The 114,116-nt window shown below is 63.2% G+C and carries 99 protein-coding genes, 1 tRNA gene, 2 rRNA genes and 1 pseudogene (2 of these 103 running past the window's edge); 43 read left to right on the top strand and 60 right to left on the bottom strand.

Annotated elements, in window-relative coordinates; translation table 11 throughout:
- From SINAR_RS0127955 to SINAR_RS0127945, 3 genes are all read left to right on the top strand, one after another.
- Positions 1-622: the 3' portion of an inorganic phosphate transporter gene (locus SINAR_RS0127955; protein ID WP_028002150.1), read on the top strand. 383 nt of this gene lie to the left of the window's left edge; 622 of the gene's 1,005 nt are visible here — the last part of the coding sequence; the start codon falls outside the window, past its left edge; its stop codon occupies positions 620-622.
- Between the two features lie 113 nt (positions 623-735).
- Positions 736-1,371 (top strand): DUF1326 domain-containing protein, encoded by a 636-nt coding sequence (locus SINAR_RS0127950; protein ID WP_028002149.1) that lies wholly within the window; start codon positions 736-738, stop codon positions 1,369-1,371.
- A 4-nt stretch (positions 1,372-1,375) separates the two neighbouring features.
- On the top strand, positions 1,376-2,269 hold the full coding sequence (locus SINAR_RS0127945; protein WP_028002148.1) for a DUF2182 domain-containing protein: 894 nt from the start codon (positions 1,376-1,378) through the stop codon (positions 2,267-2,269).
- Positions 2,270-2,420: 151 nt separating this feature from the next.
- On the opposite strand, the gene dnaJ is transcribed toward SINAR_RS0127945, so the two are convergent.
- From dnaJ to SINAR_RS0127930, 3 genes are all read right to left on the bottom strand, one after another.
- Positions 2,421-3,560 carry a molecular chaperone DnaJ gene (gene dnaJ / locus SINAR_RS0127940; RefSeq protein ID WP_028002147.1) on the bottom strand — a complete coding sequence of 380 codons (1,140 nt, stop codon included), beginning with the start codon at positions 3,558-3,560 and terminating at the stop codon, positions 2,421-2,423.
- A gap of 274 nt (positions 3,561-3,834) precedes the next feature.
- Positions 3,835-5,760 (bottom strand): molecular chaperone DnaK, encoded by a 1,926-nt coding sequence (gene dnaK / locus SINAR_RS0127935; RefSeq protein WP_028002146.1) that lies wholly within the window; start codon positions 5,758-5,760, stop codon positions 3,835-3,837.
- Positions 5,761-5,989: 229 nt separating this feature from the next.
- Complete coding sequence (locus SINAR_RS0127930; RefSeq protein ID WP_028002145.1) at positions 5,990-8,248, bottom strand: transglycosylase domain-containing protein; 2,259 nt, start codon at positions 8,246-8,248, stop codon at positions 5,990-5,992.
- 559 nt (positions 8,249-8,807) lie between these two features.
- On the opposite strand from SINAR_RS0127930, the gene SINAR_RS0127925 reads away from it, so the two are divergent.
- Together SINAR_RS0127925 and SINAR_RS0127920 are read left to right on the top strand one after the other, a co-directional pair.
- Positions 8,808-9,695 (top strand): DMT family transporter, encoded by an 888-nt coding sequence (locus SINAR_RS0127925; RefSeq protein ID WP_028002144.1) that lies wholly within the window; start codon positions 8,808-8,810, stop codon positions 9,693-9,695.
- Positions 9,696-9,794: 99 nt separating this feature from the next.
- On the top strand, positions 9,795-10,286 hold the full coding sequence (locus SINAR_RS0127920) for a hypothetical protein (RefSeq protein ID WP_028002143.1): 492 nt from the start codon (positions 9,795-9,797) through the stop codon (positions 10,284-10,286).
- A 26-nt stretch (positions 10,287-10,312) separates the two neighbouring features.
- On the opposite strand, the gene SINAR_RS0127915 is transcribed toward SINAR_RS0127920, so the two are convergent.
- From SINAR_RS0127915 to SINAR_RS0127905, 3 genes are all read right to left on the bottom strand, one after another.
- Positions 10,313-11,260: a lysylphosphatidylglycerol synthase transmembrane domain-containing protein gene (locus tag SINAR_RS0127915; protein WP_028002142.1), complete on the bottom strand. Its 948-nt coding sequence runs from the start codon at positions 11,258-11,260 to the stop codon at positions 10,313-10,315.
- A 439-nt stretch (positions 11,261-11,699) separates the two neighbouring features.
- A complete protein-coding gene (locus SINAR_RS0127910; protein WP_028002141.1) occupies positions 11,700-13,091 on the bottom strand; it encodes a M20/M25/M40 family metallo-hydrolase in 1,392 nt (463 codons plus the stop codon).
- Between the two features lie 98 nt (positions 13,092-13,189).
- Entirely contained in the window at positions 13,190-13,633 is a 444-nt protein-coding gene (locus tag SINAR_RS0127905; RefSeq protein WP_028002140.1) for a MarR family winged helix-turn-helix transcriptional regulator, read from the bottom strand.
- A gap of 475 nt (positions 13,634-14,108) precedes the next feature.
- Between SINAR_RS0127905 and polA the strand changes: the two genes are divergently transcribed.
- Positions 14,109-17,123, top strand: coding sequence for a DNA polymerase I (polA, locus tag SINAR_RS0127900; RefSeq protein WP_028002139.1), 3,015 nt, complete (start codon positions 14,109-14,111; stop codon positions 17,121-17,123).
- Between the two features lie 155 nt (positions 17,124-17,278).
- Here polA and SINAR_RS0127895 read toward each other — a convergent pair whose 3' ends face one another.
- The gene (locus tag SINAR_RS0127895; RefSeq protein WP_028002138.1) at positions 17,279-18,283 is read right to left on the bottom strand and encodes a 2-hydroxyacid dehydrogenase; all 1,005 of its coding nucleotides are present in this window, start codon (positions 18,281-18,283) and stop codon (positions 17,279-17,281) included.
- A gap of 252 nt (positions 18,284-18,535) precedes the next feature.
- On the opposite strand from SINAR_RS0127895, the gene SINAR_RS0127890 reads away from it, so the two are divergent.
- Positions 18,536-19,039, top strand: coding sequence for an SH3 domain-containing protein (locus SINAR_RS0127890; RefSeq protein WP_234710666.1), 504 nt, complete (start codon positions 18,536-18,538; stop codon positions 19,037-19,039).
- A gap of 20 nt (positions 19,040-19,059) precedes the next feature.
- Here SINAR_RS0127890 and SINAR_RS0127885 read toward each other — a convergent pair whose 3' ends face one another.
- The 3 genes from SINAR_RS0127885 to SINAR_RS0127875 form a co-directional block, all read right to left on the bottom strand.
- Positions 19,060-19,575 (bottom strand): P-loop nucleotide/nucleoside kinase family protein, encoded by a 516-nt coding sequence (locus tag SINAR_RS0127885; protein ID WP_028002136.1) that lies wholly within the window; start codon positions 19,573-19,575, stop codon positions 19,060-19,062.
- 37 nt (positions 19,576-19,612) lie between these two features.
- The gene (locus tag SINAR_RS0127880; protein WP_028002135.1) at positions 19,613-20,605 is read right to left on the bottom strand and encodes an adenosine kinase; all 993 of its coding nucleotides are present in this window, start codon (positions 20,603-20,605) and stop codon (positions 19,613-19,615) included.
- Between the two features lie 139 nt (positions 20,606-20,744).
- Positions 20,745-21,170 (bottom strand): VOC family protein, encoded by a 426-nt coding sequence (locus tag SINAR_RS0127875; protein WP_028002134.1) that lies wholly within the window; start codon positions 21,168-21,170, stop codon positions 20,745-20,747.
- Positions 21,171-21,236: 66 nt separating this feature from the next.
- On the opposite strand from SINAR_RS0127875, the gene SINAR_RS0127870 reads away from it, so the two are divergent.
- Entirely contained in the window at positions 21,237-21,830 is a 594-nt protein-coding gene (locus SINAR_RS0127870) for a TetR/AcrR family transcriptional regulator (RefSeq protein ID WP_028002133.1), read from the top strand.
- Positions 21,831-21,852: 22 nt separating this feature from the next.
- Here SINAR_RS0127870 and nth read toward each other — a convergent pair whose 3' ends face one another.
- Entirely contained in the window at positions 21,853-22,635 is a 783-nt protein-coding gene (gene nth, locus SINAR_RS0127865) for an endonuclease III (RefSeq protein WP_028002132.1), read from the bottom strand.
- A gap of 22 nt (positions 22,636-22,657) precedes the next feature.
- Between nth and SINAR_RS0127860 the strand changes: the two genes are divergently transcribed.
- Both SINAR_RS0127860 and SINAR_RS0127855 read left to right on the top strand, forming a co-directional pair.
- The gene (locus tag SINAR_RS0127860) at positions 22,658-23,155 is read left to right on the top strand and encodes a DUF2244 domain-containing protein (RefSeq protein ID WP_028002131.1); all 498 of its coding nucleotides are present in this window, start codon (positions 22,658-22,660) and stop codon (positions 23,153-23,155) included.
- A 72-nt stretch (positions 23,156-23,227) separates the two neighbouring features.
- Entirely contained in the window at positions 23,228-24,100 is an 873-nt protein-coding gene (locus SINAR_RS0127855) for a methylated-DNA--[protein]-cysteine S-methyltransferase (RefSeq protein ID WP_028002130.1), read from the top strand.
- 139 nt (positions 24,101-24,239) lie between these two features.
- Here the strand turns inward: SINAR_RS0127855 and SINAR_RS0127850 are convergent, their stop codons facing one another.
- The 6 genes from SINAR_RS0127850 to mepA all read right to left on the bottom strand — a co-directional run bounded on the left by SINAR_RS0127850 (position 24,240) and on the right by mepA (position 30,298).
- On the bottom strand, positions 24,240-24,875 hold the full coding sequence (locus tag SINAR_RS0127850; RefSeq protein WP_028002129.1) for a 2,3-bisphosphoglycerate-dependent phosphoglycerate mutase: 636 nt from the start codon (positions 24,873-24,875) through the stop codon (positions 24,240-24,242).
- A 30-nt stretch (positions 24,876-24,905) separates the two neighbouring features.
- Positions 24,906-25,724 carry a 4-hydroxy-tetrahydrodipicolinate reductase gene (gene dapB, locus SINAR_RS0127845; protein WP_028002128.1) on the bottom strand — a complete coding sequence of 273 codons (819 nt, stop codon included), beginning with the start codon at positions 25,722-25,724 and terminating at the stop codon, positions 24,906-24,908.
- Positions 25,725-25,742: 18 nt separating this feature from the next.
- Positions 25,743-27,548, bottom strand: a complete 1,806-nt coding sequence (locus SINAR_RS0127840; protein ID WP_028002127.1) for an ABC transporter ATP-binding protein — start codon at positions 27,546-27,548, stop codon at positions 25,743-25,745.
- A gap of 108 nt (positions 27,549-27,656) precedes the next feature.
- Positions 27,657-28,676, bottom strand: a complete 1,020-nt coding sequence (locus tag SINAR_RS0127835) for a glucokinase (RefSeq protein ID WP_028002126.1) — start codon at positions 28,674-28,676, stop codon at positions 27,657-27,659.
- Between the two features lie 47 nt (positions 28,677-28,723).
- Positions 28,724-29,104 carry a methylglyoxal synthase gene (locus SINAR_RS0127830; protein ID WP_028002125.1) on the bottom strand — a complete coding sequence of 127 codons (381 nt, stop codon included), beginning with the start codon at positions 29,102-29,104 and terminating at the stop codon, positions 28,724-28,726.
- Positions 29,105-29,230: 126 nt separating this feature from the next.
- On the bottom strand, positions 29,231-30,298 hold the full coding sequence (mepA, locus tag SINAR_RS0127825; RefSeq protein WP_028002124.1) for a penicillin-insensitive murein endopeptidase: 1,068 nt from the start codon (positions 30,296-30,298) through the stop codon (positions 29,231-29,233).
- A 292-nt stretch (positions 30,299-30,590) separates the two neighbouring features.
- On the opposite strand from mepA, the gene SINAR_RS0127820 reads away from it, so the two are divergent.
- The 5 genes from SINAR_RS0127820 (at position 30,591) to SINAR_RS0127800 (ending at position 37,452) form a co-directional block, all read left to right on the top strand.
- A complete protein-coding gene (locus tag SINAR_RS0127820) occupies positions 30,591-32,450 on the top strand; it encodes an extracellular solute-binding protein (RefSeq protein WP_028002123.1) in 1,860 nt (619 codons plus the stop codon).
- Positions 32,451-32,629: 179 nt separating this feature from the next.
- Positions 32,630-33,712 carry a microcin C ABC transporter permease YejB gene (locus SINAR_RS0127815; protein ID WP_028002122.1) on the top strand — a complete coding sequence of 361 codons (1,083 nt, stop codon included), beginning with the start codon at positions 32,630-32,632 and terminating at the stop codon, positions 33,710-33,712.
- On the top strand, positions 33,712-34,845 hold the full coding sequence (locus tag SINAR_RS0127810; protein ID WP_028002121.1) for an ABC transporter permease: 1,134 nt from the start codon (positions 33,712-33,714) through the stop codon (positions 34,843-34,845). Before SINAR_RS0127815 ends, SINAR_RS0127810 begins: the two co-directional genes overlap by 1 nt.
- An 8-nt stretch (positions 34,846-34,853) precedes the next feature.
- Entirely contained in the window at positions 34,854-36,482 is a 1,629-nt protein-coding gene (locus tag SINAR_RS0127805) for an ABC transporter ATP-binding protein (RefSeq protein ID WP_028002120.1), read from the top strand.
- A 10-nt stretch (positions 36,483-36,492) separates the two neighbouring features.
- Complete coding sequence (locus SINAR_RS0127800; RefSeq protein ID WP_028002119.1) at positions 36,493-37,452, top strand: 2-hydroxyacid dehydrogenase; 960 nt, start codon at positions 36,493-36,495, stop codon at positions 37,450-37,452.
- A gap of 56 nt (positions 37,453-37,508) precedes the next feature.
- Here the strand turns inward: SINAR_RS0127800 and SINAR_RS0127795 are convergent, their stop codons facing one another.
- The 3 genes from SINAR_RS0127795 to SINAR_RS0127785 all read right to left on the bottom strand — a co-directional run bounded on the left by SINAR_RS0127795 (position 37,509) and on the right by SINAR_RS0127785 (position 40,225).
- A complete protein-coding gene (locus SINAR_RS0127795) occupies positions 37,509-38,363 on the bottom strand; it encodes a C40 family peptidase (RefSeq protein WP_028002118.1) in 855 nt (284 codons plus the stop codon).
- 8 nt (positions 38,364-38,371) lie between these two features.
- Positions 38,372-38,716: a MarR family transcriptional regulator gene (locus SINAR_RS0127790; protein ID WP_028002117.1), complete on the bottom strand. Its 345-nt coding sequence runs from the start codon at positions 38,714-38,716 to the stop codon at positions 38,372-38,374.
- 117 nt (positions 38,717-38,833) lie between these two features.
- Positions 38,834-40,225, bottom strand: a complete 1,392-nt coding sequence (locus SINAR_RS0127785; protein WP_028002116.1) for a leucyl aminopeptidase family protein — start codon at positions 40,223-40,225, stop codon at positions 38,834-38,836.
- Between the two features lie 130 nt (positions 40,226-40,355).
- Between SINAR_RS0127785 and SINAR_RS0127780 the strand changes: the two genes are divergently transcribed.
- Positions 40,356-41,165: a tetratricopeptide repeat protein gene (locus SINAR_RS0127780; RefSeq protein ID WP_028002115.1), complete on the top strand. Its 810-nt coding sequence runs from the start codon at positions 40,356-40,358 to the stop codon at positions 41,163-41,165.
- Between the two features lie 210 nt (positions 41,166-41,375).
- Here the strand turns inward: SINAR_RS0127780 and SINAR_RS0127775 are convergent, their stop codons facing one another.
- The 9 genes from SINAR_RS0127775 to SINAR_RS0127735 form a co-directional block, all read right to left on the bottom strand.
- Entirely contained in the window at positions 41,376-42,359 is a 984-nt protein-coding gene (locus tag SINAR_RS0127775; RefSeq protein ID WP_028002114.1) for a type II secretion system F family protein, read from the bottom strand.
- 7 nt (positions 42,360-42,366) lie between these two features.
- Entirely contained in the window at positions 42,367-43,377 is a 1,011-nt protein-coding gene (locus SINAR_RS0127770) for a type II secretion system F family protein (RefSeq protein WP_028002113.1), read from the bottom strand.
- A gap of 59 nt (positions 43,378-43,436) precedes the next feature.
- Complete coding sequence (locus SINAR_RS0127765; RefSeq protein ID WP_028002112.1) at positions 43,437-44,903, bottom strand: TadA family conjugal transfer-associated ATPase; 1,467 nt, start codon at positions 44,901-44,903, stop codon at positions 43,437-43,439.
- Between the two features lie 61 nt (positions 44,904-44,964).
- On the bottom strand, positions 44,965-46,251 hold the full coding sequence (locus tag SINAR_RS0127760; RefSeq protein ID WP_028002111.1) for a CpaE/TadZ family protein: 1,287 nt from the start codon (positions 46,249-46,251) through the stop codon (positions 44,965-44,967).
- Positions 46,252-46,273: 22 nt separating this feature from the next.
- Positions 46,274-46,954 carry a CpaD family pilus assembly protein gene (locus SINAR_RS0127755; RefSeq protein WP_028002110.1) on the bottom strand — a complete coding sequence of 227 codons (681 nt, stop codon included), beginning with the start codon at positions 46,952-46,954 and terminating at the stop codon, positions 46,274-46,276.
- 56 nt (positions 46,955-47,010) lie between these two features.
- Positions 47,011-48,546: a type II and III secretion system protein family protein gene (locus SINAR_RS0127750; protein WP_028002109.1), complete on the bottom strand. Its 1,536-nt coding sequence runs from the start codon at positions 48,544-48,546 to the stop codon at positions 47,011-47,013.
- 13 nt (positions 48,547-48,559) lie between these two features.
- A complete protein-coding gene (cpaB, locus tag SINAR_RS0127745; RefSeq protein WP_028002108.1) occupies positions 48,560-49,369 on the bottom strand; it encodes a Flp pilus assembly protein CpaB in 810 nt (269 codons plus the stop codon).
- A gap of 125 nt (positions 49,370-49,494) precedes the next feature.
- Positions 49,495-50,007, bottom strand: coding sequence for an A24 family peptidase (locus SINAR_RS0127740; protein WP_028002107.1), 513 nt, complete (start codon positions 50,005-50,007; stop codon positions 49,495-49,497).
- A gap of 102 nt (positions 50,008-50,109) precedes the next feature.
- Positions 50,110-50,292, bottom strand: coding sequence for a Flp family type IVb pilin (locus SINAR_RS0127735; protein WP_028002106.1), 183 nt, complete (start codon positions 50,290-50,292; stop codon positions 50,110-50,112).
- A 251-nt stretch (positions 50,293-50,543) separates the two neighbouring features.
- Here SINAR_RS0127735 and SINAR_RS0127730 point away from each other — a divergent pair, with 251 nt between their 5' ends.
- The 6 genes from SINAR_RS0127730 to upp all read left to right on the top strand — a co-directional run bounded on the left by SINAR_RS0127730 (position 50,544) and on the right by upp (position 55,735).
- Positions 50,544-50,960, top strand: coding sequence for a pilus assembly protein N-terminal domain-containing protein (locus SINAR_RS0127730; protein ID WP_028002105.1), 417 nt, complete (start codon positions 50,544-50,546; stop codon positions 50,958-50,960).
- 319 nt (positions 50,961-51,279) lie between these two features.
- Positions 51,280-51,954, top strand: coding sequence for a TadE/TadG family type IV pilus assembly protein (locus tag SINAR_RS0127720; protein WP_028002104.1), 675 nt, complete (start codon positions 51,280-51,282; stop codon positions 51,952-51,954).
- A gap of 7 nt (positions 51,955-51,961) precedes the next feature.
- A complete protein-coding gene (locus SINAR_RS0127715) occupies positions 51,962-52,543 on the top strand; it encodes a TadE/TadG family type IV pilus assembly protein (protein ID WP_028002103.1) in 582 nt (193 codons plus the stop codon).
- Positions 52,544-52,802: 259 nt separating this feature from the next.
- Positions 52,803-54,023 carry a phosphopentomutase gene (locus SINAR_RS0127710; protein ID WP_028002102.1) on the top strand — a complete coding sequence of 407 codons (1,221 nt, stop codon included), beginning with the start codon at positions 52,803-52,805 and terminating at the stop codon, positions 54,021-54,023.
- The gene (locus tag SINAR_RS0127705; RefSeq protein WP_028002101.1) at positions 54,020-54,994 is read left to right on the top strand and encodes an adenosine deaminase; all 975 of its coding nucleotides are present in this window, start codon (positions 54,020-54,022) and stop codon (positions 54,992-54,994) included. Before SINAR_RS0127710 ends, SINAR_RS0127705 begins: the two co-directional genes overlap by 4 nt.
- Before the next feature lie 111 nt (positions 54,995-55,105).
- The gene (gene upp / locus SINAR_RS0127700) at positions 55,106-55,735 is read left to right on the top strand and encodes a uracil phosphoribosyltransferase (protein ID WP_018093764.1); all 630 of its coding nucleotides are present in this window, start codon (positions 55,106-55,108) and stop codon (positions 55,733-55,735) included.
- A gap of 48 nt (positions 55,736-55,783) precedes the next feature.
- Here upp and deoA read toward each other — a convergent pair whose 3' ends face one another.
- From deoA to SINAR_RS0127635, 13 genes are all read right to left on the bottom strand, one after another.
- Positions 55,784-57,100 (bottom strand): thymidine phosphorylase, encoded by a 1,317-nt coding sequence (deoA, locus tag SINAR_RS0127695; protein ID WP_028002100.1) that lies wholly within the window; start codon positions 57,098-57,100, stop codon positions 55,784-55,786.
- Positions 57,101-57,898, bottom strand: a complete 798-nt coding sequence (locus SINAR_RS0127690; protein ID WP_028002099.1) for a purine-nucleoside phosphorylase — start codon at positions 57,896-57,898, stop codon at positions 57,101-57,103.
- Complete coding sequence (locus SINAR_RS0127685) at positions 57,895-58,290, bottom strand: cytidine deaminase (protein WP_003536146.1); 396 nt, start codon at positions 58,288-58,290, stop codon at positions 57,895-57,897. Before SINAR_RS0127685 ends, SINAR_RS0127690 begins: the two co-directional genes overlap by 4 nt.
- A 2-nt stretch (positions 58,291-58,292) precedes the next feature.
- Complete coding sequence (locus SINAR_RS0127680; RefSeq protein WP_028002098.1) at positions 58,293-59,264, bottom strand: ABC transporter permease; 972 nt, start codon at positions 59,262-59,264, stop codon at positions 58,293-58,295.
- A 4-nt stretch (positions 59,265-59,268) separates the two neighbouring features.
- The gene (locus SINAR_RS0127675; protein WP_028002097.1) at positions 59,269-60,402 is read right to left on the bottom strand and encodes an ABC transporter permease; all 1,134 of its coding nucleotides are present in this window, start codon (positions 60,400-60,402) and stop codon (positions 59,269-59,271) included.
- Positions 60,399-61,934: an ABC transporter ATP-binding protein gene (locus SINAR_RS0127670; protein ID WP_028002096.1), complete on the bottom strand. Its 1,536-nt coding sequence runs from the start codon at positions 61,932-61,934 to the stop codon at positions 60,399-60,401. The genes SINAR_RS0127675 and SINAR_RS0127670 overlap by 4 nt, the downstream gene beginning before the upstream one ends.
- Positions 61,935-62,231: 297 nt before the next feature.
- Positions 62,232-64,454 carry a heavy metal translocating P-type ATPase gene (locus tag SINAR_RS0127665; RefSeq protein WP_028002095.1) on the bottom strand — a complete coding sequence of 741 codons (2,223 nt, stop codon included), beginning with the start codon at positions 64,452-64,454 and terminating at the stop codon, positions 62,232-62,234.
- Between the two features lie 170 nt (positions 64,455-64,624).
- The gene (locus tag SINAR_RS0127660; RefSeq protein WP_028002094.1) at positions 64,625-65,911 is read right to left on the bottom strand and encodes a Gfo/Idh/MocA family protein; all 1,287 of its coding nucleotides are present in this window, start codon (positions 65,909-65,911) and stop codon (positions 64,625-64,627) included.
- A 158-nt stretch (positions 65,912-66,069) separates the two neighbouring features.
- A complete protein-coding gene (locus SINAR_RS0127655; protein ID WP_028002093.1) occupies positions 66,070-66,894 on the bottom strand; it encodes a sugar phosphate isomerase/epimerase family protein in 825 nt (274 codons plus the stop codon).
- A 17-nt stretch (positions 66,895-66,911) separates the two neighbouring features.
- Positions 66,912-68,327 carry an enolase C-terminal domain-like protein gene (locus tag SINAR_RS0127650; RefSeq protein ID WP_028002092.1) on the bottom strand — a complete coding sequence of 472 codons (1,416 nt, stop codon included), beginning with the start codon at positions 68,325-68,327 and terminating at the stop codon, positions 66,912-66,914.
- Between the two features lie 10 nt (positions 68,328-68,337).
- Complete coding sequence (locus tag SINAR_RS0127645; protein ID WP_028002091.1) at positions 68,338-69,501, bottom strand: dihydrodipicolinate synthase family protein; 1,164 nt, start codon at positions 69,499-69,501, stop codon at positions 68,338-68,340.
- Positions 69,502-69,504: 3 nt separating this feature from the next.
- The gene (locus SINAR_RS0127640) at positions 69,505-70,653 is read right to left on the bottom strand and encodes a Gfo/Idh/MocA family protein (RefSeq protein ID WP_028002090.1); all 1,149 of its coding nucleotides are present in this window, start codon (positions 70,651-70,653) and stop codon (positions 69,505-69,507) included.
- A 122-nt stretch (positions 70,654-70,775) separates the two neighbouring features.
- A complete protein-coding gene (locus SINAR_RS0127635) occupies positions 70,776-71,453 on the bottom strand; it encodes a TetR/AcrR family transcriptional regulator (RefSeq protein WP_028002089.1) in 678 nt (225 codons plus the stop codon).
- Between the two features lie 193 nt (positions 71,454-71,646).
- Between SINAR_RS0127635 and SINAR_RS0127630 the strand changes: the two genes are divergently transcribed.
- The 7 genes from SINAR_RS0127630 to SINAR_RS0127600 are packed head-to-tail and all read left to right on the top strand — an operon-like array spanning position 71,647 to position 78,656.
- Positions 71,647-72,930, top strand: a complete 1,284-nt coding sequence (locus SINAR_RS0127630) for an ABC transporter substrate-binding protein (protein WP_028002088.1) — start codon at positions 71,647-71,649, stop codon at positions 72,928-72,930.
- A 5-nt stretch (positions 72,931-72,935) separates the two neighbouring features.
- Positions 72,936-73,892 carry a carbohydrate ABC transporter permease gene (locus tag SINAR_RS0127625; RefSeq protein ID WP_028002087.1) on the top strand — a complete coding sequence of 319 codons (957 nt, stop codon included), beginning with the start codon at positions 72,936-72,938 and terminating at the stop codon, positions 73,890-73,892.
- Positions 73,885-74,772, top strand: coding sequence for a carbohydrate ABC transporter permease (locus SINAR_RS0127620; protein ID WP_028002086.1), 888 nt, complete (start codon positions 73,885-73,887; stop codon positions 74,770-74,772). Before SINAR_RS0127625 ends, SINAR_RS0127620 begins: the two co-directional genes overlap by 8 nt.
- 22 nt (positions 74,773-74,794) lie before the next feature.
- Positions 74,795-75,811: a Gfo/Idh/MocA family protein gene (locus SINAR_RS0127615; protein WP_028002085.1), complete on the top strand. Its 1,017-nt coding sequence runs from the start codon at positions 74,795-74,797 to the stop codon at positions 75,809-75,811.
- A gap of 1 nt (position 75,812) precedes the next feature.
- Positions 75,813-76,886 (top strand): Gfo/Idh/MocA family protein, encoded by a 1,074-nt coding sequence (locus SINAR_RS0127610; protein WP_028002084.1) that lies wholly within the window; start codon positions 75,813-75,815, stop codon positions 76,884-76,886.
- A gap of 22 nt (positions 76,887-76,908) precedes the next feature.
- On the top strand, positions 76,909-77,988 hold the full coding sequence (locus SINAR_RS0127605) for an ABC transporter ATP-binding protein (protein ID WP_028002083.1): 1,080 nt from the start codon (positions 76,909-76,911) through the stop codon (positions 77,986-77,988).
- A 26-nt stretch (positions 77,989-78,014) separates the two neighbouring features.
- Entirely contained in the window at positions 78,015-78,656 is a 642-nt protein-coding gene (locus tag SINAR_RS0127600) for a glutathione S-transferase family protein (RefSeq protein WP_028002082.1), read from the top strand.
- A 25-nt stretch (positions 78,657-78,681) separates the two neighbouring features.
- Here the strand turns inward: SINAR_RS0127600 and SINAR_RS0127595 are convergent, their stop codons facing one another.
- Together SINAR_RS0127595 and SINAR_RS0127590 are read right to left on the bottom strand one after the other, a co-directional pair.
- Positions 78,682-79,566, bottom strand: coding sequence for an SMP-30/gluconolactonase/LRE family protein (locus SINAR_RS0127595; protein ID WP_028002081.1), 885 nt, complete (start codon positions 79,564-79,566; stop codon positions 78,682-78,684).
- A gap of 306 nt (positions 79,567-79,872) precedes the next feature.
- Complete coding sequence (locus SINAR_RS0127590; protein ID WP_028002080.1) at positions 79,873-80,595, bottom strand: FadR/GntR family transcriptional regulator; 723 nt, start codon at positions 80,593-80,595, stop codon at positions 79,873-79,875.
- Between the two features lie 77 nt (positions 80,596-80,672).
- Here SINAR_RS0127590 and araD point away from each other — a divergent pair, with 77 nt between their 5' ends.
- The 3 genes from araD (at position 80,673) to SINAR_RS01000000133950 (ending at position 85,850) form a co-directional block, all read left to right on the top strand.
- Entirely contained in the window at positions 80,673-82,397 is a 1,725-nt protein-coding gene (gene araD / locus SINAR_RS0127585; RefSeq protein ID WP_028002079.1) for an L-arabinonate dehydratase, read from the top strand.
- 64 nt (positions 82,398-82,461) lie between these two features.
- The gene (locus SINAR_RS0127580) at positions 82,462-83,247 is read left to right on the top strand and encodes an NAD-dependent epimerase/dehydratase family protein (protein WP_028002078.1); all 786 of its coding nucleotides are present in this window, start codon (positions 82,462-82,464) and stop codon (positions 83,245-83,247) included.
- 149 nt (positions 83,248-83,396) lie between these two features.
- The gene (locus SINAR_RS01000000133950; protein WP_050577559.1) at positions 83,397-85,850 is read left to right on the top strand and encodes a phosphoketolase family protein; all 2,454 of its coding nucleotides are present in this window, start codon (positions 83,397-83,399) and stop codon (positions 85,848-85,850) included.
- A 108-nt stretch (positions 85,851-85,958) separates the two neighbouring features.
- On the opposite strand, the gene SINAR_RS0127565 is transcribed toward SINAR_RS01000000133950, so the two are convergent.
- Positions 85,959-87,743, bottom strand: a complete 1,785-nt coding sequence (locus SINAR_RS0127565) for a trimethylamine N-oxide permease (RefSeq protein ID WP_028002077.1) — start codon at positions 87,741-87,743, stop codon at positions 85,959-85,961.
- Positions 87,744-87,976: 233 nt separating this feature from the next.
- Between SINAR_RS0127565 and SINAR_RS0127560 the strand changes: the two genes are divergently transcribed.
- Positions 87,977-90,346, top strand: coding sequence for a trimethylamine N-oxide demethylase (locus SINAR_RS0127560; RefSeq protein WP_028002076.1), 2,370 nt, complete (start codon positions 87,977-87,979; stop codon positions 90,344-90,346).
- A 96-nt stretch (positions 90,347-90,442) separates the two neighbouring features.
- On the opposite strand, the gene SINAR_RS0127555 is transcribed toward SINAR_RS0127560, so the two are convergent.
- The 7 genes from SINAR_RS0127555 to SINAR_RS0127525 all read right to left on the bottom strand — a co-directional run bounded on the left by SINAR_RS0127555 (position 90,443) and on the right by SINAR_RS0127525 (position 97,743).
- Positions 90,443-91,780: a trimethylamine monooxygenase gene (locus SINAR_RS0127555; protein ID WP_028002075.1), complete on the bottom strand. Its 1,338-nt coding sequence runs from the start codon at positions 91,778-91,780 to the stop codon at positions 90,443-90,445.
- A gap of 68 nt (positions 91,781-91,848) precedes the next feature.
- Entirely contained in the window at positions 91,849-92,889 is a 1,041-nt protein-coding gene (locus tag SINAR_RS0127550; RefSeq protein ID WP_028002074.1) for a heme-dependent oxidative N-demethylase family protein, read from the bottom strand.
- Between the two features lie 110 nt (positions 92,890-92,999).
- Complete coding sequence (locus SINAR_RS0127545) at positions 93,000-93,965, bottom strand: PDR/VanB family oxidoreductase (RefSeq protein ID WP_028002073.1); 966 nt, start codon at positions 93,963-93,965, stop codon at positions 93,000-93,002.
- Positions 93,962-94,567 carry a dimethylamine monooxygenase subunit DmmA family protein gene (locus SINAR_RS0127540; protein ID WP_028002072.1) on the bottom strand — a complete coding sequence of 202 codons (606 nt, stop codon included), beginning with the start codon at positions 94,565-94,567 and terminating at the stop codon, positions 93,962-93,964. Before SINAR_RS0127540 ends, SINAR_RS0127545 begins: the two co-directional genes overlap by 4 nt.
- An 11-nt stretch (positions 94,568-94,578) precedes the next feature.
- On the bottom strand, positions 94,579-95,712 hold the full coding sequence (locus tag SINAR_RS0127535; RefSeq protein ID WP_028002071.1) for an aminomethyl transferase family protein: 1,134 nt from the start codon (positions 95,710-95,712) through the stop codon (positions 94,579-94,581).
- Between the two features lie 204 nt (positions 95,713-95,916).
- The gene (gene purU, locus SINAR_RS0127530) at positions 95,917-96,801 is read right to left on the bottom strand and encodes a formyltetrahydrofolate deformylase (protein WP_028002070.1); all 885 of its coding nucleotides are present in this window, start codon (positions 96,799-96,801) and stop codon (positions 95,917-95,919) included.
- Positions 96,802-97,011: 210 nt separating this feature from the next.
- A complete protein-coding gene (locus SINAR_RS0127525) occupies positions 97,012-97,743 on the bottom strand; it encodes a helix-turn-helix domain-containing protein (RefSeq protein WP_028002069.1) in 732 nt (243 codons plus the stop codon).
- Between the two features lie 323 nt (positions 97,744-98,066).
- On the opposite strand from SINAR_RS0127525, the gene SINAR_RS0127520 reads away from it, so the two are divergent.
- From SINAR_RS0127520 to SINAR_RS0127490, 6 genes and pseudogenes are all read left to right on the top strand, one after another.
- Positions 98,067-98,384, top strand: coding sequence for a membrane protein (locus SINAR_RS0127520; RefSeq protein ID WP_028002068.1), 318 nt, complete (start codon positions 98,067-98,069; stop codon positions 98,382-98,384).
- 8 nt (positions 98,385-98,392) lie between these two features.
- Positions 98,393-98,776, top strand: coding sequence for a hypothetical protein (locus tag SINAR_RS0127515; protein ID WP_028002067.1), 384 nt, complete (start codon positions 98,393-98,395; stop codon positions 98,774-98,776).
- Positions 98,777-98,789: 13 nt separating this feature from the next.
- On the top strand, positions 98,790-98,951 hold the full coding sequence (locus tag SINAR_RS1000000135855; RefSeq protein WP_028002066.1) for a hypothetical protein: 162 nt from the start codon (positions 98,790-98,792) through the stop codon (positions 98,949-98,951).
- A 14-nt stretch (positions 98,952-98,965) separates the two neighbouring features.
- Complete coding sequence (locus SINAR_RS0127505; protein WP_028002065.1) at positions 98,966-100,363, top strand: APC family permease; 1,398 nt, start codon at positions 98,966-98,968, stop codon at positions 100,361-100,363.
- A gap of 103 nt (positions 100,364-100,466) precedes the next feature.
- Positions 100,467-101,208 (top strand): annotated as a pseudogene (locus tag SINAR_RS01000000133945) (hypothetical protein); the annotation flags it as partial.
- A gap of 27 nt (positions 101,209-101,235) precedes the next feature.
- On the top strand, positions 101,236-101,499 hold the full coding sequence (locus tag SINAR_RS0127490; protein ID WP_028002332.1) for a hypothetical protein: 264 nt from the start codon (positions 101,236-101,238) through the stop codon (positions 101,497-101,499).
- A 52-nt stretch (positions 101,500-101,551) separates the two neighbouring features.
- Here the strand turns inward: SINAR_RS0127490 and glnT are convergent, their stop codons facing one another.
- The 5 genes from glnT to SINAR_RS0127465 form a co-directional block, all read right to left on the bottom strand.
- Entirely contained in the window at positions 101,552-102,859 is a 1,308-nt protein-coding gene (glnT, locus tag SINAR_RS0127485) for a type III glutamate--ammonia ligase (RefSeq protein WP_028002064.1), read from the bottom strand.
- An 82-nt stretch (positions 102,860-102,941) separates the two neighbouring features.
- A complete protein-coding gene (locus SINAR_RS0127480; RefSeq protein ID WP_028002063.1) occupies positions 102,942-104,270 on the bottom strand; it encodes an FMN-binding glutamate synthase family protein in 1,329 nt (442 codons plus the stop codon).
- A gap of 13 nt (positions 104,271-104,283) precedes the next feature.
- The gene (locus SINAR_RS0127475; RefSeq protein ID WP_028002062.1) at positions 104,284-104,970 is read right to left on the bottom strand and encodes a GltB/FmdC/FwdC-like GXGXG domain-containing protein; all 687 of its coding nucleotides are present in this window, start codon (positions 104,968-104,970) and stop codon (positions 104,284-104,286) included.
- A 36-nt stretch (positions 104,971-105,006) separates the two neighbouring features.
- Positions 105,007-105,912, bottom strand: a complete 906-nt coding sequence (locus tag SINAR_RS0127470; RefSeq protein WP_028002061.1) for a class II glutamine amidotransferase — start codon at positions 105,910-105,912, stop codon at positions 105,007-105,009.
- Between the two features lie 107 nt (positions 105,913-106,019).
- Complete coding sequence (locus SINAR_RS0127465; protein ID WP_028002060.1) at positions 106,020-106,994, bottom strand: GlxA family transcriptional regulator; 975 nt, start codon at positions 106,992-106,994, stop codon at positions 106,020-106,022.
- Between the two features lie 93 nt (positions 106,995-107,087).
- Between SINAR_RS0127465 and SINAR_RS0127460 the strand changes: the two genes are divergently transcribed.
- The 4 genes from SINAR_RS0127460 to soxG are packed head-to-tail and all read left to right on the top strand — an operon-like array spanning position 107,088 to position 112,127.
- A complete protein-coding gene (locus SINAR_RS0127460) occupies positions 107,088-108,338 on the top strand; it encodes a sarcosine oxidase subunit beta family protein (RefSeq protein ID WP_028002059.1) in 1,251 nt (416 codons plus the stop codon).
- Positions 108,339-108,362: 24 nt separating this feature from the next.
- Positions 108,363-108,641 (top strand): sarcosine oxidase subunit delta family protein, encoded by a 279-nt coding sequence (locus tag SINAR_RS1000000135850; protein WP_084617701.1) that lies wholly within the window; start codon positions 108,363-108,365, stop codon positions 108,639-108,641.
- Positions 108,638-111,601 (top strand): sarcosine oxidase subunit alpha family protein, encoded by a 2,964-nt coding sequence (locus SINAR_RS0127455; RefSeq protein ID WP_028002058.1) that lies wholly within the window; start codon positions 108,638-108,640, stop codon positions 111,599-111,601. The genes SINAR_RS1000000135850 and SINAR_RS0127455 overlap by 4 nt, the downstream gene beginning before the upstream one ends.
- Positions 111,594-112,127, top strand: coding sequence for a sarcosine oxidase subunit gamma family protein (soxG, locus tag SINAR_RS0127450; protein WP_028002057.1), 534 nt, complete (start codon positions 111,594-111,596; stop codon positions 112,125-112,127). The genes SINAR_RS0127455 and soxG overlap by 8 nt, the downstream gene beginning before the upstream one ends.
- Before the next feature lie 264 nt (positions 112,128-112,391).
- On the opposite strand, the gene SINAR_RS0127445 is transcribed toward soxG, so the two are convergent.
- From SINAR_RS0127445 to SINAR_RS0127435, 3 genes are all read right to left on the bottom strand, one after another.
- Positions 112,392-112,468 (bottom strand) — tRNA-Met (locus SINAR_RS0127445).
- 160 nt (positions 112,469-112,628) lie between these two features.
- A 5S ribosomal RNA gene (gene rrf / locus SINAR_RS0127440) occupies positions 112,629-112,743 on the bottom strand.
- Positions 112,744-112,969: 226 nt separating this feature from the next.
- Positions 112,970-114,116 (bottom strand): 23S ribosomal RNA (locus tag SINAR_RS0127435) (it continues 1,747 nt past the right edge of the window).

The following is a 114,116-nucleotide window of genomic DNA, read 5'->3' as shown; positions in this document are numbered from 1 at the left end:
CATCGTCTGGCAGGGCCTCCTGAAGACGGCCGGTGCCATCGTCATGTCTCCGGGCATAGGCTTCGTTCTGGCCCTGCTTTTGGTGCTGATCGTCTCCTGGCTGTTCGTTCGCCAGACGCCCTTTGCCGTCGACAGCACCTTCCGGGTGCTGCAGTTCGTTTCCGCTTCTCTCTATTCGCTCGGCCACGGCGGCAACGATGCGCAGAAGACCATGGGCATCATTGCCGTGCTTCTCTTCTCGCAGGGCTATCTCGGCTCGGAATTCTACGTGCCCTTCTGGGTGGTCATCACCTGCCAGGCGGCGATCGCACTCGGCACGCTCTTCGGCGGCTGGAGGATCGTCCACACGATGGGCTCGAAGATCACCAAGCTCAACCCGATGCAGGGCTTCTGCGCCGAGACGGGCGGCGCCATCACGCTGTTCGCCGCGACCTGGCTCGGCATTCCGGTTTCGACCACCCACACGATCACCGGCGCGATTATCGGCGTCGGGGCGGCGCGGCGCGTGTCCGCGGTGCGCTGGGGCCTCGCCGGCAATATCGTCGTTGCCTGGGTGATCACCATGCCGGCGGCAGCGTTGATCTCGGCGCTTTGCTATTTCGCCGTTGACCTTATCGCCTGAAGCTTTTGCCGGGCACGCCGTTGGCTTTGCCGGCGGCCGGGAGTATATTTCCGCAAGCTAATGGAATTGCATCCGGGGAAGAGTGAACTTCCATCGTATCTGGGGAGGAAACGATGACGGACGTCGAGTGGACGATCAAGGGTCGCGAATTCATCCATTGCAACTGCGCCTATGGCTGCCCGTGCCAGTTCAACGCACTACCCACTGAGGGGTACTGCCGCGCGATAGCCGTCGTCGACATCGACGAGGGAAATCATGGCGAAACGCGGCTCGACGGCCTGAGATGCGGCATGATCGTATCCTGGCCCGGTGCGATTCACGAGGGCAGGGGCGCGGTGGTTCCGATCATCGACGAGCGCGCCTCCGACGAACAGCGGGAGGCGCTGCTGCGGATCATGAGCGGTCAGGACACCGAGCCGGGCGCCACCTTCTTCCAGGTCTTCGCGACGACTTTCGAGACCTTCCACGATCCGGTTTTCGCGCCGATCGATTTCGAGATCGACATCGAGAAGCGCTCGGCGCGTGTCAATATTCCGGGCTGGATCGAGGCCCGCGGCGAGCCTATCGTCAATCCGGTGACCGGTGAGGAGCACCGCGCCCGCATCAACCTTCCGCACGGTTTCGAATACGACCGCTGCGAGGTGGGGCGCGGCTGGGCCGAGACGAGCGGGCCGTTAGCACTTTCGCTGGCGGATTCGCACGCCCACTTCGCCAGACTGCACATGACCGGAAGCGGCGTGGTTCACTGACGCCATGCCGGCCGACACCGCGCTCGAAAGCTTGCTGCGACGGGATCGCGCAATCGTGGCAGCGTCCCTCGCAGCATTGGCGGCGATCGCGTGGATCTACACTCTATGGCTCGCCGCCACCATGGACATGGATGGCATGAGCATGTCCGGGTCCGGCATGGGGGCGGGCATGGAGATGGATCCTGCCATGGAAATGGACGGGATGGGGATGGGAATGGGGCACGGCGGCGGAGCCGATCCGCTCGACGCCTTCCTCGGCATCTCGCCGCGCCCCTGGAGTGCCGTCGAGGCCGGCGTCACCCTAACCATGTGGACCGTAATGATGGTCGGCATGATGCTGCCTTCGGCAGCGCCTATGATCCTGCTCTATGCCCGGATCGGCCGGCAGAGCCGGAAGGAGGGCAAGCCCTTCGCCGCGACCGGTTTCTTTGCCGGCGGTTATCTTCTTGCCTGGGCGGGCTTTGCGCTTGTCGCGACGCTTGGACAATGGCTCATGGAGGGGACTCTGCTGACGCCGTCGCTGGCAAGCGCCAGCCGCGTCTTCAGCGGTGTCGCGCTGACGATCGCCGGCCTTTACCAATGGACGCCGCTCAAGGATGCCTGCCTCAGCCAATGCCAGACGCCGGTCGTCTTCCTGCAGCGACATGGTGGCTTCCGCCGTGATCCCGCGGGAGCCGCCGGGCTGGGCTTCCGCCACGGCCTCTATTGCATAGGCTGCTGCTGGGCCCTGATGACGCTGCTTTTCGTCGGCGGCATCATGAACGTGCTTTGGATCGCGGCGATCGCGATCTTCGTGCTCGCGGAGAAAGTGTTCTTTCCGGGCCAGACCCTCTCCCGGCTCGCGGGTGCGCTGCTCGTGGGGTTGGGACTGTGGCAGTTGGCTGCGGCTGCCATATAGGCGGGCGGCGTGTTGCACGGGGGCGATTGCTGAACACGCCCCCGTCCGGCCTGCGCGGCCGCCTTCTCCCCGCAAGCGGGGCGCAGGAAACCCGCGGGACTGCCTCAGGCCCCTCCTCCCGTCTCTATCGGGCGAAACCTGAGGCCTTGCCTCAATCGCTCAACGTATCGAAGAAATCCTTCATCCGGGAGAAGAAGCCCGTCGATTCGGGATTGTTCTCCTTGGACGAGATCTGCTCGAATTCCTGCAGCAACTCGCGTTGGCGCTTGGTGAGCTTCTGCGGCGTCTCGATTTGAATCTGGATATAGAGATCGCCCGTCTGGTTGGAGCGCAGCACCGGCATGCCCTTGCCCTTGAGGCGGAACTGCTTGCCGGCCTGCGTGCCTTCCGGCACAGTGACGCGCGATTTGGTGCCGTCGAGCGTGGTGACGTCGAACTTGCCGCCGAGCGCCGCCGTCGTCATCGAGATCGGTACGGCACAGTAGAGATCCGCGCCGTCACGCTGGTAGAATTCGTGCGGCTTGACCGAGAGGAAGATGTAAAGGTCGCCCGCCGGGCCGCCGCGAAGGCCAGCCTCACCCTCGCCGGAAAGCCGGATGCGGGTGCCGTCCTCGATACCGGCCGGAATGTTGACCGAAAGCGTCCGCTCCTCCATGACGCGGCCCTGGCCGTGGCACTTCGTGCACGGGTCGGCGATCGTCTGGCCGCGGCCGCCGCAGGTCGGGCAGGTCCGCTCGATCGAGAAGAAGCCCTGGGCGGCGCGAACGCGGCCGGTGCCCTGACAGGTACCGCAGGTCTTCGGGCTGGTGCCGGGCTTGGCGCCCGTACCGGTGCAGACGTCGCAGGTGATCGACGTCGGCACGCGAATTTGTGCCGTCTTGCCGGAATAGGCCTCCTCGAGCGAAATTTCCATATTGTAGCGCAGGTCCGCGCCGCGCTCGCGTCCCCCGGACGAGCGGCGCTGACGGCCACCCATCATCTCTCCGAAGATGTCTTCGAAAATATCGGAGAAACCGTGCGCTCCACCGCCGGCGAAACCGTTGCCGAAACCCGCGCCCATGCCGCCCTGCTCGAAAGCCGCATGGCCATAGCGATCATAGGCCGCGCGCTTCTGCGGATCCTTCAGCGTCTCATAGGCTTCGTTGATTTCCTTGAAGGATTTTTCCGCTTCCTGGTCGCCGGGATTCCTGTCCGGGTGATATTTCATCGCGAGTTTGCGAAAAGCGCTCTTCAGCTCCTTTTCGTCCGCGTTTTTTTGAACGCCAAGCGTTTCGTAAAGATCACGTTTCATGCTTCAAAGATCGTCCTGTTATCAGCGACAGGGCTTGCCAGCGCGAAGGATCCGACGGCTGCCTGATTATCTTGCCACAGGATTTAGTAAACCTTTAAGCGCGATACCATAGCCAAGTCGGGGCGGAAGTGGTTTTTTGTCGGAAAACGGCTGTTTCGCGGCCACTTTCCTCCGCATGGTTGGCCCGCTTCCACACCTTTGGGCTGCAGCCCGTGAACCGCCTATGAAAAAGCCCGGGATCGCTCCCGGGCCTGTTCAACGAAAGGCGAAGTCCTCAGGCCGACCGCTTGCGGTCGTCTTCGTCCTTGACTTCCTCGTAGTCGGCATCGACCACGTCATCCCCGGAGCGCTTGGCGTCGGCGGCGGCATCCGCATGGGCGGCTTCCGTCTGCTGAGCCTCATAGATCGCCTGGCCGAGCTTCATGGAAGCTTCCATGAGGGTATTGGTCTTGGCCTTGATGTCCTCTGCGTCCGGCTCGGAAGCCTCGACGGCGCTCTTGAGCGCTGCGATTGCATCCTCGATCGCCTTGCGGTCCGTCTCGGACACCTTGTCGCCATGCTCCTGGAGCGACTTCTCCGAGGAATGGACCAGGCTTTCGGCCTGGTTCTTGGCCTCGACGCCTTCGCGGCGCTTCTTGTCGGCCTCCGCGTTGGCTTCGGCATCCTTGACCATCTTCTCGATCTCCGCGTCGGAAAGACCGCCGGAGGCCTGGATGCGAATCTGGTGCTCCTTGCCGGTGCCCTTGTCCTTCGCCGACACCTGAACGATGCCGTTCGCATCGATGTCGAAGGTGACCTCGATCTGCGGAACGCCGCGCGGCGCCGGCGGAATGCCGACGAGATCGAACTGGCCGAGCAGCTTGTTGTCGGCCGCCATTTCACGCTCACCCTGCGAGACGCGGATCGTCACGGCAGACTGGTTGTCGTCGGCCGTCGAAAAGACCTGGCTCTTCTTCGTCGGGATCGTCGTATTGCGCTCGATAAGGCGGGTGAAGACGCCACCGAGCGTTTCGATGCCGAGCGAGAGCGGAGTGACGTCCAGCAGCAGCACGTCCTTGACGTCACCCTGCAGAACGCCGGCCTGGATGGCGGCGCCCATCGCGACCACTTCATCCGGGTTGACGCCCTTGTGCGGCTCCTTGCCGAAGAGCTGCTTCACCGTTTCCTGGACCTTTGGCATGCGGGTCATACCGCCGACGAGGACGACTTCGTCGATCTCGGCGGCCGAAACGCCGGCATCCTTGAGCGCGGCCTTGCAGGGCGCGATGGTCTTCTGGATCAGGTCTTCGACCAGGCTCTCGAACTTGGCGCGGGACAGCTTCATGGTCAGGTGCTTCGGACCGGAAGCGTCCGCCGTGATGAACGGCAGGTTGATTTCGGTCTGCTGCGAGGACGAGAGCTCGATCTTGGCCTTTTCGGCAGCTTCCTTCAGGCGCTGCAGCGCGAGCTTGTCGTTCTTGAGGTCGATGCCCTGCTCCTTCTTGAACTCGGAGGCAAGATATTCGACGAGGCGCATGTCGAAGTCCTCACCGCCAAGGAAGGTGTCGCCGTTGGTCGACTTCACCTCGAAGACGCCGTCGCCGATTTCGAGAACCGAGATGTCGAACGTGCCGCCGCCAAGATCGTAAACGGCGATTGTCTTGCCGTCCTTCTTGTCGAGGCCGTAGGCAAGTGCAGCCGCGGTCGGCTCGTTGATGATGCGCAGCACGTCGAGGCCGGCGATCTTGCCGGCATCCTTGGTGGCCTGGCGCTGGGCGTCGTTGAAGTAGGCCGGAACGGTGATGACGGCCTTCTCGACCTTTTCACCGAGGTAGGACTCGGCCGTCTCCTTCATCTTCTGAAGGATCATCGCGGAAATCTGCGACGGAGAGTAGGTCTTGCCATGGGCTTCGACCCAGGCGTCGCCATTGTCGGCCTTGACGATCTTGTAGGGGACCATCCCCTTGTCCTTCTGGGTCGTGGGATCCTCGAAGGTGCGGCCGATAAGGCGCTTGATCGCAAAAAGGGTGTTCTCGGGATTGGTCACCGCCTGGCGCTTGGCCGGCTGACCGACGAGACGTTCGCCGTCTTCGGTGAATGCCACCATGGAGGGGGTCGTGCGCGCGCCCTCGGCGTTCTCGATCACCTTCGCGTCCTTGCCGTCCATGACGGCGACGCAGGAGTTGGTCGTTCCCAGGTCAATACCAATAACTTTAGCCATGTTGTTCTCTCCTTGCAGCGGACTGTCGGAACCCGGTCAGGCATTCGTGGGACAGCCCCTAACGGGATGGTCTTTGCATCTTGTCTCTTCGCAGCTGCGGCTGCGGCGATGCGGCGTATATAAGGACCGGCGTTTCGGACTGCAAGGCATTCTGCGGGGGTATCAGCGGCAAATGCAAGCCGCATTTTGCAAAGGTCCGACGGCCGCTGCCGCAACGGTCGCGCGGTCCTCAGCCGCCGGTCAGAAGATCGAAAAGGGTGGTTCGGCGGGTCCCGCCGGTGGTCTCCCCGACGCCTGCCGGTGGAATCGGTCCTCCGGCCCGTTCTGCCGGCGGCATGTGATCGACGGAGGCCATGCCTTCCATGCTCTCAACGCCGTCCATGCTTGCCGGCCGCTCGGGGAAAACATCCGGACTGCCCGCTTCCGGTCCGCCGGTCGGAATTTCTCCCGCAGCCGCGATGCCGCCCTCGTCGAAGACAGGCTGCACGCCCGTCGTACCGAAGAGGGGCGAGGGTGAAAGACCCTCATGCGCCGCAGCCATGAAATCGTGCCAGGCCCTGGCCGGAAGGCCGCCGCCGGTGACCTTCTTCATGAACTTGCCGTCATCGTTGCCGAACCAGATGCCGGTCGCGAGGTTCGATGTGTAACCGACGAAGAGCGCGTCGCGGAAGGACTGCGTCGTTCCGGTTTTCCCCGCCGCCTCCCAGCCCGGCAGGCGCGCGTTCTTGCCGGTGCCGTTGGTCAGCACCCGCACCATCATCCGATTCATCTCGCTGACGATCGCCGGGTCGAGCACCCGTGGCGGATTGTCGTATGTGTTTTCGTAAAGCACAGTGCCGTCGGCCGCGGAGATGCGCCGGATGACATGCGGCGTCGCCTTGAAGCCTCCATTCATGAAGGGCGCATAGGAGGACGTCAGCTCCACAAGCGTCACTTCCGACGTGCCGAGCGCGATCGATGCATTGGCCTGCATTTCCGAGTCGATGCCGAGGCGATGCGCGAGCTTGACGACGTTCTGCGGCCCGACCTCCATGACGAGCTGGGCGGCAATGGTGTTCAGCGAATTGGCGAGCGCGTCGGCAAGCGTCACCTCGCCGCGGTACTTCTGGTCGTAGTTTTCAGGCGTCCAGTTGCCGATCCTGACCGGCGCGTCGTTGCGGACCGACATCGGCGTACGGCCGATCTCGAGCGCCGCCGCATAGACGAAGGGCTTGAAAGCCGAGCCCGGCTGGCGCTTCGCCTTGGAGGCGCGGTCGAACTGGCTTTCGGCATAGTCCCTGCCGCCGACGAGCGCCCGAATGGCACCTGTGCCGTCGATCGAAACGAGTGCTGCCTGGGACGCATCGAGTTTGCCGCCCTCGGCCTCGAGCCTCTCGGCGAGCACCTCTTCCGCCTTCTTCTCGAGCGCAAGGTCGATGGTCGTGTCGATGACGAGGTCCTGCCTTACCTCGCCGATCATGCCCGGGAGCTGGTCCATCACCATGTCGGCAACATAGTGCTCGGCGCCGGACCAGAAGCTCTTTGCCCGTGTCGGCGTCTGCGACATCGCAGTCTTGATCTCGGCATCGCTGATGAAGTCTTCCTCGCGCATGGCGCCGAGCACGAGCTGCGCGCGCTCCTCGGCCGCTTCCGGATCGCGCGCCGGCGACAGCCGCGAGGGAGCTTTCAGCAAACCTGCGAGCAGCGCCGCCTCGCCGAGATTGACGTCGCGCGCCGACTTGTTGAAGTAGCGCCGCGACGCCGCCTCGACGCCATAGGCGTTCGACCCGAAGAAGACGCGGTTGAGATACATCGCCAGGATCTGGTCCTTGGTGTATTTCTGCTCCAGCCAGAAGGCGAGCAGCACCTCCTGCACCTTGCGCTCCAGCGTCCGCTCCGGAGAGAGGAACAGGTTCTTGGCAAGCTGCTGGGTGAGCGTGGAGCCGCCCTGGACCATGCGGCCGCTCGTCAGGTTGGTCAGCATGGCGCGCGCCAGTCCCAACGGATCGACGCCGAAATGCGAATAGAAGCGCCGGTCCTCGATGGCGATCACTGCCTGCGGGATGTAGGGCGACATGTCTTCGAGCGCGATCGCCTCGCCGCCGGTCGCGCCCCTGTTGGCGATGATGTCGCCGTTCGCCGCGAGAATCTTGACATTGGGCGGCCGTTCGGGGATCGACCAGCTGGTCGCGCTCGGCATGCGCGCGCCGTAATAGAGCACGAGCCCGCCGACGCCGATCGCACCCCATATGCCGAGCACGATGCACCAATAGGCGAGCCGCCGGACGAGGCCGAAGAAGCCGCCGCCGGAGCCGTTTCTCCCGGAGCCGCGCCCGCCGGCGCGCCTGCCGCGCTTTTCTCGCCTGGCGCCGCGGTCGGTCGGCCTGGCGCGCTTCGGCTTGCTTCCGCCGCCCGCGACGCGGTCGCTCGCGTCGACGCGCAGGTCGCCGCCGTCGTCGTTACCGCCGAAGGAAGGCTCGATCCGCTGTCCTGATTTGCCGCTCGCCATGCCGGAAGGAAATATCCCTTTGGAGGCCGGACCAGATGCCCATCGCCCGCAGGCGATTTCCGGCCGTGCCGTTGTCGTGCGGGAGGCTCCACCCCGCCCGCTGGTGCCGATCCGATTACTCTAAAATGCGGCAATTTAAGGGGGAGTTAAGAGCTCTCCTCAGAAAAAGCCAGATTGTTCAAAACCTTGCGGGCACGGGCAGACCGGCGGGCGGTGTTCCCGCCCTCCAGGCGGAACCGTCTTGCACCCGGCGCAATGCTGCAATGCAACATTGGCGCTATTCCCGCAGTGAGAATGGTTTATTCTCCTCCTTGTCGAAGCGCTGTACCTCCTCCCACGGCGCCCGGCATTCGGTCGGTTCACTCCTCCTCCCAGAACCGATCAAGTTCAAGACCCCGAGCCTCCTCCTCCCGGCTCGGGGTCTTTCTGTATCAAGCGGCGCGCGTCGGGCTCTGTCCGTGCATGTCGTCCTGCCAGAACCTCTGAGCACATTCGGGCGACGTGCGTTGAGCGAAGAAACTCGTGGCTGCGGCCGTAAAGCACGTGTATCAGCACCCCTATGAGATCCAAGGCAAATGGTTACGTCTTCGCGCTTCTGGCGATCGTCATCTTCTCGATCCAGGACGGCATCTCGAAGCATCTGGGCGCCATCTACCCGCCCGTCTTCGTAGCGATGATCCGCTACTGGGCCTTTGCCGGCTTCGCTGCGGCGCTCGCGGCACGGGCGCCTGGCGGATTTGCTGCGACGGTCGTCACGAAAAAACCCGTCATTCAGCTCCTGCGCAGCGTGCTTTTGCCCGTGCAGATCGTCGTGGTGATCACCTCCTTCACCATCGTCGGGCTGGCTCATTCGCAGGCGATCCTCGCGGCCACGCCGCTCTTCGTGGCGCTCCTGTCGATGCCGCTGCTCGGCGAGCGGGTCGGGTGGCGGCGCTGGTCGGCGATCGCCATCGGCCTCCTCGGGGTTCTTCTGATCCTGCGGCCGGAAGAGGGATCGTTTGACCTGAACTTCCTGCTGCCGCTGGCGGCTGCAGTGATGTTCGCCTTCTACGTCATCACGACCAGACTTGCGAGCCGAGCCGATTCGGCGATGACGAGCTTCTTCTATACCGGCGTCGTCGGCGCCCTCGCGATCAGCCTCGTCGGCCCCTTCTTCTGGGCGACGCTTTCGGGAGCGGACTGGGGTTGGATGGTATTGCTCTGCATCACCGGCACGTCGAGCCATTATTTTCTGATTCGCGCCTATGACATGCTCGACGCCGCCGCGGTTCAGCCGCTTACCTATCTGCAACTCGTCTTCGCCTCGATCATGGGCGTGACCATCTTCGGCGAGACGCTGACGACGAACATGATCATCGGCTCGGTGCTGGTGGTTGCCGCCGGCATCTTCACACTCTGGCGCGAGCATGTCGTCAGCCGGCGAAAGTCGGGCCTGCCCCCGCGGTAAGGCCTTCTCCTTCGACTCAAAATCGTCGGGATCGTACCGGACACTCGCGGTCGCGCCGGCTTTCGGGCCGGCGGGCTCGTCCGTTCGAAAGGAAGAAGAATGAGGGTTCGCTGCACCGCGCTGATCGCCCTTGCCGCCCTTGCCGCGCAGGGTGTCGAGGCCAAGGCACAGGAGGAATTCCCCTATGTCGACGACCGCTCAGACGGCGAGGCGCTCGTCCGCTCGCTCTACAACGCGGTCAACCGCAAGGAATATGCGAGGGCCTACGGCTACTTCGGCGCCGCGAAACCCGTCGGCGAATTCAAGGCCTTTGCCGAAGGCTATGCGAAGACGGCGTCCGTGGAGGTGAAGTTCGGCAAGGTCGTAACGGAGGGCGCCGCCGGCAGCATCTATTCGGCCGTTCCCGTCGCGATCAAATCCATTGAAGAAGGGGGGAAGACCCGCTTCTTCTCCGGCTGCTACGTGACGAGAATCATCAACCCGTCGCTGCAGGTCCCGCCCTTCACGCCGTATCAGATCGAGACGGCGCGCCTCGACGATGCCGAGGGTCCGATCGAGAAGGCGATCCCCGCCACCTGCAACGTCCCCTGACCCAAGCGTTTTCCCCCGGAAATGCGCTATGGTTCCTTCGCTTTCCGTTCTTTCAGGAAGCGGGAATGCTCGAAGACGAGGATGACGACGAGGGCCATCACGAAGGGTATGAGGAGGTAGAGCAGCCGGAAGATCGCGAGTGCGGCCAGGACGTCGGCCGGATCCATTTCCGGCAGCGCGGCAATGAAGACGAACTCGAGCACACCAAGGCCGCCGGGCGCATGGGAGAGCAGCGCAGCGGAGAAGGACGCGAGGAAGATGCCCAGGATGACCACATAACCGGGATTGCCGGCTTCCGGCAGCGCGAAATAGATGATGCCGGCAGCACCCAGAAGCTCGATGGGCGCGATAATCAATTGCCTCACCACGATCGAGGGTCGAGGGTATTGCAGTTGGAACCAGCGCGTGCGCAGCGGCCGCATGCCGACCGCGCTGCCGAGGACGTAGAGCGCAGTGAGCGCGAGAATCAGGCCGCCTGTCGTCAACGACATTTCAATCGGCAGGAATTCCGAAAACCTCTCGATGATATTCGGCTTCAGGAGCAGCACGATGGCCGAAAGCATCAGCGTGCCGAGCGTGAAGGTAAAGGAGCAGAAGGCGACGAGCACGCCCACTTCCCCGGGCGTCAGGCCTTTCGACCGATAGGCTCGATAGCGCACGACCGCGCCCGAAAACACCGAGGCGCCGAGATTATGCGAGAGGGCGTAGGTGGTGAACGAGCAGAGGGTGATGAACCACAGCGAAATGCGATGGCCGAGATGGTCGAGGGCCAGCCGGTCGTAGGCGGCAAGCGCCGCATAGGCGAGAAGCGTCGAGCCGATCGCGAGCAGCCAGCTTTCGAGCGATATGGCCTGGAAGCTCGCCAGGAACTCGTTGAGCGACAGGCCGCGCAATTCGTCGACGAGAGCACGCACCGAAATCAAAATCGCCGCGAGCCCGACAAAGGGCCAGAAATATGTCTTGAGCCGTTTCATGCGGGCGCTTCTGCGTGATTCCCCGCCGGAAATCGATTCATGATGGAAACAGTCATGCGGCACGCTGAAGTGTCGCGGCGATGCGGTCGCCTGTCAGCAGCGGCCGCTTCAAGGCACGCCGAGCGTATCGCGGTCCCGCTTAGCTCACGATATCCATCCTGTGCATTGAAAGATTCACGCTCGGAACGCGGTGTCCCGATCCTTGCAGTTGCCAACAGCCCGTTTCCCAATTTGATCTGTTTTCAAAAAGGGAAGCATCCCACGGCTGGCAGGTCAAGCAAAGTCGACCGGATATAGGCACGGCGGGCGCGATTTGTCTGAAGAGCTGATGGTGCGGAACATGGCGGCGCAAGGCTTCCCTTCGAACCTCACTCCCGTGCGTCACGGGAATGAGGACGAAAAGGCAACCGCCGGGACGCGCGGCGCCGGAGGCGTCGCGTCAGTCGCCCAGTGCGTCGAGAATGCGTATCCACGAGCGGATGCCCTTGTGGAAGGACGTGAGCTCGTACTTCTCGTTGGGCGAGTGGATGCGGTCGTCGGAAAGCCCGAAACCGACGAGCAGCGATTCCATGCCGAGCATCCGCTGGAAGTCGCCGACGATGGGTATGGAGCCGCCCATGCCGATCACCACGGCGGGCTTCGGCCATTCATTCGAAAGCGCGGCCTTCGCCGTCGTCAGCAGCGCCGAATCGTAGGGCAGATGGATAGCCGGCGAAGCGCCGTGCGGATGAAATTCGACGGAGCAGTCCGCCGGGATCTTCGAGCGCACATAGGCGCGGAAGGTCTCGCGGATCTTCGCCGGATCCTGCTTGCCGACGAGACGGAACGAAACCTTGGCGGAGGCGCCTGCAGCAATCACCGTCTTGAAGCCTTCGCCCGTATAGCCGCCGATAATGCCGTTGACCTCCGCCGTCGGCCGTGCCCAGGTGAGTTCGAGCACGGAACGGCCCTTTTCGCCCGAGGGAATCGAGAGGCCTATCTCACCCAGAAATTTCTCGGCGGTCTGGCCGAGCGTTTCCCAAGCAGCCTTGATTTCGGCCGGCGTCTCCTCGACGCCTTCGTAGAAACCATCGAGCGTCACGCGGCCGGTCTCGTCGTGAAGGCCTGCGAGAATCTCGGCCAGAATGTGGATTGGGTTGGCTGCGGCACCGCCGAAATAGCCGGAGTGCAGATCGCGGTCCGCCGCCTTGACGACCACCTCCTCGCCGACAAGACCGCGCAAGCCGGCGGAAATCGCCGGCGTCTCACGGTCCCACATGCTGGTGTCGCAGACAAGCGCATAGTCGGCCTTGAGTTCCCCTGCATTGGCCTCCAGGAAGGGCTTGAGCGACGGAGAGCCGGATTCCTCCTCGCCCTCGAAAAGGATGGTGATGCGGCAGGGCAGCGCGCCGCGCGTCTCCTTATAGGCGCGAACCGCCTCGACGAAGGTCAGCAATTGGCCTTTGTCGTCGGCCGTGCCCCGGCCGGTGATGATCTTGCGCCCGGGCTCGACCTCCTTGATGGAAGGTTCGAAAGGCGGCGCCTCCCAGAGGTTCAGGGGATCGACCGGCTGCACATCGTAATGGCCATAGAAAAGCAGATGCGGTGCGCTGGCCTTCTCGGCGCCGTGATGGGCGACGACCATCGGATGGCCGGGCGTGTCGCGGACCGACGCGTCGAAGCCGAGGGATGCGAGTTCCGCCACCAGCCACTCGGCAGCCTTGCGGCACTCCGCCTTGAAGGCGGGATCGGTGGATATGGACTTGATGCGGACGAGGTCGAAGAGCCGCTCGAGACTCTCCGGAAGATTTGCGTCGGCGCGCTCGAGGACCGGGGTAATATCTGCCATCATGCGAATCCTTTGTGGGTCTCGCGGCGAAACTAGAATCGAAAGCCGGCGGCTTTAAGCGAAAACTTTTGATGCAACGATAAATTGTCGGATGAAGAGGATCAGGAAGCGTCGCCGTGGCGCGCCGTGTTCGCGAGCGCCATGCGCATATATTCGAGCATCAGTTCCTTTTCGAAGCGATGAAAGCCGGAAAACAGCGACTGTTCCGCTGCAACAGCCGCATCTTTTGCAGCCGCCTCCATCTTGCGGGCCCGCTCCGTCAGGAATATCTGCTGAGAGCGTTTGTCGCTCGGGTGCTTGCGGCGCAGGATGAGGCCGTCGCGCTCCATGCGGGCGAGCGTATTGGCCATGGTCGCCTGTTCGATATCGAGCCGGTCGAGAAGCTGCCTCTGCGTCAGTCCTTCCTCAGCCCATAATTCGAGCAGGATAGGAAACTGTCCGGGAGCAAAGCCGAGCTTCTGGCCCCGCTCCTGCAGAGCTCGCGAAAAGCCTCTTGCCAAAAGGCTGGCCAGATAGGTCGCAGATTCCATACGATTGAAGGCCATGCCTATGCCTAACGCGGGACGCGGGGCTGGCACAAGTTGCAAAGCCTGCAATGAAGCGCAAACTGCGCCGACTTCACGGGGATTTGAGATCGCGCCGGCGATCCTCCTTGGTTCGCCCGGATCAGAGACAACAAAAAACCGTCAAGGCGCGGAGGCGGCGCCATGACGGCTCTTTGAAAGCGGGACAAAGGCCCGGAGAGGGGGATGAGGCCTTTGTCCTCATCTGGTGCGGGCGGGGGACAGGCCAATCACCAGACGCACGGCATTGATGAGTGCCGCTCGACATGATTTGAGGAGTCAAATGTGGCATTTCAAGGATTGCCCGACTGAATCGCACATTACAAATACGTAACGTTTGCGTGAGTGTTCCGCGCTCGGTCGTCGGGCTCCCGGGGGCGCCTGGCGCTCGACTTTATGGGGCAGCGCAGGAAAACCGCAATGGACCTTTCCTTTGCCCCGCGCTATCCATGGCCGCATGAAAAACGGTGATCATCTCTTCCTCGTCGACGGCTCGGGCTTCATCTTCCGGGCGTTCCACGCAATCCCGCCGCTCAATCGAAAGTCGGACGGACTTCCCGTCAATGCGGTGGCGGGATTCTGCAACATGCTCTGGAAGCTATTGACCGACGCGCGCGACACCTCCGTCGGCGTGACGCCGACGCATTTCGCCGTGATCTTCGACTATTCCTCGAAAACCTTCCGCAACGGGCTCTACGACCAGTACAAGGCGAACCGGACAGCGCCGCCGGAGGACCTGATCCCGCAGTTCGGGCTCATCCGACACGCGACCCGCGCCTTCAACCTGCCCTGCATCGAGAAGGAGGGCTACGAGGCCGACGACCTCATCGCGACCTACGCGCGGATGGCCGAAGAGGCGGGCGCCGACGTGACCATCGTTTCGTCGGACAAGGACCTCATGCAGCTCGTCACGCCGAAGGTGTCGATGTATGACAGCATGAAGGACAAGCAGATCACCGTTCCGGACGTGATCGAGAAATGGGGCGTGCCGCCGGAAAAGATGATCGATCTCCAGGCGATGACCGGCGATTCGACCGATAACGTTCCGGGCATCCCCGGGATAGGGCCGAAGACGGCAGCCCAGCTCCTCGAGGAATATGGCGATCTCGACACGCTGCTTGCGCGGGCTGGCGAAATCAAACAGCAGAAGCGGCGCGAGTCCATCATCGCCAATGCCGATCTGGCGCGCCTTTCGCGTGAGCTCGTGACGCTGAAGAACGACACTCCGCTCGACGTGCCGCTCGAAGACTTCAGGCTCGATTCGCAGGACGGCCCGAAGCTCATCGCTTTCCTGAAGGCAATGGAATTCACCACGCTGACGCGCCGCGTCGCGGCGGCGACCGATACGGATGCCGAAGTGATCGAGCCGGCTCATGTACCGGTCGAATGGGGCGCGCAGGCGCATGGGCCGGATCTCGACATCGGCGAAGCGGGCGGCCCACCGCCGTCGCCGCAATCTTCGAGTGCGGCGCCGCCGCGCGGAAATGCGGCCAGGGCGGCGGTTTCGTTTCTTTCGCCCGGTCAGGATGCCGATACGACCGGTGCCACACCCTCCGGCCTCGCCGAGGCGCGTGCAGCCTATTTCGGCAGCGCCCCCTTCGACCATTCCGGATATCTCACCATCCGCGATATCGAGACGCTTGAACGCTGGATTGCCGACGCCCGCGAGGCGGGCCTCGTCGGCTTCGGCACCCAGGCGACGTCGCCCGACGCCATGCGCGCAGACCTCGTCGGCTTCTCGCTGGCGATCGCCGATTACGCGAATGACCCTTCGGGCTCCAGGATCAGGGCCGCCTATGTGCCGCTCGCGCACAAGAGCGGCGTCAGCGATCTCTTGGGAGGTGGCCTCGTCGAAAGCCAGGTGCCGGTCCGCGACGCCCTGAGCCGGCTAAAGGGGTTGCTGGAGGATCAGTCCGTCCTGAAGGTCGGGCAGAACCTGAAATACGGCTACCTCGTGATGAAGCGGCACGGTATCGCCATGCGAAGCTTCGACGACACGATGCTGATGTCCTATGTGCTGGACGCCGGCAACGGAGCCCATGGCATGGATTCTCTCGCCGAACGCTGGCTCGGCCACACGCCGGTCGCCTACAAGGACGTCACCGGTACCGGCCGGTCGTCGCTCACCTTCGACTTCGTCGGCATCGACAAGGCGACGACCTATGCAGCGGAGGATGCGGATATCACGCTGAGGCTTTGGCATGTGCTGAAGCCCCGACTCGCCGCCAAGGGCTTGACGCGCGTCTACGAGCGGCTGGAGCGGCCGCTGATTTCGGTACTTGCCGGCATGGAGGAACGCGGGATCACCGTCGACAGGCAGATTCTGTCGCGCCTCTCCGGCGAGCTGGCGCAGGGAGCAGCGGCGCTTGAGGACGAGATCTATCGCCTTGCCGGCGAGACCTTCACCATCGGCTCGCCGAAGCAGCTCGGCGACATTCTCTTTGGAAAGATGGGCCTTCCGGGCGGCTCCAAAACCAAGACCGGGCAATGGTCGACATCAGCGCAGGTGCTCGAGGATCTCGCTGCCGCCGGGCACGACCTGCCACGCAAGATCGTCGACTGGCGGCAGCTGACCAAGCTCAAATCGACCTATACCGACGCTCTGCCCGGCTTCGTGCATCCGGAAACGAAACGCGTCCACACCTGTTTTGCGTTGGCTGCGACGACGACCGGGCGGCTCTCCTCGTCCGACCCGAACCTGCAGAACATTCCGATCAGGACCGCCGAGGGACGCAAGATCCGCACGGCGTTCGTGACGACGCCGGGACACAAACTGGTCTCGGCGGACTACAGCCAGATCGAGCTCAGGGTGCTCGCCCACGTCGCGGACATCCCGCAGCTGCGCCAGGCCTTCGCCGATGGCGTCGACATCCATGCGATGACCGCTTCGGAAATGTTCGGCGTGCCGGTGGATGGTATGCCGAGCGAGATCCGCCGCCGCGCCAAGGCGATCAATTTCGGCATCATCTACGGCATCTCCGCCTTCGGGCTTGCCAATCAGCTTTCGATAGAGCGCTCGGAGGCGAGCGACTATATCAAACGATATTTCGAGCGCTTCCCCGGCATCCGCGACTATATGGAAAACACCAAGGCCTTCGCCCGCGAGAACGGTTATGTCGAAACGATCTTCGGTCGCCGTGCGCACTACCCGGACATCCGCTCGTCCAATCCTTCGATGCGCGCCTTCAACGAACGCGCTTCGATCAATGCCCCGATCCAGGGCTCGGCTGCCGATATCATCCGCCGCGCAATGGTCAAGATGGAGCCGGCACTCGAGGCGGCCAGGCTTTCCGCGCGAATGCTCCTTCAGGTTCATGACGAACTCATCTTCGAGGTGGAGGATGGCGAGATCGAGCGAGCCATTCCGGTCATCGTGTCGGTGATGGAGAACGCCGCGATGCCCGCGCTCGACATGAGGGTACCGCTCAAGGTCGATGCGCGCGCGGCAAACAACTGGGACGAGGCGCATTAAGGCCGGCCAGACCAAGTCCCTGGGCTGAAAGAACCCTTCCCTCGCCGCAGACGCGGCGTTGCTCTCATCTCTGTGACAGGCACAGAGAAGGGGAGATTGCAGTCCTCCGATACGTTTCCAACGGCGCCGCGCGTCTCATTCAGGGGAGCAAAGGTTCAATCCCGCCCGGGCAGCACCCTGTCGGGCGGGCGGTGGCCGTCGAAGAAGGTACGGATGTTGATCACCACCTTCTCGCCCATGTCGATGCGGCCTTCCAGCGTCGCCGAACTCATATGCGGCAGGAGCACAACCTTTCCCTCGCCGGCAAGCCTGATGAGCTTCGGATTGACGGCCGGTTCGTTTTCGAACACGTCGAGGCCTGCGCCGGCGATCTTGCCTTCACGGAGACTCTTGATCAGAGCGGCCTCGTCGATGATGCCGCCGCGGGCGGTGTTGACGATATAGCTGTCGGGCCGCATCAGCGCCAGCCGCCGGGCGGAGAGCAGATGATAAGTCGCCGGGGTTGACGGGCAGTTGACGGAGACGATGTCGACGCGGGCGAGCATCTGATCGAGGCTGTCCCAGTAGGTCGCTTCCAGCATCTCCTCGGTTTCGCGCTTGACGCGGTGACGATTGTGGTAGTGGATCGAAAGCCCGAAAGCCTTGGCGCGGCGGGCGACGGCGGTTCCGATCCGCCCCATGCCGACGATACCGATGCGTTTGCCGGCAATGCGCCGGCCCAGCATCCAAGTGGGGGACCAGCCTGCCCATTCCCCCTTCCGATCGGTCAGCATCTGGGCACCTTCGGCGAGGCGGCGCGGCACCGCGAGGATCAGCGCCATCGTCATGTCGGCGGTATCCTCGGTCAGGACGTTCGGCGTGTTGGTCACGGTGATGCCCTTGCGCGCGGCCGCATCCACATCGATGTTGTCGACACCATTCGAGAAGGCGGCGATGAGCTTGAGCTGCGGCCCGGCCTGCTCGATCAGCGCGGCGTCTATCCGGTCCGTCACCGTCGGCACGAGCACGTCGGCCCGCTTGACCGCGGCAACCAGCTCCGGCTGGCTGCGCGGCGTGTCATCGATGTTCAGCTCCGCGTCGAAGAGCTCGCGCATCCTGGTTTCGACGAGGTCCGGCAGTTTGCGGGTGATGTACACCGTTGGCTTTTTCTTGCTTGTCATTGCTGTGAGCAGCGCCCTCGTTGACGGGTCCTTAACCAAGTCGGGTGATAGTTCTCCCTACAGCCGCAATTTCTACCAGACCCGGTGGGGAACACAATTGAAAGTCGCCGCCCCGTGCGGGGATTCGAAAGGTGCGGGGATTTGCGGGCGACTGGCCGGTCAGCATCGCAAGGGCCTGCGCAAAGCCCTGCTTACGTTCGGAAGATGAGCTTCGTCATGCGTCACGTCATTTCCAGAGTTTCCATTCTCACGATGGCAGCCTTGCTCGGAGCGGTCTTGACGGCCGCCACCGCCCACGCGCAGGCCGCGAAAGGGCCGAGCGGGCTTCCCCTCCCCCGTTTCGTCAGCCTGAAGGCGAAAAGCGTAAACCTGAGAATCGGCCCGAGCATCGATTATGCAGTTGCCTTCCGCTACCTCAAATCCGGTGTGCCGGTCGAGATCATCCAGGAATACGACAATTGGCGCCGGATCCGGGACGCCGACGGTACCGAGGGCTGGGTCAACCAGGCGCTTCTCTCCGGCGATCGTACGGCCCTGGCCGCCCCATGGATGCGCAGCAAGGGTGAGGGCGTTTTCGTCAACATGCGTCGCGACCCGCAGGGCACTGCGCCGATCGTCGCCCGCATCGAACCCGGCGTCATGCTGCACATCGGCGAATGCAACGGCGACTGGTGCCATGCCGAAACGCAAGGGGTCGAAGGCTGGATCGCCCAGAGCGAGATCTGGGGCGCATATCCGGGCGAGGCCTTCAAATAGGCGGTGGCGAAGGGGCGGCGTCAGCTCCCCATACGGCTGCGCTCGAGCTTCGAAATAAGGTCGGCGACGAGCTCGTCGACGCTCGTCGCCGCGGTGTCGATGACGAGGGGACGCGACCCCCAATCTTCGTAAACGCGATCGGCGATCTCTTGCCAGGTTGGTTTCGTCAGCCCCGGTACGTCGGAAAGCCGGGTTTCCGCGCGCCGGCGATGTTCCGCCTTGTCCGAGCAGACGACCTCCACCTCGACGGCCGGTGCCGCCGATCGGTCTGCGACCGCGCGCCAGGCGTCTCGCGTCACGCCCAGGCCATTGACGGAATCGGCAATGACGGTGTGGCCGAGCGTGAGGTTGTCCTCGGCCACCCCATAGGCCGCCAGATATCCTGCGGCCCCGACTTCGGAGTCCGGGACGCCCGAAGCTCGAATGCATTGCTCGATCGTATCGACGCGCACATGCACCGCGCCTAACCGCTTCGCCAAAGCGCGAGCAATCGTCGTCTTCCCGGAGCCGGGCAAGCCTCCCAAGATGATGAGCATGAACGCGTGCTTTCGTTTCGCCGCTCGGACGGGAGCCTCAGACGAGAGCAGCCTGCCGGGCAGCGCCGGCAAGCGAAACCAGCGGGCGCGGGCCGATCTGGCCGATGACGATGCCCGCGGCCATATTGCCGAGCTTGCTGCAATCCTCGAGCGAGCGGCCCGCGGTGTAGCCGAAGAGGAAGCCGGCCGCGTAGAGATCGCCGGCACCGGTGGTGTCGACCACTTGCTCCAGAACGCTCGCGCCGACGCGTACGCGCTCAGACCCGCGCACGACGACGGAGCCTTCCTCGCTCAGCGTGACCGCCGCAAGCTTGCAGTCCTTGGCCAGCAGCGCGAGCGCGCGGTCGAAGTCTTCGGTTTCGTAAAGCGCGAGCGCCTCCTGCCGGTTGGCGAAGACGATGTCGACCGTGCCCGAGCGCATCAGCTCGAGGAACTCGCTCCGGTAGCGATGCACGCAGAAACTGTCGGAGAGCGTCATCGCCGTTTCCCGCCCATGGGCATGGGCGATGCGCGCCGCTTCGCGGATCGCGTCCTTGGCGCGCGGCGGGTCCCATAGGTAGCCTTCGAAATAGGTTACCTTCGACTGGGCAACGACGTCGTCCTCGACATCGTCAGGACCGAGCTCGACGCAGGCGCCGAGATAGGTGTTCATCGAGCGCTCGCCATCCTCGGTCACGAAGATCATCGAGCGGGCCGTCGGGGGATGGCCGTCGAGCGGCTTCGTCTGGAAATGGACGCCCTGTGCGCGGATGTCGTGGGTGAAGATCTCGCCGAGCTGGTCGTCGGCGACCTTGCCGAAATAGGCAGCGCGCCCGCCAAGGCTCGCAACGCCTGCCGCCGTATTGCCGGCGCTGCCGCCGGAGGCTTCGACCGCCGGTCCCATTCGCGAATAGAGCAACTCGGCGCGTTCGGCGTTGATGAGGTTCATCGCGCCCTTGATGATGCCGTTTTCCTCGAGAAAGCTGTCATCGCAGCGCGCAATGATATCGACGATCGCGTTGCCGATCGTCAGAACGTCGTATTTTGCCATGAACTCCGTCCGGGTTTCTTGGTGACCGGTGTTCGTTAATAGCGGTTTTCCGGCCATTTGGAAGACGCAACAGCGTTATGCGCTTCTTCAAATGCCGGAAGGCTCCCGCATGCAGCGGAAAATCGGGGGATGCCGACGATCACGTCGGCAGCGCCTTTGCATCATAGGCGCCGGCGAAATCGGCGCTTGGCGGGATCGGCTTAATGATGTCGATCATCACGCCGTTCGGGTCGGCCATGATGAAATGGCGTTGACCGAAGTCTTCGTCGCAGATCGGCTTAAGGATGGGCAGGCCCGCATCGCGTATCTCGGCATAGAGCCCATCGGGGTCTTCCACCTCGAAATTCAGAAGCAGGCCCTGCACCGGCGCCCGGTGCCGTTCGGGCACCGTCTCATGACGGTAGTCGAGCACGGCTAGCGTGACATGTTCGTCCTCGGTCGATTGAAGATGCATATACCAATCGCTGACGAAAAGTGCCTCGAAGCGCAGATGCTTGACGTAGAAATCCGCCGTCCGCCGCACGTCGTGCGTCATGATCACCGGATAATAGCTCGTCGATTTCATCCTTTCCCTCCGTCGCCTGATCACATACAATCTGCATGTATCCTCGATAACATACAGGCTGCATGTATGCAACAAAAAGAACCACGGCGCTCCAACCGGGAGCGCTCCGATGCCACCCGAACGGCGATCCTCGATGCCGCACGCACACTCTTCGTCTCCAGAGGCTACGCCGAAACCGCGACGCCGGACATCGTCGCCGCAGCCGGGCTCACGCGCGGCGCGCTCTATCACCACTTCGACGACAAAAAGGCGCTGTTTCGGGCGATCGTGGAACGGGAAGCCTGTGAAGTCGCGGCGACGATCGAGCGATTGGCCGGCGCTCCCCTGGCACCTCGCGAGGCACTGCTCGCCGGAGCAGCGGCCTATTTCGATGCCATGGCCGTTCCAGGCAGGGTGCGCCTGCTGCTGCTTGACGGGCCGGCCGTGCTGGGCGTCACCGAAATGGCGGCTCTCGACGCCGCCCATGGCGGCAGAACGCTGGAGGAAGGCCTGGCCGCCGCCATGGCTCCGCACCGCCTGGAAGAAAAGACCGTCAAGGCGATGGCGTTCCTGCTGTCGGCCGCTTTCGATCGCGCGGCGCTCGAAATCGACGCGGGTGCCGCTCGCGCCGACTATGCCTACGCCATCGACCGGCTGATCGATCGCCTGATCGCTCCATGACCCGTCGCCCTCAGGCGGGCAATTAGCCGGCGGCGGGAACCATCTGCGGCGGCAATTCGACGAGCGGCGCCGGGACGTCGCAGGTCTTTTCCGGCGATCTGCAGAGGTCGGCAATGACGCAGCGCTCGCATTCCGGCCGCCGCGCCTTGCACACGTAGCGCCCATGCAGGATCAGCCAGTGATGGGCATGGAACAGATAGTGCTTGGGGATAACGCGCAGGAGGTGAGCCTCCACCTCGTCCGGCGTTTTGCCGGGCGCGAGCCGAATGCGGTTGGCGATGCGGAAGATGTGGGTGTCGACGGCAATCGTCGGCTGACCGAAAGCCATCGAGAGCACGACGTTCGCGGTCTTTCGCCCGACGCCGGGCAGCGTCACGAGCTCCTCGCGCGTGCGCGGCACCTCGCCGCCGAAGTCGGCGATCAGCTTTTCGGAGAGCGCGATGACGTTTTTGGCCTTGTTGCGATAGAGGCCGATCGTCTTGATATAGTCGCGAACCCGTTCCTCACCGAGCGCCAGCATCTTTTCGGGCGTATCGGCGACGGCGAAGAGCTGCCTGGTCGCCTTGTTGACGCCGGAATCCGTCGCCTGCGCCGAGAGTGCCACCGCCACGACGAGCGTGAACGGATTGACGTGCTCGAGCTCGCCCTTCGGCTCCGGACGCTGAACCGCAAAGCGGCGGAAGATTTCCTCCACTTCCGCGGGGCGGTATGCGCTGCGCGGTCCCGCACGGCCTCCCGTGCGGCGCGTTGTCGCTTTTGCCGGCTTCGGCTCGTGTGGTGGCGATTTGAGTTTCACGTTTTTCATGCTGCATCTATAGTCAAGGGTCATGATCAAAGGCAACGCTGCGCCAACCATCAATGACGAGCCGATCTTTGCGGCCGAACTCACCCCCTACCGCTCGCTGGGACACAGGGGCTTCAAGATTTTCCTGATGATCGCCGGCATCATGAGCCTGATGCACATCATCGTGTTTCTGGTCATCGGCGCCTGGCCGATCGTGTTTTTCTTCGGCCTCGATTTCATCCTGCTGTTCGGTGCCTTCTGGCTCAACTACCACGCGGGGCGGGCCCGCGAGGAAGTCAGCGTCTCGCGCACCGACGTGTCGGTCAGGAAGTTCGCGCCGTCGGGAAAGGTGATCGAACACCGCTTCAACACCTTCTGGGCACGTTTCAGCATCAAGCGTCGTCAGGAGATCGGCATCGTCTCGATGAAGATCAGTGGCGGCGGCCGGCAGACCGAGATCGGCTCCTTCCTCAACCGCGACGACCGCGAGACCTTCGCCGTCGCCTTTGCCCGGGCGCTGGCGACCGCCAGGTCGCGTTGAGCCGGCTGGGCGACAAGAATCGGGTGGTTACGGGATTGCCGGCATGATTATCTGTGGCACAAGGAGATGATCATGAACGTCGTTACATCCATTCCCACCGACATCACCCCGGAAGGCACCGACTACGACACGGTCAGGCGCGTGATCGCGATGCTGACCGAAGATTATCGCGAGCAGCCGTCGCTCGAGTCGCTTGCCCGGCGCCTCGGCCAATCGCCGACGCAGCTTCAGAAGGTCTTCACCCGTTGGGCGGGGCTTTCGCCCAAGGCCTTCCTGCAGGCGATCACTCTCGACCACGCCAAGCGGCTGCTGCGCCAGGAGGACATGCCGTTGCTCGAGACCAGCATCGAGGTCGGCCTGTCGGGGCCGGGCCGGCTGCACGATCTCTTTGTCACGCATGAAGCGATGTCGCCCGGCGAATGGAAGGCGCGCGGCGCGGGTCTCACCATCCGCTACGGCTTTCACCCCTCGCCCTTCGGCACGGCCCTTGTGATGGTGACCGACCGCGGCCTGGCCGGCCTCGCCTTCGCCGATTCGGGCGAGGAGCGGGCGAGCTTCGAAGACATGGCCACCAGATGGCCGAACGCCGCCTATGTCGAGGACAGCGCGGCGACGGCGCGCTATGCGGCGCGCATTTTCGATCCCGACCGCTGGTGCGCGGAAGAGCCGCTGAGGATTTTCCTGATCGGCTCGGACTTTCAGGTCCGCGTATGGCAGACGCTTCTGAAAATCCCGTTCGGCAAGGCCACGACCTACTCGAAGATCGCCAAAGACCTCGGCCAGCCGACGGCCTCGCGTGCCGTCGGCGCGGCGGTCGGGCGCAATCCGATCTCCTTCGTCGTGCCCTGCCACCGCGCACTCGGCAAGACCGGCGATCTCACCGGTTATCACTGGGGCCTGACGCGCAAGCGCGCGATTCTCGGCTGGGAGGCGGGGAAAGCTTGAAGGGCCGCCATGATGCCCCCATCCGCCCACCGGCACTTTCTCCCCGCGGGGCGAAGGGACAAGCGGCGAACCGCGCCCATACACATCTGGCCGCTGGCACGTTCCCTCTCCCCGCAGGCGGGGAGAGGGGCAACCGCCCTCAATGCGCCCCGGACATATCCCCGAGCACTTCCTTCGAAGCGACGGTCGAATCCGCGTTCAGCTTGTAGACCATCGGCACTCCGGTCGCGAGATTGAGCTTGAGGATCTCTTCCTTGGTCAGCTTGTCCAACACCATCACGAGGGAGCGCAGCGAGTTGCCGTGGGCGGCGACGAGCACCTTCTCGCCCGAAAGCACGCGCGGCAGGATGTCGGTCAGATAATAGGGCCAGACGCGCGCGCCGGTGTCGCGCAGGCTCTCGCCTCCGGGCGGCGGCACGTCGTAGGAGCGCCGCCAGATATGGACCTGCTCCTCGCCCCATTTCGCCCGCGCATCGTCCTTGTTGAGACCGGAGAGATCGCCGTAGTCGCGCTCGTTCAGGGCCTGGTCGCGGATCGTTTCGAGCGACGACTGGCCGACGGCATCAAGCACGAGCTGGCAGGTACGCTGGGCCCGGACGAGGACGGAGGTGAAGGCGACGTCGAACTTGATGCCGTAATCGGCGAGCGCCTTGCCGCCGGCCTTTGCCTCCTCGATGCCGAGCTCCGTAAGGTCGGGATCGCGCCAGCCGGTGAAGAGGTTCTTCAGGTTCCAGTCGCTCTGGCCGTGCCGGACAAGGACGAGAGTGCCGCTCATTTCGATTTCCTCTTTGTAAATTATCGGATTTCAGTCGAGCCCGAGAACGTCGAGCATGGAATAAAAGCCTGGCTTCTGACTCCGACCCCAGAGCGCTGCCGCGACAGCCCCGCGAGCGAAGATCGAACGATCCGTGGCGCTGTGCGAAAGGGTGACCATTTCGCCCTCTCCCGCAATCATCACCGAATGCTCGCCGATGACCGAGCCGCCGCGGAGCGTCGCAAAGCCGATCGCCGCTTCGGGCCGTGCGCCGGTATGGCCGTCGCGTACCCGCACGGAGTGGTCCGCAAGCTCGATGCCGCGCCCCTTCGCCGCCGCTTCACCAAGGAGCAGCGCCGTGCCGGAGGGCGCGTCGACCTTGTGCTTGTGGTGCATTTCGAGGATCTCGATGTCCCATCCCTGAGCCGGTAGCGCGCGCGCGGCCTTTTCGGTGAGCACGCCGAGCAGGTTGACGCCGAGGCTCATATTGCCTGATTTGACGACGCGAGCGTGTCGGGCGGCGGCACGGATCTTCGCCTCGTCGTCCGCCGAGCATCCGGTCGTGCCGATGACGTGGACGATGCGCGCCTGCGCCGCAAGACCTGCGAACTCCACAGTGGCGGCGGGCGCCGTGAAATCCAGCACGCCCTCGGCTTCGACAAAAGCTTCGAGCGGCTTGTCGGTGATGGCGACCCCCATCGAGCCGACACCGGCGAGCTCGCCGGCATCGCGGCCGATGAAGGGCGATCCGGGCCGCTCGATCGCGGCATGAAGGCACACACCGGCCGTCTCGTGCACGATCCGGATCAGCGTCTGGCCCATACGGCCGGCCGCGCCGACCACCACGAGCTTCATGTCCGTTTCGCTCATCGTGAACTTCCTCTTGTGCTACAGGATTTGGGCCTCGGCGAGCGTATCCGCTCCGCCGCCCTGAAGATTGTGGAGGCGAGCGTAAAGACCGTCCGGACGGCGCGCAAGCTCCTCGTGGGTGCCCTCTTCGACGACCATGCCATCCTTCATGACGACGATTTTGTCCGCATTGACGACGGTGGAGAGCCGGTGGGCGATGACGATGACGGTGCGGCCGCTCATCGCCTGGTCCAGCGCCTTCTGGACGGCCGCTTCCGACTCCGTGTCGAGCGCCGATGTCGCCTCGTCCAGAAGCAGGACGGGCGCGTTGCGGACGAGTGCGCGCGCAATCGACAGGCGCTGACGCTGGCCGCCGGACAGCGTCACGCCATGCTCGCCGACGGGCGTGTCATAGCCCTGCGGCTGCGCCAGGATGAAATCATGGGCGTAGGCAAGCCGCGCCGCCTCCTCGATCTCGGCATCGGTCGCATCGGGACGGCCGTAACGGATGTTGTCGCGGATCGAACCTTCGAAGAGATAGGGCTGCTGCGAGACATAGGCGAGGCCGGCACGAAGCGACTGCTTGGTGACGCCGGCGATATTCTGGCCGTCGATCAGGATCTCGCCGGACCGCGGATCGTAGAATCGCGGAATGAGGCTGATGATGGTCGACTTGCCGGCGCCGGACGGGCCGACGAGCGCCGTGGTCTTGCCGCCCTCCGCCCGGAAGCTGACCCCTTTGAGGATTTCCTCACCATTGCCGTAGGCGAAGCGAACGTCGCGCAACTCGACGGTCGCTTCGCTGAAGGTCAGCTCCGTTGCGCCCGGCCGGTCGCGCTGATGCGGCACCGTATCGAGTATTTCGTAAATCATCCGTGCGTTGACGGCGGCGCGTTCCAGCGAGACCTGCAGGCGCGCGAGACGCCGGGCCGGATCATAGGCCATGAGCAGGGCGGTGACGAAGGCGAAGAACGCTCCGGGCGGCACGTTGTGATAGATCGTGCGGAAGGCGGCATAGGCGAGGACGCTTGAGATCGCCAGTCCGGCGAAGGTCTCGGTCATCGGCGCGGTTCGCTCGCTCAGCCGCGCGATGCGGTTGGCGCGGTTCTCGGCGCGATCGATGATCGCCTCGACCTTGCGCCGCAGCTCGTTCTCCATCGTGAAGGCCTTGACGATGGTGATGCCCTGGATGGTCTCCTGCATGGCGCCGAGAACCCGGCTGTTGACCTCGACGGCCTCGCGCGTCGCCAGGCGCAGGCGCCTGGAAATGTAGCGAAGTCCGAGGAGCAACGGCGGCGCAACGAAGAAAACGATCAGCGACAGGAGCCAGTCCTTGCTGAACATGACCGCGACCAGGCCGATCAGTGTCAGAAGGTCGCGGGCAATCGAGGTGACCGTCATGTTGAGCACGTCGCGAATGCCGCTGACGTTCTGGCTGACCTTGGCGGCGAGCTGAGCGGAGCGGTGCTCGTGGAAATAGCCGACGCTGAGCGCCATCAGATGCGCGTACAGGCGGCGCTGGTAGCTGGCGACGATGCTGTTGCCGATCTTGGAAAGAGCGACTGCCTGCCCGTAGGTCGCAAGCCCCCTGAGGACGAAGGCGGCGAAGATCGCACCGCAGATCAGGAGCACGATATCCGCGCGCCTGTTGGCGAAAGCCTCGTTGACGACCGCCTCCATGATCCAGGCGGTGAAGCCGGTCGTCGCGGCCACCACGACGAGACATGCGATTGCAAAAGCATAGCCCCGGATGTGGTCGCGGCCGTTTTCGGCGATGACGCGCCTGAGGATCCCCGTGATCGTTTCGGAATCGACTGCGCGCTTGTTTCTATCCTTGGCGTTCAATAAGCCCGTCTTCCCTGAGCCCGCTCGCGTACCGCACACCGGCATCGCTTTCGGGGGCTCTATAGTGCTTTGCTGCCGCTTTGGCGAGTCTTTGCGCCGGCCACGGCGTCACCTTCTCCAGCGCCGTCCCTCCATTGCAACACCGAAGTCCCTCGGCGTGCGGGCAAAGGCTGCGAGACCGGAAAGCGCCGCCATCGGATGAATGACGGCAAAGGTCGGGATCGTCCGCATCAGCGACGTATGCGGCGCCTTGTCCTCGAATGCCGAGCGGAATTCGGGCTTCATCAGTGCGGGCAGGATCTTCTGCGAAATGCCGCCCGCCAGGAATACGCCGCCGCGCGCCATGAAGACCAGGGCCATATCGCCGGCGACGCGCCCGAGATAGGTCGCAAAGAGCGACACGGTTTCGACCGCCGCCGCATCGGCGCCGGACAGGGCGCTCGTCGTCACGGCCGCCTGATCCGCAAGGACCGGCTCCTCGCCGTTGGCGGCGCAAACCGCATGATAGAGATTCATGATGCCGCGTCCGCACAGGATCTGCTCTCCAGCCATGCGCCCCTCGATCGGCTCGAGAAAAGGCCAGATCCGGAAGTCGCGCTCCGTACGGGGACCTATGTCGACATGACCGCCCTCGCCGGGCACGGGTATCCAGGTGTGCTGCGCATAGACCAGTCCGGCAACGCCCAGACCGGTTCCCGGGCCGAGCACGACGCGCGAGCTGAAGGGCCGGACGGCGCCGCCGCCGATCGGAACGACATCCTGGTCGGCCGGCGCGGCGACCGCAAGCGCCTGGGCCTCGAAATCGTTGATGATAAGCACGTCCTCGAGCCCGAGGCTCGCCAGCATGTCCTTCGGACGAATCACCCAGTCGGCATTCGTCAGCGGTATCTCGTCGCCCTTGATCGGCCCGGCCACGGCAAGGATCGCGGAGCGCGGCTGGACCGAGGTCTTGTCGAGAATGCATTTCTGCATCGCCTCCTCGATCGTCGCGAAATCGCCCGTCCTTATCGGTGCAAGCTGCTTCGGCTCGCCATAGGCATCGGTGAGCAATGCGAAGCGGGCGTTGGTGCCGCCGATGTCGCCGATCAGGATCGGAAAGGAAAAGCTGTGGTCACTCGCATTGGGCATGGCAGATGTCCGTCCTGATCGCGGCGTGAATGTCCGGGGATTATGTATCAGTTGCGCCTGAAGTCGATCAACTGCTCGGCTGTCGCGCGGTTGAGCGCCATCGGGATGTCGTAGACGATCGCGAGTCGCATCAGCGCCTTGACGTCGACATCGTGCGGCATCGCCGTCAGCGGATCGACGAAGAAGATCAGGCAATCCACGTCCCCCGTGGCGATCAGTGCGCCGATCTGCTGATCGCCGCCGAGCGGACCGCTCTTCAGCCTCACGATATCGAGCCCCGGGCAGACGTCGAGAACGCGGCCGCCGGTCGTCCCGGTGGCGACGATCTTCCAATTGGACAGAACCGCCTCGTTGGCCTTGGCAAAGGCCGCGAGGTCATCCTTCTTCTGATCGTGGGCGATCAGGGCCAGACATTTCCGATCTGCCATCAAAGAGCCCCTTGCAAGCGTTCGCGGGAGCCGTCTCGGCGGGCGCGCTCATGCGAACCGATTTAAATCGATTTGAAGCGCGTATACATGAGCACCGGTAATTTGCAAAGCTCTACGGCATTTCCCCTACTGCAAGCCCGGCCGGGGTAAGGGCACGGGAATGTTTGCGAGCGGCGCTTCGCCTGCCGCATCGATCACCGCTTCTATGCTGGTAGCGGCAGCCGGAATCGCGGCAGGCGCCCGAAAGGCAGTGCCGTAGGTCGCCTCCTGTTCGGAAGCAGGTGCGGGGCCGTTCAGCACCAGGGCGCAAGCCTTCGGCAGATCCGAAAGCGTCGCGAATTTCGGTTTCGGCGGCTTAACGCCGGGTTTCTGCGCCGGCTTTGCCCAAGGCTCGTCCGTGAACCACCAGGCGAGCGACTTGTCGCAGCCGTCACCCGCCGGAACCTCGGCCTGGTCCTTGCAGCCCTTGGAGCCTGCTGGGCATCTGATACGGATATGAAAATGATAGTCGTGGCCATAGATCGGCCGAACCTTGCCGAGCGCCGAGCGGTCGCCTCTCCAGGTGTCGCAGAGCTTCTTCTTGATGGCCGGATTGACGAAGACCCGCTCGACCTCCGGGTAGCTCGCGGCCAGCATGATCAGTCGGGCGTGAGAGGGCGTCCAGATGGAGGGATCGACCGTCAGGAACTTGCTCTTGTCGAGCATGGACGTCGCGGAAATCGTCTCGCGCTCCTGGTAGCTCAGCGTTCTTTGCGGCATCGGCGTCAGCCAGATGTCGGCGTCGAGTCCTATCTGATGCGAAGCGTGGCCCGAAAGCATCGGACCGCCGCGCGGCTGCGAGATGTCGCCCAGCAGAAGACCCGGCCAGCCGATCTTCTCGACCGCGTCGTGGGAGAAGCGCTCGATCAATGCGATCATCGCGGGATGCCCCCAGCGGCGGTTTCGCGAGAGCCGCATCGCCTGCCATGTCGGGCCGTCGGTGGGGATGGCGACGCCACCGGCGAGGCAGCCCTTGGAGTAGAATCCGAACGAGGCCGGCGCCGCCTGCATCGGCAAGGCTTTGGCGCCGAAGAGTTCCTTGGCCGGCGTGGCATCGCTCGCGGCCGCCTCCGCCGAAACGAGGCTCAGCCCCGTGACGAGAGCCAGGACGATCGAACCGCAGCGCCGAAGCGCAGCACGCGTATCAAATCTCATTCCATTCCCCATCAGCTGCAGCACTGCATGTTTCCTTCGATCTACCCGATGGAAGGGCAAAACATGCAGCAACCTGAAGCGTTGCAGCGATCTTTGCGCGCCTGACAGGACGCGCGGCGCTCTCACTCCGCCACCCTCTCCTATCGTGATTCGCCGCGGTTGCATCAACCTTGCGACTCACCGGGATGTGACTGAAGAAATTCGCCTGATTTTGGGCAGGTCCTGTCAATTGCCCTGATTTCGCCTATGTTCATTAAAAAGAACATTGGAACAAAAAAGGGGTACTGGCCGGATGCCAAACTTCTGCAAAACCATGAAGCCTGGCCTCGCGGCCTCGCTTCTGACAGCGGCGCTTCTGCTCCTTCCTCCTGCGTCGAATGCCGGGGAACAGACCGTCTGGCACCACGCTACATCGTCAATCGGAGAGCCCAAATACAAGGATGGCTTCGCCCGCTTCGATTACGTCAATCCGGATGCTCCAAAGGGCGGAGAGCTGCGGCTCTCGGAGAACGGGACGTTCGACTCGTTCAACCCGATCCTCGCCAAGGGTGAGGTGGCGACCGGCGTTTCTTCGCTGGTCTTCGAAACGCTCCTGAAATCCGCCGAGGACGAGATCACCACCTCCTACGGTCTGCTCGCAGAGGCCGTCTCGTATCCCGACGATATTTCCTCCGCCACTTTTCGCCTGCGCGCCGAAGCCAAGTGGGCGGACGGCAAGCCGGTGACGCCGGAGGACGTCGTTTTCTCCTTCGACATGGTGAAGGAACACAACCCGCTCTTTTCCAATTACTACCGTCATGTGGTGTCGGCCGAAAAGACAGCCGAGCGGGAGGTCACCTTCCGCTTCGACGAGAAGAATAACCACGAACTGCCGAACATTCTCGGCCAGTTCCCCATCCTGCCGAAGCACTGGTGGGAAGGACAGGACGCGAAGGGCAACAAGCGCGATATCAGCCGCACGACATTGGAACCGGTCATGGGCTCCGGCCCCTATAAGATCGCCTCGTTCCAGGCGGGCGGCTCGATCCGCTTCGAGCTGCGGGACGACTATTGGGCCAAGGATCTCAACGTGAATGTCGGCAGGTACAATTTCCGCACCATCAATTATGCGTTCTTTGGCGACAGGAGCGTGCAGTTCGAGGCCTTCCGTGCCGGCAATGTAGATTTCTATCAGGACAACAGCGCAAGCCACTGGGCCACGGCCTACGACTTTCCAGCCATGAAGGACGGCCGGGTGATCCGAGAGGAAATCGAGAACCCGCTGCGTGCTACCGGCATAATGCAAGCCTTCGTGCCCAATATGCGCCGCGAAAAATTCAAGGACCAGCGGGTGCGCGAAGCGTTGAACTACGCCTTCGACTTCGAGGATCTGAATCGCAGCCTTGCCCACAATGCGTTTCAACGCGTCGACAGTTATTTCTGGGGCACTGAACTCGCCTCCTCGGGTTTGCCCGAAGGGCGCGAGAAGGAAATCCTCGAGGAATTGAAGGACACGGTTCCTGCCGCCGTTTTCACCACGCCCTACAGGAACCCTGTCAACGGCGACCCGCAAAAGGTGCGCGAAAACTTGCGTACGGCGCTCGCACTCTTCAAGGAGGCGGGCTACGAACTCAAGGGCAGCCGATTGGTCAACGCGAAGACCGGCGAACCGTTCAGCTTCGAGATCCTTCTGTCCAATCCTTCCTTCGAGCGTACGGTGACGCCATTCGTGAACAGCGTGAGGAAGATCGGGATAGACGCCCGTATCCGCACCGTCGACGACTCGCAATACACCAATCGCGTCAGAAGTTTCGACTATGACATGATCTACGTCGTCTGGGCGCAAACGCTCGTGCCCGGCAACGAACAGAGCGACTATTGGGGTTCGGCCTCAGTCGACCAGCCGGGATCAAGGAACTATGCCGGCATCGCCGATCCGGCGATAGACGAGCTCATCCGGAGAATTGTCTTCGCGCCCAACCGCGAGGAGCTGGTCGCGACGACACGGGCGCTCGACCGCGTCCTTCTCGCCCACCACTACGTCGTGCCGCTCTTTTATTCGAAGGCCTTGCGCGTTGCCTACTGGAAGCACCTGGCCCGCCCGAAGGAGCTTCCCTATTACGGGATGGATTTCCCGGATGCGTGGTGGTCGAAAAACGCGGCTGCCAAATGAATCCCTTGCGCTCAGCGCCGTCTCGATTCCAAATGCAAGTAACGAATCACGAAACACGAACGGCTCCGCAGAGGCCGCAGCCGCTGGGAGATGCAGGATTTGACGCACATTAGAGCAATTCCAGTCGACGCTGCGCCGGCGTGCCTCGCCGGCAATTCGCCGATCCAGAGGTTCGCCTGATGGGTGCCTATATCCTGCGCCGGCTTCTGCTGATGATCCCGACGATCATCGGCATCATGGCGATCTCCTTCGCCGTCGTGCAGTTCGCGCCGGGCGGCCCGGTGGAACAGGTGATCGCCGACCTCACCAACGCGTCAGGATCGGACAGGCTTTCCGGGAATTCCGGCGACCTCGCGCCTGTCGGCGGTGGCGATGGCGGGCAATATCGCGGTGCTCAAGGCCTCGATCCGGACTTCATCGCCAAGCTCGAAAAGCAGTTCGGTTTCGACAAGCCGCCGCTCGAGCGTTTCATCACGATGATGTGGGACTATATCCGCTTCGACTTCGGCGAGAGCTTTTTCCGCAACACGCCGGTCATCGACCTCATCATTCAGAAAATGCCGGTTTCGATCTCGCTCGGGGTCTGGATCCTCATATTCTCCTATGCGATCTCGATCCCGCTCGGCATCAAGAAAGCGGTCTCCGACGGTTCGACCTTCGACGTCTGGACCTCCGGCGTCATCATCGTCGGCTATGCGGTGCCGAGCTTTCTTTTCGGCATTCTCCTGATCGTGCTTTTTGCGGGCGGGTCCTTCTTCGACTGGTTCCCGTTGCGCGGCCTGGTTTCCGACAATTTCGACCAGCTTTCCTGGTACGAGAAAATCCTCGATTATTTCTGGCACATGACGTTGCCGCTGATCACGCTTCTCCTCTCCGCCTTCGCGACCACGACGCTGCTCACCAAGAATTCCTTCATCGACGAGATCAAGAAGCAATATGTGACCACGGCGCGGGCCAAAGGCCTGACCGAGCGGCGCGTTCTCTATGGACATGTGTTCCGCAACGCGATGCTGATCATCATCGCGGGTTTTCCCGGCGCCTTCATCTCCGCCTTCTTCACGGGCTCCCTGCTCATCGAATACATCTTCTCGCTCGACGGGCTGGGGCGGCTCGGCTATGACGCAGTCGTCAAGCGCGACTATCCGATCGTCTTCGCGACCCTCTTCATCTACTCGCTGATGGGGCTTGTCGTGAGCCTCATCTCCGACCTCATCTACACCTGGGTCGACCCGCGCATCGATTTCGAGCGGAGGGACGTCTGATGAGCACCGCTACCGCCTATGCCGGCACGCCGGAAAAGGGCTGGCTCACGCCGATCGGGCGCCGCCGCTGGCAGAACTTCAAGGCCAACCGCCGCGGCTACTGGTCATTTTGGCTCTTCCTCCTCCTCTTCGGCCTCAGCCTGTTTGCGGAGTTCATCGCCAACGACAAGCCGATCCTCGTCTCCTACAAGGGCGAGATCCTGGCCCCGGTGCTGATCGATTATCCGGAAGAGAAGTTCGGCGGCTTCCTCGCGGAGACCGACTATCGCTCCGATTTCATCCGCGACGAGATCGAGGCGAACGGCTGGATGGTCTGGCCGCCGATCCGCTATTCCTACCAGACGGTCAACTCCAGCATCCCCCATTCGGCGCCGACGCCGCCCTTCTGGCTGATGAGCGAGGAGGAGCGCTGCTCCGCCTACCCGCAAGGGGCCGACGACCCCGGATGCATAGCCGGCAACTTGAACTGGCTCGGCACCGACGACCAGGCGCGCGACGTGATGGCGCGGATGATCTACGGTTTTCGCATCTCGGTCCTTTTCGGTCTCGCGCTGACCATCGCCTCGGCGGTCATCGGCGTTTCGGCCGGTGCCGTGCAGGGCTATTTCGGCGGCTGGACCGATCTTCTCATGCAGCGCTTCATCGAGATCTGGTCGTCGATGCCGGTGCTCTACATCCTCCTCATCATCGCCGCCATCCTGCCGCCGGGCTTCTTCATCCTGCTCGGCATCATGCTGCTCTTTTCCTGGGTCGGCTTCGTCGGAGTCGTGAGGGCCGAGTTCCTGCGCGCCCGCAATTTCGAATATGTCAACGCGGCGCGCGCGCTCGGCGTCGGCAACGGCACCATCATGTACCGCCACCTCCTGCCGAACGCGATGGTTGCGACGCTCACCTTCCTGCCCTTCATTCTTTCCGGCTCCATCACCACGCTCACCTCGCTCGACTTCCTGGGCTTCGGCATGCCTCCGGGCTCCCCGTCGCTCGGCGAGATGATCGCGCAGGGCAAGTCCAACCTGCAGGCGCCCTGGCTGGGGCTGACCGCCTTCTTCGCCATGTCGATCATGCTTTCGCTGCTGATCTTCGTCGGCGAGGCGACGCGCGACGCCTTCGACCCGAGAAAGACGTTCCGGTGAGCGCGACGATGACAGATACTCTCCTCTCCGTGCGCGATCTCTCCGTCGCCTTTCACCAGGCCGGCGAAACGTCGCTTGCGGTCGACCACATCTCCTTCGACATCAAGCGCGGCGAGACCGTAGCGCTGGTCGGCGAGTCCGGTTCGGGCAAATCAGTCTCGGCCAATTCCATCCTGAGGCTGCTGCCCTATCCCGCCGCCAGCCATCCGAGCGGCGAGATCCTCTTCAACGGGAAGGACCTCCTGAAGGCGAGCGACGACGAGCTGAGGCATGTTCGCGGCAACGACGTCACCATGATCTTCCAGGAGCCGATGACGTCGCTCAATCCGCTGCACACGATCGAGCAGCAGATCGGCGAAATCCTGGAAATCCATCAGGACCTGAAGGGTGCGGGCGCCCGCGCGAGGACGCTGGAGCTCCTCGATCAGGTCGGCATCCGCGAGGCGGAAAAGCGGCTCGGCGCCTATCCGCATCAACTCTCAGGCGGCCAGCGCCAGCGCGTGATGATAGCCATGGCGCTCGCCAATCGGCCGGAGCTCCTGATCGCCGACGAGCCGACGACTGCGCTGGACGTGACGGTGCAGGCGCAGATTCTCGAGCTTTTGAAATCGCTCAAGGATGAACACGGCATGTCCATGCTGTTCATCACCCATGACCTCGGCATCGTCCGAAAGATCGCCGATCGGGTCTGCGTGATGACGAAGGGCAAGATAGTCGAGACGGGGCCGACCGCCGAGATCTTCGCCAATCCGCAGCACGCCTATACCCGCCACCTGCTCGCCTCCGAGCCGCGGGGCGAACCGCCGCCTACGGATGTCTCGAGGCCGATTGTGATCGAAGCCAGGGATATGAAGGTCTGGTTTCCCATCAAGGCGGGCTTCCTGCGCCGGGTGGTCGACCACGTCAAGGCGGTGGACGGCATCGACCTGACGCTCCGCGCCGGCCAGACGCTGGGCGTGGTCGGCGAGTCGGGTTCCGGAAAGACGACGCTCGGCCTTGCGCTGACCCGGCTGATCTCGTCAAAGGGCCGGATCGCCTTCGTCGGGGAAGACGTCGACGCCTACAGTTTCCGCGAGATGCGGCCGCTCAGAAGCCGCATGCAGGTGGTATTCCAGGACCCTTATGGTTCGCTGAGCCCGCGCATGTCGGTCGCCGATATCATCGGCGAGGGACTGAAGATTCACGAAAAAGCGCTGACGGACAACGAGCGCGACCGGCGCGTCGCCGCGGCGCTGGAAGAAGTCGGCCTCGATCCCGCGACGCGCTGGCGCTATCCGCACGAGTTCTCCGGCGGTCAGCGCCAGCGCATCGCGATCGCCCGGGCGATGGTGCTGAAACCCCAATTCGTCATGCTCGACGAGCCGACCTCCGCCCTCGACATGAGCGTGCAGGCCCAGGTGGTCGATCTCCTGCGCGATCTCCAGCACAGGCACAATCTCGCCTATCTCTTCATCAGCCACGACCTCAAGGTCGTGCGCGCGCTCGCCAACGAGGTGATCGTCATGCGGCTCGGCAAGGTCGTGGAGCAGGGGCCCGCCGAACGTATCTTCGAGGCACCGAGGGAAGACTATACCAAGGCGCTGATGGCCGCCGCCTTCAACCTCGAAGCGGTCAATCTCGCCACCGTTCATCAGTAGAGCTGCGCCCATGCCCGCCAAAAGCCCCGTCATCGTCGATCTGAAATTCATCCCCGAGGAAGTGGAGGCCGCCCTTGCGGGCGCCTTTCCCGACCGCGAGGTGATCGATCTCGCCGACCCGGCGCATCAGGGGCGTGACCTCTCCGGCATCGACTATGCGGTGGTCTGGAAATCCGCGCCCGACCTCTTCTCCCGCGCACCCGACCTCAAGGTGGTCTTTTCCGGCGGCGCGGGCGTCGATCACGTGCTGATGCTGCCCGGCCTGCCCGACGTGCCTCTGGTGCGCTTCGTCGACCGGACGCTGACGACGCGGATGAGCGAGTGGGTGGTGATGCAGTGCCTCCTGCATCTGCGTCAGCACCGCGCCTACGAGGCGCTGGCGAAGATGCACGAATGGCGCGACCTCAGCCAACCGGAAGCAGCCGACGTGACGGTCGGCATCATGGGCATGGGTGTGCTCGGCCAGGACGCCGCCCGCAAACTCGCCATGATGGGCTTCAAGGTGATCGGCTGGTCGCGAAGCAAGCGTATTGTCGAGGGTATCGAGACCTACGACGCCGCCGGACTGGACGATTTTCTCGGCACGACGGATTTTCTCGTCGGTCTGCTGCCGCTGACGCCGGATACCAGGGGTATTTTCAATGCCGCCCTCTTCGGCAGGCTCAGCCGTAACGGTCCGTTCGGCGCGCCCGTTTTCATCAATGCCGGTCGGGGCGGCAGCCAGGTCGAAGCCGACATCCTGGAATGCCTCGATTCGGGCGTTCTGGGAGGCGCCTCGCTCGACGTCTTCGAACGGGAGCCGCTTTCTCCGGATAGCCGCTTCTGGGACTTGCCGAACGTCTATGTGACGCCGCATGTCGCCGCCTCGTCCGACGTCAAGGCCCTGTTCATCCATGTGGAGCAGCAGATCGCGCGCTTCGAGAGCGGGCTGCCTTTGGAACATGTGGTGGATAAGGTAGCCGGCTATTGATTGGTTGTCCCATCCCCTCCCCGTCAAGAGAATCGGCCGAACCGACCGCAAAGGCTTCAAGGCCGCCTATAGCCCGTCGGCTGCGCGTAGAGCCAGCCGATGCGCCGGATGGCATCTTCGAGACCCTCGCGCGCCACCGTCATCGTGTGGCCGTTGGCATGCACCAGGGTCTTCTCGTCTTCCATGATCGCCACATGGCCCTTCCAGAAGACCAGGTCGCCGCGCGTGAGTTCCTCACGCCCGATGGCGCGGCCGAGGCCGCTTGCCTGCATGTCGGAATCGCGCGGCGCATTGCGCCCGGCCATCTGCATCGCGAGTTGCACGAGGCCGGAACAGTCGATGCCGAAGCCGGAGCGGCCGCCCCAAAGATAGGGCGTTTCGAGAAAGCGGGCCGCGATTGCGACATAGTCTTCCGAGAGCGCGCCGGTTGCGGGAATGCAATGATCGGCGACGATCGCCAGCCCGCCATCCAGCAGAAAATAGCGCGTGCCGCGCGTCTCGGCCTCACCCACTACGGCAATCCGGCTTCCCATGGAAAGGGCAAAGGCCTGGCGAAAGCGCAGATCCGCGCCGCGATAGACGAAAGTCCGCGGCACCGCCACGAGGTGCGTCGCCGGCGCCTGCGGGGGCTGCACGACATTCTCCGGTACGTAGCCGACATAGCCGTCGAGATCGGACTTGACCCACGCCCATCCGCCGGCGACATCGAGCACGCGCACCGTCTCGCCATAGAGAAGCTCCGTATCCGTACCGCAGCCAGCCTCCGGCCTCGACCGCAATGGCGTTACCGGCACGGACAGGGCCGCCGGCCTTCCTTCCACGAAGCGCTCTGCCTCGACGAGACCGCGCAGACGTGCCTCGGCGAGATCCTCGCGATAGGCATTGAGACGGCGATCGAGGACTTCCGGCATGGATAAGCTCACATTTTCCGGCCCTGATTGATGATCAGATCGCCGAACTTTTCAAGATAGAGCGCGCCTTCGACGGTGCGCTTGATGACGACGTTGCGCCTGTCGCGTTCATCGCGGATCCGGTCGACGAGGCCGAGCGCACCCATGGTGTCGAGCGCGCGCGTGATCACCGGCTTCGTCACGCCGAGCGCCGCCGCGAGGCCGCGTACCGTATGGGGCGGCGGCACGAGGTAAATCTGTAGCAGGATCGCCATTTGGCGCAAGGTCAGATCACGGCTGTCGACGCGCACCTGTTCGAGCGACACGGCACGCCAGAGCCCCAGCGCCTGAGAAGGGGTAAGTTCGACCGGCAAAGGAAGCTCCTGGGTGGACCACGGTTCGCGGAGCATAGCCGGCGATCGTTACGCAAGCGTTTCTTTTGCAGGTCCTCATCCGCCTGTCGGCGGATGAGGACGCAACCGGTCGAAAGGCTACCCCGCAATCCTTCCTATATGGTGATAGAGCGCCCGGATTGCCTGAGCTTCACCACCGATCGGCGAATGCGGGCGCTCGGACTGGGCCCAGCCGAAGATGTCGAAATGGACCCAGCTTTTCGCGTTGGTCACGAAACGCTTGAGGAACAGCGCCGCCGTGATCGAGCCGGCCATGCCGCCCGAGGGTGCGTTGGTGAGATCGGCGATGCGGGCGGAAATATCCTTGTCGTAGCCCCTGTAGAGCGGCATCCGCCAGACCGGATCGTCCACGGTCAGGCTCGCCTCGGCAAGATCACGGGCGAGATCATCGTCATCGGTGAAGAAGGGCGGCAGGTCCGGCCCCAGCGCCACACGGGCGGCGCCCGTCAGGGTCGCCATGTCGATGACGAGGTCCGTCTTCTCCTCGTCCGCATAGGCGAGTGCATCGGCGAGGATCAGCCGTCCCTCCGCGTCGGTGTTGTCGATTTGCACGGTCAAGCCCTTGCGGCTCTTGTAGATGTCGCCGGGACGGAATGCATTCGCCGAGATCGAGTTCTCGACCACAGGAATGATGACGCGCAGATCCACCTTGAGCTTTGCATCCATGATCATCAGTGCGAGGCCCAAGACGTTCGCAGCGCCGCCCATGTCCTTCTTCATGAGCAGCATCGAGGCGGCCGGCTTGATGTCCAGCCCGCCGGTATCGAAGCAGACGCCCTTGCCGACGAGCGTCACCTTCCGGTGGCCCTTCCTGCCCCAGCGCATTTCAAGAAGACGCGGCGCTTCGGCGCTGGCGCGGCCGACCGTGTGAACGAGCGGGAAGTTCTCGGTCAGCAGGGCTTCGCCGGAAATCACCGACACGTCCGCCTTGTAGTGGGCGGCCAGCGTCCGGAACGCGGCTTCCAGCGCTTCCGGTCCCATATCGTTGGTCGGCGTGTTGATGAGGTCGCGCGCCAGGAACACGCCGGCGAGCTGTCTCTTGATATCGGTGGCATCCGCATCGGCCGGAATAAGCAGCGTCGGCGCGTCCGTCTTCGCCGATTTGTAGCGCTCGAAGCGGTAGGAACCGAGGCCGTAGCCGAGCGCCAGCCGGTTGGCGGTGAGCGGCGCCGTTTCGATGTGCCATTTGCCGGCCGGGAGCGCCCGGGCGAGCTTGCCGGTCAGGAAGGGCGTGTCGGATGGGTGGGCGCCGAGCCCGAACAGCGCGCCGCCGAGATGACCATCGGCCGAGGGGATGAGCAGCACCGCGCCGGATTCCGCCTTGAAGCCGGCTTTCTTCGCCCAATCGAGCGCGACCGGATCGATGCTCCCCGTTTCGATATGCGCCGGCGTCACGGCAAAGATAGGCAGCGTCTTGCCGTTGCTGATGTTGAACGGCGATGGCCGCTCGATGAACTGATAGGGAGCCATTGGAATCCTCGACTGACGGATGCGAACGAGCGCGATTAACGCTCCGTTAGGGTTAACAGATTATTGCTGGAGTGAAAGTTGCGCCGCTTTTGTCTGGAGTTCCGGTGCAGGACTGGGTGGCTGGGGCTCTATGACCATGCAAGACAATTTTTCCTTCTCTCTGCGCCGGCTCGCGACGGGAACCGCGGTGGCAATGGTGGCGCTGTCGCTCTCCGCCTGTGCCGGCCAGCAAGGCCGGAAAGAGCTGACGACGGGATCCATCCCGAAACTGGCGAGGCCGGTGCAGTCGATGAACGCGACCGAGCTTGCGGCGGCGGCGGAACGCATCGGCCAGGCCTATGAACGCAATCCGAGGGACCGCGAGGCCGGGCTCAATTACGCCAATCTCCTGCGTATGACCGGCCGCAACGAACAGGCGCTTGCCGTCATGCAGCAGGTGGCGATCTACCATCCGGCGGACCGCGAGGTGCTCGGAGCCTACGGCAAGGCGCAGGCGGCTGCCGGCCAGCTGGAACAGGCGCTCAACACGATCGGCCGCGCCCAGACGCCGGACCGCCCCGACTGGAAGCTGAAATCCGCAGAAGGCGCCATTCTCGACCAGCTCGGCCGCTCCGCCGAGGCACGGCTGCGCTATCGCGAGGCGCTGGACCTCAAGCCCAACGAGCCTTCTGTCCTTTCCAACCTCGGCATGTCCTATCTGCTGACGAAGGATCTGCGGACGGCCGAGACCTACCTCAAATCCGCGGCGGGTCAACCGGATGCCGGCAGCAGCGTCCGCCAGAACCTAGCCCTCGCAGTCGGCCTGCAGGGCCGTTTCCAGGAAGCAGAAGCCATCGCCCGGCAGGAACTGACACCCGAGCAGGCGGAAGCCAACGTCGCCTATCTGCGCGCGATGCTGTCGCAGCAGGGCGCGTGGAAGCAACTTGCGAAGGCGGATTGAAGATTGAGCGGATTGAAGATTGATCGGCCGGCGCTGCCACACCGCGGCGGCCGGCGGCACGCGCCCGCTGCCGCGATCCTCTCCCCAGGCGGGAAAAGGGATGTGCCGCCCTCTCCAAGTCCCCTCTCCCGGCTGCGGGGATAGGGCCAGCACAGCCGGCAAGGGCGGCAATACCTTCAAGGGCGGTTAAATCACCTTCGCCTTTCCATCCTAAAACTTATCCGCCACCTGGATCCCTGCGGGGCCGAGGATGACGGCGACGAGGACCGGCAGGAAGAACAGGATCATCGGCACCGTCAGCTTCGGCGGCAGCGCGGCGGCCTTTTTCTCCGCGGCAGTCATGCGCTGGTCGCGGCTCTCCTGCGCCAGCACGCGCAGCGCCTGGGCTACGGGCGTGCCGTAGCGGTCCGCCTGGATCAGCGCCTGCGTCACCGATTTCACCTCCTCGAGGCCGGTACGCATGCCGAGATTTTCGAGCGCGATGCGCCTTTCGGGCAGGAAGGAGAGTTCCGCTGTCGTCAGCACCAGTTCCTCCGCCAGCGGCTGCGACTGCACCGCTATTTCGTCGGCGACGCGCCGCATGGCAAGCTCCATCGAGACGCCCGATTCGACGCAGATGAGCAGGAGATCGAGCGCATCCGGCCAGGCGCGGCGAATGGACTGCTGGCGTTTGGAGATCGCATTGGCGATGAAAATGTTCGGCGCGTAGAAGCCGACATAGGCAAAGCCGATGGCGAAGGACACCCTGACCATGATCGGTTTGTCGGCAAAGTTCCCGAGCACGAAAATATAAAGAACGGCAACGATCAAGAACAGGAACGGCAGGCAGAAGCGCGCGAAGAGGAAGGTGTTGAGCGCGTTCTGCGAGCGGTAACCGGCTGTCTTCAGGCGGTTGACGGTATTGTCGTCCACCAGGGCCTTCCTGAGATTCAGCCGCTCGACGATTTCCCGAACCGAACTGTTGTGCTGCGTCCTCAGGCTCGCCCTGCCGGTCGTCGCCTCGGCAGTGAGCCGGGCTCGCTCGCGGGCGCGAATCTGCTCCCGTTCGGTTGCGACCGATTTCATCCGCTTCGCCAGGTCTCCCCGCTCGAACAGGGGCGCCACGAGCGAATAGAAGGTGGCGAGCACGGCCACCGAGACGAGCGCCGCGACGATGATGTTCGGATCTGTAAGCGTCTCTATCCAGCCGTCCACGGGAGCCTCAGATATCGAAGTTGATCATGTTGCGCATCACCCAGATGCCGATGCTCATCCAGACGGCGGAAGCGCCCATGATGATGTGGCCGCGCGGGTCGGTGAAAAGAATCGTCATGTAATCGGGCGACGTCAGATAGACGAGGGTTGCGACGATAAAGGGCAGTGCCCCGATGATGCAGGCGGACGCCTTGGCTTCCATCGACAGCGCGCTGACCTTCGCCTTCATCTTCCTGCGTTCGCGCAGCACCTTGGAGAGATTGCCGAGCGCTTCGGACAGATTGCCGCCCGCCTGCGCCTGAATGGCGATGACGATCGCGAAGAAATTCACTTCCGGCAGCGGGATGCTGTGAATCATGCGGGCGCAGGCTTCGGGAACGTTGAGTCCCACCTGCTGGGACTCGACGACACGGCGGAACTCCGTCCGGACCGGCTCCTGCCCGTCGCTCGCGATCAGCCGCAAGGCGTCGTTCAGCGGCAGCCCCGACTTGATCGAACGGACCATGACATCCAGCGAATTCGGGAATTCGTCGAGAAACTTCCTGCAGCGGCGCTTGACCATGGAGCCAACGACCCAGCGCGGCAGGCCGGCGGCGGCAATCAGCGCGACGCCTGCGGCGATCAGGAGCCCCGACCCCGTCAGCAGCACGACGAGGAAGGAGAGCAGACCGAAAAGCGCGCTGAAGAGATAGAACTGCCCGAGCGAAATCGAAAGCCCGGCCTGCAGCAGGCGCTTCTTCATCGAAGGCGCCGCATTGGCGGATTTTTCCTGCTGCTTTTTCTCGAGTTCCTTCAGCGAATCCTGGACGGATTTGCGGCGCTTCGACATCTCGTTGACGCGGTCGCGCGCCGCCTTGATCTTGGTGCGGTCCGTCTCGGCGGCGCTGACCCGGCGCAGGCGGCCTTCCGCTTTCTTCTCGGTCTCGATCTGGGGATAGAGCACGCCATAGGCCAGTGCCGCCGCCGCGAGCGCGACGAGGCCGGCCAATCCCAGGACGGTGATGTCTATGCCGAACATCGCTCTGTCTGTCCCCTCGCGTCAAAAGGCATGCGGAACCGCAGCCTGCCTGTACCGCTCTATTGCTTTTCCATCGCGTCGAGGGTCGCGGCGAGCCGCTTGTCCTCGTTGAAATAACGGGCCCGGTCCCAGAAATGCGGTCGGCCGATCCCGGTCGAGACGTGGCGTCCGACGATCCGGCCATTGGCGTCCTCGCCGTCGATCTCGTAGCGCATCAGGTCCTGGGTGATGATCACGTCGCCTTCCATGCCGGTGACCTCGGTGATGTGGGTGATCCGGCGCGACCCGTCGCGCAGGCGCGAAGCCTGGATGATGACGTCCACCGAGCCGGAGATGATCTCGCGAACCGTCCTGGCCGGCAGGGTGTAACCGCCCATGGCGATCATCGATTCCATGCGGCTCAGGCATTCGCGCGGGGTATTTGCGTGGATCGTTCCCATCGAACCGTCATGACCGGTGTTCATCGCCTGCAGCAGGTCGAAGACTTCCGGGCCGCGAACTTCGCCGACGATGATGCGCTCCGGGCGCATGCGCAGGCAGTTCTTCACGAGGTCGCGCATGGTGATCTCGCCCTCGCCCTCGATGTTCGGCGGGCGCGTCTCGAGCCGGACGACATGCGGCTGCTGCAGCTGCAATTCGGCCGAGTCCTCGCAGGTGATGATCCGCTCGGTGCTGTCGATATAGCGCGTGAGGCAGTTGAGCAGCGTCGTCTTGCCGGAGCCGGTGCCGCCGGAGATGACGATGTTGCAGCGGACGCGGCCGATGATCTGCAGCAGGACGGCGGCCTCGGGCGTGATCGAGCCGAAGCGCACCAGCTGCTCCAACGTCAGCTTGTCCTTCTTGAACTTGCGGATGGTGAGCGCCGTGCCGTCGATGGCGAGCGGCGGCGCGATGACGTTGACGCGCGACCCGTCCGGCAGGCGCGCGTCGCAGATCGGACTCGATTCGTCGACGCGGCGGCCCACCTGGCTGACAATACGCTGGCAGATCGACAGGAGTTGCGCATTGTCGCGGAACCGGATCTCCGATTCCTCGACCTTGCCGCCCACTTCGATGAAGGTCTGACCGGCACCGTTGACCATGATGTCGGCGATGTCGTCGCGGGCGAGCAGCGGCTCGAGCGGCCCGTAGCCGAGCACGTCGTTGCAGATGTCGTCGAGCAGCTCCTCCTGCTCCGAGATCGACATCGCGAAATTCTTGATGGTGATGATGTCGTTGACGATGTCGCGGATTTCCTCCCGCGCGCTCTCGATATCGAGCTTGGAGAGCTGCGACAGGTCGATCGTGTCGATCAGCGCGGAGAAGACCTGCGATTTGGTGTCATAATAATCTTCCGCCCGCGGGGCGCGGCGCCGCGGAGTGGGCGCTGCCGCTTGCGGGCGGGATGGCGGAGCGGCCGTTTCGCCGAGGACCGGCGCCGCGGCACGCTCCAACGCTGCCGGTTGGACCGCGGGCATCGAGGGTGCAGGCGAGAAAACGCGAGCACCACCTTTGCCTGGACCTTCATTTCCGCGTTTGCCAAACATCGCTTCGTTCCATTTGCTTCACCGACCCCCGTCCCGCGGATCAGGGATCGGAATTATTCCGCTACCGCCTGCCGATCTTCGCCAGAACCTTGCCGAGACCGCCCCGGCGCGCCTTCTTCACGCTGGTGCGCCCGGTCAGGAAGTGCGAGAGCTGGGAAAAGGTCTCGGCGGCCGGCGACTTGCGGTCGATCTCCGCGATCATGCGTCCGCTGTTGGAGGCATTGCCGAAGAGGACCGCATCGAACGGAATAATCGCTGCGGCTTCGATCTCCAGTGACGCGCAGAACTCATCGGGAGCGATCTCCGGGCGCTTGGGCACGCCAACCTGGTTGAGCACGAGATGCGGCGCCTTGTCGTTCGGCCTCAGCTTCCTCAAGGCATCGAGCAAGTTCTTCGCGTTCCTGAGGCTAGCGAGGTCCGGGGCGGCGGTGATTACGACTTCGTCGGCCGCCGACAGCACCGAGCGGGTCCAGTCGGACCAGGCATGCGGCAGGTCCAGAACGGATATCGGCGCGCTGCGCTGGAGGATTTCCAGGATCGGCTGAAAGGCACCCGCCTCGAAATCATAGGCGCGGTCGAGCATGGAGGGCGCCGCGAGCAGCGACAGATGCTCGGAGCATCTGGTCAGGAGCCGGTCGAGAAAGACCTCGTCCAGCCGATCCGGTGCGAACACGGCCTCGGCGATCCCCTGCGGGGGGTCCTGATCGAAGTCGATATTGGCGGTTCCGTAGGGCAGATCGAGATCGGCAAGGATCGTCTCGGTCGAGAAAAGGTTGGAAATGCCCCAGGCGCAATTATGGGCGATGACCGACGAGCCGCAGCCGCCCTTTGCGCCGATGAAGGCAAGGCTGCGTCCGAGCGGCTCCGCCTCCGGATCCACGAAGATCGCCGAGACGGCCATCAGTATATCGGCCATCCCGACCGGCGCGACCATATATTCTGAAATGCCGTTGCGGATCAGCTCGCGATAGAGCGCGATGTCGTTGTGGCGGCCGATGACGACGACCTTGGTGCTCGGGTCGCAGACTTCCGCGAGCGGCGCCAGCTCCGAAAGCAGCGAGCCGGGCTCCGTCGCTGTTTCGAGAATGATCAGATTGGGCGTCGAGACGCTGGCAAAGGTGGTCGCGGCGGCGGCGATGCCGCCACCGGTGATGCGGAGGCTGACCTTCGCCATGCGGCGGTCCTGGCCGCAGCGCTCCATGAGGCGCTGCACCGCTTCGCTCTCGCAGAAGGCATGAATCGAGATGCGCGGCAGCGGCCGGAGCTGTTCGAGGTCGCCGGGGCGCGTTCCGTCCGCGGGCCAATCGCCGGCTGCGCCGCTGCCGATCGTGTATTCAATCGCGTTCATCGCTTTTCCTTGAAGGCCCTGTTCAGTTGAAGACGATCGTCGTTCCGCCGTCGCCCTTTTCCGTGCCGCGCCAGTTATCGATCACCTGGCCCCGCTGCTCGGCATCGATCGGCGACATCTGGCGCGGACCGACGAGATCCGTCGGGTTGGCGATCTGGGCGGCAAGGTTGGACTGGGTGGCGCAGCCGAAATTGTAGTAGTTGCGGTTTTCCAGCGTGTTCAGCGCCAGATCCTCCGGCCACGCGCCGCAGGGCGCGGTCTGCGCAGTTATCGCGACGTAGCTCAGGCGGATCGGTGCGGCGTCGCCCGTCACGGAGGCGTCATAGGTGGTTTCGATCATCTTCTTCGGCGACACGCCGCCTGCGGCCAGCAGGCGACGTATGTCCTTGCGGACGATCTGCGCGGCATGGCCGTTCACCGACCCACGCGGCAGCATGATCTGGATGACGCCGCTGGACGCATTCCGATATTCGGCGGCAAAGCCGCGGATGACGTCGCGTGTTCCTTGCGTAAGCCGCGTATCGCCCGAAGCAATGGGAATGTCGATCGTCCGCTCGCCCTCCGTCAGCACGATCGGGTGGCGGGTGCGGTAATCGTCCGGAAGAGCACCGGTCGCGAGCCTGTCTTTGCCGGCGCAGCCTGCCAGCAGGGCAGCGACGATCGCATACAGGGCCACGCGATAAGGAAAGCGGTTCGGGGCCATCGGAGGCTGCCTTTCAAGACTGTTTCGAGCTGCGCTTCGCTTCTTCATGGCCCGGCCTATTTGTAGATGAAGCCGACATTGCCGTGGTAGCGGCCGCCGGGCGGCTTGGCTTCCGGGCGCCCATAGATCCGGTTGACGCGGCCGAGGAAAAAACTCTCGAGGTCGTTTGCCGGGTTGAAGTTGTCGTCCGGACGCGAGATCGCGCTGCGGGCGACGGGCCGCACGAGATAGGGCGTGGCGATGATGACGAGCTCCGTCTCGTTGCGCTGGAAATCCTTGCTGCGGAAGAGCGTGCCGAGGATCGGGATCTTCGAGGCGGCGGGCAGGCCGGACATCGCCTGGCGGATATTGTCCTGGACGAGGCCGGCGATCACGATCGAGCCGCCGGACGGCAGCTCGACGCTGGTCGAGGCCTCGCGCCGGCGGATGCCGAGAAAGGTGTTGCCGGGAATGCTGGCCATGCCATTCCCCGTAACGACCGAACCTTCATAGGTCGGCTCCGACACGTCTGTCTCGATCTGCAGGCTGATCCGGCCGGGGCCGAGAACCACCGGCTTGAAATTCAGCCTGATGCCGTATTCGACGTCATTCACTTCGCGCGAAACTGTCGGTTCCCCCGTCTCCTCGTCGGCAGACACCTCCTGCACCCCAGAAAGCCGGAATTCGCCGCCGACATAGAACTTCGCCTCCTGTCCGGAAATGGCCGTCAGGCTAGGCTCGGCGAGGGTGCGCATGACGCCGGCCTGCTCCATCGCGTTGATGTAGCTCGAAATGGTGGTTGGCCCGATCGAGCCCTTGATAAGGGCGTTCGTGCCGACGCCGATGGCGTCGCCGAGATTGGCCGGATTACGGAAGCTGATGCCGCTTTCGCCGTCGGAGACGCGGCCGTTGAAGCCGAGCTGCTTCAGCACCTGCCGGCTGACCTCGGCCACGGTCACCTTCAGCGTCACTTGGTCGTCGCCCTCGATCGTCAGCAGATTGACGATCTGCGAGTTCTGCCGGTCCTCGGCGAAGATATCCGCATCGCCGTTATTGCCCTGCGCGGTGATGTTGCGCGTGGTCGCCTCGCCGCCCTTCAGGAAGGCGCGTGCGAGATCGACGGCCCTGGTCGAGTCGAGCGGCGTGCGGACCGTGCCGGTCAGCACCACGTTGTCCGAGATGATTTCGACATTGATATCCGCATCGGGAATGAAGCGACGAAGGTTCGCCTCCAGACCGGCGACGTCGCGTTCGACGGCGACTTCCAGGCTGACGATCTCCTCACCTCCAGGGCCGAAGACGAAGATGTTGGTCTGGCCGACGGACTTGCCGAAGAGATAGATGCGCCGGGAGGTGCGGGTGATCGCGTCGGCGAGCGAGGGATCGGCGACGAGGATGTCGTGGGCGTCGCTCGGCAGGTCCACGACGACCGCCTTGTTGAGACCGAGATTGATGGTCTTGCGTGCGCCGGGGCCGCTATCGACGATCCTCACCACCGAGGAGGAGGCGGCCTCGGCGACCGGCGCGTTCGGCGACGCCATGCCCGAAAATGCCAGACAGAAGGAGAGGCCGGCTGCCAGAGACGCCCGAAACTTTTGTGCGATCCGTTTCACTTTGCGCCCCCTCCTACTTCTGGTTCTGGAGGGCCATGCCGTCGCCCTTGACGATGGAGCCCGACTTGATGACCTGAATGCTCGGCCGGCCGTCGCCGTTGAGAAGGTAGTCGGCAGCCGTGGTGTCCGGCTCCTGCGCGTCGGCGACGCTGCGCAGCGCCAGCGAGATGCGGTCCGCCATCTGCTGCGCCACCGTCATGACCTTCGATTGATCGGGCGTAAGCTCCAGCGTCGCCGTCGTTCCGACGACCGCTTTCGAGCCGTCTTCCTTCTCCTCGATCTGCTGGTCGATCGCCAGCACGCGGACATTGCTCAGCACCGTTTCGGTCAGATAGAGATCGCCGTCGGACTTGCGTACCATGATCACGTCGACGCGGTCGTTCGGCAGGATGAAGCCGCCCGCGCCGGTCGCGACCGTGATCTCCGTGGCGACGGCCCGTTTCCCGGCCGGTAGCAGCGACGAAAGAATCCGGTTGGATGCGTCGGCGATCTTTTCCTGGCGGACGGGCTCACCGGTGAAAATCGGTAGGCGGACGACGGCGCCAGCCAAATCTTCGACGGCGGCGGGACGGTTTTCCTCCGTGATCATGCCCTCGGCGACGCCGTCCTTCGGCCATGCCTTCCAATGGACGGAATCGGCGCCGAGACGGGACCCCACAGGCAGGCTCTTGCCGGCGACGAGCACGTTGACGGTCGGCGCCTGCTCGATGACCGGTTCCGCCATCTGCGGCGCGGGCGCCCGGGTGAGCTTCATCGCCAGCAGCCCGGCCATGGCAGCCGAGCCGACGGCCACCGCCAGAATGATAATGCGCACCGGTCTCATGATCGCCCCAAATCCCCGAGAATTGCCCGGGATCAGGTTGATCAGGAATTGGTGTAATTATGGTTAACGGTTTGCTTATGGAGAAGGTTAACGGAGCTGCGCCGCGGCCGCTGAGGGAAATCCGATCAGGAGAGCTGCGAAAAGGCCAGCTGCATAAGCGGGGAAGAGGGATAGGCTGCGAACCCGCCGGCAGCGATGGCGATGCCGTAGGGGACTTTCTTGGCGGTCAGCAACAGGCGCGGGATCGGGATACGGGCTGCAAGGATCAGGTTCTCCTGGCTGCGCAAGAGCAGAACGGCCAGTGTCAACAGCCCGCCGAAAATGGACACATACAAAAGGAAAGCCGCGAGCGATGCATTGAAACCGAACCAGATGGCACTGGCGGTCAGGAGTTTTGCATCCCCGCCACCCATCACGTTTGCAGCAAAAAGGCCGAAGCAAACGGCAAAGACAGCCACCGCCGCGGCGATATGAAGGCCTATCTGCGTGAGACCTAGTCCCATTAGCGGCGCCACAAAAAGGAACGAGACAAACAGCGTCATCGAAGTGCGATTCGGGATTTTCATCGTGAGGAGGTCGGAAAAGGCGGACAGTAAAAGACAAAAAGGGAAAATGACCAGGATCGCCGCGTTGATCATCCAATTCTCCTTGGCGAAAACGAGATAGCAGTCATCTCTCTGAACAAGAAAGCCGCCTCGGGACGAAGCGGCTTTCTACCAATACCGATCGTAGCCGCTCGTTTAGAACGCGGCGTTGGCGTTCGTCAGCCGCGTACCTAGATCCTGGAAAAGAGTGTCGAGCTGACCGCCGAGCGCCGTGGCGCCGGTGATCAGCGCCACAGAGATAAGCGCTGCGATCAGGCCGTATTCGATTGCGGTTGCGCCGGACTCGTCCTTCATCAGGCGTGCAAAAATGGTCTTCATGACTATTCTCCTCAAACTTCACTTGTTGTTCAGCACGTCCGTCAAACTGTTGCCGTTGATCGGATACCCTGAATTTAGCGGGGGCTAATTGCTTTCCGCTTAAGGAAACCGGTTACCGCGACGTTAAAGGAAACTCGCTTTTTGCTGGGTGAATGTGCGGAAAATGGACGTGTTGAATTGCGCCGCATCGGCGTAACCATTCATTCACCAAAAGGCGCCAAGATGCGGCAGATAGACCGTCAGGACGCGCCATGAACACGCCCTCAGCGACCCCGCGGGCCGCACTGCTTGCAACGACTGTATTTCTGGCGATCGCCGCACCGGGAGGGGCCCGCGCGGCTGAAGAGATGATGCGCGTCTATATGGATCACGCGCGCGTGCTGAAGCTCGACCGCCCGGTCAGCAAGGTGATCATCGGCAATGCGGAGGTCGCCGATGCGACCGTAGCGGATGCGAAGACCATCGTGCTGACCGGGCGCAACTTCGGCACGACCAATCTCGTCATCCTCGACCAGGACGGCAACGCCATGGTCGACGAGCGCATCCTCGTGTCGATCGACGAGGGCAATACGGTGCGCGTCTACAAGCAGACCACGCGCACCGTTCTCTCCTGCACGCCCAATTGCGAACGTGCCGAGCGGCAGGCTTCGGCTTCCGGCGGCAATTAAGACCGGGAAATTCGTGTTTAACCGGGTTGATGGTCGACATTTTGGACCGGATGATTGTCGACAATCTACCCGATCTGAACCGGCGAATGCCCCTCACCCTAGCCCTCTCCCCGCGCGCGGGGAGAGGGGACTTACGCCGCAAAGCGAGCCGCTTGTCCCTTCTCCCCGCTTGCGGGGAGAAGGTCGCGGCAGCGGGATGAGGGGCCCTTCCGCCCTCGGAAAGCTTCAGGACCACTAAAATTCTCCGGGTCCTCGAAAACGAATCTTCAACAGTCGCCGTGTATTTTGCGCCAACCAGTTGACATGATGGAACGGCGCGATGTCGATCGAAGACAAAGCATCCACCTCCCGAGCGCGCTCTAACCCTTTGTTTTGCCGCCATTCCGGACGGAAAACCGCTGCGCGCTTTTCCTGGAATCGCCCCAGCGCCCTGTTTCGGCGCCTGATCGGCGACCGCAAGGGTGCGACCGCGATCGAATTCGCGATCCTTGCGCTGCCCTTCTTCATCGTCGTTTTCGCCTCGATCGAGACATTCGTCGCCTTCGCCGGCGAGCAATTGCTGGCCAATGCGACCGATACGCTGGCGCGCAAAATCCGCACGGGTGAGATTACCATCGACCCCAGCAAGCCCGGCTACACGACAAGAACCCAGTTCCGCCAGGCTTTCTGCGAGGAAATCGCGATCATGATGACCTGTTCGGCGACCGAGGCGACACAGCCTTCCAAGCTCTATCTCGACGTCCGCAAACTCCCCGCCGATCTCAGCGCCTTTCCGGAGGCGGTGCCGCGGATCGGCTCCGATCTCGACACCAGCGGCTTCAGCTTCGCGCCCGGAGGCCCCAACGACTACACCATGGTGCGCGCCTATTATCGCTGGACGGTGATCACCGATCTCGTTCGTCCCCTGGTGACGAAGCTCCGCCCCGCCGGCGACAGCATGCCGCGCGATTATCTGATGGTCTCCACCGCCACCTTCCGCAACGAAAACTATTGAGGCAGTCATGAAACGCCTTCATCCGCGCAAACGGCACCTGGGGGTCTTCCACCGCCTGTTGCGGGACCGGCGCGGCGCGGGTGCCGTGGAGTTCGCCATCGTCGCACCACTCCTGATTGCGGCCTATATCGGCGCCTTCGAGCTTTCGCTCGGCTTTACCGTCGCGCGGAAGGTTGCGCGGGCGGCGAGTGCGGTGAGCGATATCATCACCACCGAGCAGCAGGTGAACAAAGCCTTTCTGGGCGACATGCGAGACGTGGCGAAAAACATGCTCGTGCCCTATGACGGCTCCGACTACGAGTTGAAGATCACCGGTATCCAGGTGGACGGCACGACAGAAGGGAGGGTGGTCTGGTCCAGGGGCTGGTCGGACGCGAGCGACAGCGCGACGGTTCCCTATGCGGTCAATTCAGTCGTCAGCGTTCCGGCCGATCTCGACGCGGTGAATGCCTTCGTCGTGCGCACCGAACTCGTCGTCAACCATCAGCTTTCGCTGTTCGGCTCGCAAGCCGCCGGCAATATCCCGCTCTCCAGAACTTCCTACTACCGCCAGCGCTTCGGCACGACCATCAAGTGCACGGATTGCTGACGGGTCTGAGGCCTGTTGAGAGTCGGGATCCCCGCCGCCGCTTGTTTGATCTCCTCATCCCGGCGCCCGTCACAGGGTTCCAGCCAGACCAGGACCTTGGCGGCAGGGCGGAGGGGTGCGCCTCAGACGACATACATCAATTGCAATGGACAAGGCGGCGCGCTATTTCTGCCGGATTGTGCGGCGACGGCCGCGAAAGTCGTAATGGCACCGGCTCGCCGCTTATCGCGCTCGCGCTCGGGATCAATCAGGGTATTTCATGGCGCGCGCGTTTCTTTTCGTCCTCGATTCCTTCGGTATCGGCAATGCGCCGGACGCGGAAGCTTTCGGCGATCTCGGCGCCGATACGCTCGGGCATATTGCGGAGTTCTGCGCGGCGGGAGCTGCCGACCGGGCCGGCCTCCGGGAAGGGCCGCTCCATCTGCCCAATATGTCGGCGCTAGGTCTCATGCATGCGGCGCGGCTCGCCACCGGACGACTGCCCGCGGGCATGGCGCTGCCGGAGCGCGTCTATGGGATCTACGGCGCGGCCAGCGAAATCTCGCGCGGCAAGGACACGCCGTCCGGCCATTGGGAAATCGCCGGCACGCCGGTGACCTTCGACTGGGGCTATTTCCCGGCGGAGGGCGACGCCTTCCCTCCCGAACTCGTCGAAGCGATCTGTCGCGAGGGCGATGTGCCCGGCATTCTCGGCAATTGTCATGCCTCGGGTACCGACATCATCGCCCGCCACGGCGAAGAGCATATGCGGAGCGGCAAGCCGATCTGCTATACCTCGTCGGACTCCGTCTTCCAGATCGCCGCGCACGAACATAGCTTCGGGCTGGAGCGCCTGCTGAGGCTTTGCGAGGTCGTTCGCCGGCTGGTCGACGACTACAATATAGGCCGCGTGATCGCGCGGCCCTTCGTCGGCAGCGATCCGGGCAGCTTCACACGCACCGGCAATCGCCGCGACTATTCGGTGCTGCCGCCCGAGCCGACCGTTCTCGACCGGCTGCAGGAGGCCGGGCGCACGGTGCACGCCATCGGCAAGATCGGCGATATCTTCGCCCATCAGGGCGTGACCAGGCTTACCAAGGCCAACGGCAACATGGCGCTGTTCGACGCCAGCCTCGAAGCTATCGAAGGGGCGGAGGACGGAGCACTCGTCTTCACCAATTTCGTCGATTTCGACATGCTCTACGGCCATCGCCGCGACGTGCCCGGCTATGCCGCCGCGCTTGAAGCCTTCGATGCGCGCCTCCCCGATCTCGACCGCCGGCTGAAGCCCGGCGACATGGTGATCCTGACCGCCGACCACGGTTGCGATCCGACCTGGCGCGGCACCGACCACACGCGCGAGCGCGTGCCTGTCCTGATGTTCGGCCCGACGTTTCGCAGCCGCTCTTTCGGCATCGCCGACAGCTTCGCGCATATCGGCGAAACGGTCGCAAGACATCTCGGCATTGGCGCCGGCCCACATGGGAGAAGCCTCATTTGACCGCTCATCTGAAGAAAGCCGAACTGCATTGCCATATCGAAGGCGCGACGCCGCCCGAACTGGCGTTGAGACAGGCCCGGAAATACGGCGTCGACACCAGCGCGATCATCCGCGACAGAGCCTATGTCTGGGACGATTTCACCAGCTTCGTAAGGTGCTACGACGCCGTCGCCTCGCTGTTCCGCACCGAGGGTGACTATGCGCTTCTCGCCGAGACCTATCTGACGGAGCTTGCCGAAGCGGGTACGATCTACAGCGAAATCATCGTCTCGCCCGACCACGGCGAAACGATCGGGCTCGGCGCCGACGCCTATATAGAGGGGCTCGCTGCCGGCATGGAGGCGGCGAAAGCCAGGACCGGCATCGAATCGCGCATGCTGATCACCGGCATCCGCCACCTTGGCCCGGAATCGGTGATCCGGACCGCCGAATATGCAGCGATACGCCGGCATCCGCTCGTGACCGGCTTCAACCTGGCCGGCGAAGAACGCATGCACAGCGTCGCGGAATTCGCCCGCGCCTTCGACATCGTCCGGGATGCCGACCTCGGCCTGACCATCCACGCCGGCGAGCTTTCCGGCGCCTTCAGCGTGCGCGACGCGCTGGACCATGTCCGACCGGCCCGCATCAGCCATGGGGTGCGGGCGATCGAGGACGAAGATCTCGTGAAGCGCCTAGCCGACGAGGGCGTCGTGCTTGAAGTTTGTCCCGGTTCGAATGTTGCGCTTCAGGTATTCCCGGACTTCGCCTCGCATCCGCTGCGGCGACTTTACGAAGCCGGCGTCCGCGTGACGCTCAACTCCGACGATCCTCCCTTCTTCCACACGTCGCTCGCGCAGGAATACGAAATCGCCTTCCATGCCATGAACTTCTCGAACAGCGAGATCGACCGGATGACGAAGACCGCGATTGAAGCCGCCTTCGTGGACGAGCCGACGAGAGAGATGTTGCTGGCTGCGCTGCATGTCTAGTTGCGCCTATGAGGGGGCGCGGCTGCACAAGTTCGACCAACGCCCCTTGCGGCCTCCCCTCATTCCATGGAAAAGAGGGTCGATAGCCAATTTTCGCGGGGAAGGTGAGCCATGGACGGCGTAACGGTGATCGGTCATCCGCTGGTGCAGCACAAGCTGACCATCATGCGCAAGAAGGAAACGTCGACTGCGGGCTTCCGCCGGCTGCTCAAGGAAATCTCGACGCTGCTCTGCTATGAGGTCACGCGCGATCTGGAGCTGACGACCGAACGGATCGAGACGCCGCTCGTGGAAACCGACGCGCCGGTGCTCGAAGGCAAGAAGCTTGTCTTCGCTTCCATCCTTCGCGCCGGCAACGGCCTGCTCGAAGGCATGCTCGAACTGGTACCCTCGGCGCGCGTCGCACATATCGGCGTCTACCGGGACCACGAGACTCTGCAGGCGGTCGAATATTTCTTCAAGGCGCCGGACAACATCAACGAACGCCTCGTCATCGTCGTCGACCCGATGCTCGCCACCGGCAATTCCTCGATCGCGGCTATCGAGAAGCTCAAGGAGCGCGGTGCGCGGAACATCCGTTTCCTCTGCCTTCTTGCCGCCCCGGAGGGTATCCGCAACTTTCAGGGTGCGCATCCGGACGTACCGATCTTCACGGCCTCGATCGACAGCCATCTCAACGAGAAAGGCTATATCGTGCCGGGGCTCGGCGACGCGGGCGACCGCATGTACGGGACCAAGTAAAGGGCTGCCGCTACCGTTCTCGCGTCGAGAACGGCGCGCTGCATCTCGTCAGCTGAGCTTTGACACGATCACCGGCCGTCGCGCCGGCTCCTCGTCCGAGATCGCATAGAGCGTTGCAACCCGTTTTGCGATGGCCTCGGCCCGGCTTCGGTCGGCAGCATGGACGAAGGCGATCGGCTCGCCCTTTTCGACTTTCGTCCCGAGCGGTTTCAGACCGGTAAGACCGACGCGGTGATCGATCCGGTCGTCCGGGCGGATGCGCCCGCCGCCGAGCTCGATGACCGCCACTCCCAGTTCGCGCGTCTCGCAGGAGGCGAGGTAGCCATCCCGGTCCGCCGGCACGGCAAGGACGGCTGGCGCCTTGGCAATATGGGCGCCCGGGCGATCGACGAAATCGGCCGGACCGCCGAGCCGATGCACCATGAGGCCGAAGCGCTCCATCGCCTCCCCGCCCCCCAAGGCGCGGCGCGCCATGGCTTCGGCTTCAGCCTCGTGCGCCGCAATACCCGCTACAACGAGCATTTCCGCGGCCAAGGCCATCACAACCTGATCGAGACGGGTTCCCGCCTTTTCGCCGCGCAGGTAGGCCAGGCAGCTCTCGATTTCGAGCGCATTGCCGGCCGCGTCCGCCAGCGGCTCGTTCATGTCGGTGATCACCGCCGAAGTGCGCACGCCCGCTCCGTTTGCGACCTCGACAAGCGACCGCGCCAGGACTTCGGTCTCGGCGGGATCCGTCATGAAGGAGCCGTTGCCGAGCTTGACGTCGAGCACCAGCGACTGGAGCCCGGCGGCGAGCTTCTTCGACAGGATCGACGCTGTGATCAGCGGCACCGAGTCGACCGTCGCCGTCACGTCGCGGATCGCGTAGAGGCGCTTGTCGGCCGGCGCCAGATTGGCCGTCTGGCCGATAATGGCGCATCCGACCTCGTCGGCCACGCGGCGGAACAGTTCCGGCGCTGGCTGGATGTCGTAGCCGGGGATCGATTCGAGCTTGTCGAGGGTGCCGCCGGTGTGGCCGAGCCCGCGACCCGAAATCATCGGCACGACCGCACCGCAGGCGGCGACGAGCGGCGCCAGCATCAGCGAGACATTGTCTCCGACGCCGCCCGTCGAGTGCTTGTCGACGATGGGGCGTGCGAGATCGCTCCAGTCGAGCGTTTCACCGGAATCGCGCATCGCCAGCGTCAGCGCGACGCATTCGTCGCGATTCATGCCGGAGAACCAGATCGACATGGCGAAGGCGGCCACCTGCCCTTCCGTAACCGAACCGTCGCTCACGCCCTCTATGAAAGCGGCTATCTCGCCTGGGCCGAGCCGATCGCCGTTCCTTTTCTTCCGTATGACTTCCTGCGGGAGCATGGCCATTCAGCCTTCGCTCGCGATCATCTCTTTCAGGATCGCCGCGAGCCGCGTGCCGCCGAGCGGCGCCATTTCCTTGGTCTCTTCATGGCTGAGTTCCGCGCCGGTCATGCCGGCGGCGAAATTGGTGATGACTGAGGCGGCGGCAACCCTGAGCCCGAAGAACCGGGCGAGAATGACCTCCGGCACCGTGGACATGCCGACCGCGTCGGCGCCGAGAATGCGGGCCATGCGGATTTCGGCCGGCGTTTCGAAGCTCGGGCCGGAGAACCACATATAGACGCCGCGCGCGAGCGGGATGTTCAAGCGCTCGGCGGCTTCCTCCATACCGACGGCCAGCGCGGCGTCATAGGCATTTGTCATGCCGACGAAGCGCGCGTCGCTTTCGACGCCGATCAGCGGATTGGCGCCGGCAAAAGCGATGTGATCGGCAATGCGCATGACCGAGCCCGGCGGCATGTCTTCGCGCAGCGACCCGGCCGAATTGGTGAGGATCAGGTTCTCGATGCCGATCCGCTTCAGCGTCTCGATCGGCACGCGCATGGCATTGGCGTCGCCGCGTTCGTAATAATGGGCGCGGCCGGAAAGCACGGCGACTGGAGTGTCGCCGATCCTGCCCGCCACGAACTCGCCGGCATGGCCGGACACGCTGCTCACCGGAAAGCCCGGCATATGCGCATAGGAGATACGAAGCGCGTCATCTACGGCATCGACGAGCGAACCGAGGCCGGAGCCGAGAACGATCCCGTAGCGCGGCGCAAGGCCGCCGAGCTTGCCCTTGAGGAAGTCCGCCGCCGCCGTCATCCGAGTATCTCGGTTTCGAAGCTGTGCGGCAGGAGATCGGAGAGCGCGAGCGTCTTCCTGATCCCCGTCTCGTCGCAGAGATAGATGCGGGTGCTGGCGCCGGAAAACTCCGCCAGCCGCTGGCGGCAGCCGCCGCAGGGCGGGCAGAGCGCGAGCTTCTCGGCGACGACCGCGACTTCCGTGATCTTGCGCTGGCCGGCCATGACCATGTGGCTGATCGCCGTCGTCTCGGCACACCAGCCCTCCGGAAAGGACAGATTCTCGATGTTTGCCCCCGTGTAGATCCTGCCGTCCTCGGCGCGAATGGCGGCGCCTACCGGAAACTTGGAATAGGGCGCATGCGCCTTTGCCATGGCTTCACGCGCCGCGACGAAGAGTTCGTCCTTGGACATGATCAGCGCTCCTTCACATAGGGTACGCCTCCCGCCTTTGGCGGAATGGCCTTGCCGATGAAGCCGGCAAGCAGGATGACGGTGAGGATATAGGGCAGCGCCTGCATGAGCTGTACCGGAACCTGGCCGATAAGCGGCAAGGGTGTACCCTGCAGACGGATCGCGAGCGCGTCGAGGAAGCCGAAGAGCAGGCAGGCGAACATGACGTTGAGCGGCCGCCATTTGGCGAAAATGAGCGCCGCGAGCGCGATATAGCCCTTGCCCGCCGTCATACCCTTGACGAAGCCTGCCGTCATCGCCAGCGACAGATAGGCGCCGGCAAATCCGCAGAGAATGCCGCAGCAGATGACAGCGCGATATCTGAGCCAGATCACCGAGATGCCGGCGGTGTCGACGGCGCCCGGGTTCTCGCCAACGGCGCGCAGCCTCAGACCGAAACGGGTGCGATACAGGATCCACCAGCTGATCGGTACCATGGCGAAAGCGAGATAGGTGAGCAGGAAATGGCCGGACATGAGGTCCGCATAGACCGGTCCGAGGACAGGAATTTCGCGGATCATGTCCGCATCCGGGAAGTTGATCGTCTGGAACCGCGCGCCTTCGGCGAGCGCCGGCGTGCGGCCGCCCTGCCGGAACCAGGCCTCGCCCAGGATCACGGTGGAACCGGCGACGATGAAGTTGATCGCGACACCCGAGACGATCTGGTTGCCGCGTTGGGTGATCGAAGCATAGCCGTGGACCAGCGACAGGGCCACGGAAACGAGGACCGCCGCAGCGAGCCCGACCCAGACGGACTGCGTGACGGCTGCCGCCGCACCGGCGGCAAATGCTGCGCCGAGCATCTTGCCTTCCAGGCCGATGTCGAAAACTCCGGCACGCTCGGTGAAGAGGCCGGCAAGGGCCGCGAAGACCAGCGGCACGGAGACGCGGATCGTCGATTCCAGGAGCACGACGAGAACGTGGAAGAAATCCATGGTTTCAGGCTCCCTTGGTCTGCACGACGGCAGCCGCGCGCTGGCCGCGCGCCGCGAAGACGCGCGTGATCGCAGGGCGGAACATGTTCTCGAGCGCCCCGGCGAAGAGGATCACGAGACCCTGGATGATGACGATCATGTCCCGGGAGATCGACGGCATCTCGAAAGCGATCTCGGCGCCGCCCTGGTAGAGCACGCCGAAAAGGATCGCGGCGGGGATGATGCCGCCCGGATGCGAGCGCCCCATCAGCGCGACCGCGATCCCGACAAAACCCGCCCCTTGCACGAAATCGAGCTGCATGCGGAACTGCTCGCCCATGATCGGGTTCAGCGCCATCATGCCGGCAAGGCCGCCCGAGATCATCATGGCGACGACGGTGATGCGGCTTTCGCCGATACCGGCATAGCGGGCGGCGGACGGGCTATGGCCCATGGTGCGCATCTCGTAGCCGAGCCTGGTGCGCCAGATCAGCAGCCAGACCGCGAAGGCGGCCGCCAGCGCCAGGAGGAAGGAGATGTTGAAAGGCGCCGTGCCGATATTGAGGCCGAAGATCGACAGCAGCCAGTCGAGCTTCGGCAATTGCCCGCCTTCGGCGAAGGTCCGCGTCTGCGGCGCCATGGAGCCGAGCGGCTTCAGCACGCGCGTCAGCAAATAGACCATCAGGCTGGAGGCGATGAAATTGAACATGATGGTGGTGATGACGATATGGCTGCCGCGCCTGGCCTGCAGCCAGCCGGGCAGAAACGCCCAGAGCGCACCGAAGAAGGCGGAGCCGACGATGGCGAGCGGGAAGACCACATACCAGGGCATCGTCTGGTCCAGCCACAGGCAGGCGAGCGCCACGCCGATGCCGCCCACATAGGCCTGGCCTTCGCCGCCGATGTTGAAGAGTCCGGCATGGAAGGCGACCGCCACCGCGAGCCCGGTGAAGATGAAGGTCGTCGCGTAATAGAGCGTGAAGCCGATATATTCGCCCCGGCCGAAGGCGCCGTTGATGAGATGGTAGGCGGCTTCGAGCGGATTTTCTCCGACGAGTAGCACGACGAGGCCGGCGACGAGGAACGCGACCGCGAGATTAATCAGCGGGATAAGGCCGTATTCAACCCATCCCGGTACTTTTGCATAGGGCGTACTCATTCTGCGGCCTCCTTGCGGCCTTCGACGCCGGCCATCAGCAGGCCGAGTTCGCCTTCGGTCGCCTCGGGGCTGCGTTCGCCGACGACGCGTCCGGCAAACATCACGAGGATGCGGTCGGACAGCGAGCGTATCTCGTCGAGTTCGACCGAGACCAGCAGAACGGCCTTGCCCTGGTCGCGCATCTCGATGATCCGCTTGTGGATGAACTCGATCGCCCCCACGTCGACGCCGCGGGTCGGCTGGCCGATGATAAGGACGTCCGGATCCCGCTCCATCTCGCGCGCGAGTACGACCTTTTGCTGATTGCCCCCGGAGAAATTGGCGGTTCTCAGCCGCGCATTCGGCGGGCGAATATCGTATTTGGCAATCTTTTCCTCAGCATCCTTGCGGATCGCGTCGACATTCAGGAACATGCCGTTCGCGAAGCGCGGGTCATGGTGGTAGCCGAGGATCGCGTTTTCGCACTCCTCGAACTTGAGCACGAGCCCGACGTGATGCCGGTCTTCCGGCACATGCGCCAGTCCGCGATTCCTGAGTTCGGCCGGATCGGCGTGACCCGTCACGTCCACCGGCCTGCCGTCCAGGAGAACCGTCCCGGAGGCGGCCTTGCGGATGCCGGCGATCGCCTCGAGCAGTTCCGACTGGCCGTTGCCGGCCACACCGGCGATGCCGACGATCTCGCCTGCGCGAACCTCGAAGGTGACATTGTCGACCATGGTCACGCCGCGGCTGTCCTTGACCGTCAGACCCTGGACGGCGAGCTTCACATCGCCGGGATTGCTCTCGCCCTTCTCGACACGAAGCAGCACGCGCCGGCCGACCATCAGTTCGGCCAGCTCCTCGACCGAGGTTTCACGCGTCGTGCGCGTCGCAACCATCTCGCCACGGCGCATGACTGAAACCTCGTCCGTAACCGCCATGATCTCGCGCAGCTTATGGGTGATGAGGATGATCGTCTTTCCCTGCGCCTTGAGCTGGTCGAGGATCCGGAACAGGTGGTCCGCCTCGGCCGGCGTCAGCACGCCGGTCGGCTCATCGAGGATCAGGATATCGGCCCTGCGATAAAGCGCCTTCAGGATCTCTACGCGCTGCTGGAGGCCGACCGGCAGTTCCTCGATCAGGGCGTCCGGATTGACCTCGAGCGCATATTCCTTCTCGAGCCGCTTCAGCTCCTGCCTCGCCTTGGCGATGCCCCTGTTGAGTATCTGACTGTCCTCGGCGCCGAGCATGACGTTTTCGAGAACGGTAAAATTCTCGACCAGCATGAAGTGCTGGTGGACCATGCCGATGCCCACGGAGATCGCCGCATTCGGATCGCGAATGGAAACGGGTTTGCCGTCGACCAGGATCTCACCGCTGTCGGCTTGATAGAAGCCATAGAGGATCGACATCAGCGTCGACTTGCCCGCCCCGTTTTCGCCGATGATGCCGTGGATCGTGCCTTTGCGAACCTTGAGATTGATGTTTTTGTTGGCGTGGACCAGCCCGAAGCTCTTGTCTATTCCACGCAATTCGATGGCAATATTGTTCATATTGGCCTGCGATCCCCTTTTTGCCCGCTTCGGCTCATCGCTGGAACCGTGCCGACAATTTTTTTACCATTTGGTATAAGTTTATCATCGATTTTCAGGCGCGAAAGCCTGGGCGACGAGATCTCTTTATATTCTCATTAGATCGCCGGTGAGAGTCCAGCGCGAATATACACAGGGAGATTGCAGCCATGGCGCGGATCCCCTTCCATTGCGTGAAGCCGCTTCCCTCCCCAATCCTTCTCACAAGGGAGGGATTGGGGAGGGTCTTGCGGAAGGCCGCAGTTAAATCCCGATCAGCTAACGCAGCAGTCTCAATGCGTTGATCGTTACCAGAACGGTTGCCCCGGTATCGGCGAGGATCGCCGGCCAGAGGCCGGTCACGCCGGCGACGGTCGTCACCAGGAACACGGCCTTCAGGCCGAGCGCGATCACGATGTTCTGGCGAATGTTCGACATCGTCACCCGCGACAGCTTCACCATTGCGGCCACGTCGGAGACCCGGGCATGGAGGCTGGCGGCGTCGGCCGTCTCGAGCGCGACGTCGGTGCCGCCGCCAACGGCGATGCCGACGTCCGCCGCCGCCAGCGCCGGCGCGTCGTTGATGCCGTCGCCGACCTTCGCGACGGCGAATCCTTCGGTCCTGAGCTTGTTCACGATGCGCTGCTTATCCTCGGGGAGAAGCCCGGCATGCGCCTCGATGCCCCCGAGCCGGCCGGCGATCGCCGCAGCCGTCGCCGGGTTGTCGCCGGTGAGCATCACCACGCGCAGGCCCTGATCGGCGAGCGCCCTGAGGCCCGCCGCGGCATCCGCTCGCGGTTCGTCGCGCATGGCGAGCGCCCCGGCCGCCTTGCCGCCGACGACGAGCACGGAGACGGTCTTCCCCTCAGCCTGCAGGGTCTCGATCCGCGTCACTTGTTCCGTCGTCAGCGGCGCACGCTCCCGGGCCGCCTCGGGCGAACCGAGGAAAAGCTCGATGCCGTCTGCGGAAGCGCTCACGCCCTTGCCGCCGATAGCCCTGGCGCCTTCGAGGCGAACGAGCGCCAATCCGTCGTCCTCGGCACGCGACAGGACGGCACGGGCCAGCGGATGGCTGGAGCCCTGTTCGAGCGAAGCTGCATAGCCGAGGATCTCCGCCTCCGATCTGCCGAAGCCGACGATGTCGGTCAGCTTCGGCTTGCCCTCGGTGAGCGTTCCGGTTTTATCGAAGGCGACGGCTGTGATTCCGCCGAGTTTTTCGAGGACGGCGCCGCCCTTGATCAGAAGGCCGCGACGCGCACCCGCCGAAAGGCTCGCAGCGATCGCAGCCGGCGTGGAGATGACGAGCGCGCAGGGGCAGCCGATCAGAAGGAGCGCAAGCCCCTTGTAGATCCATTCCTGCCACGGGCCGGCGAAGAAGAGCGGCGGGACGATCGCGACCAATGCCGCGACGAGCACCACGCCCGGCGTGTAATAGCGGGAGAAGCGATCGATGAACCGCTCCGTCGGCGCCTTCTTCTCTTGCGCCTCCTCCACCAGACGGATGACGCGCGCGATGGTATTGTCGGCCGCGGCAGCGGTGACGCGCACCCGCAGCGCGCCGTCACCGTTGACAGTTCCGGCGAAGACATTCGCGCCGGTTTCCTTCAATACGGGCGTGCTTTCGCCCGTCACGGGCGCCTCGTCGACGCTGCTCTCGCCGGAGACGATGACGCCATCGGCGGGGAGCCGATCCCCGGGGCGGACGAGGACGACAGCGCCAGGCGCAAGGCTTTCGGCGGGTACCTCTACCGTCCTGCCGTCTTCCTCGAGAAGCGCCGATTTCGGCACGAGCGCCGTCAGCGCCTGAATGCTCGCCCGCGCCTTGCCCGCGGCAACGCCCTCGAGCAGCTCTCCGATCAGGAAGAGGAAGACGACCATGGCCGCTTCCTCGCCGGCGCCGATGAAGACGGCACCGGCCGCAGCAACAGTCATCAGCATCTCGATCGAGAAAGGCGTGCCGGAAAGCGCTGCCATGAGGGCGCGTCTCGCGATTGGCACCAGGCCGACGAGCATGGCGAGCGTGAAGATCCAGGGCTCGGTGGCGGGGACGAACTGACCGATCGCATAGGCCGCGGCAAGGGCGATGCCACAAGCGAGCGTAAGCTTGCCCTTTGCCGTTCGCCACCATGGCAGGGGCGTGGCAAGATAAGACGACGGTTCCGCGCCTGCCGGAAGAGCGGCGGCCTGCCCGTGATCGTGGCACGTTTGGCCATCCGCAGCATGGTTGTGGCCGCAGCAGACATGCTCGCCCTCAGCCGGCGCCCGTTCCGTCGCCACGGGTAGCGGCGAGAGCCCGTAGCCGAGACCGCCGACTTTCCGTATCACCTGCGCGCCGATATCGTCGCGCGCCGCGTGCCGGACGGTCATGGTGCCGACGGCCACTGAGACATTGACGTCCTCGACCCCTGCAACCCTCCTTACCGCCGTGTCGATCTTGGCAGCGCAGGATGCGCAATCCATCCCATCGATGCGAAATCTCGTTTCCCGAAATATGCCTGTCATTCCATGCTCCTTACGAAACCGGAAGCAGGCTAACTCCTCTAGCGACTAGAGGTTCAAGAGGAAAAATGTGAGGACGACTTCTGACTTCACGAACGCGGCACCCCCTCTGCCCTGCCGGGCAGCAGAGGGGTATCACTCTCGCGCTAAGACCCCGATCCGACTACCCGCTGTCAGGCATTCGCCGCAAGCTTGCGCACCGCCTGCGCCTCCTCGGTGAACAATTCCGGCATGAGATCGGCCAGACGCACGATCTTGCCCGTACGCGAACTCTGAAGCGCCGCGATGCCGCAAAGGACCGACATGGCACCGGCCCGCGCGCCTGCGCGCTGTCCCAGCGGATCCTTCGCATCCGGCTCGAAGAGCGTATTGCGCAGCCGATCGTCGCCGCCGTAATGCCCTCCGGGAGAATGCGGCACCGTGATCCGCTCGATCGCCGGCCTGCCCTTCGGAAAGTTGCGGACGAGCAGGATCCCGTCCTCGGGCGGCGTCTCCCAGGGCTGGTCCTCGTATTGGCGAAGCTCGATCCTGCCCTTCGTACCGTTGAAGGCGATGTGATGGCCCTCGATCGGTTGGAAGGTGTTGAGCGAATAGGAGACGTGGACGTCGTTGCGGTAGCGAATATTCGCGACCATCGTATCGGGAATGTCGATGTCCTCGCGGAAGACGCAGCCGTCGCGGAAATAGCCGTCGATTTCGGAAGGTTCCTCATAGAGCGAGTCGAGAAACGGATCGGCTTCGAGATCGAGGTAGAAGTCGCAAGCGCTTTTGTGAGGACAGAGCTTGCAGCGCGGACCGCGAAACGGTCCCTTACGGCCGTACATCTGCAGGTCGGCAAAGGCGCTGACCGCGTCCGGATCGCTGTCGAGATACCAGTTCAGGAGATCGAAATGGTGTGTCGCCTTATGCACGAAGAGGCTGCCCGAGCGTTCCGCATAGGCGTGCCAGCGGCGGAAATAGTCGGCGCCGTGGCGCGTATCGAGATACCAGTGGAAGTCGACCGACGTGACGCGGCCGATCTCGCCGGCATTGAGGAGCTCCTTGATGCGCGCTGCGGTCGGCGCGAAGCGATAGTTGAAGGAAACGTCCACCCGCCGCCCGGTCCGCTTTTCCGCATCGAGAATGCGCCGGATTTTCTCGACCGTGGTCGACATCGGCTTTTCGGTGATGACATCGGCGCCGGACTCCAGTGCGCTCACGACGATATCGTCATGCGTGTCGTCCGGCGTGCAGACGATGACGAGATCCGGACGCGTTTCGGCGAGCATCGCGTCGACATCGCCGTAAACGGGCGCATTGGTGGCGATCATGGTGCGGGCGCGTTCGGCCCGCAGCGAGTTCGTGTCGGCGATGGCGACGAGTTCGACGAGGCCGCGCCAGCCGGCCAGAAGGTCCCTGCCCCACATGGTGGTTCCGCGGTTGCCGGTCCCGACCAGCGCAAAACGACGCTTGTTGTCCATCATTCCCTCACGCAATCCTGTCCGGGGTGACGCCGCACGGGGCGGCAGCGATACATGTAAATTTATAATACATGCTAGAGACCAGCTTTCACGGAAGTCAAGGCGGTTTGCCGACAGGTCCGTCATTTACTTGTAAGAAAAACTGCCGGCCAACGCCTTCAACAGCAATTCCGGTAGCGTTCCACACAGGTCGCGATCACCTCGTCGGCCGGGCGCTTCCACCAGTTGTCTGCGGAGAATATCTCGACCTCCTGCGCCCCGTGGAAGCCGGCGGCCTCGATCCGGCGCCGGATGCCCTTGAGGTCGATGACGCCGTCGCCCATCATGCCGCGATCCGTCAGCATGTCCTTCGTCGGAACGAGCCAATCGCAGATATGGTGAGCGAGGATCGCCTTCATCCGGCCCGCCCGCGCGATCTGCTCGTAGAGATCGGGATCCCACCAGACGTGATAGACGTCGATCGCCACGCCGACGCCCGGACCAAGGGTCTCGCAGATGTCGAGCGCATGGCCGAGCGTGTTCACGCAGGCGCGGTCGGCGGCATACATCGGATGCAGCGGCTCGATCGCAAGCGGAACACCGGCCGCGCGTGCATGCGGCAGCACCGCCGCGATCCCTTCCAGGACCATCCGGCGTGCCGCGTCGATGTTCTTCGAGCCGCCCGGCAGGCCGCCGACGACCAGCACCAGGCAATCGGCGCCGAGTTCCGCTGCCTCGTCGACCGCGCGCCTGTTGTCGTCGATCGCCTTTTCGCGGCCCACCGCGTCCGGTGCCGGAAAGAAGCCGCCGCGGCACAGGCCGGTGAGCTTCAATCCGTTGGAGCGAACGATGCGCACGGCCTCGTCGAGACCAATCGCTGCCACCTGGTCGCGCCAGGGCGCTATCGCCGTGATGCCCTGCTTCAGACAGACATCCACGGCTTCGGCGAAGCCGCATTGCTCCCGGATCGTCGCCAGATTGATGGAAAGCCCTTCGACCAGCATATGTTCTCCTCCCGATTCTAGGACACCATCGCCGCCCAGTCCGGCTCGACGGATGAGCCGAGGCCGACGGACCGCAAGACGGTGGAAAAAGTGATTTCGCCGCCCCGGATCGCCAGCCGCGCCCGCCCGGACGCGCTCTCGTAGAGATCGCCATGACGGTCGAGATAGGCGGTCTGCTCTGCCGCCGGGGCGCCGGCCATGCCGTCGACATAGTGGTGACCGTTGCGTTCGATGTGGCCGGCGCCGATAAGTGCTGCCAGCACGAGGTCCTGCTGGAGCGCCAGGCCCGACTGCGTCGTCAGGTCCTCCGCGGACATGAAATAGCGTGCGGTCCCGGCTTCGGCGTTCCACTTCTCCACGCGAGCGCGGTTGATGAGCGCCCGGTAGAAGCCTTTGCAGGACTTCGAGGAGATGCCGGCATACCCCAGCGCGCGAGCACGGAGAAATGCGCCGATATCGCCGTCGGACTCGTCGATTTCGAGCGGCATCCGCCGGGCGACCTCCGTGACCGGTTTCGACAGCGCCTCGGCGCGAGCGATCGGTTGCTCGAAGAACAGCGCCGAGGCGCGAAGTTTTTCGAGACGCGGCTCGCCGGCGATCCGGTCGAGAAGATCGGCAACGGCATCGGCATTTTCGAACTGTTCGTTGCCGTCGAGCGTCACCCGATACGAATCGACGCCCTGGTCGAGGATCGCGGCGATGGCGAGCAGGCGCCGGGTGTCCTCGGCCGGGCGCCCCGAAACCTTGATCTTGAAATAGCGGTGGCCGTAGGCGGCGATCACCTCTTCCAGCGTCTGCGGCAAGCCGTCCTCCAGCCGCTGCCCGGGCGCGAGATCGGCCGCCGTCAGCGCGTCGGCAAGGCCGATCGTGTGGCGGACGGCCAGCCTCGGACCGGGTTCGAGGCGCGAGAGGAACCGCGCAAGGTCGAAGCCTGCCAGATCGGGCGCGGTGGCGCCGGTGATGCCCGCCAGGTTGCCTCTGAGCGCCTCGGCGGCGCTTGCTCCGGTCATGCGGCACAGCGCGTCGAGGATGGCGCGGTCAAGGAGCGCCAGGCCGTAGGAGGCTACAAGGGCTGGCAGGCCATGCCCGGCTGCCGCCCGATGGTGATCACCCTCGGCAGCCGCATGCAGGCCAAAGGGGGTCTGCGCCTGCAGCGATGTCAGTCCTTCGATCGCCAGCCGCAAGGAGGCACGCAGCTGCTCGACATTATCCTCCGGCGAAAGGCCCGGGTTCTTGTCGAACCATTTCGGCATCATCATCTCGGCCGACCAGCCGGTGGCGGACCGGCCGCGCGCATCCTCCACCCGCGCCCGGACGAAAGCCTGCGGCGCGGTCGCAACGCGCGCCGACCCGAAGCGGAAGGGGAAACGGAATTCGACCGGCCGCTCGAAAACCTCCGCTTCGACCAGCCTGACGCGCAGGGCTTCCGTCATCGCAAAGCCCTCACTCGACGCCGTGCACGGCGAGCACGCGCCGCATGCGGGCGGCGGCAAGCTCCGGATCGGCCAGGACCCCGGCTTTGTCCGCAAGGCGGAAAAGCTCGGCGAGATGGACGAGCGATCGGGCGCTCTGCTGCCCGCCGATCATGACGAAATGGTCCTGCAGGCCGTTCAGATAGGCGAGGAAGACGACGCCGGTCTTGTAGAAACGCGTCGGCGCCTTGAAGATGTGGCGCGAGAGCGGCACCGTCGGCTCCAGCAGTTCGAAGAATTCGCCGTTCCGCCCGCTACCCAGCGCTTCCAGCGCCGCCGAAGCTACCGGTGCGATGGCGTCGAAGATGCCGAGCAGCGCATCCGAATGCCCTTCCTCGTCGCCGGCGATGAGTTCGGCATAATTGAAGTCGTCGCCGGTATACATGCGCACACCCTTCGGCAATTGCCGCCGCATCACGATCTCCTTCTCCTTGGAGAGGAGCGAAATCTTGATGCCGTCGACCTTTGCGGCATGCGCCTCGAGGACGTCGAGGCAGGTCTTCATCGCCGCCATGTGGTCGGCATTGCCCCAGTAGCCTTCGAGCGCGGGATCGAACATCTCGCCGAGCCAGTGGATGATCACCGGCTCCCTCACCTGCGAGAGAACGCGGTCGTAGACGTGGATATAGTCCTCCGGGCTCTTTGCCGCGGCGGCAAGGGCCCGGCTCGCCATCAGGATGATCCGGCCTCCTTCTGCCTCGATCGCCTCGATCTGGCTCTCATAGGCCCGGAGAATATCATCGATCGACACGTCCGGCCCTGGCGCCAGATGGTCGGTGCCGGCGCCGCAGGCGATCAGCGCGCCCTGGCGGCCGCGCGCTTCGGCAAGCGAGCGGCGGATGAGTTCGCGCGCTTCCGGCCAGCCGAGGCCCATGCCGCGCTGGGCTGTATCCATCGACTCGGCGACGCCGAGACCGAGGTCCCAGAGGCGGTGACGGAAGGCGAGCGTGCGCTCCCAGTCGATCGCCGGCGCCAGCCAGGGATCGTTGTCGGCGAGCGGATCGGCGACCACATGGGCGGCTGCGAATGCGACCCTGGAAAAGGCCTTCGCATCGCGCCTGCTGAACGGCACCGGCCGGCCCGCAAGTTCATAGCGGGCAAGCCTGCCTTCGATTGGAAGATCGATCGTGACCATGGCTCACAGCTCCAACGCCGGAACGTCGAGCCAGCGGCGCTCCGCCCAGGATTTGAGACCGAGTTCCGCAAGCTGCACGCCCTTGGCGCCGGCCTCGAGCCCATAGGGCCAGGGGCCGTCCTCCGCCACGTGGCGCAGGAACATTTCCCATTGCGCCTTGAAGCCATTGTCGAAGGTCTGCGTATCCGGCACCTCGTCCCATGTCCTGTAGAAATCGATCGTCTGCGGCTGATCAGGATTCCAGACGGGTTTCGGCGTGTTGACGCGGTGCTGCGTCCAGCATTTCGTGAGCCCGGCGACAGCGGAACCATGGGTTCCGTCGACCTGGAACGTCACGAGATCGTCGCGCCGCACGCGCACTGTCCAGGAGGAATTGATATGGGCGACGATGCCACCTTCGAGTTCGAAGGTAGCATAGGCCGCGTCGTCGGTGTCGCAGTCGTAGACGCGGCCCTGTTCGTCGATGCGGCTCGGGATATGGGTCGCGCCGAGGCAGGAGACCGCCTTTACCTCCCCGAAGAGATTGTCGAGCACGTAGCGCCAGTGGCAGAGCATGTCGAGAATGATGCCGCCGCCGTCCTTCTTCCGGTAGTTCCATGAGGGCCGCTGGGCCGGAACGCCCCAATCGCCCTCGAACACCCAGTAGCCGAACTCGCCGCGCACCGAGAGGATCTTGCCGAAGAAGCCTGAGTCCCTCAGCAGGGCCAGCTTGCGAAGGCCCGGCAGGAACAGCTTATCCTGCACGACCCCATGCTTGAGCCCTGAGGCGCGCGCCTTCCGCGCCAGTTTGACCGCCGTCCTCAGATCGTCGGAGATCGGCTTCTCGCAATAGACGTGCTTGCCGGCGTCGAGCGCCCGGCCGATGAGCTCGGCACGCATCAGCGTCGTGCCGGCATCGAAGAAGATCTGGTCGTTCGGATCGGCAAGCGCCGCATCGAGATCGGTCGACCAGCGGGCGATATCATGGCGCTTGGCCAATTGCTCCATCTTGTCGCGGTTGCGCCCGACGATGATCGGATCGATCTCCAGCCTCTCGCCTGACTGGAGCGCGATCCCGCCCTGATCGCGGATGGCCAGGATCGAGCGCACCAGATGCTGGTTGTATCCCATGCGGCCGGTGACACCGTGCAATATTATACCCAAACGCGGCATGCCGTTCCTCCCTGAGAGGCCCGTGAGGGGAAGAACCAGCCCTCCCAAGCCAGTAACTAATCGGTTACTTTGTGGCAGAGGAGAATCGCAGTTGTCAACAAAAAAAACGACATGCACTTGGTTCAGCGTCGGATCGACGCCAGCGTGACATGAACGATATGGCGCTTCCATGCGTCGAGATTGCTCTTGTCCATGAGGTCGCGGCCGAAGATCGTCGAGAGCGTGTATTGGTTGGAGAGATAGAAGTAACCGAGAGCGGCGATCGTCAGATAGAGGTTCAGCGGATCGACATCGGACCGGAAGAGCCCTCCCGCCTTGCCGCGCTGGAGAAGGTCGGAGAGCTTGTCGATGAAGCTCGAATGCAGCTCCTTGAGACGCGTCGACTGGCGCAGCCAGCGGGCGCGGTGCAGGTTCTCGGTGCCGAGGAGGCTGAGGAACTCCGGATGCTCCAGGAAGTAGCCCCAGGTGAACATGGCCAGTTCGGCTATCCCCTGCTCAGGCTCCAAATCACTGAGATTCAATGATTTCTCTGCGGTTCTGATGCCTACATAAGCCTCCTCCAGGACAGCAAGATAAAGCTGCTCCTTGTCGCCGAAGTAGTGGTAGAGCATGCGCTTGTTGATGCCCGCCCTCTCGGCGATGGCATCGACGCGGGCGCCGCCCATGCCGTTTTCGGCGAACTCCCGGGTTGCGGCGGCGAGAATCGATGCGCGCGTGCGCTCGGGGTCGCGCTGCAGCGGCCGTTCCGCCCGCCCCCCGGACCCGCTCCTCCCCTTCGCTCCGTCTCGTATCTTCTCCATCACACGCAACCTCCGCAACCTCTTGCCTTTAGCGGCATTCGGTGCAACTTTGTCAAAATAATTTACAAGTCAATGATAGTTCCGCACACAACTGCTTGACAGGATCATCGCTTGTCCATAACTTGTAACCAAATAGTTATTTGTTGCAAGAGGCCGGAACGTTGTGGAGGCGTTCCGAAGGGAGGAGGAACAGATGACGCATAAGATCAGCAGGCGAAATGTACTCGCGGGAGGGGCGGCGCTTCTTTCGATGTCGGCACTGGCGCCCGCCTTTGCGCAGGAGGCGCGGCTGCGGGTGCTCTGGTGGGGTTCGCAGGCCCGGGCCGACCGCACCAACAAGGTCAACCAGCTCTTTCAGGAGCAGAATTCGGGCGTCGCCGTCAACGGCGAATTCCTCGGCTGGGGCGATTACTGGCCGCGGCTTGCGACCCAGGTCGCCGGCCGAAACGCACCCGACATCATCCAGATGGACTATCGCTACATCGTCGAATATGCCCGGCGCGGCGCGCTCGCACCGCTCGACGACTATCTCGGATCCGTGCTCCAGGTCGAGGATTTCGACCAGGTGCAGATCAAGGGCGGCAGCGTCGAAGGCAAGCTCTACGGCATCAGCCTCGGCGCCAACTCGGCGGCCATGATGGTCAATGCCGCCGCCTTCGAGGAAGCCGGCGTCGAGCTGCCGACGCCGGCCACCACCTGGGAAGAGATGGCGCGCATCGGCGCCGAGATCACCAAGGCCGGAAAGCGCAAGGGCTTCTATGGCCTCTCCGACGGCAGCGCGGTCGAGCCGCTTCTCGAAAACTGGCTGCGCCAGCGCGGCAAGGCACTCTTCACCGCGGACGGCAAGATTGCCTATGATGCGGATGATGCGACCGAATGGTTCGCCATGTGGCAGAAAATGCGCGAGGAAAAGGCCTGCGTCCCGCCGGATATCCAGGCTCTCGACCAGTACAATGTGGAGACGAGCCCGCTGTCGCTCGGCAAGGCGGCCGCCTCCTTCGCCCACTCCAACCAGTTCGTCGCCTATCAGGGCATCAACAAGGACAAGCTGGCGCTGAGAAGCCATCCGCTGATCGAAAAGGACGCGAAGGGTGGCCACTACCGCAAACCGTCGATGTTCTTCTCGGTCTCGGCTCAGACCAAGGATCCGGAGCTCGGCGCAAAATACGTCAACTTCTTCGTCAAGGATCCGAAAGCCGCTGAAATCCTTGGCGTCGAGCGCGGCGTGCCGGAATCGGCAGCCGTACGCGAAAAACTGGCTTCGACGCTCGATGAGCTCGGCCGCGCCATGCTCGACTACGTCTCGGGCCTCGGAGCGCTTGCCGGCGATCTGCCGCCGCCGCCGCCCAGCGGTGCCGGCGAGGCGGAATTCGCTCTGCGCAACGTCGCCGAACAGGTCGGCTTCGGTCAGCTCGACGCCAAGCAAGGAGGCGAGGCGCTGGTGAACGAGGTCAGCCAAATCCTCGCGCGAGGTTAAGGGGGATGGCGGCCGTGCAGGACACCGCTGTCGCAGTCGGCACGGGTGCGTCTTCGCGCCCGGCCGCACAGGGCCGCCTGGCCAGGATATGGGCACGCCACGGAGCCGGCTACATGTTCCTGCTGCCTTGGCTCATCGGCTTCTTCGGCCTGACGCTCGGGCCCGCCATCGCATCGCTCTATCTCTCCTTCACGAATTTCGACCTGATCCGAGCGCCGGAATGGATAGGCACCGCCAATTACGCGCGCATCGCGACGGCCGACCCGAAATTCGCCGCCGCCGTCAAGGTGACTTTCCTTTATGTCGTGCTTTCGGTGCCCTTCAAGCTCGCCTTCGCGCTGCTCGTCGCGATCCTTCTCGACCGCGGCGTCCGGGGACTCACCGTCTATCGGGCCATCTTCTACCTGCCGTCGCTGCTTGGCGGCAGCGTCGCGATCGCCGTGCTCTGGCGTCAGCTCTTCGCCGGCGACGGTCTGATCAACAGCCTGCTCGCCCAGTTCGGCATCGAGGGGCCGAGCTGGATCTCGCATCCGGACTATTCGATATGGACGCTCGTGGTCTTAAGCGTCTGGCAATTCGGGTCGCCGATGATCATCTTCCTTGCGGGCCTTCGGCAGATCCCGACGGACATGTACGAAGCGGCGAGTCTCGACGGCGCGTCCAGGTTCCGTCAGTTCTACAAGATCACGCTGCCGCTGCTGACGCCTGTCATTTTCTTCAATGCGGTTGTCCAGACGATCGACGCCTTCAAGGCCTTTACCCCCGCCTTCATCATTTCCGGCGGCACCGGCGGCCCGATCAACTCGACCCTCTTCTACACTCTTTACCTATACCAGGAGGCCTTCGGCAATTTCCGCATGGGCTACGCCTCGGCGCTTGCCTGGATTCTCGTGCTGATCATCGGGCTGTTCACGGCCTTCTCGTTCCTCACCTCTCGCTACTGGGTGCACTACGATGACTGACGCGACCATGAGCTCGGCAACCGCCCCGCCACCGGTCCCCACGGGGCGCCGCGGCCCCGTCGGATCGATCCTCGTTCACGCCGCCCTGATCGCTGCCTCCATCGCGATGATCTATCCGCTCCTGTGGATGATCTCGGCTTCGGTGCGGCCGGAGGACGAAATATTCGCCTCGACATCGCTCTGGCCGTCCGCGGTGGACTTCTCCTCCTATGTGCGGGGCTGGTTCGGGCTCGACGTCAGCTTCGGGCGGTTCTTCTGGAACTCGCTGGTCATTGCGGTCCTCACCGTCGTCGGCAATGTCGTCGCCTGCTCGCTCGCAGCCTATGCCTTCGCAAGGCTGCGCTTTGCGGGGCGGAATTTCTGGTTCGCGATCATGCTCGGCACGATGATGATCCCCTATCACGTGACGCTCATTCCCCAATATGTGCTCTTCCTCGACCTCGGCTGGGTGAACACATTCCTGCCGCTGGTCGTCCCGAAGTTCCTCGCCAGCGATGCCTTCTTCATCTTCCTGATGGTGCAGTTCTTCCGCGGAATCCCGCGAGAACTGGACGAGGCGGCGATGATGGACGGCTGCGGCGCCTGGCGCATCTACTGGAAGATCATGCTGCCGCTATCGCTTCCCGTTCTGGCGACGGCCGCAATCTTCTCCTTCATCTGGACCTGGGACGATTTCTTCGGGCCGCTGATCTACCTGAACGACATGAACAGCTACACGATCCAGCTTGGCCTCAGGACCTTCGTCGACTCGAGCAGCACCTCCGACTGGGGCGGGCTCTTCGCCATGTCGACGCTGTCGCTCGTACCGGTGTTCTTCTTCTTCCTCTTCTTCCAGCGCCTTCTGATCGAGGGCATCGCCACTACCGGCATGAAGCGCTGAGCGACGGAGCTTGAAAATCATCATGGACGAACTGCGTTTCGCTGCCGTCGGGCTCAACCACAACCATATCTACGGCCAGGTCAATTGTCTGCTTCGGGCCGGCGCCCGCCTCGCCGGCTTCCACGAGAAGGACGATGCGCTGGCCGCGGAATTTTCCGCTGTCTACGGAGACGCCCGGCGCATCGCGACGGCAGAGGAAGTCCTCGAGGACAAGAACATCGGCCTCATCGTCTCGGCCGCCGTTTCGAGCGAGCGCGCGGAACTGGCGATCCGCGCCATGCAGCACGGCAAGGACGTGCTTGTCGACAAGCCGGGCATGACGAGCTTCGACCAGCTCGCCAAGCTGCGCCGGGTCCAGGCCGAGACGGGCCGCATTTTCTCGATTCTCTATTCGGAGCATTTCGAGAGCCCGGCCACGGTCAAGGCCGGCGAGCTCGTCGCCGCCGGCGCGATCGGCGAGGTGGTGCACATCGTCGGCCTCGGCCCGCACAGGCTGCGCCGCGAGACCCGGCCCGACTGGTTCTTCCGCCGCGCGGATTATGGCGGCATCCTGACCGACATCGCGTCGCACCAGTGCGAGCAGTTCCTGTTCTTCACCGGCGTCAACGACGCGACCGTGCTTTCGGCGAGCGTCGGCAACCGGAGCGTTCCCGACGCTCCGGAACTGCAGGACACGGGCAGCATCCACCTCTCGACGGGGCGGACCACCGGCATGATCCATGTGAACTGGCTGACCCCGGAGGGAATGCCGACCTGGGGCGACGGCCGGCTCTTCATCGTCGGCACATCCGGAACGATCGAGGTCCGCAAGACGGTCGATCTCGCCGGGCGCGAAGGCGGCAACCACCTGTTTCTCGCGGACCGCAACGGCGTCGAACATATCGACTGCTCGGGCGTCGACCTGCCCTTCGGGCGCCAGTTCCTCGCCGACATCCGCGACAGGACCGAAACCGCGATGCCGCAGGAGCGCTGCTTCAAGGCCATGGAGCTTGCGCTTCAGGCGCAGGCGATCGCCGAACAGAACGGGGACAGGAACTGACATGAGCGTGAAGACAGTCGCCATCATCGGCTGCGGCATCGGGCGTTCGCACATCGTCGAGGGCTATCAGCCGCACCCGGACAAGTTCCGGGTCCAGGCTCTCTGCGATCTCAACGAGGAGCGGCTGAACGAGGTCGGCAACGAATTCGGCATCGAGCAGCGGACCCGCTCCATCGATGAACTTCTCGCAGACGACAGCATCGACATCATCGACATCTGCACCCCGCCCGGCATCCATCTCGAACAGGTGCTCGCAGCACTTGCCGCCGGCAAGCATGTGATCTGCGAAAAGCCGCTGACCGGATCGCTCCAGGGCGTCGATGCGATCATGGAAGCCGAGAAAGCGGCCCGTGGCGTGCTGATGCCGATCTTCCAGTATCGCTACGGCGACGGCATCGAGAAAGCCAAGCGCATCATCGAGGCGGGCATTGCGGGCAAGCCCTATGTCGGCTCGGTCGAGACTTTCTGGCTGCGCACGCCCGAATATTATTCCGTCCCCTGGCGGGGCAAGTGGGCAACGGAGCTCGGCGGCGTGCTCGTCACCCACGCGCTGCATCTGCACGATATGATGCTGCATCTTCTCGGCCCGGTGGCGCGCGTATTCGGCCGCGTCGCGACCCGGGTCAACGATATCGAGGTCGAGGATTGCGCCTCGGCAAGCCTGCTCATGAAGAACGGCGCTTTCGTTTCGCTTTCCTGTACGCTCGGCTCGCAGGAGCAGATCAGCCGGCTCAGGCTGCATTTCGAGAACGTCACTTTCGAAAGCAGCCACGAGCCTTATGCGCCGGGTAAGGACCCGTGGAAGATCATCGCGGCAAACGACGAGGTGCAGGCCCGGATCGACGAAGTGACCGGCGACTGGCGTCCGGTCTCGCCACGCTTCACCACCCAGATGGCGCATTTCCACGATTTCCTGAGCGGCAGGGGGCCCCTGCCCGTGACGACGCAGGATGCGCGCCGCGCGCTGGAACTGGTGACGGCGATCTATCAGTCCGCGGATACAGGGCGCGAAATAGAACTACCGCTTGGGCCGGACAGTCCAAAATATGCCGACTGGCGCGTGAATACCCGATAAGGGCTGCAGGGAGGACTTGGAAATGGCGACGAGCGTCGTTCTTCAGAAGGTCGAGAAGCGCTATGGTGCGCTCGACGTGATCCACGGCATCGACCTGACCATCGACCCCGGCGAGTTCGCCGTCTTCGTGGGTCCGTCCGGCTGCGGCAAGTCGACTCTCTTGCGCATGATCGCGGGGCTCGAGGAGATTTCCGGCGGTACGCTCCTGCTCGACAGCGACCGGATGAACGAGGTTGCCCCCGCCAGACGCGGCATTGCCATGGTGTTCCAGTCCTATGCGCTCTATCCGCACATGTCGGTCTACAAGAATCTCGCCTTCGGCCTCGAAACAGCAGGCTACAAGAAGGCCGAGATCGAACCGAAGGTGCGCCGGGCCGCCGAGATCCTGCAGATCGAAAAGCTGCTCGACCGCAAACCCAAGGCGCTTTCCGGCGGCCAGAGGCAGCGCGTGGCGATCGGCCGCGCCATCGTGCGCGAGCCGCGCATCTTCCTCTTCGACGAGCCGCTTTCCAACCTCGATGCGGAACTGCGCGTCCAGATGCGCGTGGAGATCTCAAGGCTCCATCGGGACCTCGGCAACACCATGATCTATGTAACGCACGATCAGGTTGAGGCCATGACCATGGCCGACAAGATCGTCGTCCTGAATTCCGGCCGGATCGAACAGGTGGGCGCGCCTCTCGATCTGTACAACAATCCCGTCAACCGCTTCGTCGCCGGCTTCATCGGCAGCCCCAAAATGAATTTCCTCAAGGCGCGCATCGCCGACGTCACCGGAAGCGAAACGGCGCTCGAGGTCTGCGGCGGAACGATCCGCCTTCCCCGTCGCCTGAACGACGCGGCACAGGGCCAGGACGTCACATTCGGCATCCGGCCGGAGCATCTTGCCGCGCGCGAGGGCGGCATCCAGCTCGCTCCGATCAATGTCGAGATCGTCGAGAACCTCGGAGGCGAAACCATGCTCTACGGGATTACGCCGGATCGCCAGCAGCTGACCGTCGCGCTGGAGGGACAGCAGAAGGTTGAACGCGGTTCCAATCTCGCCGTCCACTTCGATCCGTCGCGCTGCCACGTCTTCGGCGCCGATGGCAGGGCAATGTAGGCGGAGCGGTCGAAAGGCGGACACCGATGAAACTGTTCTACAGCCGCAATCCCAACCCTCGGCTTGCCGTCGCGGTGGCCCGCCATCTCGGAGCCGAGGTCGAATTCGAGTTCGCCTCACCCTTCGCGCCGGGGCAGGCGGAGCGATATCGACCGCTCAACCCGAACCTTTCGCTGCCCATTCTCGTGGAGACGGGGAAAAGCCTTTGGGAGGCCGACGCGATCGCATGCCGGCTTTCACGCGCGGCGCATTCGGATCTGTGGCGCACGGGCGACGACGAACCCGAGATGATCCGTTGGCTCAGCTGGGGCAAGGAGAACTTCGTGAGAGCGTGCGATGTCGTCCATTTCGAGCGCGGCACGAAACAGCGTTACGGCCTCGGCCCGATGGACCAGCGACTGGTCGAAGAGGGGCTGAGCAGGTTCTGTAAAGCTGCTGCTATACTTGAGGTCACGCTTTCCGAGCGGGATTGGCTGGTCGGAGACAGGGTTTCCTATGCGGATTTCCGAATGGCGACCTTCCTGCCCTTCAACGATGCCGCCGAATTGCCGCTCGGCGATTATCCTTCCGTCTGGCGCTGGTATGGCCGGCTCGAGGAGATCGATGCCTGGCGCGATCCCTTCAGGGGTCTGGATGCGCCCGAACTGCCTCCGATACCGGGGCGCTGATTAAATTCAACCGCAGGCGCACAGCTCAAAGCCGACGATCGTCGAAACGGCGGATGGCGACACCTGCCACGGGGCTTCTTGCGACGAAAATGCCGCCGGAGCGGCTTTCCTCTCCGATGCCCGCGGGGCGCAGCGACGTGACGAGGAGCGTCTTCAGGTCCGGTCCGGCAAAGCAGGGCATGGTCGGCGCCGGCACCGGAAAACGATGTGTCCCGACAAGACGGCCCTCGGGCGAGAAGCGGTTGATGACGCCCGCCGACACGCCGGCGCTCCAGTAATTGCCTTCCACGTCGATGGCGGCTCCGTCCGGGCGGCCGCTCGCCTCGTCAAGGTCAGCCAGCCGTCCGCGCCCGGAAAGCGCGCCCGTTGCGGGATCGAACTGCCAGCGGTCGATCCAGGGCCCGCGTGAGTCCGAGTGATACAGGAGAGAACCGTCGCCGCTCCAGGCGAGGCCGTTGGAACAGATGACGCCTTCTACCTTCCGTTCGACCGTAGCGTCCGGCGAGACCCGGTAGAGCGACGCGACGGGTCGGCGATCCCCCGCATCGTGCATCGTCCCCACCCAGAAGGCGCCGTCCGGCCCAACCTTACCATCGTTGAGACGCGTGTCCGCAATATCCGGCTCGATCGCACCGATTTCGCCGGTGATCGCGCCGATGTCGGGGTCGAACAGAACCACGCGATCGCGCTGCGCCAGCACGAGGCGGCCGGAATGCGCAAGGCCGATGCTGCAGGCGCCGCCCTCGACGGTCCATGCCACGTGGCCGGCGCCGGAAAGCTCCATGCGATGGAGGGCGCTGCGGCCGATATCGACGAAGAACAGCCAGTTCCGGCGATCGTCGAAAACCGGGCTTTCGGCGACATCGCAGCGCGCCTCCAGAAGACATTCAAATGTCAGATCGAAAGACATGTTTCCCACCATCGCCGAACCGTCTGCGGCAGAAACCGCCGGCGGCTTGCGCTTGACGCCCCATTTTCGAATTCGCTGCCGCCGTCGTTTGCTCTATCATTGCCCTTGCCCTCGCTCAACTTGTAAAATAAACATACAGGAGACCGGCCGGGAGATTTGCATGAAGACACCACCCGAAACCGCGATCGGCCTGCCGCTTTGCGCGGCTCGCCGCAGCACCGTGTCGGTTGGAGGCGCAGAGCGAGACCGCAAATGATCGAGCCGGGCTATCGGCGGGCGTTTGACATGGATCGGAGCATGGCCGGATCAGAGATCGCCATGGGACCCGGTGATGCGGGCGCGCGATTCCGTCAGATGGTAGCGCATGTAGAGGCGGGCGAGATCCCGGTTCTGGCCCGCGATCGCCGAAAAAATTTTGCGGTGCTCTTCGAGGACACGGCGGCGGCGGTCATCGGAGCCCTGCCGCGTCAGGCCGAGCGCCATGCGCATCGAGCCGCTGAGAATGTCTCGCAGCTCTTCCAGAAGACGCGGGAAAAGTTCGTTTCCCGCGGCTTCCGCCACGGCGTGGTGAAAGGCGAAGTCCTCTTCCCATCCCGTTTCGCCGCGCGCGAAGGCGCCTTCCAGCGCCGCCAGCGCCTCGCCTATGTGGTTGAGCTGAGCCTTGGTCCGGCGCATTGCGGCAAGTCCCGCGCATTCCGTCTCAAGCGCGAGCCGCGGCTCGAACGCCCTGAGATAGCTCGCGATCTCGGCCGAGGCGGCGAGACTGGTGAGCTTGTCGGAAGGACGCGACTTCACGAAGGTGCCGATGCCCTGGCGCGAAACCACGAGGCCGTCGGCCTGCAGCCGCATCAGCGCCTCGCGTACGACGGGACGGGAAACCTGAAAATCGCGGCAGATATGTGCTTCGGACGGCAGTTTCGCGCCCTCGGCCATCTGGCCGCTGACGATCTGTTCGAGAATTTGCCCGTAAAGAACATCGGCAAGCCGCTCCCGCCGTGCCGGCTTCAGTTTCAACGTTACGTCGTTCAAGGGTCTGCCTTCACCTGTCATTTTTTTGTACAGGCTCAATCTAGCCGACCCGCCCGGAAATGCAAAGGAGGCCGCCAATGACCAGACGCAAGAAGCCGGAGGACTTTCGAAGCTTTCGCTGGTTCGGCGTCAAGGACCTGCGCGCCTTCGGCCACAGGTCCCGCCTTTACCAGATGGGCTACGACCATGCGGAACTCGCAAACAAGCCCGTCATCGCAATCATCAACACCTGGAGCGACATCAATCCGTGCCACGCGCATCTGAGGGCTCGGGCCGAGGAGGTCAAGCGCGGCGTCTGGCAGGCAGGCGGCTTTCCGATCGAGCTGCCGGCCATGTCGCTGGCAGAGACCTATGTGAAGCCCACGACGATGCTCTACCGCAATTTCCTGGCGATGGAGGTGGAGGAGCTCATCCGCTCGCATCCGGTAGACGGCGTCGTACTGCTTGCCGGCTGCGACAAGACCACGCCGGGAACGATCATGGGAGCGATCCAGGTGGACCTGCCGACGATCTTCGTGCCGGCCGGGCCGATGCTGCGCGGCAATTATCGCGGCCGGTTGCTGGGGTCCGGATCGGACGTCTGGAAATACTGGGCGGAAAAGGAAGCCGGCCGCGTCACCGAGAATGAGTGGAGCGAAATGGAGCGCGGCATCGCCCGCTCCTTCGGCACGTGCATGACGATGGGCACGGCCTCGACGATGACGGCGCTCGCCGACACGCTGGGCCTTTCGCTGCCCGGCGCTTCCGCTATTCCGGCGCCGGATGCCGGCCATGCGCGAATGGCCGCACTCTCGGGCGCGCGCATTGTCGAGATGGTCTTCGAGGACCTGAAACCGTCCGACATTCTGACGGCGAAAGCATTCGAGAATGCACTCGTCGTGCATATGGCGATGGCCGGCTCGACCAATGCGATGATCCATCTGATCGCGATGGCGCGGCGCTGCGGCGTTCCGCTGACGCTCGACGACTTCGACCGCATATCGGCACAGGTCCCTGTTCTCTGCAACATCCGGCCGACCGGCGAATTCCTGATGGAGGACTTCTATTACGCCGGCGGTCTGATCGCGCTCTGGAAACAATTGGAGCCGCTCCTGCACACCGGGGAACGCAATGTGATCGGCACGATCGGCGGAGCTCTCGATGAGGCCGAGGTCCACCTGCCGGAGGTGATCCGACCGCTCGACAGGCCGGTGGCCGCGCGCGGCGGCACGGCTATTCTCAAAGGGAACCTGGCGCCGCAAGGCTGCGTCTTGAAACCCGCGGCGGCCGACCCCGCCTTGCTCGAACACCGCGGACCGGCGCTCGTCTTCGACGACTGCGACGCGATGATGGAAGCGGTGAACGACGAAAATCTCGACGTCACTGCCGACACGGTCATGATCCTGCGCAATGCCGGTCCCGTCGGGGGACCGGGCATGCCGGAATGGGGCATGCTGCCGATCCCGAGGAAGCTCCTGAAAGAGGGCGTGCGCGACATGGTGCGCATTTCCGATGCCCGCATGAGCGGCACCAGCTATGGCGCATGCATCCTCCATGTGGCGCCGGAAGCCTATGTCGGCGGTCCGCTGGCGGCGGTCCGCAACGGCGACATCATCGCGCTCGACGTTGCCCGCCGCACGATCACGCTCGAGGTCGATCAGGCGGAAATCGGCCGCCGGCTCGCCGAATGGAAGCCGCCTGAGCGCGATTATTCGCGGGGCTATCTGAAGATGCATGCGGAAAATATCCAGCAGGCGCCGGAAGGCTGCGACTTCACCTTCCTGCAATCGCCCCATAAGCTGCCCGAACCGGAGATTCATTGATCACGACGACGACCGGTCATTTGGCCCTAGGTCAACGCGATCCGATGCGAGGCAGGCTTGACGCATGACAACGCGACTATTGATAACCGGCGCCGCAGGCGGCCTCGGCCGCTATGCCCGGGAAGGGCTTCGGGACTGCGCGGAGGTTCTGCGCCTTTCGGATATCGCCGCGCTTTCTCCCGCCGGAGAGCGTGAGGAAGTCGTGCAATGCGACCTTGCCGAGCGCGAGGCGGTTTGCCGACTCGTGCGCGGCTGCGATGCGATCCTGCATCTCGGTGCGATCTCGGCGGAGTCCGACTTCGACGCTCTTCTTCAGACCAACATCCTCGGCACCTACAATCTCTACGAGGCGGCGCGAAAAGCCGGCATAAACCGCATTCTCTTTGCGAGCACCAATCATGTGACCGGCTTCCATCCGGTGGGCGAGACGCTCGACCACCTGTCGCCGCGGCGGCCGGACAGCCTTTACGGCGTCAGCAAGTGCTTCGGCGAGGATCTTTCCCGGCTCTATTTCGATAAATACGGCATGGAAACCGCCTGCCTCAGGATCGGCAGCTGCTTCGCCGAACCCACGAACCGGCGCATGCTGTCCACCTGGCTGAGTCCGCGCGATTTCCTGGCGCTGGTGCGCAGGCTTCTCCATGCCCCGAAAATCGGCCATCTGGTGCTCTACGGCGTCTCCGCCAATCGGGACGTCTGGTGGTCTAACGGGCATGCGGATTTCCTCGGCTGGCGCCCGCAGGACAGCAGCGAACCCTACCGGCAACAGATTGAAGAGCACGAGGAGGAGCCTTCGCACGGCGTGCGCTATCAGGGTGGGCGTCATGCGGCGGCGAGGTTGCCGGGTTAAGGCACCGGTTCCACAAGAAACCACGGCTTTCCGTCCACGCCGCTGCGCTCGGCATTGCCCTTGCGCCGCACCGCCATAGATTCTGCAGCGGCAGCTTCGGCGGCTCGTTGCACCGTCCGCTGTCCGAGCTCTCGCTTCAGGAGGAATACATGACTTCCCCTAGTACGGCAGGTGACGTTTCCGGCCAAAATCGCTTATCCGCCAATCCTTTGTCTGCAGACGAACTTCAGCGGATGGACGCCTACTGGCGGGCGTCGAACTATCTCTCCGTCGGGCAGATCTACCTCCTGGACAACCCGCTTCTCCGCAAGCCGCTGAAGCGGGAGCACATCAAACCGCGGCTTCTTGGCCATTGGGGTACGTCGCCGGGTCTGAACATGCTCTATGTCCACCTGAACCGGGTGATCAAGCGCGACGATCTCGAGATGATGTATGTCATCGGCCCCGGGCATGGCGGACCCTCGCTTGTCGCCCACGCCTATCTGGAAGGCACCTATAGCGAGGTCTATCCGGACATCAGCCAGGACGCCGAAGGCCTGCGGAAGCTCTTCAAGCAGTTCAGCTTCCCCGGCGGCATCCCGAGCCATGTCGCGCCGGAAACGCCGGGCAGCATTCACGAGGGCGGCGAGCTCGGCTACGCATTGAGCCATGCCTATGGGGCGGCCTTCGACAATCCCGAACTGATCGTCGCCTGCGTCGTGGGCGACGGGGAAGCCGAAACGGGTCCGCTCGCGACCGGCTGGCACGGCAACAAGTTCCTGAACCCGGCGCGCGACGGCTGCGTCCTGCCGATCCTGCATCTTAACGGATACAAGATCGCCAATCCCTGTTTTCTCGCACGCATTCCAAAAGCGGAACTGCAGAAGTTCTTCGAGGGCATGGGCTATGCGCCGTTGTTCGTCGAAGGTCATGATCCCGCAGACGTGCATCAGCAGCTGGCGGGCGCGCTCGATACCGCGCTCGCCGATATCCGGCGTATCCAGACCGGCGCCCGGATCGACGGCAATCTGAAACGTCCTGCCTGGCCCATGATCGTCTTCCGCACACCCAAGGGCTGGACCTGCCCGGCCGAGATCGACGGCAAGAAATGCGAGGATTACTGGCGATCGCATCAGGTGCCGATGGGAGACATGGACAAGCCGGAGCATATCCGCATCCTCGAAGGCTGGATGAAGAGCTATCGGCCGGAGGAGCTCTTCGACGGCGAAGGGCGGCTGACGGCGGAACTGGCGGCGCTTGCCCCGACAGGCCGCCGCCGGATGAGCGACAATCCGCATGCCAATGGCGGACTGTTGCTGCGCGACCTGAAGATGCCCGACTTCCGCGATTATGCGGTTTCGGTTCAAAACCCCGGAGCGGCCACGGTCGAGTCGGCCCGCGTGATGGGCAGCTATCTGCGCGACGTGATGAAGCTCAACCTGGCGTCCGGGAACTTCCGCCTGTTCAGTCCGGACGAGAACAACTCGAACCGCTGGCAGGACGTGCTCGAGGTTACGGATCGCTGTTTCATGGGCGATATCTATCCGGAAGACGACCATCTGTCGCCGGACGGACGGCTGATGGAGGTCCTGAGCGAGCATCAATGCCAGGGCTGGCTCGAAGGCTACCTGCTGACCGGACGCCATGGCTTCTTTTCCTGCTACGAAGCCTTCATTCACATCATCGATTCGATGTTCAACCAGCACGCCAAATGGCTGAAGGTCTGCAACGAAATCCCGTGGCGGCGCCCGATCGCTTCCTTGAACTATTTCCTGAGCTCGCATGTCTGGCGCCAGGACCATAACGGCTTCAGCCATCAGGACCCCGGCTTCATCGATCACGTGGTCAACAAGAAGGCGGACATCATCCGCGTCTATCTGCCGCCGGACGCCAACACGCTGCTGTCGGTGACGGATCATTGTCTGAGGAGCCGCAACTACATCAACGTCGTCGTCGCCGGCAAGCAACCTTCGCCGCAATGGCTGACCATGGACCAGGCGGTGAAGCATTGCACCGAGGGGCTGGGCATCTGGGAATGGGCAAGCAACGACAAGGGCTGCGAGCCGGATGTCGTCATGGCATGCTGCGGCGATGTCCCGACGCTGGAGACGCTCGCCGCCGCGCAATTGCTGCGCGAACACCTGCCGGAATTGAAGGTGCGGGTGATCAACGTCGTCAATCTGATGAAGCTGCAGCCGTCCGCGGAACACCCGCACGGCCTGCCGGACCGCGACTTCGACGCGCTGTTCACCAAGGACAAGCCGATCATCTTCGCCTTCCATGGCTATCCCTGGCTGATCCACCGCCTCACCTATCGCCGCACGAACCATGCCAATCTGCATGTCCGCGGCTACAAGGAAGAGGGGACGACGACGACGCCCTTCGACATGGTTGTGCTCAACCATCTGGACCGGTTCCATCTGGTCGAGGACGTCATCGACCGGCTGCCCCAACTCGGCGCCCGCGCCGCCTATTTCAAGCAGGCGATTCACGAGCGGCTGATCGACCACAGGCACCATATCGAAAGATACGGCGAGGACATGCCGGCGATCAGTGGCTGGAGATGGGGCCGGGACGATACCGGTAACGCACAGGGAACATCGACTGAGGGCGACAATGTCTGAGACGCGCTTCCGCAACTCGACATGTCACCACGGCGAAAGGCCCGCCGAGGCGGGCCTTTTTCTATCTTTCGGTCCCAGGGTCTGATGCAGAGAGTGCCGCCCCCGAATTCAGGCCGGCAGCTGGAAGAACCAGTTGGCGAACAGCACGATGGCGATGCCTGCGCCGAGCGCCAGATAGGGTAACATGCCCGCCTTCCTGACACCGAGATTCTGTCCGGAGAGACCGAGATCCTCCATGGCTTCGAGCGGGAACCTGCCGCGATCCTGAAAATAGTGGCGATAGGCGAAGACCGGCAGGATGAGCGCGGCGAAGATGAAGCCGACCCACAGTGCATTGGAGTAGCCCCAGACCTTGGCGCCGGCGCCAAGGAAGAGCGCGTTCACGAAGGCCAGCACGGTGTTCAGGCCAATCAGCCAGGTCGGCGCCTTCCAGGGCCGCTCGATATGGCCGGAGTCGATACGGTGGATCCAGCCGGAGTTGAGGTTCAGGAAGTTGAAGATGATGTAGCCGACATTGGAGACGGCCAGCACGAAGAAGTAGCCGCCGACATCCGAGGCGATGGCAAGCAGGAAGAGGTTGAAAGCGAAGTCGGTCCACATAGCGCGGGTCGGCGCGCCGTTCTCGTTCACATGGTCGAGATATTTGGGCAGCCAGCCGTCCTTCGAGCCCTGGTAAAGCGTGCGCGAGGAGCCGGCCATCGCCGTCATGATGGCGAGGAAGAGCGCCAGAATCATCAGAACGACGAGAAGCTGGGTGACGATGCGGCCGGCGCCGATCAGGCCGCCGAGCGCCTCGGCTACACCCGTGCCGTCGATGATGCCGGGCGCCAGCATGCCGGCGTGACCAAGCACCCCCTGAAAGGCGAAGGGCACGAGGAAGAAGAACAGGCAGCAGATGAGGCCGGAATAGAAGATGGCCTTGAAGGTGTCGGTCCGGGGGTTCTTCAGTTCGCGCGTATAGCAGACCGCTGTTTCGAACCCGTAAGTCGACCAGGCGGCGATATAGAGGCCACCGAGAAAGAGCGTCCAGCCGCCATTGCTCCAGGTGCCGTCCTCGCCGGAATAGGCCGCAGTCGGTGGCACGAGGCCGGTGACGTTGGAGGCAACGATATGGCCGCTGACGATCGGATAGATGCCGATGATCAGCAGGGGAATGAGGACGAGCATGGCGAGCCACTTCTGAACGCTGGCGGTCCCGGCGATGCCGCGATGCTGGATCGCGAAGATGATCAGCATCAGGATGCCGCCGATCAGGAAGGTGGCGTTGATATTGGCCGTGGCGAGGAAGGGAATGCTGAAGCTCACCAGCGACCAGCTGCGGATCACAGGCGTCAGCGCCGCTACGCCGTCCGTTGCAAGAACCGCCTTGACGGCATCTTCCGGCGCGGTGCCGGCATGGGCCGCGAGATACTCGGCGACACGGGGGCTATCGGCGGTGACGGAGGCGGCGTGGGCGCCGATCCAGTCGAGCACTGCCTGCGAATCCGCCGCAGGAATCGGGAAGAGGGCGTTGAGGATATAGCCCGCGGCGATCACGCAGCCGAGCGAAAGTACCGGCGACCACGCGAACCAATTGCACCAGACGGAAAGCGGAGCGATGAATTTCGAATAGCGCAGCCATGCGGTCGCTCCATAGATCGAGGCGCCGCCGGACTTGTTGGCGAACATCCCGGCGATTTCCGCATAGGTGAAGGATTGCAGGAAGCCCATGATCATCGAAATGATCCAGACCGCGAAGGCCAGCTTGCCGGTCGTTCCGGCAATGCCGCCGATGGAGAAGAGCACGAGCGGCGGCACGCCAGCTGCCACCCAGAACGCGCCCTTCCAGTCGAGCGCGCGTATAAGCTTCCCCTCGGTGCCGGCAGCAATGCCGGCGTTCACCACATCTGTCATCGCTGAATTCCCCTTTTATTTGTTCCGGACGTGTTCTTCGATACGTCTCCCTGAACGTGCCTCCCACGGCAGCCGGCCCGATGTTTTGGTGGCCCCATTTATGCATTGAATTCAGATCCGGCCGTTTATGCATAGTGAAGAAAGTTTCTTCATAGTCAATATATCTCCTTTACTTCCGCTCGCGATTTTGCCAGCATGATCCGGGCAGGGGCCAACATTCGGGCGAGGAAGTTATGGAAGATCGCCGTCCTGGGATGCTTGGAGCGAGGCCCGTTTCGGCGAGCATCATCCGCTATCCGGGCTTCCCGGCGCTGCCGAAGGGCACCGAACGCTACCGGTGCAAGGGTGGCGGCTCGCTGGTCGTGCGCGTCGAAGCGGGAGACCTGGTGACGGTCACCGATGCCGAGGGCTGCCAGGCATGCGAGCTTTCCTTCCTTGACGAAGACGGCCGCTTCCAGGCGGCAGGCCTCGGCGCGGCGTTCACCAATGCCGCCGAGGGCCTCAAGGCCATTCTCTCCCGCGAAGAAGCGGGCACGCTTCGCATTCGCAGCGCGCTTCGGCGCCGCGGCGCGGACCTGGCCACGGCCGGCGCCCTGCGCATTTTCGGGGAGCGATCCAAACCGGGCAGCAGGGTCGAATTCACGATCGCGCTGAAGGGGCTGCTGATCGTTGCCGCACCCGCAGAGTCGATGTCGCCCGAGGCACAGGACACGGCAACGCCCATCGAGGTCAGAGTCCGCCGCAGCAAGGTGGTCCGCGATTATGCCTCCGCCTTGCCGGAGCCGCTGGCCGATCCGATCGAGGACATCCGCATCAGGGCTGCAACCGCGTCGGCATATTTCGTGCGGGCCGGAGAATTCATACAGATCATCGACGTCTATGGCCGCCAGTGCACGGACTTTCAGGCCTTTGCCGCACGCAAGGTCGACAAGGGTCTCGACCTGGCTCTCGACTCAACCGTCACCCGTACCCTGCTCGGGCGCAGCTACCCGGCCCCGGGCCTGCCGTCCAGGGCTTTCGATCGCGATTTCGAGCCGCTGGTGGAGATCGTACAGGACACGGTTGGCCGTCACGACGCTTTCGCCACCGCCTGCAATTCGCGCTATTACGATGACATGGGCTATCCCGGCCACGTCAACTGTACGGACAATTTCAACGCGGCGCTTGCGCCTTATGGCATTCCCGGCCGCAAGGGCTGGGAGGCGCTCAACTATTTCTACAACACCAATATCGACCACAACAACCAGCTCTATCTCGATGAGCCCTGGTCGCGTGCGGGCGACTACGTGCTGATGCGGGCTCTGACCGACCTCGTCTGCGTCTCCTCCTCCTGTCCCGACGATATCGACGCGGCAAACGGCTGGGATCCGACCGACATCCACGTCCGGACCTTTTCCGGAAAAGAGCAATTCTCACGAGCGGTAGCCTATCGCATGACACCCGATGCCGATCCCGAACTGACGCGTGAAACCGCCTTTCACTCCCGCTTCTCGGCGCTGACGCGAGACTATGCTGAATATCGCGGCTATTGGCTGCCGAGCCGGTTTTCCTCGGAGGGGCCGGTCGAGGAATACTGGGCCTGCCGGGAACGCGCGGCAATCATCGATCTCTCGCCGCTGCGCAAGTTCGAGGTCACGGGTCCGGATGCCGAAGAATTGCTGCAATATTGCCTGACGCGCGACGTGCGCAAGCTTTCGACCGGCCAGGTCGTCTATTCCGCGATGTGCTACGAGCATGGCGGCATGATCGACGACGGCACCCTTTTCCGTCTCGGCGACAAGAACTTCCGCTGGATCGGCGGGGACGATTACAGCGGCATCTGGCTGCGCGAGCAGGCGGAGAAGAAAGGCTTCAAAGCCTGGGTGCGTTCCTCGACCGACCAGATGCACAATATTGCCGTTCAAGGCCCGAAAAGCCGCGACATCCTCAAGGAGATCGTCTGGACGGCACCACGTCAGCCCACGATCGGCGAGCTCGAATGGTTCCGCTTTGCAGTCGGCCGCATCGGAGGCTTCGACGGCGCGCCCATCGTCGTCTCGCGCACCGGCTATACCGGCGAGCTCGGCTATGAGATATTCTGCCATCCCAAAGATGCCCTGACCGTTTTTGACGCGGTCCGGCTGGCCGGCGAGCCGCATGGGCTTAAGCCGATGGGGCTGGAAGCGCTCGACATGGTCCGCATCGAGGCGGGCCTGATCTTCGCTCATTACGACTTCGACGATCAGACCGACCCGTTCGAGGCCGGTATCGGCTTCACGGTGCCGCTGAAGTCCAAGCAGGACGATTTCATCGGCCGCGAAGCGCTGATCCGCCGCAAGGAAAACCCGCGCCACCTGATGGTCGGCCTCGACATACAGGCGAACGAGGCGGTCGGCCACGGCGACTGCGTGCATGTCGGGCGCGCACAGATCGGCGTCATCACCAGTGCCACCCGCTCACCGGTCCTCGGCAAGGCGATCGCGCTTGCCCGGATCGACGTTACGCATGCGGCGGTCGGCACGCAGGTGGAGATCGGCAAGCTCGACGGCCAGCAGAAGCGCCTGCCCGCAGTCGTCGTGCCGATGTCGCACTACGATCCGCAGAAGAAGCGGCCGCGCTCCTGAACCTATTTGGGAAACCCTCTGTAAGCCTTGCCGTCGCGCGAGTGGAATCTTGCCCCTCCCACGAGTGGGAAGGGCATTCCGCCAAGCCGAAGATCGTCACGCGCGCAGATATTCCTCCAGAGAATCGTCAAGCGCTTCCACCCAGGGCGTGTGATGCTTGGGCGACATATTGCCTGTCATCAGCGACCGATAGGCATTGTCGCGAAAACCCATGATGTTTTCCGCCTTGTGGTGCTCCCATTTCATGAAGGTGCGGTTGACCCCTTCGATATCGAAGCTCGGATAATCGGTTTCGGCGAGCAGTTCCTTCACATAGTCGCCCTGATACCAGATCATCTCCTCGGCATGTTCGAGCGTTTCCTCGCGGGCGCGCCATATGTCGAAATTCGCCTTCAATTCCTCTTCCGGCGGCAGCTCGATGCGGCCCATCATGACGTCGCGCGCCCACCAGGCCTGCACGTCGAACATGTTGAAAGTGTAGAACTGATCCTGCATGCCGATGTAGAAGAGCTGCGGATTCCTGTCGAACACCACGCCCTTGTAGAGATGGTCGGCCCAAAGGCGGTTGGCGGTCTTGAGCCTGAGTTCATCCGGCAGGAACGGAAAATGGTGCTGATAGCCGGTGCACAGGATCAGCGCGTCCACTTCCCTGGTCGAGCCGTCCGCGAAATGAGCCGTCTTGTTTTCGAGCTTCGTCAGCAGCGGTCGTTCCTCGAAGTTTTCCGGCCAGTTGAAGCCCATCGGCTTTGAGCGGTAGCTCGTCGTTACCGATTTCGCCCCATACTTCCAGCATTGCGAACCGATATCCTCAGCCGAGTAGCTACGGCCGACAATGAGAACGTCCTTACCCTTGAATTCCAGCGCATCGCGGAAATCGTGGGCATGCAGAACGCGGCCGTTGAAGGTTTTCACGCCTTCAAAGTAAGGAACGTGCGGTGTCGAGAAGTGACCGCTCGCAACGACCACATAGTCGAATTTCTCGTCATACATGCGGTCTTCGAGGCGGTTATGGGCGGTAACCGTGAATTTCTTCGTCTCTTCGTCGAAGTGCACCATCCGCACCGGGGTATTGAAACGCACCCAGTCGCGCACATTCGCCTTCTCGACACGGCCCTTGATATAATCCCACAGCACCGCGCGCGGCGGGTAGGAGGCGATCGGCTTGCCGAAGTGCTCCTCGAAGGTGTAGTCCGCAAATTCCAGGCATTCCTTCGGGCCGTTCGACCAGAGATAGCGATACATGCTGCCGTGCACCGGCTCTCCATATTCGTCCAGCCCGGTGCGCCAGGTATAATTCCACAGTCCTCCCCAGTCGGACTGCTTTTCATAGCAGACGATTTCCGGAATCTCGGCACCCTTCTGGGCGGCCGACTGGAAGGCCCGCAACTGGGCAAGGCCCGATGGACCGGCACCGATGACGGCAACTCTTGTCATGACGCATTCCCCTTTTGCTTTTATGGAAGTTGCAATTGCATGCAGTCGTCTTGGCGCTGGAAAGGGCGTCAATCCGGGAATGTGCCGGGACTGGTCGGCGCGCCGTCGTCGAATTTCGAAAGCCAGTCGATAGTGGTCTGGCGATAGCGCGTCAGACCCTTGTAATCGATGAGCTCCGGCGGCAGCGTGCTGAGCACGCGCGGAAAGCGGCGCGCCCATTTCGGGACCGTCACGAGCTCACTCATATTCATCAGATAGCAGCGGATGACGAAGAGAATGGCGTTCGAGCGCGGCAGGCGCCACAGGCTCTGCACCTCGACGCGCAGATGCACCTTCTCGCCGACGTTTTCCGGCGTGACCGTCGCTCGGTCCGGACCCCATTTAGGGTAGTTTTCCGGGCTCGTATCGAGGCGCGGATTGATCGTCATCGTCCAGTTGAAGCGGCGGGTAGGCTTGCCCTGCTGCAGATTCAGGAGGAATTTCAATGCGCGGTCGAAGACGCCCATCTGATGAGCGAGCGGCACCGGTCCGTGCCATTCCATGAAATTCATGCCGATGTCGAAGTCGAGCGACCAGTCGGCCTGGGTCGTGACCATGCCGGCATCCATCCAGAGATTGCCGTCGCGCTGGTCGACGATGCAGAAGTCCCCCTGCGCCTGGCGGGTGATGTATTCGAGCGGTTCATAGGGCAGCGTCGAGCGATCGCCGAAGGTGAAGGTGTCGTCGATGCCGAGCGGCCGGTTGATCCAGCGCCATTGATCGCCGTTCCTGGTGAGCGTGAAATGTTCGGGAAAACCGGCGGCCTGCTCCTCCATCAGAAGTTCCAGCGTATCCCATTGGGCTGTCATCATATGTGGCAACGCCTGGTAGCGCAGCGGGTCCTCTTTCAGAACCAGAGCCCGATCGTGCATCTCGGCGACGTAGTGCTCATCGACGTCGATCAGGCTTTCGAAGGCGGTGCCCTTCTGCCCCTTCACATGCGGTTCCATATTGACCGCGTACATGTACTCGTCGCGGTCGAAGGGAAACGGAAAGCGCCGGATGTTTTCCGGACTGTTGCGATAGCTGAAATCGTCCCGGAACGTTTCCTGCTTGAAGGCGATTGCCATGCCCGTTCTCCTCCTGATCGGCCCGACGGATCGTTTCGTCGAACAATCCGAATCTTTGAAACCACGCATTTCTGGGCGGAGAACCGTTGGACGGTTTTCCTGGAACGGCTCTAGAGGTCGAGATGCAAAGCCTTTCCCTCGAATCGGGAGACGCAGAGCATCACCTTCCGGCCGGAAGCCTTTTCTTCCTCGGTCAGATAGACGTCGTTGTGCAGCAGCTTGCCGTCGCAGAGGGCGACCATCGTTTCGCACTGCCCGCAGGCACCGCCGCGACAGAGAAAGGGCGCGTCGATGCCGGCCGCCTCGATCGCCTCCAGCATGCTCTCGTGATGACCGACATGGACGGTCTTGCCGGAGCGCGTCAGCGCGATTGAAAATGGCTTGCCGGGCTGGGCGGACAGAAAGCGCTCGGAATGCAGGTTCTGCTCCGGCCAGCCAGCCTCCAGCCCGGTCTTGAGTACGCCGTCGATCATGCCCGCGGGACCGCAGACATAGAGATGCGTGCCGAGCGGCTGGCTGTCGAGCAAGCGGGCGACCGGAATGCGATTGTCTTCGGCATCGCAATAGATCTTCACCCGATGCGGTCCATAACGGGCGACGAGGTCCTCGCAGTAAGCGCCGCGGTCGCGCGTTCGAATGGCATAATGCATTTCGAAACAGGCGCCCTCGCGGGAAAACTGCTCCATCATGGCGATGAAGGGCGTAATCCCGATGCCGCCGGCAATCAGCAGATGCTTTCGGCCGCGCCAATCCGGCTGAAACAGGTTGACGGGATGGGAAACCCTCATTTCGTCGCCTTCGCGCACCTTCTCGTGCATGAAGGACGAGCCGCCGCGGGAATCCTCGACATGCAGCACGCTGATCTCGTAGGCCGAGCAATCATATGGCGCCGACATCAGCGAATAGGCATTGCGCCGGACGTGACCATTGTCGTTCATCGAAACGATGACGTGGGCGCCACCGGAGAAATGGGGCATCGGCCGGCCGTCGAGGCGCTCGAAACGGAAGCGTTTGATGCGATGAGCGACCGGCGTCACCCTGGTCACTCGGACGGGAATTTCAGTACCACCGCTCACAGGAACAACTCCTCCGGATCGGGCGCGCTGCCGGGTTCTTCCGCATCGATATTGACGCCCTGAAAGGCTCCGAGACGCCGCGAGTAATGGTCGCGTACGAGAAGCGGCAGGCCGCAATGGCCGCAGGGGAAGGGGCTGTGGGTGACGTCCTCGGTTATGCCTTTGCAGTGGACACATTGTACGCGGCGGGCCAGCGAGCCGCGGTGTTCGGCGATGATCGAGGCATGGTCCATGCCGTGATCGAGCGCCACCATCATCGCCTGGCCGATGAAGCCCTCCGTGCCGGCGATATAAAGCCGAGTCCCCATATGGGCGGTCGTCAGCGTCCCCCTGAGGCGGAACAGCAGCGTCGCGATCGTCGGGGCCACGAAGAACATATCTGCGCCAAGCGCGCGCAGCGTCTCGTCGTTTCCCCTGCCCTGCGAGCCGCGCGCGACATAGAGGATCTCGCTGCGGGATAGCGCCGTGTCGTCGAGTGCCGACTTCCGGGCGAGGAGGGCTTGAGCGCCCTCCCCTTCCAGTGCGAAGATGTGCCGCCGGGCGCGCGGCTGGATGGAAAGGCCCGTATAGACCGGACGGCTCTTAATGCCTTCGACAAGCATGGCCGCCTCCCCTAGCCCACGGCCGTCCTCTTCTTCTTCTCCGGATCGTCGAAGGTCAGCGTGTGGGCGATCGCTCTGGCGTTGAGGTTCTTGCCGTGCACCTCAAGCTTCGCGCCCTGGACGGCTTTGTCGACGTCCAGACGGGCAATCGCCATGGACTTCTTCGTCAGCGTCGAATAGCTCGGGCAGGTGATTACACCGACCTTCTTGCCCTCGGCATAGACTTCGTCGCCAAGATCGGCCGGACCCTCGGCATCGATCAGCATGCCGAAGATCTTGAAGCGTTCCTTGCCTTTCAGGCGCGCATGCTCCTCGGCACCGCGGAAGCCGGTCTTGCCGGGGCTGACGGTGAAATCGAGGCCGAGTTCCCAAAGGCTGTCGCCGGGGGGCTGATCGGCGAAGGGATACATCTGCGAATTGTCGTAAGGATAAAAGAGCAGGTAGCTTTCGACCCGCAGCATGTCGAGCACGCTGAAACAGCAGGGGATGATGCCCATCTCCTTGCCTTCCGCGACGATGCGATCCCAGACCATCACCGCATCCTGCCCGCGCACGAAGATTTCATAACCACGCTCTCCGGTATAGCCGGTGCGTGAGATCATGACGGGAGCGCCGAAGAGCGTCGTCTGCATGTGGTGGAAATATTTAAGGTCGCGGATGCCTGGCACATATTTGGCAAGATAGTCGACCGCAAGCGGGCCCTGCAGCGAAAGATCATGCAGGTCGTCGTCGAACAGGACTGCGCAATTGCGGCCCGCAGCCTGCTTCACGATCTCCTCGTAGCCGGAGCCGGAACCGTGGACCAGCATCCAGGAATTCGGGCCGGTGCGATACACGATGCAGTCGTCGGTGAAATGGCCGCGATCGTTCAGCATGCAGGCATAGACCGAGCGACCGGGATAGATCTTCGTCATGTCGCGGGTGGTGATGTAGTCGAGCACGGCGATGGCATGCGGACCGACCAGATGCACCTTCTTCAGGCCCGAAACATCCATGATCCCGGCCTTCGTGCGGATCGCGACATGCTCTTCCGACATGTCCTTCTCGTAGGTCCAGGCGGTTCCCATGCCGCTCCAGTCCTCCAGTTTCGATCCGAGAGCGCGATGCCGGTCCGCCAGGGCGGAAAAACGCCAGGATAAAGCCATTTCGTTCCCTCATTTTTCCCATACGGAATATTTATTTCCTGACTATATTCAGAATTCCGCAGGGAAGCAAGCCGGCCATTTATTTTTGTGGCCCCGCTGCGGCAGCGATTCGCATGATTTCGTGCGGTTGCCGTATGGGCGCGATGGGCGGCAATGGCGGCGTCGGGGAACGGACGCTCTCCGGTCGGACGAGCTGAATCGTTCTCAGCCCATCCGTTCCGAGGCGTAGGAACCCGGGCTCGGCGGGAAGACGACGACGCGGTTGCCGTTGATGAAGCAGCGGTGGTGGATATGGGCGTGCACGGCCCGGGCCAGCACCTGGCTTTCGACGTCGCGGCCGATCGAGACGTAATCCTCGGCCGACTGCGCATGCGTGATGCGGGCGATATCCTGCTCGATGATCGGACCCTCGTCGAGATCGGCGGTGACGTAATGCGCCGTCGCGCCGATCAGCTTCACGCCGCGCTGATAGGCCTGCTTGTAGGGATTCGCCCCCTTGAACGACGGCAGGAAGGAGTGGTGAATGTTGATGATCTTCCCCGACATCTTCTTGCAGAGCGCATCCGAGAGCACCTGCATGTAGCGGGCAAGCACGATCAGCTCGGCGCCGGTCTGCTCGACGACGTCCAGGAGCTGCGCTTCGGCCTTGGGCTTGTTCTCCTTCGTCACCTTGATGCAGTGGAAGGGGATGTCGTGGTTGACCACGACCTTCTGATAGTCGAAGTGGTTGGAGACGACGCCGACGATGTCGATCGGCAGCGCCCCGATCTTCCAGCGGTAGAGAAGATCGTTCAGGCAATGGCCGAAGCGCGACACCATCAGCAGCACCTTCATGCGCTCGGACTGTTCGTGGAGAGCCGTCTCCATCTCGAACTTCGAGGCAATCGGCTTCAACCCCTCCTTGAGCGCCGCAAGACCGACCCGCTCCTCCGAGATGAAGCTGGTGCGCATGAAGAAACTGCCGGTATCGAGATCGTCGAATTGCGAGCTGTCCGCGATATTGCAGCCCTGCTCGGCCAGATATCCCGATATCGCCGCAACCACGCCGCGCGTTGACTTGCAGGACACGGTCAGAACGAAATTCTGCATGTTCATTTCTCCCCTCGCCATTGGAAGCGCGCATGGGTGTCGATCCCATCCCCGTTGTCGGCGCGGAAAATTGCTACCAGAGCAGATCGACGAAATCAATCCGCAGGAAAAAATCTTTCTTCGTAGGCAAATTTTCACTTTCGGAGCGTCGCGGAAAGTCGAGCCTGGGTGAGAAGAGATGAGGCAGGAGCGATGCTCTGCAGTGCGCCTTCAGTCCTCTCCGCGGCCGCGCGGATAGGAGATGATCGACAGGTACCGGATCGGCAGGGTGCTCAGTTCTTCCGGCCCGTGCGGCGCGTCGGCGTCGAAGAACAGACTGTCCCCCGGAGTCATGCGGTAAAGATTGTTGCCATGCCGGTAAACCACCTCGCCTTCCAGCATGTAGAGGAACTCCAGACCATCGTGCTGAAACGTCGGAAAGACGTCCGAGTCTTCGGTCAGCGTGATGAGATAGGGTTCGACGACGACGCCGGAAGTGTTCGATCCGATATGGCCGAGGAGGTTGTATTGGTGGCCGGCGCGGGTGCCGCGCCGCTCGACGTCGACGCCTTCCCCCGCTTTGACGAACACGGCGCTGTGCTCCTCCTCGAAGCGGCGGAAGAAGGCGGTGATCGGTACGCCGAGCGCCCGGGACAGCGTCTGCAAAGTCGTGAGCGACGGCGATGTGTTGCCGTTCTCGATCTTCGACAGCATGCCGACCGAAATGTCGGTCGCGGAGGCGACGTCGGCTACTGTGATGCCGAGCTTCTTGCGGAAGGCACGCACCTCATGGCCGATCGCGACCTCCAGCACCTTTTCACGCGTGTCGCGGATGGCATGCGGATCCTGGGTCAGCGGCGTGACACGTGCCAACTCCGCCGCCGTCCTGCGCGCGCCGGCGCCTGCGGCCGCCTTGCCGTTCTTCTTCGAGTTCCGGTGCTTTTCCGCGTTTTCCCTGCCCATGCCAATCTCGCTTTGTTTTTACCGATAGTAAATATTTCTGCGTCTTCCACAACGCTATACCCGCGTGGCGACGAAGTATTCTGCCCTGAGTAGAAGATCAACTCCCGTCGCAGCCTATGCCTGCTCCAGCGATTTGTTGCGCATGAACAGGTGTGACCGCGACCACGGTGGGATGCGGGATAGGCGGGGACAGCGTCACTTGACAGTGGTTTCGCTTTGCCTGACATTCCTGTTAGGCAAATAATTTTTCTAAGCAGAAAATAAGGATCCCTGGACGGAAATTACAAGGAACGGAAAGTTTACCTGGAGGAGGAGGTGAGCGAATGGAAGCGACACTCAGCAAGCTCGGCGAGGATGCGAGCTTCAGCCAGCGTATCGATGCTATGCACAGGCGTGACCGCGTCTGCCTTACGGCCTTCGTCGTGGCCCTTTGGTGCACTCTGATTTTCGCGCTGTTTACCGTTTGGCCCTACATCGCAACGCCGGCCATTGCCGTCATACTGACGGTCGCCTGCGGCTTGGTGCTGCTCTTCAATACGGCCGCCATAGTGGCCATGCTGCGCCATTACGAAGAAGACAAGCACTTCATCTACAGCCTCGATCTCAAGCATCTCGATGAGATGCGCCCGCAAAGCCGCTAGGAGGTATCATGCCATACGAACCTCCGAAACAGAGCTTTGCAGGCCAGATCTTCGACGTGATGACGTTGCTCGTGCTGACCATCGGAGCCCTCTATATACCGCTCTATCTTGGCCTTGCGGGCGCCGCCAAGGTGCCCGATCCGATCCCCGATCCGACTTGGGAAAAGCTCGGCCAGAACGCCACCGAGCAGCAGCAGTGGGCAGCGCTCGGCATCACCGATCCGGCCGCCGCCAACGACATCATCACGGCGCGCTTCGACTACAGCTTCAGTTGGGCGTCGCTCATCGTCATGGCCGTGCTCGTCATCGGCTACTTCGTGATGGTGGTCCGGCTTTCCGACAAGGAATACCGCGAAGTCATCGAAGAACGCTTCGGCACGAAACGACGCTAGGGAGGCGGCGGCCATGTGGGACATACTCGAATACGCGGCCTGGGCGCTTTCGGCGCTGTTCGGCGTGCTGATGATCGCCGACCTCGTTCGGATCGACGCCACTTACGACAACGAACTGCTGATCTCCTCTCGCGAAGGCGAGATCGAGGCGACGGCAGAGCGCCACGAGATCTGAGGGGAGGACGGCAAATGGACGATACTACATCCGCCGCAGCCGAGCCGGACCGGCTGCGCCTGCTGAGGGTGCTCGGGCCCGCGCATGTCTGGGCACTCGGCGTCGGCATCGTGCTCGTCGGCGAATATATGGGCTGGAATTTCTCGGTGGGCAAAGGCGGCATGATCGCCGGCCTGATGGCTTGCTGGGTGGCCGGCCTGCTCTATACCTGCGTCGCCATGATCGACTCGGAAGTGACTTCGACGGTCGCGGCGGCCGGCGGTCAGTACGCTCAGGCCAAGCATATCGTCGGTCCGCTGATGGCCTTCAATGTCGGCCTCTTCCTTGTGATGGCCTATACCATGCTCGAGGCCGCCAACGCCATCACCGTCGGCTTCCTGCTCGACACCGTGGCCGGAATGCAGGGCCAGACCGGGCTCAACCAGCAACCCTTCATCGTTCTCGCGATCATGTTCCTGGCGTGGCTCAACTATCGCGGCGTGCTCGCGACCCTGACCTTCAACCTGGTGATCACCGCCATCGCATTCCTTGCGATCGTGGCGTTGTTCGTATCGGTACAGTTCGGCGCCTCGGCGGTGCCGCTCGATTTTTCGGCCATCACCTCCGATCCGCTCCCCTATGGCTGGGTGGGCATCGTGGCATCGCTGCATTTCGGGCTCTGGTACTATCTCGGCATCGAGGGTACCTGCCAGGCGGCCGAGGAGGTGCGCTCTCCTGCCCGCTCGCTTCCCTACGGCACGATGGCCGGCATCATGACGCTGCTGATCGCGGCCACCATGACCTGGTATATCTGCTCCGGCCTGATGCCGTGGGAATATCTTGGCCAGGCCGGCACGCCTTTGTTCGACGCCGCCCGCGTCACCGGCAGCACCGGGCTGATGGTCCTGCTCTTCGTCGGCACGGCATTCGCCACCCTCGCCTCCGCCAACGGCTGCATCAACGACGCGTCGCGCGCCTGGTTCTCGATGAGCCGTGACCGTTATCTGCCAAGCTGGTTCGGTGCCGTCCATCCGGTCTACCGCACGCCCTATCGCGCGATCGTATTCCTGGTCCCGATCGCGCTCATCTTCGCGCTCGGCGCCCCGCTCGACCAGGTCGTGACCTTCTCGATTCTGTCGGGTCTGCTCGGCTACACCTTCATGACCTTCAACATGGTGATGTTCCGAAACAAGTGGCCGCTCGGCAAGATCAAGCGCGGCTACGTGCACCCGTTTCATCCTTTACCGACGGTCGTGCTGCTCATTCTGTGCTCGACAGCCTATTTCGCCGTGTTCCTGGGCTACGGCACGCAGCTCAGCGCGATGATATGCTTCTACATCGTGGCTTCGCTGTGGTTTCACTTCCGGCGCTACCGGTTCGTACGCCGCGGCGATCAGTTCACGATGCCGTGGCCGAAGCCACACGGCTATTGATCGGTCGGAGCGCGCTGCCCGTTTCGGATCGCGCGCTCCGGCTGCTTCTGAAACTGTCCGGAGCGCTTCCCGCGCAGGCCGGCGACCAAGGCAGGCCGATCCTGTGATCACCACAATTGCCTTCTCTGCCTTCGCAATAGCTTCCGGCGTATGGATGGGCGTTCGCGCCGTCCGCGACCACCGGGCGGCTATTGCCGAGCGCCGCGGCCTTCTGGACGACGCGGCGCGGCAACTTCCGGGCGCCCGCATCACCTACGGCGCAGATCATTTCCCGATCCTCGCCGGCAGGCTGGACGATGGGCGGCAGATAAGGGTCGAACTCGTCCCCGACACGCTGGTCTGCCGACGCTTGCCGCAACTGTGGCTGAAGCTCACCCTGCTCGAAACGAACCCCTGTGCCCGGCCCAAGATCGGTGCGCTGGCGCGGCCGACCGGCGCCGAATTCTACTCGCTCGTGCACGAGATGCCGTATCTGCTCATCCCGCCGCCCAGCGAGACCGCCCTCCTGATGCGCGGCGACGGCAACGCTTCGCGCCGGCAGGTCGAGCGCGCCGCTGCCATGTTCGTCAAGCTGTTTGCCGATCCCACGCTCAAGGAGGCCGCGATTACTCCACGCGGCGTGCGGCTGGTCCGCCAGGCGGCCCAAGGGCAACGCGGCGCCCATCTGCTGTTGCGGCAGGCGCAGTTTTCAATCACCGCCATTGCGCCCGAGGTGATACGCCGGACGATCGCCGAAGCAGAGGCCCTGAGCGGTTCGCTGGCGGACGATGAGCGCGCCTATTCGCTGCTGCCGTCGGCGAGTGCATGTCCAGGACATATTCAGCGGTCTTCGGACCGGGAGCGCCTGGTTTCAAAGTGCTGAGGAGGTCGCCATGGCCAAACCGATCAATCCCTATCTGGTGCTGATGCTGGCCACGGTGTTGCCTGGGGCCGGCCATGTCGCACTGCGCGATGCGGCTCGGGGCCTGGTCTTTGCCTTTTTCGTCGTATTCTTTTCGGTGATCACCTACATGACGGCGCCACCGGACCGTTCCTTGGTCGGGCGGCATGCAGGCGGCATTTTCGTCTGGGCCCTGTCGATCCCCGACGCCTACCGCCGTGCGCGCATCCGTACGGTCATGGCCCGGAAGGGCTGACATCGACTTGCAGATGACGGCCAGTGCGTGGCCGAGGCAGGCGGCAGGCGGTCTACACGTCAAGCGTGGTTTGGTGCTCCCAGTCGGTGAATTGCGCGCAATAGGTGTTCCACTCGCCTTGCTTGAGTTTCAGATAGGCGGCGGAGAACTCCCGTCCCAGAGCCTCCTGCAGTTCCTCGTCCTTTTTGTATTCCCGCAGGGCATCGAGCAGGTTGAGCGGAAGCTTCGGCGCGTCGGTCACCTGGTGACCATCCCTGTACATATCTATGTCGTAGTGAGGACCGGGGTCGGCCTTGGAGCGAACGCCGGAAAGGCCGGCCGCAATGATGATCGCCTGCAGGAGATAGGGATTGACGGCGCCGTCGGGCAGGCGCAGCTCGAAGCGGCCGGGGCCGGGAACGCGTACCATGTGGGTGCGGTTGTTGCCGGTCCAGGTCACCGAATTCGGCGCCCAGGTCGCACCGGAAACCGTGCGCGGCGCGTTGATGCGCTTGTAGGAGTTGACCGTCGGGTTGGTGACCGCGGCGAGAGCGCTCGCATGTTTCATGATACCGCCGAGAAAGTGGCGCCCCTCAGTCGAAAGCCCGAACTCGGCCCTTTTGTCGGCAAAGGCATTCACCTCGCCTTCCAGATCCCAGACCGAGATATGGCAATGGCAGCCGTTGCCCGTCAGACCCTTGAATGGCTTCGGCATGAAGGTCGCGCGCAGACCGTGCTTCTCGGCGACGGATTTCACCATGAACTTGAAGAACGAATGTTTGTCGGCCGTACGGAGCGCGTCGTCATATTCCCAGTTCATCTCGAACTGGCCGTTCGCGTCCTCATGGTCGTTCTGGTAGGGTTTCCAGCCGAGTTCGAGCATGTAGTCGCAGATCTCGGCGATCACGTCGTACCGGCGCATGATCGCCTGCTGGTCATAGCAAGGCTTGTCTCCCGTATCGAACGTGTCGGAAATCTTCGAGCCATCGGGATCGATCAGAAAGAATTCCGGCTCGACGCCGGTCTTGACGCGAAGTCCTTCCTGGGCCGCTTCGGCGATCAGTTTCTTCAGCACCACGCGCGGCGCCTGTTCGACCGGCCTGTCGTCCATGAAGCAGTCGGCGGCGACCCAGGCAACATCTTTTTTCCAGGGGAGCTGAACGACTGCGGAGGCGTCCGGCAGAGCGAAGAGATCGGGATGAGCAGGCGTGAGGTCGAACCAGGTGGCAAAGCCTGCAAATCCCGCGCCGCCCTTCTGCATCTCGGCGATCGCTTCGGCGGGAACCAGTTTGGCGCGCTGCGCACCGAAGAGATCGGTGTAGCTGATCATGAAATATCTGACGCCCTTCTCGCGGGCGAAGGTGGAGAGATCCAGTGTCACTTTGTTCCCCTTTTGGATTTCCGACACTCAATTTCAAAAAAATGGGCCGCACCCTCTCAAGTGCGGCCCGACATCCTTTCATTCAAAAGGCGCCTTTGCCCGGGTACCAATTCGTACCCGCAAGCGGCACCTGCGCCATGGCTGCAGCCTCCATCGTCAGCGCGCAAAGATCCTCCGGCTCGAGATTGTGCAGATGGTTTTTGCCACAGGCACGGGCGATGGTCTGGGCTTCGAGCGTCATCACTTTCAGATAGTTGGCGAGTCGCCGCCCGGCGGCGATCGGATCGAGGCGCTTCATCAGTTCGGGGTCCTGCGTCGTGATGCCGGCGGGGTCCTTGCCCTCGTGCCAGTCGTCATAGGCGCCGGCCGTCGTGCCGAGCTTCTGGTATTCTTCCTCCCAGCGCGGGTCATTGTCACCGATGGCGACCAGCGCCGCGGTACCAATCGCCACCGCATCGGCTCCAAGCGCCAGGGCCTTGGCGACATCCGCACCGGAGCGAATACCCCCGGACACGACGAGCTGAACCTTGCGGTGCATGCCGAGCTCCTGCAGCGCCTGCACGGCAGGCCGAATGCAGGCAAGCGTCGGCATGCCGACATTCTCGATGAAGACGTCCTGCGTCGCCGCCGTCCCGCCCTGCATGCCGTCGAGCACGACGACATCCGCACCGGCTTTCACCGCGAGCGCCGTGTCGTAATAGGGCCGGGCGCCCCCAACCTTGACGTAGATCGGCTTTTCCCAGTCGGTGATCTCGCGCAATTCGAGAATCTTGATCTCGAGATCGTCCGGCCCGGTCCAATCGGGATGCCGGCAGGCCGAGCGCTGGTCGATGCCCTTCGGAAGGTTGCGCATGTTGGCGACCCTGTCGGAGATCTTCTGACCGAGCAGCATGCCGCCACCACCGGGCTTCGCCCCCTGTCCGACCACGACCTCGATCGCATCCGCCCGGCGAAGGTCTTTCGGGTTCATGCCGTAACGCGACGGCAGGTACTGATAGACAAGCGTTTGAGAATGACCGCGCTCCTCATCTGTCATACCGCCGTCGCCGGTGGTGGTCGACGTTCCGGAAGCCGTCGCACCGCGGCCGAGCGCTTCCTTGGCGGGGCCGGAGAGCGCTCCGAAGCTCATGCCGGCGATGGTAATCGGAATCTTAAGATGGATCGGCTTCTTCGCGAAGCGCGTGCCCAGTACGACAGAGGTGTCGCATTTCTCACGATAGCCTTCGAGCGGATAGCGCGAGATCGATGCGCCGAGAAAGAGCAGATCGTCGAAGTGCGGGACCTTGCGCTTGGTGCCCGCGCCTCTGATATCATAAATGCCGGTCGCGGCCGCACGGCGGATTTCCGCAAGCGTATAATCGTCAAAGGTCGCGGACTTGCGCGGCGGGGTATAGGGGTTGTGATAGCTCATACTGTTCCCTGCCTTAATACGCGTCCGCGTTGTCGATGTTGAAATTGTAGAGCTTGCGTGCCGATCCGTAGCGCTTGAACTCTTCCGGCCGGACACCCTTGGCATCAGCCTTTTCCAGGAGCTCGGCCAGCTTTTGCAGGTGCTCCGGACGCATCTCCTTCTCGATGCAATCGGCGCCGAGGCTCTTCACGGCGCCCCGGACGAAGAGCTTGGCTTCGTAAAGACTGTCACCCAAGGCATCGCCCGCATCGCCGAGCACAACGAGGTGGCCGGACTGGCCCATAAAAGCCGACATGTGGCCGATGTTTCCGTGAACGACAATATCGATGCCTTTCATCGAGATGCCGCAGCGTGACGCCGCGTTGCCCTTGATCACGAGCAGGCCGCCGCGTCCGGTCGCGCCCGCGTACTGGCTGGCATCGCCCTCGATGACGACCTTGCCGGACATCATGTTTTCCGCGACACCCGGGCCGGCCGAGCCATGAACAGTGACCGTTCCGCCGTCATTCATGCCGGCGCAATAGTAGCCGACTGAACCGTTGACATCGACCATGACGGGCCCGTCTATCCCCACGGCGACCGCATGGCTGCCGCGAGGATTGGCGACTTCGTAGGACAGGTCGTTCGAGCCCTTCTGAATATTATGCAGGGCGCTGTTGAATTCACGCAGCGGCGTGGTGGCGAGATCAATAACAGGCATACTTGAATAATCCTTGGAAAGGGGCGGGAAAACCCGTCAGGCGGCCTTCTGATGATCCCAGAAGTAAACGGTCGCGGGCTCCGGCTCCCAGATGCGCGCGCTCTCGATATCCGGCAGGTTGACGAGCGCCCGGTATTCGGAACCGAATGCGACATATCGGTCCGTCTCGGCCATGACCGCCGGCTTGCAGGCAATCGGGTCGCGCACGACGCCGAACCCCGATTTGGTCCCGACGACGAAGGTAAAGAAACCATCGAGGTCGTCGAGCGCACCGGTCAGGGCCTGCCCGAGATCCTTGCCCTTTGCCATTTCAGCTGTCAGGTAGGCCGCAGCGACTTCCGTATCGTTCTGCGTCTCGAAGGCGATGCCTTCACGGATCAGTTCCCGGCGCAGATTGTTGTGGTTCGACAAGGATCCGTTGTGCACAAGGCACTGATCCGACCCGGTGGAGAATGGGTGCGCGCCAAGCGTCGTCACAGCCGATTCCGTGGCCATGCGGGTATGGCCGATGCCGTGCGAGCCGCTCATCGAGCGTATGTCGAAGCGCGCGACCACATCCTTGGGCAGGCCGACCTCCTTGTAGATCTCGACGCTGTCGCCGGCACCCATGATGCGCACATCCGGGCGAATGGCGGCGAGAACGGAACGAACATCCGCGAGCCTGGCCGCCGCAACCGCGACGACCGCATGGGTGCTCTTGACCGCGACGCGTGCCGGCAGGCCTGCTTCTGCGAGGTCCCTTTCAAGGTCTGCGAAGTCGATATCGGGCTTTGCCGACTGGATCGTCACCTTCGCCTTCCCCTCTGTGGCCGAGCCATAGATGGCCAGGCCGGCCGAGTCCGGGCCGCGGTCCGTCATGGTGATCAACATGTCCGAAAGAAGCTGGCCAAGCTGCGGCTCAAGCCTGCTGTCTTTCAGAAACAAACCAACAATGCCGCACATTCGCGTAGTCCCTCCATTCGTGCATGGGACGATGCTAGCACGCAGTCGCGGGACCATCAACTGTGGAGAATATTTTTTTCTTACTAGGCAATTTCAGACGCTTCCGCTCACGAGCCGCTGCGGCGGCGCAGGCTTCCCGGTGTCTCCGAAAACAGGCGTTTGAACGCATTCGAAAAATGTGCGGGGCTCGAAAAGCCGGTGGCGTAGGCGATCTCCGGGATGGAGAGCGGGCTCTGCTGCAGGAGCCGGCGGGCGTGCCGCAGCCGGATCTCCCGGTAGGTGTCGAGAAAGCCGACACCGCGATGCTCCCTGAAGAGCCGGTCGAGGTGCCGCGGGCTTACCCCGGCCAGGCGCGCCATGGCGGTCCGGTCGAGTGGCCGTTCGATTGCCGTTTCCATCTTCTCGAGAACCGAAAGCAGGGCGGGATGATTGGTGCCGAACCGCTCTGCGGCCGAGCCGCGCTGCGGTGCCGCCGGCTCGGCGACGGCCGTGTGCAGATACCAGTCGCTGACCCGGCGAGCAAAATCGGTCCCCAGGCGTTCGGCGATCATCGCATGCATCATGTCGAGCGGCGCCACCCCGCCGCCGCAGGTGGCAATTCCGCCATCGAGCACGAAGCGCGCATGTCTCGGGTTGAGATGGGAGAATGCTTCCTTCAGCGCAGGCGCGTGTTCCCAATGAATGGTGAAGTCGCGGTTGTCGAGCAGGCCCGCAGCGGCGAGCACGAAGGCTCCGCTCGATATGCCGCCGATGCGAATACCGAGGCGCGACAGCCGCCGGAGCGTCATGTGCGACGCAGAGGTATCCGCCCAGTCGGCGGGCTCTCCGCCCGCGCAAACGAAAACGCTATGGCACGCTTCTCCTTCGCTCTCCAGATCCGCACAGGCAACCGACAGGCCGGACGATGAAGTAACGGCCCCTCCTCCCTGTGCAAGCGGCACGATCTCGTAAAGCGGTCGACCGGCGAGGAGATTGGCCGCCCGCAGCGGCTCCGTTGCCGATGCGTAGCTCATCAGCGCAAAATTCCGCACCAGCAAAAAGCCGATCCTCTGAACGTTCCTGCTGTCGGAAGATGCCACCATGACCGATTGTTACACGCAAATGTCCTATGCTTGCAATTCTCTGGAGGTTTCGGATGTTAACTTGCCCCCCGGATCACTTATGGGGCGGCATCCATGCGCTACTCTGCACTTTCCATCCTCCTGAACGGCCTGCGCGGCAACCGGAGCTGGACGCCGGCATGGCGCCAACCCGACCCGAAGCCCTATTACGACGTGATCATCGTCGGCGGCGGCGGCCATGGCCTCGCGACGGCCTACTATCTGGCAAAGGAATTCGGCATCACCAACGTCGCGGTGCTGGAAAAGAACTATATCGGCTCGGGCAATGTCGGCCGCAACACGACCATCATCCGCTCGAACTACCTGCTCCCCGGCAACAATCCGTTCTACGAGCTCTCCATGAAGCTCTGGGAGGGGCTGGAGCAGGATTTCAACTTCAATGCCATGGTCTCGCAACGCGGCGTTCTCAACCTCTACCATTCCGATGCCCAGCGCGATGCCTACACGCGGCGCGGCAATGCGATGCGGCTGCACGGAGTGGACGCAGAACTCCTCGATCGCGCGGCCGTGCGCAAGATGCTGCCCTTCCTCGATTTCGACAATGCCCGTTTCCCAATCCAGGGCGGACTCTTGCAGCGCCGCGGCGGCACCGTGCGTCACGATGCCGTCGCGTGGGGCTATGCCCGCGGCGCCGACAGCCGCGGGGTCGACATCATCCAGAACTGCGAAGTGACCGGGATCAGGCGGGAAAGCGGGCGGGTCATCGGCGTCGAGACGGGCCGCGGCTTCATCGGCTGCGGGAAGCTGGCGCTGGCGGCGGCCGGCAATTCCTCGCAAGTCGCCGAAATGGCCGGATTGCGCCTGCCGATCGAGAGCCACGTGCTTCAGGCATTCGTGTCGGAAGGCCTGAAGCCGTTCATCGACGGCGTGGTGACGTTCGGAGCCGGGCACTTCTACGTTTCGCAATCGGACAAGGGCGGCCTGGTCTTCGGTGGCGATCTCGACGGCTACAATTCCTATGCCCAGCGCGGCAACCTCGCGACCGTCGAACACGTGGCGGAAGCCGGCAAGGCGATGATCCCGGCATTGTCGCGGGTGCGCGTTCTGCGTTCGTGGGGCGGCATCATGGATATGAGCATGGACGGCTCGCCGATCATCGACCGGACGGCGATAGACAATCTCTATCTGAATGCCGGCTGGTGCTATGGAGGTTTCAAGGCCACCCCTGCCTCAGGATTCTGCTTCGCACATCTCCTCGCCCGGGACGCGCCGCAAAAGACCGCCGCAGCTTTTCGTCTCGACCGTTTCGAGCGCGGCTTCCTCCTCGACGAAAAAGGGCAAGGCGCTCAGCCTAACCTCCACTGATCTCGCGGACCAAGGACATTCGAAATGGCAAGTCTCGTGCCCTGCCCGAATTGCGGGCGAAGACCCAAGGAAGAATTCACGATCAGGGGCGCAGCTCTGTCGCGTCCGGCGGCTGACGCGGATGCCGCCGATTGGTTCGATTACGTCTACCTGCGTGACAATCCGCGCGGCACCTGTGAGGAGTACTGGCACCACACGTCCGGGTGCCGCCGCTGGCTCGTCGTTGCCCGGGACACCGTGACGCATGAGATTGCAGCATGCCGAGATGCGGCCGGCAGCTCTCGATCGGAGGCGCGCAAATGAGCTCCTACCGATTGCCGAAACGCGGTCTAGTCGACCGCAATGCCCCGCTCTCCTTTACCTTCGACGGTCGCTGCATGCAGGGCCTGCAAGGTGACACGCTCGCCTCGGCATTGCTCGCCAATGGGCGGATGCTCGTCGGCCGCAGCTTCAAATATCACCGGCCCCGCGGGATCTTGACGGCAGGCGCCGCCGAACCGAACGCGCTGGTCACCGTGGGCCGCGGCGGCCGCACCGAGCCGAACACACGCGCCACGATGCAGGAGCTCTATGAAGGTCTCGAGGCGCAGAGCCAGAACCACTGGCCCTCGCTCGATTTCGATATCGCTGCGCTGAACGGCATCCTGTCGCCCTTTCTCGGCGCCGGTTTCTACTACAAGACTTTCATGTGGCCGGCGCCGCTCTGGGAGAAACTCTACGAGCCGTTCATCCGCAAGGCCGCGGGTCTTGGCAGGGCGAGCTATGAAGCGGACCCCGATGCCTATGAGAAGTGCTGGGCCCATTGCGACCTGCTCGTCATCGGCGCCGGTCCGACGGGGCTTGCCGCGGCGCTCACCGCCGGTCGCGCCGGTGCGCGAGTCATTCTCGTCGACGAGGGCTCGCTGCCTGGCGGATCGCTCCTGTTCGATACGGCAAGGATCGACGACAGGGCGGCGGCTGATTTCGCCCGCGACACAAGCGACGAACTCCGGTCGATGCCGAATGTTCAGGTCATGATGCGGACCACGGCGTTCGGCTGGTACGACGGCAACGTCTTCGGCGCCGTCGAGCGCGTGCAGAAGCATGTGCGGGAGCCCGCGAGCCATCTGCCGGTCGAGCGGCTGTGGCGGATCGTCGCCGGGAAAGCCCTGCTTGCGACCGGCGCGGAAGAGCGCCCGCTCGTCTTCGGCGGCAACGATCGTCCGGGCGTGATGATGGCAGGTGCGATGCGCGCCTATCTCAATCGTTACGGCGTGGCTCCGGGCAGGGCGACCGCCATCTTCACCAACAACGACACCGGTTATGCGCTCGCGCATGACCTCGAAGCCGCGGGGGTCGACGTCGTCGCCATCGTCGACAGCCGCCCTGCTTCCGGCGTGGACTATCGTGGCAGAGCGCGTCTGATCCGGGAAGCGGCGGTTTGCGGTACCAAGGGCGGCAAGGCGATCTCGGCGATCCAAGTCCATCACGGCGGCCGGACGGAAACGATCGCGGTCGATGCGCTCGCCATGACGGGCGGCTTCGACCCGGTGATCCATCTTGCCTGCCATCGGGGTGCCAAGCCCGTCTGGTCTGCGGAAAAGGCGGCATTTCTCGCGCCCGGGAGCTTGAAAGGGCTCGAGGCTGCCGGCGGTGCAGCAGCGACGGCGGGCCTCGCTGCCTGCCTCGGCGAAGGCGCCGCCCGGGCCGAAGCCATCGTCAAGGAGCTCGGTCTGCCCTGCCCTCCGGTCGCCCTTGTGAAGGTCGAGGGCGACGAAGGGATGCATTCCCCTGCCCCGCTTTGGTCGATCCCCGGGATCAAGGGCAAGGCCTTCGTGGATTTCCAGAACGACGTGCATCTCAGCGATATCGGCCTGGCGGTCCGCGAAGGCTACAGTCATGTCGAGCTTGCCAAGCGCTACACCACCACCGGCATGGCCACCGACCAGGGCAAGCTTTCCAACGTCAATGCGATCGGGCTCATTGCCAAGGCACGCGGCGTCTCGCCCGCCGAGGTCGGGACGACGACCTTTCGTCCGTTCTACACACCGGTATCCTTCGGTGCGCTAACCGGCCCACACGCGGCCCGTCATTTCCAGCCGGTCCGCCAGTCGCCGCTCCATGGTTGGGCAAAGAAGCATGGTGCCGTCTTCGTTGAGACGGGTCTCTGGTATCGTTCCTCCTGGTTTCCGCGGAACGGTGAACGGACCTGGCGGGAGAGCGTCGAACGGGAGGTTCTGAACGTGCGGAAAAATGCCGGGCTCTGCGACGTCTCGATGCTCGGCAAGATCGAGATAACAGGAAGCGACGCCGCCGAGTTCCTGAATCGCGTATACTGCAACGCCTTCCTGAAGCTGCCGGTCGGAAAGGCGCGTTACGGGCTTATGCTGCGCGAGGACGGTTTCATCTACGACGACGGCACGACCAGTCGCCTTCAGGAGAACCGTTTTTTCATGACGACGACCACCGCTTATGCAGCCGGCGTCATGAGCCACCTCGAATTCTGTGCTCAGGTACTGTGGCCGGAACTGGACGTGCGTCTCGCCTCCATTACCGACCAGTGGGCGCAGATGGCGATTGCCGGTCCGAAAGCGCGCATGATTCTGCAGAAGATCGTCGATGAGGATATATCCGACGCGGCGTTCCCGTTTCTCGCGGCAAGGGAGGTTTCCCTGTTCGCAGGCGCCCTGCATGGCTGCCTTTTTCGGATTTCCTTCTCCGGCGAGCTCGCCTACGAACTTGCGGTTCCGGCAGGCTACGGCGAAAGCGCCGCCGATGCGCTCCTGGAGGCGGGGAAGGATCACGGCATCATGCCCTACGGCGTCGAGGCGCTCAGCGTTCTGCGCATCGAGAAGGGCCATGTCACGCACAACGAGATCAACGGTACCGTCGTGCCGGCCGATCTGGGCTTCGGGAAAATGGTTTCGGCCGGCAAACCGGATTTTGTCGGCAGGACCATGCTTCAGCGTGAGGGGTTGGCTGCGTCCGACCGGCCGCAGCTGGTGGGCGTCGTTCCTCTCGATCCGAAGCAGTCGTTCCGCAGCGGCTCGCACATTCTCGCCAAGGGGGCCGCGGCAACGCTTGAAAACGACGACGGCTATGTCACTTCGAGCGCCTATTCCCCGCATATCGGGTCGACCGTTGCCCTGGCGCTCGTCAGGAACGGACGCAGCCGCCACGGCGAAGAGGTGTTGGTCTGGAACGGGCTTCACCGAGAAACCACGCCTGCGCGTCTCTGCAACCCGGTTTTCTTCGACCCTCAGAACGAGAGGCTCCATGTCTGAATTCCGTCCAACCCTTCGCCCGGCGCTTGCCAGCAGGCAGGCGGTCGTTGCCGCCGATTTCAGGCTCTCACCCCTGCCGGAGGGCACGATCGTCCATGTTCTCGCCCGGCCGGGACAAGAGGGGGTCGTGTCCTTCCTCGGCAGCCTCGCCGGCGCCGCCCCGCACGCTTTGCGCCCGGTTTCGCCCGACCAGTGGTTCATCATTCGCGACGATCCCACGCCGCATCAGGACATGAAGAGCCTCTTTGCCGCTCTCGAACCGCGCGCCACCGGCGTTGACCAGAGCCACGGACGCGTGCGCATTCGGATCGAGGGAAAGATGGCGCAGCGCGCGCTCTCCAAGGGCACGGCACTCGACCTGGACCCGTCCGCTTTCCCGATCGGACAATCCGCGGCGACGCTGATCGGCCATATCGCAGTCCACATTACCCGCGTCGGTCCCGATGCCTTCGAGATCATCGTGCTGCGCAGCTTTGCCGAAAGCCTCTGGGATGATCTCGCCCGAATGGGTCTGGAGTTCAGCTGAATCGTCACTCCCGCCTGAGAGCGAACATGGCGCGTACGACTGGCGGAACCGTCATCGATAGCGGCGGAACCGACCGTGCTCCACACCGTGGACCGTTTCGATGTTTCATTTGAATTGCTGAAGTGCGCCAATCTCTATTTTGCGGCAAGCCGGACGGAAACCACCAGATAGGGGAGAATGAAGCGGGGCTGGTCGAGGACGCGCTCTGGCGTCGATGTCCCCAGAACGCCGAAAGGCCCGCTGATGCGGGCCTTTGATTGTTTTTGGTTGCGGGGGCAGGATTTGAACCTGCGGCCTTCAGGTTATGAGCCTGACGAGCTACCGGGCTGCTCCACCCCGCGTTATCCGAGTTTTGCGAAGCAAAATCTCGCGAGTTTTGCAAAATCTCGATCCGAGTTTTGCAAGATCTCGTCGTCCGGTCCGAGTTTTGCGAAGCAAAATCTTGTTTGTATCGGCCAGGCCTTGTTTATGAGAGAAGATGTATTTTCTTGCGTTTTGCAGACCTGGCAGCGACCTACTCTCCCGCGTCTTAAGACGAAGTACCATCGGCGCTGGGGCGTTTCACGGCCGTGTTCGGAATGGGAACGGGTGCAGCCACCCCGCCAGAACCACCAGGTCGGCAAAGCGCAAGCGTTGCTCCTTGCGGAGCAAACTGTCATCGAGAAGCTGGTGAAGTTTTCACTTCTTTTGTTTCGAACACGTCTTTAACGGTGCTTCGGGCACTTGTCGGAGCTTTTGCTCCGCAAGGCCAAAGGCCGTCCGCAGCGAAGCGATCTTCCGATCGCGACAGCGTGAGGACAAAGAATTTCGATGCTCATCATCGATGAGCATGAGCAATGGGAACGATCAAGCCGATCGAACGATTAGTACCGGTAAGCTTCATGCGTTGCCGCACTTCCACACCCGGCCTATCAACGTGGTCGTCTTCCACGGTTCTCAAGGGAATACTCGTTTTCAGGTGGGTTTCCCGCTTAGATGCCTTCAGCGGTTATCCCTTCCATATATAGCTACCCTGCTATGCCCTTGGCAGGACAACAGGTCCACCAGAGATATGTCCATCCCGGTCCTCTCGTACTAGGGACAGATCCTGTCAATATTCCTACACCCACGGCAGATAGGGACCGAACTGTCTCACGACGTTCTGAACCCAGCTCACGTACCGCTTTAATTGGCGAACAGCCAAACCCTTGGGACCTGCTCCAGCCCCAGGATGCGATGAGCCGACATCGAGGTGCCAAACAACCCCGTCGATATGGACTCTTGGGGGTCATCAGCCTGTTATCCCCGGCGTACCTTTTATCCGTTGAGCGATGGCCCTTCCACGCGGGACCACCGGATCACTATGACCGACTTTCGTCTCTGCTCGACTTGTCAGTCTCGCAGTCAGGCGGGCTTATGCCATTGCACTCGACGAGCGATTTCCGACCGCTCTGAGCCCACCATCGCGCGCCTCCGTTACTCTTTCGGAGGCGACCGCCCCAGTCAAACTACCCACCATACACTGTCCCGGATCCGGATGACGGACCGCGGTTAGACATCCATGACGATAAGGGTGGTATTTCAAGGATGGCTCCACGAGAACTGGCGTCCCCGCTTCAAAGCCTACCACCTATCCTACACATGCCGACACGAATGCCAGTGTAAAGCTATAGTAAAGGTGCACGGGGTCTTTCCGTCTGACCGCAGGAACCCCGCATCTTCACGGGGAATTCAATTTCACTGAGTCTATGTTGGAGACAGCGGGGAAGTCGTTACGCCATTCGTGCAGGTCGGAACTTACCCGACAAGGAATTTCGCTACCTTAGGACCGTTATAGTTACGGCCGCCGTTTACTGGGGCTTCGATTCAGAGCTTGCACCCCTCCTCTTAACCTTCCAGCACCGGGCAGGCGTCAGACCCTATACGTCGTCTTGCGACTTCGCAGAGCCCTGTGTTTTTGATAAACAGTCGCTACCCCCTGGTCTGTGCCACCCCACAATGGTTGCCCAT

Source organism: Sinorhizobium arboris LMG 14919 (assembly GCF_000427465.1).
Classification (GTDB): Bacteria; Pseudomonadota; Alphaproteobacteria; order Rhizobiales; family Rhizobiaceae; genus Sinorhizobium; species Sinorhizobium arboris.
This window is presented reverse-complemented; position numbering and strand designations above follow the sequence as displayed.

What these genes read in the sequence shown, in the direction of transcription:
- SINAR_RS0127650 (WP_028002092.1), bottom strand. Translation starts at nt 68,327, where the DNA reads ATGACGGAAGCCCTGCGCGTCAGGCTGGTCGAAGCGGAGGTTTTCGAG.
- SINAR_RS0127805 (WP_028002120.1), top strand. Translation starts at nt 34,854, where the DNA reads ATGACAGATACTCTCCTCTCCGTGCGCGATCTCTCCGTCGCCTTTCAC.
- SINAR_RS0127740 (WP_028002107.1), bottom strand. Translation starts at nt 50,007, where the DNA reads ATGATCAACGCGGCGATCCTGGTCATTTTCCCTTTTTGTCTTTTACTG.
- SINAR_RS0127925 (WP_028002144.1), top strand. Translation starts at nt 8,808, where the DNA reads ATGAGATCCAAGGCAAATGGTTACGTCTTCGCGCTTCTGGCGATCGTC.
- SINAR_RS0127645 (WP_028002091.1), bottom strand. Translation starts at nt 69,501, where the DNA reads ATGGTCACGATCGATCTTCCAATCGAAGGCAGGCTTGCCCGCTATGAA.
- nth (WP_028002132.1), bottom strand. Translation starts at nt 22,635, where the DNA reads ATGAAAAACGTGAAACTCAAATCGCCACCACACGAGCCGAAGCCGGCA.
- SINAR_RS0127665 (WP_028002095.1), bottom strand. Translation starts at nt 64,454, where the DNA reads ATGACAGGCATATTTCGGGAAACGAGATTTCGCATCGATGGGATGGAT.
- SINAR_RS0127710 (WP_028002102.1), top strand. Translation starts at nt 52,803, where the DNA reads ATGGCGCGCGCGTTTCTTTTCGTCCTCGATTCCTTCGGTATCGGCAAT.
- SINAR_RS0127945 (WP_028002148.1), top strand. Translation starts at nt 1,376, where the DNA reads ATGCCGGCCGACACCGCGCTCGAAAGCTTGCTGCGACGGGATCGCGCA.
- SINAR_RS0127810 (WP_028002121.1), top strand. Translation starts at nt 33,712, where the DNA reads ATGAGCACCGCTACCGCCTATGCCGGCACGCCGGAAAAGGGCTGGCTC.
- SINAR_RS0127610 (WP_028002084.1), top strand. Translation starts at nt 75,813, where the DNA reads ATGAGCGTGAAGACAGTCGCCATCATCGGCTGCGGCATCGGGCGTTCG.
- SINAR_RS0127680 (WP_028002098.1), bottom strand. Translation starts at nt 59,264, where the DNA reads ATGGATTTCTTCCACGTTCTCGTCGTGCTCCTGGAATCGACGATCCGC.
- dnaK (WP_028002146.1), bottom strand. Translation starts at nt 5,760, where the DNA reads ATGGCTAAAGTTATTGGTATTGACCTGGGAACGACCAACTCCTGCGTC.
- SINAR_RS1000000135850 (WP_084617701.1), top strand. Translation starts at nt 108,363, where the DNA reads ATGGCAAGTCTCGTGCCCTGCCCGAATTGCGGGCGAAGACCCAAGGAA.
- SINAR_RS0127850 (WP_028002129.1), bottom strand. Translation starts at nt 24,875, where the DNA reads ATGAGCGGCACTCTCGTCCTTGTCCGGCACGGCCAGAGCGACTGGAAC.
- SINAR_RS0127525 (WP_028002069.1), bottom strand. Translation starts at nt 97,743, where the DNA reads ATGGGCAGGGAAAACGCGGAAAAGCACCGGAACTCGAAGAAGAACGGC.
- SINAR_RS0127770 (WP_028002113.1), bottom strand. Translation starts at nt 43,377, where the DNA reads ATGTTCGGCATAGACATCACCGTCCTGGGATTGGCCGGCCTCGTCGCG.
- SINAR_RS0127620 (WP_028002086.1), top strand. Translation starts at nt 73,885, where the DNA reads ATGACTGACGCGACCATGAGCTCGGCAACCGCCCCGCCACCGGTCCCC.
- SINAR_RS0127635 (WP_028002089.1), bottom strand. Translation starts at nt 71,453, where the DNA reads ATGGAGAAGATACGAGACGGAGCGAAGGGGAGGAGCGGGTCCGGGGGG.
- upp (WP_018093764.1), top strand. Translation starts at nt 55,106, where the DNA reads ATGGACGGCGTAACGGTGATCGGTCATCCGCTGGTGCAGCACAAGCTG.
- SINAR_RS0127675 (WP_028002097.1), bottom strand. Translation starts at nt 60,402, where the DNA reads ATGAGTACGCCCTATGCAAAAGTACCGGGATGGGTTGAATACGGCCTT.
- deoA (WP_028002100.1), bottom strand. Translation starts at nt 57,100, where the DNA reads ATGGCCATGCTCCCGCAGGAAGTCATACGGAAGAAAAGGAACGGCGAT.
- SINAR_RS0127870 (WP_028002133.1), top strand. Translation starts at nt 21,237, where the DNA reads ATGCAACAAAAAGAACCACGGCGCTCCAACCGGGAGCGCTCCGATGCC.
- SINAR_RS0127540 (WP_028002072.1), bottom strand. Translation starts at nt 94,567, where the DNA reads ATGCTTGTCGAAGGCATTAAGAGCCGTCCGGTCTATACGGGCCTTTCC.
- SINAR_RS0127660 (WP_028002094.1), bottom strand. Translation starts at nt 65,911, where the DNA reads ATGGACAACAAGCGTCGTTTTGCGCTGGTCGGGACCGGCAACCGCGGA.
- SINAR_RS0127460 (WP_028002059.1), top strand. Translation starts at nt 107,088, where the DNA reads ATGCGCTACTCTGCACTTTCCATCCTCCTGAACGGCCTGCGCGGCAAC.
- SINAR_RS0127880 (WP_028002135.1), bottom strand. Translation starts at nt 20,605, where the DNA reads ATGGCAAAATACGACGTTCTGACGATCGGCAACGCGATCGTCGATATC.
- SINAR_RS0127690 (WP_028002099.1), bottom strand. Translation starts at nt 57,898, where the DNA reads ATGACGGCGGCGGCGGACTTCCTCAAGGGCAAGCTCGGCGGCCTTGCG.
- SINAR_RS0127560 (WP_028002076.1), top strand. Translation starts at nt 87,977, where the DNA reads ATGGAAGATCGCCGTCCTGGGATGCTTGGAGCGAGGCCCGTTTCGGCG.
- SINAR_RS0127580 (WP_028002078.1), top strand. Translation starts at nt 82,462, where the DNA reads ATGACAACGCGACTATTGATAACCGGCGCCGCAGGCGGCCTCGGCCGC.
- SINAR_RS0127615 (WP_028002085.1), top strand. Translation starts at nt 74,795, where the DNA reads ATGGACGAACTGCGTTTCGCTGCCGTCGGGCTCAACCACAACCATATC.
- SINAR_RS0127785 (WP_028002116.1), bottom strand. Translation starts at nt 40,225, where the DNA reads ATGGCTCCCTATCAGTTCATCGAGCGGCCATCGCCGTTCAACATCAGC.
- SINAR_RS0127555 (WP_028002075.1), bottom strand. Translation starts at nt 91,780, where the DNA reads ATGACAAGAGTTGCCGTCATCGGTGCCGGTCCATCGGGCCTTGCCCAG.
- SINAR_RS0127855 (WP_028002130.1), top strand. Translation starts at nt 23,228, where the DNA reads ATGAACGTCGTTACATCCATTCCCACCGACATCACCCCGGAAGGCACC.
- SINAR_RS0127800 (WP_028002119.1), top strand. Translation starts at nt 36,493, where the DNA reads ATGCCCGCCAAAAGCCCCGTCATCGTCGATCTGAAATTCATCCCCGAG.
- SINAR_RS0127670 (WP_028002096.1), bottom strand. Translation starts at nt 61,934, where the DNA reads ATGAACAATATTGCCATCGAATTGCGTGGAATAGACAAGAGCTTCGGG.
- SINAR_RS0127475 (WP_028002062.1), bottom strand. Translation starts at nt 104,970, where the DNA reads ATGCCTGTTATTGATCTCGCCACCACGCCGCTGCGTGAATTCAACAGC.
- SINAR_RS0127520 (WP_028002068.1), top strand. Translation starts at nt 98,067, where the DNA reads ATGGAAGCGACACTCAGCAAGCTCGGCGAGGATGCGAGCTTCAGCCAG.
- SINAR_RS0127905 (WP_028002140.1), bottom strand. Translation starts at nt 13,633, where the DNA reads ATGGCCTTCAATCGTATGGAATCTGCGACCTATCTGGCCAGCCTTTTG.
- SINAR_RS0127735 (WP_028002106.1), bottom strand. Translation starts at nt 50,292, where the DNA reads ATGAAGACCATTTTTGCACGCCTGATGAAGGACGAGTCCGGCGCAACC.
- SINAR_RS0127890 (WP_234710666.1), top strand. Translation starts at nt 18,536, where the DNA reads ATGGCAGCCTTGCTCGGAGCGGTCTTGACGGCCGCCACCGCCCACGCG.
- SINAR_RS0127465 (WP_028002060.1), bottom strand. Translation starts at nt 106,994, where the DNA reads ATGGTGGCATCTTCCGACAGCAGGAACGTTCAGAGGATCGGCTTTTTG.
- SINAR_RS01000000133950 (WP_050577559.1), top strand. Translation starts at nt 83,397, where the DNA reads ATGACTTCCCCTAGTACGGCAGGTGACGTTTCCGGCCAAAATCGCTTA.
- polA (WP_028002139.1), top strand. Translation starts at nt 14,109, where the DNA reads ATGAAAAACGGTGATCATCTCTTCCTCGTCGACGGCTCGGGCTTCATC.
- dnaJ (WP_028002147.1), bottom strand. Translation starts at nt 3,560, where the DNA reads ATGAAACGTGATCTTTACGAAACGCTTGGCGTTCAAAAAAACGCGGAC.
- SINAR_RS0127920 (WP_028002143.1), top strand. Translation starts at nt 9,795, where the DNA reads ATGAGGGTTCGCTGCACCGCGCTGATCGCCCTTGCCGCCCTTGCCGCG.
- dapB (WP_028002128.1), bottom strand. Translation starts at nt 25,724, where the DNA reads ATGAGCGAAACGGACATGAAGCTCGTGGTGGTCGGCGCGGCCGGCCGT.
- SINAR_RS0127795 (WP_028002118.1), bottom strand. Translation starts at nt 38,363, where the DNA reads ATGCCGGAAGTCCTCGATCGCCGTCTCAATGCCTATCGCGAGGATCTC.
- SINAR_RS0127915 (WP_028002142.1), bottom strand. Translation starts at nt 11,260, where the DNA reads ATGAAACGGCTCAAGACATATTTCTGGCCCTTTGTCGGGCTCGCGGCG.
- SINAR_RS0127715 (WP_028002103.1), top strand. Translation starts at nt 51,962, where the DNA reads ATGAAACGCCTTCATCCGCGCAAACGGCACCTGGGGGTCTTCCACCGC.
- SINAR_RS0127565 (WP_028002077.1), bottom strand. Translation starts at nt 87,743, where the DNA reads ATGACAGATGTGGTGAACGCCGGCATTGCTGCCGGCACCGAGGGGAAG.
- SINAR_RS0127550 (WP_028002074.1), bottom strand. Translation starts at nt 92,889, where the DNA reads ATGGCAATCGCCTTCAAGCAGGAAACGTTCCGGGACGATTTCAGCTAT.
- SINAR_RS0127885 (WP_028002136.1), bottom strand. Translation starts at nt 19,575, where the DNA reads ATGCTCATCATCTTGGGAGGCTTGCCCGGCTCCGGGAAGACGACGATT.
- SINAR_RS0127600 (WP_028002082.1), top strand. Translation starts at nt 78,015, where the DNA reads ATGAAACTGTTCTACAGCCGCAATCCCAACCCTCGGCTTGCCGTCGCG.
- SINAR_RS0127895 (WP_028002138.1), bottom strand. Translation starts at nt 18,283, where the DNA reads ATGACAAGCAAGAAAAAGCCAACGGTGTACATCACCCGCAAACTGCCG.
- SINAR_RS0127830 (WP_028002125.1), bottom strand. Translation starts at nt 29,104, where the DNA reads ATGGCAGATCGGAAATGTCTGGCCCTGATCGCCCACGATCAGAAGAAG.
- soxG (WP_028002057.1), top strand. Translation starts at nt 111,594, where the DNA reads ATGTCTGAATTCCGTCCAACCCTTCGCCCGGCGCTTGCCAGCAGGCAG.
- SINAR_RS0127780 (WP_028002115.1), top strand. Translation starts at nt 40,356, where the DNA reads ATGACCATGCAAGACAATTTTTCCTTCTCTCTGCGCCGGCTCGCGACG.
- SINAR_RS0127765 (WP_028002112.1), bottom strand. Translation starts at nt 44,903, where the DNA reads ATGTTTGGCAAACGCGGAAATGAAGGTCCAGGCAAAGGTGGTGCTCGC.
- SINAR_RS0127685 (WP_003536146.1), bottom strand. Translation starts at nt 58,290, where the DNA reads ATGTCCAAGGACGAACTCTTCGTCGCGGCGCGTGAAGCCATGGCAAAG.
- SINAR_RS0127950 (WP_028002149.1), top strand. Translation starts at nt 736, where the DNA reads ATGACGGACGTCGAGTGGACGATCAAGGGTCGCGAATTCATCCATTGC.
- SINAR_RS0127720 (WP_028002104.1), top strand. Translation starts at nt 51,280, where the DNA reads ATGTCGATCGAAGACAAAGCATCCACCTCCCGAGCGCGCTCTAACCCT.
- purU (WP_028002070.1), bottom strand. Translation starts at nt 96,801, where the DNA reads ATGCAGAATTTCGTTCTGACCGTGTCCTGCAAGTCAACGCGCGGCGTG.
- SINAR_RS0127655 (WP_028002093.1), bottom strand. Translation starts at nt 66,894, where the DNA reads ATGCTGGTCGAAGGGCTTTCCATCAATCTGGCGACGATCCGGGAGCAA.
- SINAR_RS0127595 (WP_028002081.1), bottom strand. Translation starts at nt 79,566, where the DNA reads ATGTCTTTCGATCTGACATTTGAATGTCTTCTGGAGGCGCGCTGCGAT.
- mepA (WP_028002124.1), bottom strand. Translation starts at nt 30,298, where the DNA reads ATGAGATTTGATACGCGTGCTGCGCTTCGGCGCTGCGGTTCGATCGTC.
- SINAR_RS0127930 (WP_028002145.1), bottom strand. Translation starts at nt 8,248, where the DNA reads ATGGCGAGCGGCAAATCAGGACAGCGGATCGAGCCTTCCTTCGGCGGT.
- SINAR_RS1000000135855 (WP_028002066.1), top strand. Translation starts at nt 98,790, where the DNA reads ATGTGGGACATACTCGAATACGCGGCCTGGGCGCTTTCGGCGCTGTTC.
- SINAR_RS0127470 (WP_028002061.1), bottom strand. Translation starts at nt 105,912, where the DNA reads ATGTGCGGCATTGTTGGTTTGTTTCTGAAAGACAGCAGGCTTGAGCCG.
- SINAR_RS0127815 (WP_028002122.1), top strand. Translation starts at nt 32,630, where the DNA reads ATGGGTGCCTATATCCTGCGCCGGCTTCTGCTGATGATCCCGACGATC.
- SINAR_RS0127730 (WP_028002105.1), top strand. Translation starts at nt 50,544, where the DNA reads ATGAACACGCCCTCAGCGACCCCGCGGGCCGCACTGCTTGCAACGACT.
- SINAR_RS0127820 (WP_028002123.1), top strand. Translation starts at nt 30,591, where the DNA reads ATGCCAAACTTCTGCAAAACCATGAAGCCTGGCCTCGCGGCCTCGCTT.
- SINAR_RS0127910 (WP_028002141.1), bottom strand. Translation starts at nt 13,091, where the DNA reads ATGATGGCAGATATTACCCCGGTCCTCGAGCGCGCCGACGCAAATCTT.
- SINAR_RS0127640 (WP_028002090.1), bottom strand. Translation starts at nt 70,653, where the DNA reads ATGCCGCGTTTGGGTATAATATTGCACGGTGTCACCGGCCGCATGGGA.
- SINAR_RS0127535 (WP_028002071.1), bottom strand. Translation starts at nt 95,712, where the DNA reads ATGGCTTTATCCTGGCGTTTTTCCGCCCTGGCGGACCGGCATCGCGCT.
- SINAR_RS0127835 (WP_028002126.1), bottom strand. Translation starts at nt 28,676, where the DNA reads ATGCCCAATGCGAGTGACCACAGCTTTTCCTTTCCGATCCTGATCGGC.
- SINAR_RS0127755 (WP_028002110.1), bottom strand. Translation starts at nt 46,954, where the DNA reads ATGGCCCCGAACCGCTTTCCTTATCGCGTGGCCCTGTATGCGATCGTC.
- SINAR_RS0127505 (WP_028002065.1), top strand. Translation starts at nt 98,966, where the DNA reads ATGGACGATACTACATCCGCCGCAGCCGAGCCGGACCGGCTGCGCCTG.
- cpaB (WP_028002108.1), bottom strand. Translation starts at nt 49,369, where the DNA reads ATGAGACCGGTGCGCATTATCATTCTGGCGGTGGCCGTCGGCTCGGCT.
- SINAR_RS0127455 (WP_028002058.1), top strand. Translation starts at nt 108,638, where the DNA reads ATGAGCTCCTACCGATTGCCGAAACGCGGTCTAGTCGACCGCAATGCC.
- SINAR_RS0127480 (WP_028002063.1), bottom strand. Translation starts at nt 104,270, where the DNA reads ATGAGCTATCACAACCCCTATACCCCGCCGCGCAAGTCCGCGACCTTT.
- SINAR_RS0127760 (WP_028002111.1), bottom strand. Translation starts at nt 46,251, where the DNA reads ATGAACGCGATTGAATACACGATCGGCAGCGGCGCAGCCGGCGATTGG.
- SINAR_RS0127515 (WP_028002067.1), top strand. Translation starts at nt 98,393, where the DNA reads ATGCCATACGAACCTCCGAAACAGAGCTTTGCAGGCCAGATCTTCGAC.
- SINAR_RS0127490 (WP_028002332.1), top strand. Translation starts at nt 101,236, where the DNA reads ATGGCCAAACCGATCAATCCCTATCTGGTGCTGATGCTGGCCACGGTG.
- SINAR_RS0127630 (WP_028002088.1), top strand. Translation starts at nt 71,647, where the DNA reads ATGACGCATAAGATCAGCAGGCGAAATGTACTCGCGGGAGGGGCGGCG.
- SINAR_RS0127605 (WP_028002083.1), top strand. Translation starts at nt 76,909, where the DNA reads ATGGCGACGAGCGTCGTTCTTCAGAAGGTCGAGAAGCGCTATGGTGCG.
- SINAR_RS0127860 (WP_028002131.1), top strand. Translation starts at nt 22,658, where the DNA reads ATGATCAAAGGCAACGCTGCGCCAACCATCAATGACGAGCCGATCTTT.
- araD (WP_028002079.1), top strand. Translation starts at nt 80,673, where the DNA reads ATGACCAGACGCAAGAAGCCGGAGGACTTTCGAAGCTTTCGCTGGTTC.
- SINAR_RS0127875 (WP_028002134.1), bottom strand. Translation starts at nt 21,170, where the DNA reads ATGAAATCGACGAGCTATTATCCGGTGATCATGACGCACGACGTGCGG.
- SINAR_RS0127625 (WP_028002087.1), top strand. Translation starts at nt 72,936, where the DNA reads ATGGCGGCCGTGCAGGACACCGCTGTCGCAGTCGGCACGGGTGCGTCT.